Annotated in this window: 102 protein-coding genes, 1 pseudogene and 1 riboswitch (1 of these 104 running past the window's edge); of the genes and pseudogenes, 51 read left to right on the top strand and 52 right to left on the bottom strand. The window is 69.2% G+C overall.

Annotated elements, in window-relative coordinates:
• From PV679_RS16065 to PV679_RS16045, 6 genes and pseudogenes are all read left to right on the top strand, one after another.
• Positions 1–851 carry the 3' portion of a histidine kinase dimerization/phospho-acceptor domain-containing protein gene (locus PV679_RS16065; RefSeq protein ID WP_319680912.1) on the top strand. Its footprint begins 421 nt before the window's first position, so only the last 851 of its 1,272 coding nucleotides appear in the window; the start codon falls outside the window, past its left edge; its stop codon occupies positions 849–851.
• Between the two features lie 169 nt (positions 852–1,020).
• Positions 1,021–2,538, top strand: a complete 1,518-nt coding sequence (locus PV679_RS16060) for an FtsW/RodA/SpoVE family cell cycle protein (RefSeq protein WP_319680911.1) — start codon at positions 1,021–1,023, stop codon at positions 2,536–2,538.
• Positions 2,535–3,992, top strand: coding sequence for a penicillin-binding transpeptidase domain-containing protein (locus PV679_RS16055; RefSeq protein WP_319680910.1), 1,458 nt, complete (start codon positions 2,535–2,537; stop codon positions 3,990–3,992). Before PV679_RS16060 ends, PV679_RS16055 begins: the two co-directional genes overlap by 4 nt.
• 320 nt (positions 3,993–4,312) lie before the next feature.
• Positions 4,313–5,386, top strand: a complete 1,074-nt coding sequence (locus PV679_RS16050) for an amidase family protein (RefSeq protein ID WP_319680909.1) — start codon at positions 4,313–4,315, stop codon at positions 5,384–5,386.
• Between the two features lie 126 nt (positions 5,387–5,512).
• A pseudogene (locus PV679_RS36195) lies at positions 5,513–5,623 on the top strand (diiron oxygenase); the annotation flags it as partial.
• A 112-nt stretch (positions 5,624–5,735) separates the two neighbouring features.
• The gene (locus tag PV679_RS16045) at positions 5,736–6,458 is read left to right on the top strand and encodes a TetR/AcrR family transcriptional regulator (protein WP_319680908.1); all 723 of its coding nucleotides are present in this window, start codon (positions 5,736–5,738) and stop codon (positions 6,456–6,458) included.
• A gap of 55 nt (positions 6,459–6,513) precedes the next feature.
• On the opposite strand, the gene PV679_RS16040 is transcribed toward PV679_RS16045, so the two are convergent.
• Positions 6,514–6,834 (bottom strand): hypothetical protein, encoded by a 321-nt coding sequence (locus PV679_RS16040; RefSeq protein ID WP_319680907.1) that lies wholly within the window; start codon positions 6,832–6,834, stop codon positions 6,514–6,516.
• A gap of 164 nt (positions 6,835–6,998) precedes the next feature.
• Here PV679_RS16040 and PV679_RS16035 point away from each other — a divergent pair, with 164 nt between their 5' ends.
• Together PV679_RS16035 and PV679_RS16030 are read left to right on the top strand one after the other, a co-directional pair.
• Positions 6,999–7,268, top strand: a complete 270-nt coding sequence (locus tag PV679_RS16035; RefSeq protein ID WP_416069731.1) for a hypothetical protein — start codon at positions 6,999–7,001, stop codon at positions 7,266–7,268.
• A 158-nt stretch (positions 7,269–7,426) separates the two neighbouring features.
• The gene (locus PV679_RS16030) at positions 7,427–8,749 is read left to right on the top strand and encodes an NlpC/P60 family protein (protein ID WP_319680905.1); all 1,323 of its coding nucleotides are present in this window, start codon (positions 7,427–7,429) and stop codon (positions 8,747–8,749) included.
• Positions 8,750–8,810: 61 nt separating this feature from the next.
• Here PV679_RS16030 and PV679_RS16025 read toward each other — a convergent pair whose 3' ends face one another.
• The 5 genes from PV679_RS16025 to PV679_RS16005 form a co-directional block, all read right to left on the bottom strand.
• Positions 8,811–10,043, bottom strand: a complete 1,233-nt coding sequence (locus tag PV679_RS16025; RefSeq protein WP_319680904.1) for a styrene monooxygenase/indole monooxygenase family protein — start codon at positions 10,041–10,043, stop codon at positions 8,811–8,813.
• A gap of 101 nt (positions 10,044–10,144) precedes the next feature.
• On the bottom strand, positions 10,145–10,798 hold the full coding sequence (locus PV679_RS16020) for an ATP/GTP-binding protein (protein ID WP_319680903.1): 654 nt from the start codon (positions 10,796–10,798) through the stop codon (positions 10,145–10,147).
• Entirely contained in the window at positions 10,779–11,192 is a 414-nt protein-coding gene (locus tag PV679_RS16015; protein WP_319680902.1) for a DUF742 domain-containing protein, read from the bottom strand. Before PV679_RS16015 ends, PV679_RS16020 begins: the two co-directional genes overlap by 20 nt.
• Entirely contained in the window at positions 11,189–11,674 is a 486-nt protein-coding gene (locus tag PV679_RS16010) for a roadblock/LC7 domain-containing protein (RefSeq protein WP_319680901.1), read from the bottom strand. Before PV679_RS16010 ends, PV679_RS16015 begins: the two co-directional genes overlap by 4 nt.
• The gene (locus tag PV679_RS16005; RefSeq protein WP_416069734.1) at positions 11,671–14,709 is read right to left on the bottom strand and encodes a nitrate- and nitrite sensing domain-containing protein; all 3,039 of its coding nucleotides are present in this window, start codon (positions 14,707–14,709) and stop codon (positions 11,671–11,673) included. The genes PV679_RS16010 and PV679_RS16005 overlap by 4 nt, the downstream gene beginning before the upstream one ends.
• A gap of 382 nt (positions 14,710–15,091) precedes the next feature.
• Between PV679_RS16005 and PV679_RS16000 the strand changes: the two genes are divergently transcribed.
• Complete coding sequence (locus tag PV679_RS16000; protein WP_319680899.1) at positions 15,092–15,874, top strand: protein phosphatase 2C domain-containing protein; 783 nt, start codon at positions 15,092–15,094, stop codon at positions 15,872–15,874.
• Positions 15,875–15,985: 111 nt separating this feature from the next.
• Here the strand turns inward: PV679_RS16000 and PV679_RS15995 are convergent, their stop codons facing one another.
• Positions 15,986–16,468 carry a MarR family winged helix-turn-helix transcriptional regulator gene (locus tag PV679_RS15995; protein WP_319680965.1) on the bottom strand — a complete coding sequence of 161 codons (483 nt, stop codon included), beginning with the start codon at positions 16,466–16,468 and terminating at the stop codon, positions 15,986–15,988.
• A gap of 208 nt (positions 16,469–16,676) precedes the next feature.
• Here PV679_RS15995 and PV679_RS15990 point away from each other — a divergent pair, with 208 nt between their 5' ends.
• Both PV679_RS15990 and PV679_RS15985 read left to right on the top strand, forming a co-directional pair.
• On the top strand, positions 16,677–17,537 hold the full coding sequence (locus PV679_RS15990; RefSeq protein WP_319680898.1) for a lysozyme: 861 nt from the start codon (positions 16,677–16,679) through the stop codon (positions 17,535–17,537).
• 173 nt (positions 17,538–17,710) lie between these two features.
• A complete protein-coding gene (locus tag PV679_RS15985; RefSeq protein WP_319680897.1) occupies positions 17,711–18,253 on the top strand; it encodes a UTRA domain-containing protein in 543 nt (180 codons plus the stop codon).
• A 117-nt stretch (positions 18,254–18,370) separates the two neighbouring features.
• Here PV679_RS15985 and lon read toward each other — a convergent pair whose 3' ends face one another.
• Positions 18,371–20,779: an endopeptidase La gene (gene lon, locus PV679_RS15980; RefSeq protein WP_319680896.1), complete on the bottom strand. Its 2,409-nt coding sequence runs from the start codon at positions 20,777–20,779 to the stop codon at positions 18,371–18,373.
• 199 nt (positions 20,780–20,978) lie between these two features.
• Here lon and PV679_RS15975 point away from each other — a divergent pair, with 199 nt between their 5' ends.
• The 3 genes from PV679_RS15975 (at position 20,979) to PV679_RS15965 (ending at position 24,846) form a co-directional block, all read left to right on the top strand.
• Entirely contained in the window at positions 20,979–21,737 is a 759-nt protein-coding gene (locus PV679_RS15975) for a TnsA-like heteromeric transposase endonuclease subunit (protein WP_319680895.1), read from the top strand.
• A gap of 122 nt (positions 21,738–21,859) precedes the next feature.
• Positions 21,860–23,761, top strand: coding sequence for a Mu transposase C-terminal domain-containing protein (locus PV679_RS15970; RefSeq protein WP_319680964.1), 1,902 nt, complete (start codon positions 21,860–21,862; stop codon positions 23,759–23,761).
• The gene (locus tag PV679_RS15965) at positions 23,758–24,846 is read left to right on the top strand and encodes an ATP-binding protein (RefSeq protein WP_319680894.1); all 1,089 of its coding nucleotides are present in this window, start codon (positions 23,758–23,760) and stop codon (positions 24,844–24,846) included. Before PV679_RS15970 ends, PV679_RS15965 begins: the two co-directional genes overlap by 4 nt.
• Before the next feature lie 744 nt (positions 24,847–25,590).
• On the opposite strand, the gene PV679_RS15960 is transcribed toward PV679_RS15965, so the two are convergent.
• The 9 genes from PV679_RS15960 to PV679_RS15920 all read right to left on the bottom strand — a co-directional run bounded on the left by PV679_RS15960 (position 25,591) and on the right by PV679_RS15920 (position 33,291).
• Positions 25,591–25,992: a restriction endonuclease gene (locus PV679_RS15960; protein WP_319680893.1), complete on the bottom strand. Its 402-nt coding sequence runs from the start codon at positions 25,990–25,992 to the stop codon at positions 25,591–25,593.
• A 133-nt stretch (positions 25,993–26,125) separates the two neighbouring features.
• Entirely contained in the window at positions 26,126–27,058 is a 933-nt protein-coding gene (locus tag PV679_RS15955; RefSeq protein WP_319680892.1) for a hypothetical protein, read from the bottom strand.
• 149 nt (positions 27,059–27,207) lie between these two features.
• Entirely contained in the window at positions 27,208–27,774 is a 567-nt protein-coding gene (locus PV679_RS15950) for a hypothetical protein (protein WP_319680891.1), read from the bottom strand.
• Positions 27,726–28,271 (bottom strand): hypothetical protein, encoded by a 546-nt coding sequence (locus PV679_RS15945; protein WP_319680890.1) that lies wholly within the window; start codon positions 28,269–28,271, stop codon positions 27,726–27,728. Before PV679_RS15945 ends, PV679_RS15950 begins: the two co-directional genes overlap by 49 nt.
• Positions 28,256–29,263, bottom strand: coding sequence for a nucleotidyltransferase (locus PV679_RS15940; protein WP_319680889.1), 1,008 nt, complete (start codon positions 29,261–29,263; stop codon positions 28,256–28,258). Before PV679_RS15940 ends, PV679_RS15945 begins: the two co-directional genes overlap by 16 nt.
• A gap of 150 nt (positions 29,264–29,413) precedes the next feature.
• The gene (locus tag PV679_RS15935; RefSeq protein WP_319680888.1) at positions 29,414–30,436 is read right to left on the bottom strand and encodes an ImmA/IrrE family metallo-endopeptidase; all 1,023 of its coding nucleotides are present in this window, start codon (positions 30,434–30,436) and stop codon (positions 29,414–29,416) included.
• Positions 30,436–31,350 (bottom strand): hypothetical protein, encoded by a 915-nt coding sequence (locus PV679_RS15930; protein WP_319680887.1) that lies wholly within the window; start codon positions 31,348–31,350, stop codon positions 30,436–30,438. Before PV679_RS15930 ends, PV679_RS15935 begins: the two co-directional genes overlap by 1 nt.
• A 67-nt stretch (positions 31,351–31,417) precedes the next feature.
• Positions 31,418–32,365, bottom strand: coding sequence for a hypothetical protein (locus PV679_RS15925; protein ID WP_319680886.1), 948 nt, complete (start codon positions 32,363–32,365; stop codon positions 31,418–31,420).
• 386 nt (positions 32,366–32,751) lie between these two features.
• On the bottom strand, positions 32,752–33,291 hold the full coding sequence (locus PV679_RS15920; RefSeq protein ID WP_319680885.1) for a GNAT family N-acetyltransferase: 540 nt from the start codon (positions 33,289–33,291) through the stop codon (positions 32,752–32,754).
• A 103-nt stretch (positions 33,292–33,394) separates the two neighbouring features.
• Between PV679_RS15920 and PV679_RS15915 the strand changes: the two genes are divergently transcribed.
• From PV679_RS15915 to PV679_RS15880, 8 genes are all read left to right on the top strand, one after another.
• Positions 33,395–34,201 carry a nucleotidyltransferase gene (locus PV679_RS15915; RefSeq protein WP_319680884.1) on the top strand — a complete coding sequence of 269 codons (807 nt, stop codon included), beginning with the start codon at positions 33,395–33,397 and terminating at the stop codon, positions 34,199–34,201.
• Between the two features lie 242 nt (positions 34,202–34,443).
• A complete protein-coding gene (locus tag PV679_RS15910; RefSeq protein WP_319680883.1) occupies positions 34,444–35,193 on the top strand; it encodes a hypothetical protein in 750 nt (249 codons plus the stop codon).
• Between the two features lie 67 nt (positions 35,194–35,260).
• A complete protein-coding gene (locus PV679_RS15905) occupies positions 35,261–35,764 on the top strand; it encodes a YfbM family protein (RefSeq protein ID WP_319680882.1) in 504 nt (167 codons plus the stop codon).
• Positions 35,765–36,182: 418 nt separating this feature from the next.
• Entirely contained in the window at positions 36,183–36,719 is a 537-nt protein-coding gene (locus tag PV679_RS15900) for a hypothetical protein (RefSeq protein WP_319680881.1), read from the top strand.
• Positions 36,720–37,026: 307 nt separating this feature from the next.
• A complete protein-coding gene (locus PV679_RS15895) occupies positions 37,027–37,683 on the top strand; it encodes a spermidine synthase (protein WP_319680963.1) in 657 nt (218 codons plus the stop codon).
• A 105-nt stretch (positions 37,684–37,788) separates the two neighbouring features.
• Positions 37,789–38,526, top strand: a complete 738-nt coding sequence (locus PV679_RS15890; RefSeq protein ID WP_319680880.1) for a response regulator transcription factor — start codon at positions 37,789–37,791, stop codon at positions 38,524–38,526.
• 122 nt (positions 38,527–38,648) lie between these two features.
• Complete coding sequence (locus PV679_RS15885) at positions 38,649–39,704, top strand: HAMP domain-containing sensor histidine kinase (RefSeq protein ID WP_319680962.1); 1,056 nt, start codon at positions 38,649–38,651, stop codon at positions 39,702–39,704.
• Between the two features lie 270 nt (positions 39,705–39,974).
• Complete coding sequence (locus PV679_RS15880; protein WP_319680879.1) at positions 39,975–43,811, top strand: multifunctional oxoglutarate decarboxylase/oxoglutarate dehydrogenase thiamine pyrophosphate-binding subunit/dihydrolipoyllysine-residue succinyltransferase subunit; 3,837 nt, start codon at positions 39,975–39,977, stop codon at positions 43,809–43,811.
• Positions 43,812–43,907: 96 nt separating this feature from the next.
• Here the strand turns inward: PV679_RS15880 and fxsT are convergent, their stop codons facing one another.
• The 8 genes from fxsT to PV679_RS15840 form a co-directional block, all read right to left on the bottom strand.
• Positions 43,908–46,928, bottom strand: a complete 3,021-nt coding sequence (gene fxsT, locus PV679_RS15875; protein WP_319680878.1) for an FxSxx-COOH system tetratricopeptide repeat protein — start codon at positions 46,926–46,928, stop codon at positions 43,908–43,910.
• Positions 46,929–47,006: 78 nt separating this feature from the next.
• Positions 47,007–48,398, bottom strand: coding sequence for an aKG-HExxH-type peptide beta-hydroxylase (locus PV679_RS15870; protein ID WP_319680877.1), 1,392 nt, complete (start codon positions 48,396–48,398; stop codon positions 47,007–47,009).
• Entirely contained in the window at positions 48,395–49,600 is a 1,206-nt protein-coding gene (locus tag PV679_RS15865) for an FxsB family cyclophane-forming radical SAM/SPASM peptide maturase (RefSeq protein WP_319680876.1), read from the bottom strand. The genes PV679_RS15870 and PV679_RS15865 overlap by 4 nt, the downstream gene beginning before the upstream one ends.
• A gap of 342 nt (positions 49,601–49,942) precedes the next feature.
• The gene (gene fxsA / locus PV679_RS15860; RefSeq protein ID WP_319680875.1) at positions 49,943–50,134 is read right to left on the bottom strand and encodes an FxSxx-COOH cyclophane-containing RiPP peptide; all 192 of its coding nucleotides are present in this window, start codon (positions 50,132–50,134) and stop codon (positions 49,943–49,945) included.
• Positions 50,135–50,256: 122 nt separating this feature from the next.
• A complete protein-coding gene (locus PV679_RS15855) occupies positions 50,257–53,775 on the bottom strand; it encodes an SAV_2336 N-terminal domain-related protein (protein ID WP_319680874.1) in 3,519 nt (1,172 codons plus the stop codon).
• A gap of 7 nt (positions 53,776–53,782) precedes the next feature.
• Complete coding sequence (locus PV679_RS15850) at positions 53,783–54,814, bottom strand: MoxR family ATPase (protein ID WP_319680873.1); 1,032 nt, start codon at positions 54,812–54,814, stop codon at positions 53,783–53,785.
• A gap of 119 nt (positions 54,815–54,933) precedes the next feature.
• Positions 54,934–57,039, bottom strand: coding sequence for a trypsin-like peptidase domain-containing protein (locus PV679_RS15845; protein ID WP_319680872.1), 2,106 nt, complete (start codon positions 57,037–57,039; stop codon positions 54,934–54,936).
• Entirely contained in the window at positions 57,036–57,491 is a 456-nt protein-coding gene (locus PV679_RS15840; protein ID WP_319680871.1) for a CU044_2847 family protein, read from the bottom strand. The genes PV679_RS15845 and PV679_RS15840 overlap by 4 nt, the downstream gene beginning before the upstream one ends.
• A gap of 162 nt (positions 57,492–57,653) precedes the next feature.
• Between PV679_RS15840 and PV679_RS15835 the strand changes: the two genes are divergently transcribed.
• The 3 genes from PV679_RS15835 to PV679_RS15825 all read left to right on the top strand — a co-directional run bounded on the left by PV679_RS15835 (position 57,654) and on the right by PV679_RS15825 (position 60,066).
• A complete protein-coding gene (locus tag PV679_RS15835) occupies positions 57,654–57,836 on the top strand; it encodes a DUF6104 family protein (RefSeq protein WP_319680870.1) in 183 nt (60 codons plus the stop codon).
• Positions 57,837–58,103: 267 nt separating this feature from the next.
• On the top strand, positions 58,104–58,988 hold the full coding sequence (locus PV679_RS15830; protein WP_319680869.1) for a DUF4097 family beta strand repeat-containing protein: 885 nt from the start codon (positions 58,104–58,106) through the stop codon (positions 58,986–58,988).
• Position 58,989: 1 nt separating this feature from the next.
• Complete coding sequence (locus PV679_RS15825; RefSeq protein WP_319680868.1) at positions 58,990–60,066, top strand: PadR family transcriptional regulator; 1,077 nt, start codon at positions 58,990–58,992, stop codon at positions 60,064–60,066.
• Between the two features lie 62 nt (positions 60,067–60,128).
• On the opposite strand, the gene PV679_RS15820 is transcribed toward PV679_RS15825, so the two are convergent.
• Complete coding sequence (locus PV679_RS15820) at positions 60,129–60,686, bottom strand: Clp protease N-terminal domain-containing protein (RefSeq protein ID WP_319680867.1); 558 nt, start codon at positions 60,684–60,686, stop codon at positions 60,129–60,131.
• Complete coding sequence (locus PV679_RS15815) at positions 60,686–60,895, bottom strand: helix-turn-helix domain-containing protein (protein WP_319680866.1); 210 nt, start codon at positions 60,893–60,895, stop codon at positions 60,686–60,688. The genes PV679_RS15820 and PV679_RS15815 overlap by 1 nt, the downstream gene beginning before the upstream one ends.
• Before the next feature lie 63 nt (positions 60,896–60,958).
• Between PV679_RS15815 and PV679_RS15810 the strand changes: the two genes are divergently transcribed.
• Complete coding sequence (locus tag PV679_RS15810) at positions 60,959–61,813, top strand: MBL fold metallo-hydrolase (protein WP_319680865.1); 855 nt, start codon at positions 60,959–60,961, stop codon at positions 61,811–61,813.
• Between the two features lie 44 nt (positions 61,814–61,857).
• Here the strand turns inward: PV679_RS15810 and PV679_RS15805 are convergent, their stop codons facing one another.
• Positions 61,858–62,820 carry a zinc-binding dehydrogenase gene (locus tag PV679_RS15805; RefSeq protein ID WP_319680864.1) on the bottom strand — a complete coding sequence of 321 codons (963 nt, stop codon included), beginning with the start codon at positions 62,818–62,820 and terminating at the stop codon, positions 61,858–61,860.
• Between the two features lie 146 nt (positions 62,821–62,966).
• Positions 62,967–64,220: an NADP-dependent malic enzyme gene (locus PV679_RS15800; protein WP_319680863.1), complete on the bottom strand. Its 1,254-nt coding sequence runs from the start codon at positions 64,218–64,220 to the stop codon at positions 62,967–62,969.
• A gap of 519 nt (positions 64,221–64,739) precedes the next feature.
• On the opposite strand from PV679_RS15800, the gene PV679_RS15795 reads away from it, so the two are divergent.
• Genes PV679_RS15795 through PV679_RS15785 form a run of 3 tightly spaced genes read left to right on the top strand, consistent with a single transcriptional unit; the run spans position 64,740 to position 67,440 of the window.
• Entirely contained in the window at positions 64,740–65,702 is a 963-nt protein-coding gene (locus tag PV679_RS15795) for an ABC transporter substrate-binding protein (protein ID WP_319680862.1), read from the top strand.
• Between the two features lie 29 nt (positions 65,703–65,731).
• Positions 65,732–66,682, top strand: a complete 951-nt coding sequence (locus PV679_RS15790) for an amino acid ABC transporter permease (protein WP_319680861.1) — start codon at positions 65,732–65,734, stop codon at positions 66,680–66,682.
• A 5-nt stretch (positions 66,683–66,687) separates the two neighbouring features.
• Positions 66,688–67,440, top strand: coding sequence for an amino acid ABC transporter ATP-binding protein (locus PV679_RS15785; protein WP_319680961.1), 753 nt, complete (start codon positions 66,688–66,690; stop codon positions 67,438–67,440).
• A 135-nt stretch (positions 67,441–67,575) separates the two neighbouring features.
• Here the strand turns inward: PV679_RS15785 and PV679_RS15780 are convergent, their stop codons facing one another.
• Positions 67,576–68,265 (bottom strand): class I SAM-dependent methyltransferase, encoded by a 690-nt coding sequence (locus tag PV679_RS15780; protein WP_319680959.1) that lies wholly within the window; start codon positions 68,263–68,265, stop codon positions 67,576–67,578.
• A 210-nt stretch (positions 68,266–68,475) separates the two neighbouring features.
• Between PV679_RS15780 and PV679_RS15775 the strand changes: the two genes are divergently transcribed.
• Entirely contained in the window at positions 68,476–69,105 is a 630-nt protein-coding gene (locus PV679_RS15775; protein WP_319680860.1) for a CGNR zinc finger domain-containing protein, read from the top strand.
• Here the strand turns inward: PV679_RS15775 and sodX are convergent.
• On the bottom strand, positions 69,009–69,425 hold the full coding sequence (gene sodX / locus PV679_RS15770; RefSeq protein WP_319680859.1) for a nickel-type superoxide dismutase maturation protease: 417 nt from the start codon (positions 69,423–69,425) through the stop codon (positions 69,009–69,011). The two genes, PV679_RS15775 and sodX, sit on opposite strands and share 97 nt — an antisense overlap.
• A 340-nt stretch (positions 69,426–69,765) precedes the next feature.
• On the opposite strand from sodX, the gene sodN reads away from it, so the two are divergent.
• Positions 69,766–70,161 (top strand): superoxide dismutase, Ni, encoded by a 396-nt coding sequence (gene sodN / locus PV679_RS15765; RefSeq protein ID WP_046500988.1) that lies wholly within the window; start codon positions 69,766–69,768, stop codon positions 70,159–70,161.
• A 180-nt stretch (positions 70,162–70,341) separates the two neighbouring features.
• A complete protein-coding gene (locus PV679_RS15760) occupies positions 70,342–70,842 on the top strand; it encodes an NUDIX domain-containing protein (protein WP_319680857.1) in 501 nt (166 codons plus the stop codon).
• A gap of 131 nt (positions 70,843–70,973) precedes the next feature.
• Here PV679_RS15760 and PV679_RS15755 read toward each other — a convergent pair whose 3' ends face one another.
• From PV679_RS15755 to PV679_RS15740, 4 genes are all read right to left on the bottom strand, one after another.
• On the bottom strand, positions 70,974–71,831 hold the full coding sequence (locus PV679_RS15755; protein WP_319680856.1) for a dioxygenase: 858 nt from the start codon (positions 71,829–71,831) through the stop codon (positions 70,974–70,976).
• A 179-nt stretch (positions 71,832–72,010) separates the two neighbouring features.
• On the bottom strand, positions 72,011–72,865 hold the full coding sequence (locus PV679_RS15750; protein ID WP_319680855.1) for a citryl-CoA lyase: 855 nt from the start codon (positions 72,863–72,865) through the stop codon (positions 72,011–72,013).
• The gene (locus PV679_RS15745) at positions 72,858–74,048 is read right to left on the bottom strand and encodes a CoA transferase (RefSeq protein WP_319680854.1); all 1,191 of its coding nucleotides are present in this window, start codon (positions 74,046–74,048) and stop codon (positions 72,858–72,860) included. The genes PV679_RS15750 and PV679_RS15745 overlap by 8 nt, the downstream gene beginning before the upstream one ends.
• A gap of 112 nt (positions 74,049–74,160) precedes the next feature.
• Positions 74,161–74,982 (bottom strand): IclR family transcriptional regulator domain-containing protein, encoded by an 822-nt coding sequence (locus tag PV679_RS15740; protein ID WP_319680853.1) that lies wholly within the window; start codon positions 74,980–74,982, stop codon positions 74,161–74,163.
• A 275-nt stretch (positions 74,983–75,257) separates the two neighbouring features.
• Between PV679_RS15740 and PV679_RS15735 the strand changes: the two genes are divergently transcribed.
• Complete coding sequence (locus PV679_RS15735) at positions 75,258–76,706, top strand: amidohydrolase family protein (RefSeq protein ID WP_319680852.1); 1,449 nt, start codon at positions 75,258–75,260, stop codon at positions 76,704–76,706.
• 497 nt (positions 76,707–77,203) lie between these two features.
• Complete coding sequence (locus PV679_RS15730; protein ID WP_319680851.1) at positions 77,204–79,129, top strand: FHA domain-containing protein; 1,926 nt, start codon at positions 77,204–77,206, stop codon at positions 79,127–79,129.
• A 354-nt stretch (positions 79,130–79,483) separates the two neighbouring features.
• On the opposite strand, the gene PV679_RS15725 is transcribed toward PV679_RS15730, so the two are convergent.
• The 3 genes from PV679_RS15725 to PV679_RS15715 form a co-directional block, all read right to left on the bottom strand.
• The gene (locus tag PV679_RS15725) at positions 79,484–79,696 is read right to left on the bottom strand and encodes a hypothetical protein (protein WP_319680850.1); all 213 of its coding nucleotides are present in this window, start codon (positions 79,694–79,696) and stop codon (positions 79,484–79,486) included.
• 258 nt (positions 79,697–79,954) lie between these two features.
• Entirely contained in the window at positions 79,955–80,353 is a 399-nt protein-coding gene (locus PV679_RS15720) for a DUF6221 family protein (RefSeq protein WP_319680849.1), read from the bottom strand.
• 428 nt (positions 80,354–80,781) lie between these two features.
• A complete protein-coding gene (locus PV679_RS15715) occupies positions 80,782–81,768 on the bottom strand; it encodes a LysR family transcriptional regulator (RefSeq protein WP_319680848.1) in 987 nt (328 codons plus the stop codon).
• 189 nt (positions 81,769–81,957) lie between these two features.
• On the opposite strand from PV679_RS15715, the gene snpA reads away from it, so the two are divergent.
• Both snpA and PV679_RS15705 read left to right on the top strand, forming a co-directional pair.
• Entirely contained in the window at positions 81,958–82,617 is a 660-nt protein-coding gene (snpA, locus tag PV679_RS15710) for a snapalysin (protein ID WP_319680847.1), read from the top strand.
• Between the two features lie 144 nt (positions 82,618–82,761).
• Complete coding sequence (locus PV679_RS15705) at positions 82,762–83,460, top strand: hypothetical protein (protein WP_319680846.1); 699 nt, start codon at positions 82,762–82,764, stop codon at positions 83,458–83,460.
• 166 nt (positions 83,461–83,626) lie between these two features.
• Here PV679_RS15705 and PV679_RS15700 read toward each other — a convergent pair whose 3' ends face one another.
• From PV679_RS15700 to PV679_RS15685, 4 genes are all read right to left on the bottom strand, one after another.
• Positions 83,627–84,070, bottom strand: a complete 444-nt coding sequence (locus PV679_RS15700) for a DUF6304 family protein (RefSeq protein WP_319680845.1) — start codon at positions 84,068–84,070, stop codon at positions 83,627–83,629.
• Positions 84,071–84,217: 147 nt separating this feature from the next.
• On the bottom strand, positions 84,218–84,814 hold the full coding sequence (locus PV679_RS15695; protein ID WP_319680844.1) for a GNAT family N-acetyltransferase: 597 nt from the start codon (positions 84,812–84,814) through the stop codon (positions 84,218–84,220).
• 67 nt (positions 84,815–84,881) lie between these two features.
• On the bottom strand, positions 84,882–85,922 hold the full coding sequence (locus PV679_RS15690; protein WP_319680958.1) for a family 2 encapsulin nanocompartment cargo protein polyprenyl transferase: 1,041 nt from the start codon (positions 85,920–85,922) through the stop codon (positions 84,882–84,884).
• A 109-nt stretch (positions 85,923–86,031) separates the two neighbouring features.
• Positions 86,032–87,438, bottom strand: coding sequence for a family 2B encapsulin nanocompartment shell protein (locus PV679_RS15685; RefSeq protein ID WP_319680843.1), 1,407 nt, complete (start codon positions 87,436–87,438; stop codon positions 86,032–86,034).
• Positions 87,439–87,679: 241 nt separating this feature from the next.
• Between PV679_RS15685 and PV679_RS15680 the strand changes: the two genes are divergently transcribed.
• On the top strand, positions 87,680–88,627 hold the full coding sequence (locus PV679_RS15680; RefSeq protein ID WP_319680842.1) for a 1-aminocyclopropane-1-carboxylate deaminase/D-cysteine desulfhydrase: 948 nt from the start codon (positions 87,680–87,682) through the stop codon (positions 88,625–88,627).
• Here the strand turns inward: PV679_RS15680 and PV679_RS15675 are convergent, their stop codons facing one another.
• Positions 88,628–90,229, bottom strand: coding sequence for a Na+/H+ antiporter (locus PV679_RS15675; RefSeq protein ID WP_319680841.1), 1,602 nt, complete (start codon positions 90,227–90,229; stop codon positions 88,628–88,630).
• 35 nt (positions 90,230–90,264) lie between these two features.
• Here PV679_RS15675 and PV679_RS15670 point away from each other — a divergent pair, with 35 nt between their 5' ends.
• The 3 genes from PV679_RS15670 to PV679_RS15660 all read left to right on the top strand — a co-directional run bounded on the left by PV679_RS15670 (position 90,265) and on the right by PV679_RS15660 (position 92,129).
• Positions 90,265–90,525 (top strand): UBP-type zinc finger domain-containing protein, encoded by a 261-nt coding sequence (locus PV679_RS15670; RefSeq protein WP_319680840.1) that lies wholly within the window; start codon positions 90,265–90,267, stop codon positions 90,523–90,525.
• A gap of 243 nt (positions 90,526–90,768) precedes the next feature.
• A complete protein-coding gene (locus PV679_RS15665) occupies positions 90,769–91,182 on the top strand; it encodes an anti-sigma regulatory factor (RefSeq protein WP_319680839.1) in 414 nt (137 codons plus the stop codon).
• The gene (locus PV679_RS15660; protein ID WP_416069733.1) at positions 91,071–92,129 is read left to right on the top strand and encodes an RNA polymerase sigma factor SigF; all 1,059 of its coding nucleotides are present in this window, start codon (positions 91,071–91,073) and stop codon (positions 92,127–92,129) included. Before PV679_RS15665 ends, PV679_RS15660 begins: the two co-directional genes overlap by 112 nt.
• A gap of 81 nt (positions 92,130–92,210) precedes the next feature.
• Here PV679_RS15660 and PV679_RS15655 read toward each other — a convergent pair whose 3' ends face one another.
• Complete coding sequence (locus PV679_RS15655; protein WP_319680838.1) at positions 92,211–92,690, bottom strand: hypothetical protein; 480 nt, start codon at positions 92,688–92,690, stop codon at positions 92,211–92,213.
• Positions 92,691–92,861: 171 nt separating this feature from the next.
• On the opposite strand from PV679_RS15655, the gene PV679_RS15650 reads away from it, so the two are divergent.
• The gene (locus PV679_RS15650) at positions 92,862–93,830 is read left to right on the top strand and encodes a diacylglycerol/lipid kinase family protein (RefSeq protein ID WP_319680837.1); all 969 of its coding nucleotides are present in this window, start codon (positions 92,862–92,864) and stop codon (positions 93,828–93,830) included.
• Between the two features lie 316 nt (positions 93,831–94,146).
• Positions 94,147–94,404 (top strand): WhiB family transcriptional regulator, encoded by a 258-nt coding sequence (locus PV679_RS15645; protein WP_004937597.1) that lies wholly within the window; start codon positions 94,147–94,149, stop codon positions 94,402–94,404.
• 173 nt (positions 94,405–94,577) lie between these two features.
• On the opposite strand, the gene PV679_RS15640 is transcribed toward PV679_RS15645, so the two are convergent.
• Complete coding sequence (locus PV679_RS15640) at positions 94,578–96,071, bottom strand: PAS domain-containing sensor histidine kinase (protein ID WP_319680956.1); 1,494 nt, start codon at positions 96,069–96,071, stop codon at positions 94,578–94,580.
• 481 nt (positions 96,072–96,552) lie between these two features.
• Here PV679_RS15640 and nagB point away from each other — a divergent pair, with 481 nt between their 5' ends.
• A complete protein-coding gene (gene nagB, locus PV679_RS15635) occupies positions 96,553–97,335 on the top strand; it encodes a glucosamine-6-phosphate deaminase (protein ID WP_319680836.1) in 783 nt (260 codons plus the stop codon).
• A gap of 167 nt (positions 97,336–97,502) precedes the next feature.
• Here the strand turns inward: nagB and PV679_RS15630 are convergent, their stop codons facing one another.
• The 4 genes from PV679_RS15630 to PV679_RS15615 all read right to left on the bottom strand — a co-directional run bounded on the left by PV679_RS15630 (position 97,503) and on the right by PV679_RS15615 (position 102,263).
• Positions 97,503–99,035, bottom strand: a complete 1,533-nt coding sequence (locus PV679_RS15630) for a glycoside hydrolase family 3 protein (RefSeq protein ID WP_319680835.1) — start codon at positions 99,033–99,035, stop codon at positions 97,503–97,505.
• A gap of 8 nt (positions 99,036–99,043) precedes the next feature.
• Positions 99,044–99,910, bottom strand: coding sequence for a carbohydrate ABC transporter permease (locus PV679_RS15625; protein ID WP_319680834.1), 867 nt, complete (start codon positions 99,908–99,910; stop codon positions 99,044–99,046).
• A complete protein-coding gene (locus PV679_RS15620) occupies positions 99,907–100,902 on the bottom strand; it encodes a sugar ABC transporter permease (protein WP_319680833.1) in 996 nt (331 codons plus the stop codon). The genes PV679_RS15625 and PV679_RS15620 overlap by 4 nt, the downstream gene beginning before the upstream one ends.
• Positions 100,903–100,979: 77 nt before the next feature.
• On the bottom strand, positions 100,980–102,263 hold the full coding sequence (locus PV679_RS15615; RefSeq protein WP_319680832.1) for an extracellular solute-binding protein: 1,284 nt from the start codon (positions 102,261–102,263) through the stop codon (positions 100,980–100,982).
• Positions 102,264–102,544: 281 nt separating this feature from the next.
• Here PV679_RS15615 and PV679_RS15610 point away from each other — a divergent pair, with 281 nt between their 5' ends.
• The 6 genes from PV679_RS15610 to PV679_RS15580 all read left to right on the top strand — a co-directional run bounded on the left by PV679_RS15610 (position 102,545) and on the right by PV679_RS15580 (position 109,882).
• Positions 102,545–103,309 carry a GntR family transcriptional regulator gene (locus tag PV679_RS15610; protein ID WP_319680955.1) on the top strand — a complete coding sequence of 255 codons (765 nt, stop codon included), beginning with the start codon at positions 102,545–102,547 and terminating at the stop codon, positions 103,307–103,309.
• A gap of 204 nt (positions 103,310–103,513) precedes the next feature.
• Positions 103,514–103,768, top strand: coding sequence for a DUF3311 domain-containing protein (locus tag PV679_RS15605; protein ID WP_319680831.1), 255 nt, complete (start codon positions 103,514–103,516; stop codon positions 103,766–103,768).
• Complete coding sequence (gene mctP, locus PV679_RS15600) at positions 103,765–105,384, top strand: monocarboxylate uptake permease MctP (RefSeq protein WP_319680830.1); 1,620 nt, start codon at positions 103,765–103,767, stop codon at positions 105,382–105,384. The genes PV679_RS15605 and mctP overlap by 4 nt, the downstream gene beginning before the upstream one ends.
• A gap of 313 nt (positions 105,385–105,697) precedes the next feature.
• Positions 105,698–105,840, top strand: a riboswitch (cobalamin riboswitch).
• Between the two features lie 142 nt (positions 105,841–105,982).
• Positions 105,983–108,421: a ribonucleoside-diphosphate reductase subunit alpha gene (locus PV679_RS15590; RefSeq protein ID WP_319680829.1), complete on the top strand. Its 2,439-nt coding sequence runs from the start codon at positions 105,983–105,985 to the stop codon at positions 108,419–108,421.
• Complete coding sequence (locus PV679_RS15585; RefSeq protein ID WP_416069730.1) at positions 108,412–109,443, top strand: ribonucleotide-diphosphate reductase subunit beta; 1,032 nt, start codon at positions 108,412–108,414, stop codon at positions 109,441–109,443. Before PV679_RS15590 ends, PV679_RS15585 begins: the two co-directional genes overlap by 10 nt.
• 163 nt (positions 109,444–109,606) lie before the next feature.
• Complete coding sequence (locus PV679_RS15580) at positions 109,607–109,882, top strand: hypothetical protein (protein ID WP_319680954.1); 276 nt, start codon at positions 109,607–109,609, stop codon at positions 109,880–109,882.
• A 99-nt stretch (positions 109,883–109,981) separates the two neighbouring features.
• Here the strand turns inward: PV679_RS15580 and PV679_RS15575 are convergent, their stop codons facing one another.
• The 3 genes from PV679_RS15575 to PV679_RS15565 form a co-directional block, all read right to left on the bottom strand.
• The gene (locus tag PV679_RS15575; protein WP_319680827.1) at positions 109,982–110,239 is read right to left on the bottom strand and encodes a hypothetical protein; all 258 of its coding nucleotides are present in this window, start codon (positions 110,237–110,239) and stop codon (positions 109,982–109,984) included.
• A gap of 161 nt (positions 110,240–110,400) precedes the next feature.
• The gene (locus PV679_RS15570; protein WP_319680826.1) at positions 110,401–112,203 is read right to left on the bottom strand and encodes a reverse transcriptase domain-containing protein; all 1,803 of its coding nucleotides are present in this window, start codon (positions 112,201–112,203) and stop codon (positions 110,401–110,403) included.
• A gap of 521 nt (positions 112,204–112,724) precedes the next feature.
• A complete protein-coding gene (locus PV679_RS15565; RefSeq protein WP_319680825.1) occupies positions 112,725–112,988 on the bottom strand; it encodes a hypothetical protein in 264 nt (87 codons plus the stop codon).
• Between the two features lie 169 nt (positions 112,989–113,157).
• On the opposite strand from PV679_RS15565, the gene PV679_RS15560 reads away from it, so the two are divergent.
• Both PV679_RS15560 and PV679_RS15555 read left to right on the top strand, forming a co-directional pair.
• Complete coding sequence (locus PV679_RS15560; protein WP_319680824.1) at positions 113,158–113,997, top strand: helix-turn-helix transcriptional regulator; 840 nt, start codon at positions 113,158–113,160, stop codon at positions 113,995–113,997.
• Positions 113,994–114,215 (top strand): DUF397 domain-containing protein, encoded by a 222-nt coding sequence (locus PV679_RS15555; protein WP_319680823.1) that lies wholly within the window; start codon positions 113,994–113,996, stop codon positions 114,213–114,215. Before PV679_RS15560 ends, PV679_RS15555 begins: the two co-directional genes overlap by 4 nt.
• The last annotated feature ends 18 nt before the right edge of the window (positions 114,216–114,233 follow it).

Here is a 114,233-nt window from a genome sequence, read left to right as displayed (position 1 = left end):
TGCTCGCGATCGGCACCACCCTCCTGGTCGGCGCGTTCGCCGTCACGCGAGTCACCCGTCGGCTGCATCTCACCGCGCAGGTGGCCCGGCGCATCAGCGCGGGAGATCTCGACGCACGGGTCAACGACCCCCGTACAAAAGACCCTTCACGGCACCAGGACGAGGTGGCCACCGTCTCCGGCGCCCTGGACACCATGGCGTCCACGCTCCACGGCAAGCTGCTGAGCGAACAGCGTTTCACCGCCGATGTGGCCCATGAGCTGCGCACCCCGCTGACCGGTCTCTCCGCCGCCGCCGAGCTGCTGCCCGAGAGCAGGCCGACCGAGATGGTGCGGGACCGGGTACGGGCGATGCGGGCGCTGACCGAGGACCTGCTGGAGATCTCGCGGCTGGACGCCCGTACGGAGCTGGTCGATCTGGCCGTCCACGCGCTGGCGCCGCTGGCCGAGGGAGTGGTGCGGGCCTCGGGCACCGCGACGGAGGTACGGGTCGTCAGGGACGCCGCCGTGGAGACCGACCGGCGCCGGCTGGAGCGGGTGCTCGGCAATCTCGTCGCCAACGCCCACCGACACGGACGGCCGCCCGTCGTACTGACCGTGGACGGCCCGGCCGTGACCGTACGCGATCATGGCGACGGCTATCCGGCGTATCTGCTGGAGCACGGGCCGCAGCGGTTCCGCACCGAAGGCAGCGGCAAAGGACACGGGCTGGGACTGACCATCGCGGTCGGCCAGTCCGCCGCGATCGGAGCCGCGCTGGTGTTCGGCGACGCTCCGGAAGGCGGCGCTCTGGCGCGGCTGGCGCTCTCCGAGTACACGCCTCGGATGCCCGGCGAGGCCGGGTCCTCGTGAGCGAACGCGTGACTTTCCGGACCGTCGCCGCGAACCTCCGGGACCGTCGGCGCGAACCTTCCGGACCGTCGGCGCGGCGGATCGCGAAGTGATGCTGACGTGAGTTCGACATGCCTTACGTCTTTACATAAACGGACATAAGCCGCATCGTCTTGCTACGTTGCGGGACATGACCGCAACGACGGCGGGCGCTCCACCGCCCGCGCGCCCACGCGCCAAACGCCGGGGCGTCGAGCTCTCGCTTCTCGTCTGCGCCGTCCTCATCTCTGTCTTCGGCTATGTCAGCGTCGGCGTCGCCAAGCAGGACGCCGTACCGCAGGACGCGGGCGCCTATGGAGCCGGTCTGGGCATGCTCGCTCTGCTCGCGCACATCGCGGTCCGCCTCCGCGCGCCGTACGCGGACCCGCTGCTGCTTCCCATCGCGGTCCTGCTCAACGGACTCGGCCTGGTGCTGATCTACCGCCTCGACCTGGAGAGCACGGCCGAGCAGAGCGCGCCCACCCAGCTCGTCTGGTCCACGCTGGGCGTCGCGCTGTTCATCGCCGTCGTCGTGTTCCTGCGCGACCACCGCGTGCTCCAGCGCTACGCCTATCTCTCGGTCGCCACCGCGCTGGTGCTGATGATCGTGCCGATCTTCTATCCCGCCGTGAACGGCGCCAAGATCTGGATCAGGATCGACGGATTGTCCTTCCAGCCGGGCGAGTTCGCCAAGGTCCTGCTCGCCGTCTTCTTCGCCGCGTATCTCGCCGCCAACCGCAACGCGCTGGCCTACACCGGCCGGAAGATCTGGAAGCTCCAGTTGCCCGCCGGCCGGGTCCTCGGACCGATCGTCGCGATCTGGCTGCTGAGCGTCGTCGTCCTCGTCCTCGAACGAGACCTCGGCACCTCGCTCCTCTTCTTCGGGCTTTTCGTGATCCTGCTGTACGTGGCGACCGGCCGCACCGGCTGGATCGCCGTCGGACTGCTGCTCGCGGCGGTCGGTGCCTTCGCCGTCGGCTCGCTGGAACCACATGTCCACAGCAGGGTCAAGGACTGGCTCGATCCGTTCGCGACCATCGACGCGGGCCTCGGCCCCGGCCAGCTCGCACAGTCCCTCTTCGCGTTCGCCGCCGGAGGGCTGTCCGGCACGGGCCTCGGCCGCGGCCGGTCCATCCTGATCGGCTTCGCCGCCAAGTCGGACTTCATCCTCGCCACCGCGGGCGAGGAGCTGGGCCTGGTCGGTCTGGTCGCCATCCTGACGCTGTACGCGCTGCTCGTCTTCTGCGGCTACCGCGCGGGCCTCTCGCTGCTCGATCCCTTCGGGCAGTTGCTCGCCGTCGGCCTCGCCTCGATCCTCGCCCTCCAGGTCTTCGTCATCGGAGGCGGCGTGATGGGACTGATCCCGCTCACCGGCATGGCGATGCCGTTCCTGGCCCAGGGCGGTTCGTCCGTGATCACCAACTGGATCATCGTGGCGCTGCTCATCCGGGTCAGTGACTCGGCCCGCACTCCACGCCCGGACACCGCGGAGACCGGAGTCATCGCACCGGCGGTGCCGGACACGGACGATCCCCGCGACCGCTACGGCCCACGGGACGGATACGCCTCCCGCGACCGGCACGACCCGCGAAGCCGGCTTCGCGAGCGGCGGGGTCCGCGGAGCCCGCGGGACGGGGCCGTCGCACCGACCGGCGAGGACGACCGGTGATCCCTCATATCCGGCGGGCCGCCGCCTTCTGTCTGCTGCTGTTCGTCGCGCTGCTCGTCAACGCGGTCCGGATCCAGGTCTTCGAGGCGCCCGGCCTCGACGACAACCCGGCCAACCGCCGGGCCACCGTGACCCGTTTCTCGCAGCCGCGCGGCAATATCCTCGTCGGCGGCAGGGCGGTCACCGGCTCGAAGGACACCGGCCAGCAGTTGCGGTACGAACGCACCTACGCGCAGGGACCGCTGTACGCGTCCGTCACCGGCTACGCCTCCCAGACCTATGGCACGACGCTGATCGAGAACGCCGAGGAGGAGGTCCTCTCCGGTACCGACCCGATGCTGGCGCCGCTGCCCTTCTGGAACGACATCACGCGCAGCCGTCAGCCCGGCGGCGAGGTCGCCACCACCATCAGGGCGTCCGTGCAGCGGGCCGCGTACGACGGGCTCGCCGGGCGCCGGGGCGCGGTCGCGGCGATCGATCCCTCCAGCGGCAGGATCCTGGCGCTGGTCAGCAGCCCGTCGTACGATCCCGCACTGCTTTCGGGCACCGGCCCCGGCGCCGCCGCCGCCTGGTCCCGGCTGAACGGCGAGCGCGCGCAGCCGATGCTCAACCGGGCGATCCGGCAGACCTATCCGCCGGGCTCCGCCTTCAAGATCGTGACGGCCGCGGCGGCGCTGGAATCGCGTACGGTCACGGACGCCGACGCGCCGACCGGGATCGCCGAGCCGTATGTCCTGCCGGGGACGACCACCACGCTTCCCAATGAGACGACGGGATGCGACCGGGCGTCGCTGGCATACGCGATCAGGTGGTCCTGCAACACGGTGCTGGCCGGGCTCGGAGTGAAGGTCGGCCTGGCCGGCATGGTGGAGACGGCGGAGAAGTTCGGCTTCAACGACAGCGGCCTCAGGATCCCGTCCGGCGTCGCGGCGTCGCGTTTCGACACCACCATGCGCGATGACGAGCTGGCGCTGTCCTCGATCGGACAGCTCGACACCAGCGCGACTCCGCTCCAGATGGCGATGGTCGCCTCGGCGGTCGCCGCCGGCGGCGACCTCAGACATCCGTATCTGGTGGACCGGACCATGACCGCGGACGGCGACATCGTGTCCCGGACCGGCGATCGCGCCTATGAGCGGCCGATGAGTCCGGCGACGGCGCAGCAGCTCCGGCAGATGATGATTGACTCCGTCACGGACGGCACGGGCGCGAGCGCGGCCATCGAAGGCGCGACGGTCGGCGGGAAGACCGGGACGGCGCAGCACGGTGTCGGCAACTCCGGTACGCCGTACGCCTGGTTCATCGCCTGGGCGCAGGCGGACGACGCGCTGCGGCCGGCGGTCGCGGTGGCGGTGGTCGTCGAGGACACGGCGGCCGGCCGGCCGGACATCAGCGGCGGCGGCGACGCGGCGCCGATCGCGCGGGCCGTGATGGAGAAGGCGCTGGAAGACTAGGCCGTGTCTGACACATGGCGCAGTCCGCCCGGAGGGCGGGGCCCGCGACGTCTGGTGCGTGCGATCCCAAGGCGGAGGATCATCCGTGTACTGGACGTACTCGGATGACTCCGACAACGCGGTGAGCGTGCGTGCCAGGCGTCGCAGGCCAGGCGGGATGTGTCAGACAGGGCCCAGGGCCTCTCGTCCGGAACGTGCTGGGCTCGCGTGCCCCGGCACCGCGCCTCGCGATCCACGGCACCGGACCCCGCTCCCCGACCAGATCCAAACGAAAGACCCTAGGGTTCCAGCGGGACACGGTGGCGACGAGGCGGGGGCCGATGACGGAGAGGGTCGCTGAGGCGCTGGCACGGATCGAGCGGCTCGATCCGCGGTTGCGCGCCTTCATCGAGGTGTGGGACGAGGAAGCGCTGGAGCGGGCGCGCACGGTGGACCGGCGGCTGCCGCTCGCCGGGGTGCCGTTCGCGGTGAAAGGGCCGACCGGCATCCGCTCGTACGCGGCGGGCCGGCTGATCGCGGCGGGCGCGGTGCCGGTCGGTTCGACGGCGGTGCCTGGCGCCGGCACGTACTGGCAGACCTGGGGTCAGGGCCGACACGGCCGTACGGTCAATCCCTATCGCGCGGACCGCACGCCCGGAGGATCCTCGGCGGGCTCGGCGGTGGCGGTCGCGGCGGGCATGGTGCCGCTGGCGACCGGCAGCGACGGCGCCGGCTCGGTCCGAATCCCGGCGGCCTGGTGCGGAGTGTTCGGCCTGAAGACGACCAACGGGCTGCTGCCGTCGCCGGACCGTACGGGTCTGGCGTCGGCGGGCGTGCTGGCCCGGTCGGCGGCGGAGGCACGGTCCTATCTGCGGTGTGTGCTCGGCGCGTACGAGGCGGCGCCGGTGACGCTTCCGGTGCCCGCGGTCTTCTCCTGCGACCTGGGATTCGCCCGGCCGGACCCGGAGGTGGCCGCGGTCGTCCGGGCGGCGGTGGACCGGCTGGTGGCGGCCGGGATCGTACGACTGGTGTCACCACGGCGGCCGTTCGCGCTGCTCGATCCGCGCGAGGCGTGGCTGACGGTGCGCGGCGGCGGCGCGGAAGAGGCGCGGGCGAGCGCGGTACGGGCCGAGAACGACCGGCGGCTCGACGGCCTCTTCGGCGAGGCACCGCTGCTGCTCACACCGGTGACCCCGAACCGGCCGCATGGGCACGAAGGTCCCGGCGAGCTGTATTCCACGGCGCTGACCTGGGCCTTCAACCTGAGCGGACATCCAGCGGCGAGTGTCCCGGCCGGCTTTACGGCGGACGGCTGTCCGGTCGGGCTCCAGTTGGTGGCGGATCGTGGCGCGGACGCCTCACTTGTCGGCATCGCCCGGACCGCCGAACTGCGCGAGGCCACGGTGCGGTCCTGACAACAGCGCTCGCGCGACTGCCGTTTCCCGCGCGGCGCTTGGAGTCCCGAGAGATGGGTGGACACCCGGTCGGCTCGTCGCACGCGAGGGATTGACGCGCCTGCTGACGAGCAGGCTCATAAGAGCCGAGAGGTGATGCGGTCCGGCGCCGGGCGGCTCACGGACTTCCTCGACGACATCGGCGTACCGCGCGGAGCGGGACACGGGCGCCGGAAGTCGTCCGGGCCGCCGGCCTGAGCGGGCGGTGGCTTCCGGCCGGCGACCGCCGTCACCGAAGCCTTGTCTCTCCACGGCTTTCCGTGCGGGCACTGACAACCCGAGCCGCCGCCGGTCCGGTTACGCTGCCGATATGACCGCGCCCGTAACGCCCGCGTACCGACGGCTCAGCGTCGCAGAGCGCCGCACTCAACTCCTCGACGCCGCCCTCACGCTGTTCGCGCACCGGGCGCCCGAGGATGTCTCCCTGGACGATGTGGCGGCCGCCGCCGGTGTGTCCCGGCCGCTCGTCTACCGCTACTTCAAGGGCGGTAAGCAGGACTTGTACGAGGCCGCGCTGCGCTCCGCCGCCGACGAGCTGGAGTTGTGCTTCACGGAGCCGCCGACCGGGCCGCCCACCGAGCGGCTGAAGCGAGTGCTCGAACGCTATCTGGCCTTCGTCGATCAGCACGACGCCGGATTCAGCGCGCTGCTCCAGGGCGGCAGCGTCTGCGAGACCTCCCGGACGACCGCGATCGTCGACGAGGTCCGGCGCGCGGCGGCCGAACAGATCCTGCTGCACCTGGGAGCGGACCGGCCGGGATCGCGGCTGCGCATGCTGGTACGCACCTGGATCGCGGCCGTCGAGTCGGCGTCGCTCATATGGCTGGACGAAGGCAAACAGCCACCCGCCGATGAGCTGCGCGACTGGCTGGTCGACCAGCTCATCGCGCTGCTCGCGGCGACGGCGGCCACGGACGAGGAGACCTCGTCGGCCGTCGGCGCGCTGGTGGCGCGCGAGAGACCGGACGGACCGGTCGGCACACTGGCCCGCCGGGTGATCCCTGTCGTCAGCCAGGCCGCGCACCTGCTCTAGCCTGCTCTAGGCCCTGTCTGACAAATCCCGCCGTCGGGCCGCCGTCCTGGAACCGTCACATCCGCGGGCGCGGCAGCCGGTGTTCGCGCGCGCTTCTGGCATTGCGGACCTGCGCCGTCCTGGTCGACCCGCAGAAGGAACACGCGCCGCGCCGCACGTCGGACAGCCGGCCGAAGTGGTCGTAGACGAATGTGTCCGTCACCGCGCCGCCGCAGCGCGGCGCGCAGCACGCGGCGCCGGCGACCCGCGTGCCCTGGCCCGGACCGTTCAGCGTGGAGGCCCCGCAGTTCAGGCAGGGAAACGGATGGAAACCGTCCGCGTTCTCCACATGGGCGACGGCTTCGGGGTGCTGGCAACGAGGACAGATCCAGGCCATGTCAACCCAATCGGTCGGTGCTGACGACTGGTGGAGTATGCGCCGCCGCGCCTCGGTGTTGAGCTGATCCGGCCACTCATCACCCGTGAGAAGTAACCGCGGTACGCGACGGACGGAGCCGTGGACCCGGCGGTCGTGTCTCTCCATCACTTAGGGTGAACGCCATGGACACCCCCTTTGTCGGCGGGCCGCTGGACGGGCGCGTCCTGCCCGTACTGACCGGGCCGACCGGACATCCGCCCAAGTGGTACGAGATTCCCGTACCGGACGCGGACGGCGGGCCGCCCACCGTGCACACCTACCGGCGCGCGCCGGCCGGCTACACCAAGCGGCTCGGCCTCCAGCGCGGCTGGAAGTACGAATACGTCGCCGAGGGCCGCGAGCCACGCACGCTGAAGTGGCCCTGGTCAAAGCCGGGCGGCGGCGCGCGGTGACTCTGCCGGAGACCGGCGGGCCACGCCGGACCGCGGACAGGTCCCCGGCCCGGGTGACACTGCTGCGCCGAACCGCCCAATGGTGAGCTAGTAACACCATATGTCGCCACATCATCACCTAGGACTGGACTGTCCATCCTGCAACCGGAGGTGATGACGTGTCAGGCAGAGTGCTGCGATCGGCCTGTACGGCGGCGCTGGCGACCACGACGGTCCTCGCGGCGATTCCGTTCGCCGCGCATGCCGCCGCGAAGCCCCGCGACGACACGGCGCCCAGCGCATCGGCGTCCGCCGGCCCGGGGACCGGCGAGAGCGGTCCCGGCCGACCGGGTTCCGGCAAGAGCGGTGCCACGAAGAACGGTCCCGGCAAGGCGTTCGGTCCCGTCACCCGGCCCGGCACCGTCGCCGAGATGCTGTCCCAGCTCCAGCGGCTCTACCGGCAGGCCGAGGAGGCCACCGAGGCGTACAACGCGACCGAGGCGGAGCTGCTCCGGCTGCGCACCGAGAGCGAGAAGCTGAGCGCCCGCCTGGCCAAGGCGCGCACCGCGCTGGCGCGCAGCCGAGGCGATGTCGGCCGGCTCGCGCGCCAGCAGTACCAAGGGCAGTCCGACCTCTCCCGCTATCTCCGGCTGCTGCTCGCGCACAATCCGCAACAGGCCATGGACGAACGGCACCTGCTGGATCGCGCGGCGCGCGGCAGGACGGCGACGGTGGCCCGGCTGACGGACAGCGAGAAGCGTGCCGACGCGCTGGCCTCGGCGTCCCGCAAGTCCCTCGACAAGCAGCAGGGACTCGCCGAGAAGCAGAAGAAGCAGCGCGACGCGGTCAGGGACCGGCTCCAGCAGGTCGAGAGACTGCTCGCCTCTCTCAGCAGCGAACAGATCGCCGCGGTGACCCGGCTGGAGAAGGCCGGTGCGGAGAAGGCGCAGCGCGAGCTGGTCACCTCCGGCGCGCTCGGCGGCGCGGCGGAGAAGGCCGACGGACTGACGGCGGGTCAGAGCACGCTGGCGCCCTCGGCGGTGGGCAACACGGCGCTGAGATACGCCGCCGCGCAGATCGGCAAACCGTACGAATGGGGCGCGGAGGGGCCCGACTCCTTCGACTGCTCCGGGCTGACCTCACAGGCCTGGGCACGCGCCGGTGTGGCCATCCCGCGCACCAGCCAGGAGCAGTGGCGCGAGCTTCCCAGAGTCTCTCTCGACGAGCTCCGCCCCGGCGACCTGGTGATCTACTTCCCGAAGGCCACGCATGTCGCGATCTATCTGGGCGACGGAATGGTGATCCAGGCGCCACGGCCCGGTGCCCATGTCAAGGTCTCGCCGCTCGCGGCGAACCCGCTGCTCGGCGCCGTACGGCCGGACCCTGGATGGGCCTCCATGGCGCCGGCCGTGTACGAGCCGCCGAAGCTGCCCGAAGGCGCGCTGGACGGCTCCGACACCGGCTACGCCCAGGAGGCGGGTCCGGGAGGCCGAAGGGACTGAACGCCGAGGAGAGCGCCACGGCAGGTGGCCCGGCGCGGGCCGGACCACCTCGGGCGGAACCTCAGGCAGAGACCTCCGCCAGATACGCGTTCGTCTTGTCGGGCTCGTAGAAGAAGTTCTCGAAGTCGGCCGGGTTGTCGAAGCCGTTCGCGAACCGGTCGGCGACCGGCTGGAGCTGGCCCGCCGCGCCGATCAGATTGAGCACATGCTCCGGCGGGACACCCAGCATGGCGTTCGTCCACTTGGTGACGTGCTGCGCGGTGTGCCAGTAGCGGTCGAACGCCGACCGCATCCACGCCTCGTCGAACGGCCGGTCGCCGTGCGACACGATGGAGTCCAGATAGGAAGCGGCGCACTTGGCGGCCGAGTTGGAGCCCTGTCCGGTGATCGGGTCGTTGGCGACGACGACATCGGCGACACCGAGGACAAGACCGCCGCCCGGCAGCCGGCCGACCGGATTGCGCACGGTCGGCGCGTACCGGCCCGACAGCGTGCCGTTGGCGTCCGTCAGCTCGACCTTTGTGGCGCGCGCGTACTCCCAGGGAGTGAATCGTTCCATCAGCTCCAGCGTGAGCGAGAGATGCTCGGCCGGGTCCTTGACGCCCTGGAAGACATCGAGCGGTCCGCCGGGCACGCCTTCCCAGAAGAGGATGTCCGCGCGGCCGGAGAGGGTGTAAGTCGGCATCACGAACAGCTCGCCGACGCCCGGCACCAGATTGCAGCGGACCGCGTCGTACTCCGGGTGCTCCGGGCGCGGGCCCAGACCGTGGACGTACGCGACGGCGAGCGCGCGCTGCGGTTTGTCGTACGGCGAGCGCGACGCGTCGCGGCCGAACATCGAGACCAGTTCGCCCTTGCCCGCCGAGACCAGGACCAGGTCGTAGGTACGGGAGAAGAAGTCCAGGTCGGAGACCGCCGCGCCATGGATGACCAACTGCCCGCCGCGCTGGGCGAAGGTCTCCATCCAGCCGGCCATCTTGACCCGCTGGTCGACGGACTGGGCGAAGCCGTCCAGCTTGCCGACCCAGTCGATGGCCCGGGTCGAGTCCGGAGCCGCGACCGACACGCCGAGGCCCTCGATCTTCGGTGCCTGTGACTCCCAGAAATTGAGCTGGAGATCACGCTCGTGCTGGAGCGCCGTGTGGAACATGCACTGTGTGGACATGACCCGGCCGGCCCGGATCTCGTCCGCCGTCCGGTTGGACATCAGCGTGACCTCGTATCCCTCGGACTGGAGGCCGAGGGCGAGCTGAAGTCCGGACTGGCCGGCTCCGACAATGAGTATCTTCCGCATGGCGGGTTCTCCGATTGCGTTACATGGTGCGAGTGACGAGTGGCACGTGCCTTGTGGTGGGGGGCTGGGTGCCGGGCGGCGAAGGAGTGGGGCGCCGGCCGCTATTCGGGAGAGGCGTCGAGCGCGTGGCGCACCAGCGCGAGCAGCGACTCGACGACCGTGATCCGGTTGCGCGCGTCCATGATCAGCACGGGGACGTGCGGCGGGATCGTCAGCGCCTCCCGTACATCCGCCGGATCGAACGCCGGTGAGCCGTCGAAGTGGTTGACCGCGACGACATACGGCAGTCCACAGCTCTCGAAGTAGTCGAGCGCCGGAAAGCAGTCGGACAGCCGGCGGGTGTCGGCCAGCACGACGGCGCCGATCGCGCCGCGCACCAGGTCGTCCCACATGAACCAGAAGCGCTTCTGGCCCGGCGTGCCGAAGACATACAGCACGAGGTCGTCGTCGAGAGTGATGCGGCCGTAGTCCATCGCCACGGTCGTGGTGAGCTTGTCGGGCGTCGCGCTGAGATCGTCGGTCGCCGCGCTCGCCTGCGTCATCAGCGCCTCGGTCTGCAGCGGAGGGATCTCGGAGACCGCTCCGACAAAGGTCGTCTTGCCGACGCCGAAGCCGCCCGCGACCACGATCTTGGTGGCGATCGGCGCGCGGGTACGGTCCAACTGCCAGGCCCGGAGACCCTCTTCGGGTTCGTCGGCGGCCGGCGCGGCGGTGACGCCGAAGAAGCCGGTGACGTCAGAGACGGCGGAGTCCACTCAGCACCCTTTCCAGCAGTGCGTGGTCGGGATGGCCGGTGCCGTGCCCGGTCCCGTACACACGGATCTTTCCCTGGTCGGCCAGGTCGCTCAGAAGCACCCGGACCACTCCCAGCGGCATCTTGAGGAGCGCCGAGATCTCGGCGACCGTACGCATGCGCCGGCACAGCTCGACGATGGCGCGCATCTCCGGCATGACGCGGGACGAGGCCCCGCCGTCCGTCAGTTCCTTGCGTTCGTCGGCCGGTTCGAGCGCGGCGACGAATGTCTCGACGAGCAGGACATGCCCGAAGCGGGTCCGGCCGCCGGTGAGCGAGTAGGGCCGGACGCGGGCCGGTCTGCGGTCCGCTCCTCGTACCGGCAGCCTGCGGTGGGGATCAGCGGATGGCGTCATCGGGCGCTCTCCATCGATTTGCGGAGCTCGTCGCGTAGTTCGGGAGTCAGCACATGCCCGGCACGGCCGACGAAGAGCGCCATGTGGTACGCGACGACGCTCATGTCGCAGTCCGGTGTGGCATGCACGCCGAGCAGTGAGCCGTCACTGATCGCCATGACGAAGACGCTGCCCTCCTCCATGGCGACCATGGTCTGTTTGACCCCGCCGCCGTCCATCAGCTTCGCCGCCCCGACCGTGAGGCTGCCGATACCCGACACGATGGTGGCCAGATCGGCGCTGGAGCCGCGCGGGCCCTGCTTGCGCTCGGTGGTCGTGGCCGCCTCCGCGTTCTGCCCCGGATCCGAGGAGAGCAGCAGGAGTCCGTCGGACGAGACAACGGCGACCGAATGAACTCCTGGCACCTCCTCGACGAGGTTGCTCAACAGCCAATGCAGGTTACGGGCTTCGCTGCTCAGTCCGAATGTGCCTGTCGCAGTCAACTGCGTGCCTCCTCGACTGTCTCCCCCGTCTCTTCGGTGTGTTCCTCGGCGTGCGCCTCGGGTTCTATCCGCTCCGTGAACTCGGCCTCGACATCACGACGGCCTTCCTTCGCACCCTGGTGGAAGCCGCCGAGCCGGCGGCGAAGCGCGTCCGCGTCGACACTGCCGCCTCGCCCGACGGGCGCGGAAGCAGGCTGGACGATCTTGGGAGACCGCTTGGGCAGTCCCTTGTCGGTGATACGTACCCGCCCGGGAGCGGTGGACTCATCCGGGTCCGGCTCCGCCTCCGCGGGCAGGGGCCCGGCGGGCGGGGTCGCGGCGGCCTGTCTGGGCAGCCGCATCGTGTAGGTGTCCTGGTCGGTGCCGGAGTCCTCCGGAGCGCCGTCACGGACACGTTCATGGGAGTCGGGGCCTATGGCGTACGGGCCGGGCCGGGTGACCTCCGGCACGGCGACGGCCGCGGCCTCGGCCGACGCGCTCGGTACGGCCTCGGTGCGGGCGGCCGGTACGGCCTCGGCCTCGCTCACCGGCTCGCTCCCGGCGGCGGCTTCGGTGCCGGCCCGGGAGTCGGTGCCGGTGCCCGCGTGGGAATCGGTGCCGGTGCCCGCGTGGGAATCGGTCCGCTCCGCCTCCGACTTGCGGATCGCCGCCTCCGCCGCGGCCACCAGCGGATCGGCGCCGGGACGGCCTGGCAGGGAATTGGAGTTGGCCTCCGCCGCCGACCCCGGCATATTGAGCGCCGGAGCGGACCCGGCGGCCTGTGCCTGATGCGGTGCCGCGACCGGCGGTGAGGTCGGAAGCAGTGCCTCCGGCAGTACGACGACCGCGGCCACACCGCCCTGCTGATGCTTACGCAGCTCGACCTTCACGCTGTGCCGGGCCGCGAGCAGCGCCGCGACGCGCAGCCCGAGGCCCTCGCCCTCCGCGTCGCCTCCGTACACCTTCCGCGCCGTGAGGCCGTCGCCATTGCGGCGGCTCTCCCGGTCCTCCGGATCGGCGAGGCGGGCGTTCAGATCGGCGATCCGCTCCTCGGACATCCCGATGCCCTGGTCCTCCACCGAGAGCATCACCTCGCCGCTCTCCAGCAGCCAGCCGGAGAGCTGGACTTCGGCGTCCGGCGGCGAGAAGGATGTGGCGTTCTCCAGCAGTTCCGCCACGAGGTGGCTGAGGTCGTCCGCGGCGAAACCGGCCACCTGGGCGTGCGGCGGCAGGGACTGGATCGTGATCCGCTCGTACCGCTCGATCTCGCTGACGGCCGCGCGCAGGACGTCCACGAGCGGGACGGGCCCGGTGGAACCGTGGCCGTGTTCATGGCCGGCGAGCACCAGCAGGTTCTCGCTGTGCCGGCGCATGACCGTGGCCATGTGGTCAAGCTTGAAGAGCGTGTCGAGCCGCTCCGGGTCCTGCTCGCGCTCCTCAAGGTTCTCGATGACGCCGAGCTGGCGCTCCACCAGGCCCAGCGTGCGCAGCGAGAGGTTCACAAAGGTGTGGTGCACGGTCTGGCGCAGCGACTGGAGCTGAGCGGTGATCTCGGCCGTACGCTCCTGGAGCTCCGCGCGCTGCGCGACGACCTTCTCGCGCGCGCCGATCAGGTCGGTGCGGTCGCTGTCCAGCTCGCCGGTGCGGTTGGTGAGGTCGAGCAGCTTGCCGTGCAGCGTGTTGAGGGACCGTACGACCTGCGCGAACTCGTCGTTGCGGCCGGTGAACCGGACCGGCTCCTCGGTCTCGGGCGCGGCGGCGAGCCGGGCCGCGCCGATCCGCAGGACGGCGAGCGGCCTGGTGAGCGTGCGCGCGACGGCCGTGGACACGCCGACGGCGATCAGCAGACAGCCGCCGAGCAGCGCGATACGCAGCTCAAGGCCGGTGACATCGTCGTCGCGGAGCTGTTCAAGACGCGCCACCTGGCTGGAGCCGAGGCCCGACTCGACGCCGCGCATCTGCTCGATCCGCGCGGAGAGCGCGGACTCGACCTTCTCCTGGTCGGCGTCGCGGTCCGCGTCGGAGAGTTCGGGCCGGTCGGTGAGCCGGGTCAGATATCCCTCGGCCGTCTTGACGTCCGGGCCGGTGACGGTCGTCGTGAGCGACTCCCGCGCCCGTGTGCCGGCGGTCTGGTCGAAGTCGGCGAGCGCGGCGAGCTCACGGACCCGCGACTGCTGCGCGCCGGCGCTGAGGTCGTCGCGAAGCTGGGTGTTCTTCTTGCTGTCCGAACCGGCCTCGGGCTCCACGAGCAGGCCGGTGATCGGGTCGTACTGCGGAGCGGCGTCGACATCGCCGGGCACGGCCAGCGCGGCGAGCAGCAGGCCACGGGTGGCCGACGCCTGCTCGACCGCGCGGCCGAGAGCGGCGGGCGCGCGGGTGCCGTCCGCGGCCTCCGGCGGTGTCTTCTCCGCGAGCTCGTCGGCGAGGGCCTGGAGCTTGGCGATGACCTCGGAGTACGCGCGGTACGCGTCGAGCGCCGAACCCTTGCCGGTGAGGGCCGTACGACGGATGGACGGCACGGTGGAGAGATCGCGCAGCAGGCCCGGAGAGGCGGACGCGGCGGCGCGGATCTCGTCGATCTGGCGGTCGACGCGAGTGCTGCGGCTGCCGGAGATCCGGTGTTTGCCCTTGCCCTTGTCCTTGCCGCCCGAGTCACCCGTACCGGCCGAGTCGCCGGAGCCTGTCGCGTCCTGCTCCTCGCGGCCCGCCGCGATGGAGACGATGACCTCGTCGCGTTCGTCCGCGAGGGAGTGCGCGAGGGTCACGGCCTGCTGGTTGAGCTCGGCCAGGGTGACCAGACGCTGGGCGTCGGTCAGCTCGTCCGACGCGGCGAGCACGGCGGGAGCGCCTGCCGCGACGACGGTGATGCCCACCAGGGCGACCCCGACGACCAGCCGGCTGCGTACCCGCACTCGGCGTCCTTCCTGGGCCTTGGTGGCCCCGGTCGCTCCGGTCGTTTCCGTGGATCCGGCCGTTCCGCCGGTTCGCCGGTTCTGGGGGTCACCCGGAGATTCGCCGCGCATGACGCCGTTGCCCCGAGGCCGCTTCTTCTGCACCGGTGCTCGCATTCTTGACTCGTCCGCCCATGAAGCAGAGGTGACGACCGGTCACAACGGGAACCCCCACCTCTGGCACGGCTTCTGACCATTCCAGCGCTTTTGAGAGGGGGGCGCGCATCGGCCGCTCCGCCACCTGAACGAGTGAACATCACGGAGGAGTTGGCGAACAACTCTGCCCAGCACGGGCCCTACCGGAACCTGTCGCGCCGGGTGGACCTTCCGCGCGGGCTTTGGCAGGATGCGCGCCCGCAGCTCCGGGGACCTGTCCGTTCCGGCCGAATGACAGCCGCTGACCAGGCGGTACGGCCCCGCCGACCGGACGTGCAGAGCTGGTGAAGGAGTCATGCGGTTGGCTGCCGGAGTCAGGCAGACTGGGTCGATGCGCATCGAACTCGCCACCGCCCACGGCGCCGCCGCACGACCCAATGAGGACTGGACAACCGTGGCCCTGCCCGCCTCCGGCGAGGGTGGCACGCTGGTCATCCTGGACGGAGTGACACCGCCGGCCGGGGACGACGGTTGTGTGCATGGCGTGCCCTGGTTCACCGCGCGGCTCGGCGGCGCGCTGGCTGAACTGTCCGGTTCGCGGCGGGATATGACACTGGCAGAGATCCTTTCGGCGTCGATCCTCCGTACGGCGGACTCTCACCGCGAAACATGTGACCTTTCTCACGTTCGTACACCTCAGGCAACGGTCGTGCTGGTGCGCTGGGGCGCGGACGCGGTCGAGCATCTCGTGCTCTCCGATTCGACACTGCTGATCGAGTCGCCGGACGGTGACGTACAGGCGGTGCTGGACGACCGGCTGGACCGGGTCCCGCGCGAGGCGCTCCGCTCGGTCGCCTCCGCGGACGCGCTGCGCAACGCGGAGAACGGCTTCTTCACGGCGGCGGCGGATCCGTCGGTCGCGGCGCGGGCGGTGACCGGCGGTACGCCGTCCACGCGGGTCCGTGCCCTGCTGGCCCTCACGGACGGCGCGGCCCGCTGGGTGGAGGTGTTCCGGGAGGGCACCTGGACGGACTGTCTGGCGCTGGTGCGCAAGAGCGGCCCGCAGGAGCTGATCGACCGCGTCCGGGCGGCCGAGTCGGCGGATCCGGACGGGCTGGCGTTCCGCCGGGGCAAGCCGAGTGACGACGCGACGGTGGCGTACGTGGAGCTGTGAGCCCGGGCGGCGCGAGCGGGTCTGCGCGCCGGGCTCCCGTACCGGCCGTCGCGCGTCAGCTCTCCGCGCGGGCGTTGAGCGCGTCAGCTCTCCGCGCGGGCGTTGAGCGCGTCAGCTCTCCGCGCGGGCGTTGAGATGGTGCAGCAGGCGGGCCAGTTCCGCGATCTCACCGCGGTCCCAGTCGGCCAGCTTCTGTACGTACATCTCGCGGCGTGCGTCCCGGACGCGCCGGAAGCGGGCCCGGCCCTCGGCGGTGATGCGGATGAGCGAGGCGCGTCCGTCGGCCGGATCGGGCTCGCGGGTGACCAGTCCCAGTTGCTCCAGCGCGCGAAGCTGCCGGCTCATCGTCGCCTTGCCGACCCCGAAGTAGCCGGCCAGCTCGGTGGCGCGCTGGCAGCCGGTCTCCTCCAGCCGTACGAGCAGTCCGTACGCCGCGGGCTCCAGCTCCGGGTGCACTTCGCGAGCCATCTCGCCGGAGTTGGACCGGGCCCGGCGCAGAAAGACGGCCAGCTCTCGCTCCAGCGCCAGGAATTCAAGGTCCACAGCACTGCCGCCGGCGGGGTCCGGTCCGCTTGCCGCACCGCTTCCGTGCACATCAGAACCCATCGCGCGCTTTTCCGATCCTGAAAGTTTCTTTTACCGACGGCCGTTGCCGCAGCTCGGCCAGTATTTCGCAGGTTTATATCAATGGCAGCAGCGTGGCACCCTTCCGCCACAGGGGTCTACGTGCGTAGCGTCATCATTGGCATGTCCATTCCATCGCATGCCGTGCTCCCCCCACCGAGGTCTTCGGAGGCACGCAATGCCCGTGCACAGATCCGGAACAACCGGCCGCCCGTTCGCCACCGCGGCCGGCGCACTCCTCGCGACTCTCGCACTCCTCCTCACCGTCCCGGGCGCCGCGAGCGCCGCGGGCACGCCCCGGGACCGACCGGCGGCCACCGCGGCCGGCACATCCGCGCGAGGCTCGGCCCATATGGGCATGGGCGTTGTGGCGCACGACGGCCAGGGCGGCCGGCCCCGTGGCGACCGCGCCGTCCAGACGGAAGGCGTGGACGTCGCCGGCTACCAGGGAAACGTCGACTGGGCCTCCCTGTGGAGCACCGGCGTGCGGTGGGCCTACGCCAAGGCCACCGAGGGCGATTACTACAAGAACCCGTCCTTCGCGCAGCAGTACAACGGCTCGTACAACGCCGGCATGATCCGCGGCGCGTACCACTTCGGCACTCCCAACGACTCAAGCGGCGCCGGCCAGGCCAACTACTTCGTGGACGGCGGCGGCGGCTGGTCGCGTGACGGCAGGACCCTGCCGGGCGTGCTCGACATCGAATGGAACCCGTACGGCGAGGCGTGCTACGGCAAGTCACCGAGCCAGATGGTCGCGTGGATCCGCGACTTCCTGACCACGTACAAGTCCCGGACCGGCCGCGACGCCGTGATCTACACGGCCACGAGCTGGTGGGCCGACTGCACGGGCGACTACGCCGGCTTCGGCGCGACGAACCCGCTCTGGATCGCCCGCTACAACACGACGGTCGGCGAACTCCCGGCCGGCTGGGGCGTCCAGACGATGTGGCAGTACACCTCGACGGGCCCGATCGTCGGCGACCACGACCGGTTCAACGGCGCGCTGGACCGCGTACAGGCGCTGGCGTACGGCTGACAGCCCGGCGCCGCGCGGCCCCGGCCGGAACGAAGGACCGGCCGGGGCCGCGCGGTGACGTGCCCGGTGGCGGTGCCCGTCCCGGAGGCCGGGCCCGGGTCCCGGCGAGGAGTTGACTGACTTACCGTGTGGAGCGGCAGGGCCGGGACATCGGCAGCAGCGCGGGAGGAATCATGAGCGCCGGCGAATGGGTCAGCACCTCGATGCCGTATCTGACTCCTCGGAGCGACGGGCAGCGCGACGCCTGGGGCGCCGAACTGTCCGCGCGCGGGCGGCGGGGCGGCCAGCGGATCGTCCACGCGGGAGAGGTCCCCGCACCGGCGGAGGTGGCCGAGCTGCTCGGAGTCGGCGAGGGCGACGCCGTCATCGTGCGGAGGCGGGTGATGTACCTCGAAGAGGCGGCCGGCGAGTTGACCGACACCTACTATCCCGCGTCCATCGCACGCGGCACCCGTCTCGCCGCGACGGCGAAGATCCCGGGCGGAGCCGTCACGCTGCTCGCCGGGCTGGGACACGTGGGCGTACGGGTCCGGGAGGACGTCACCGCTCGTATGCCCAGCGAGGAGGAGCGGGAGGCACTGCGCACCGGACCGGACGAACCGGTCCTGCGACTGACGCGTGTCACCTTCGACAGCGAGGACCGGCCGCTCCAGGTCGACATGATGACCATGCCGGGGCATCTTCAGCGGCTGCGCTACGAGCTCAGGATCGGATGACGACGCGCGGGCCCGAGGAGAACGCGCACGACCGCCGCGTCCGGCTCTTCCGTACCACGCGGCACGGCCCGCGTCCGGCGGTTGTCTGCCGGACGCGGGCCGCTGAGGCGTCTTCCGTCACGCCGCCGAGGCGACCAGTACCTCCGCCGGAGACAGCGCGATCTCCAGCACCTGGCGGACATCCGTCACCGGGTGGACCTCCAGCTTGTCGAGGATCTCGGCCGGGACGTCGTCCAGGTCGGCCTCGTTCCGCTTCGGGATCACGACCGTCGTGATGCCGGCCCGGTGAGCGGCCAGCAGCTTCTGCTTCAGGCCGCCGATGGGCAGGACCCGGCCGGTCAGCGAGACCTCACCGGTCATGGCGACGTCCGTACGGACCAGCCGGCCGCTCAGCAGCGAGGCGAGAGCCGTCGTCATCGTGATACCGGCGCTCGGACCGTCCTTCGGTACCGCGCCCGCCGGGAAGTGGATGTGCACACCCCGGTCCTTCAGATCGGCCACCGGCAGCTCCAGCTCGGCTCCGCGCGAGCGGAGGAAGGAGAGCGCGATCTGCGCCGACTCCTTCATGACGTCACCGAGCTGTCCGGTCAGGGTCAGACCCGAGCCGCCGGTCTCCGGGTCGGCCAGCGACGCCTCGACGAAGAGCACGTCACCGCCGGCGCCCGTGACCGCGAGGCCCGTGGCCACACCCGGCACCGCCGTGCGGCGCTCGGCCGGGTCCTGGGCGGACTCGGGCACATGGTGCGGACGCCCGATCAGCTTCCGCAGGTGCTCGGCGCCCAGGACGAACGGCAGCTCCCGCTCGCCCAGTTCATGCTCGGCCGCGACCTTGCGGAGCAGCCTGGCGATGGCGCGCTCCAGGTTTCGTACGCCCGCCTCACGGGTGTACTCGCCGGCCAGCTTGCGCAGCGCGTCGTCCTCCAGCGTGACCTCGCCGGTCTCCAGTCCCGCGCGCTCAAGCTGCCTGGGCAGCAGGTGGTCTCTGGCGATGACGACCTTCTCGTCCTCCGTGTAGCCGTCGAGCCTGACCAGCTCCATACGGTCGAGCAGCGCCTCCGGGATGGCCTCCAGGACGTTCGCCGTCGCCAGGAACACCACGTCGGACAGGTCGAGTTCGACCTCCAGGTAGTGGTCGCGGAAGGTGTGGTTCTGCGCCGGGTCCAGGACTTCGAGCAGGGCCGCGGCCGGGTCGCCGCGGAAGTCGGAGCCGACCTTGTCGATCTCGTCGAGCAGGACGACCGGGTTCATCGAACCGGCCTCCTTGATCGCCCGGACGATACGGCCCGGCAGCGCGCCGACGTATGTACGCCGGTGGCCGCGGATCTCCGCCTCGTCCCGGACACCACCGAGCGCGACGCGGACGAACTTCCGGCCCATGGAGTGCGCGACGCTCTCACCGAGCGAGGTCTTGCCGACACCGGGAGGACCGACCAGGGCCAGCACGGCGCCGCCGCGACGGCCGCCGACCACACCGAGGCCGCGGTCCGCGCGCCGCTTGCGCACGGCCAGGTACTCGGTGATCCGTTCCTTCACGTCCTCCAGGCCCGCGTGCTCGGCGTCGAGGACGGACTTGGCGCCGCGGATGTCGTACTTGTCCTCGGTCCGCTCGTTCCAGGGCAGTTCGAGCACGGTGTCCAGCCAGGTGCGGATCCAGGAACCCTCCGGGCTCTGGTCGGACGAGCGCTCCAGCTTCTCGACCTCCTTGAGCGCGGCTTCCCGCACCTTCTCCGGGAGATCGGCGGCCTCGACGCGGGTCCGGTAGTCGCCGGACTCGTCCTCGTCGCCCCCGCCGTTGATCTCACGCAGTTCCTTGCGTACGGCTTCGAGCTGGCGCCGCAGCAGGAATTCGCGCTGCTGCTTGTCGACGCCCTCCTGGACGTCCTTGGCGATGGACTCGGCGACATCCTGCTCCGCGAGGTGTTCACGGAGCTGCTCGGTGGCGAGCTTGAGCCGGGCCACCGGGTCGGTGGTCTCCAGCAGCTCGACCTTCTGAGCGGTGGTGAGGAAAGGTGAGTAACCGGAATTGTCGGCGAGCGCGGACACGTCGTCGATCTGCTGGACGCGGTCCACGACCTGCCAGGCACCGCGCTTCTTCAGCCAGTCGGTGGCCAGAGCCTTGTATTCCTTGATCAGGTCCGTCACGGAGCCCGGCAGCGGGTCCGGAGCGATCTCCTCGACACTGAGGCCCTCGACCCAGAGCGCCGCGCCGGGCCCTGTCGTACCGGCGCCGATCCGCACGCGGCCACGGCCCCGGATCAGTGCGCCGGGGTCGCCGTCGGAGAGCCGGCCGACCTGCTCGACGGTGCCCAGCACACCGGTCCCGGCGTACGTCCCGTCGATGCGCGGCACGAGCAGCACCTTGGGCTTGCCCCCGCCTCCTTCGGAACGGGCGGCCGCCTGCGCGGCCTCGACGGCGGCACGGACCTCGGTGTCGGAAAGGTCCAGCGGCACCACCATTCCGGGCAGCACGACCTCGTCGTCGAGCGGCAGCACGGGAAGCGTGAGCGATGTGGACGTGAGAGCCATGATCTCCCCTTCGGCAGTCAAGTTGAGCTATGCCCACTCAATGCTTGTGAGCCTCTGCTTGTTCCCCCGGGATTGTTCGCCCTGAGCGATCACCGCGCGGGTGTCCTGTGAGGGTGAACCTTGCGAAGTCCGGTTCAACCTTGCGAGCGACCTTGCGCAGTCCGGAGTGACCTTGCGAGGGCAGTCCCGTTAAGTCGGCGTGGAACAGAAACTGCAAGCTGTACCTGGTGGGGTAGCCGGGCCTCCTGCCGAAGGCTTTGAGGTCGTGTACGTCGATGCGGACGGGTCAGAGACGAGACGTCCACTGACGGATGCGTGGGCGGTCCGCTTCGAGTCCGTGATGCCCGTACGCGGGTTCCACTCGTACAAGGGGCAACGGCACCTGCCGGGCCTGTGGTGGTCATCGACGGTCAGCGGGCACATCGGCTATGAGTCCTGGCTCGAACGCGATCATGTAATGCTGCTCGACTTCGATCCGTCGGTGACAGGGCTTTCGTCCCAGCCGTTCTGGTTGTTCTGGACCGCCGAGAACGGCAAGGCAATCTCGCACGCCCCAGACTACTTCGCCCGGCGCCAGGACGGTTCGGCGATCGTGATCGACTGCCGCCCGGCAGATCGGCGCGAGCCGCGCGACCGGATGAAGTTCGAGGCGACGCAGAGAGCCTGCGACCTTCTCGGGTGGGAATTCCGGCTGGGCGGCGCCCCCGACCCGACCCGTGTCGGAAACGTGCGGTGGCTAGCGGGCTACCGGCACCCCCGGCACCATATCGAGCCGGTCGCCGCCATGCTCCGGAGAGCGTTCGCCGAGCCGCGGCCGCTGCTGGACGGTGCGGGCCAAGCCGGGGACCCGGTCGCCGTGCTGCCGGTGCTCTTCCACCTGTTGTGGCAGCACGAACTATCCGTGGATCTGTCAGTCCCGCTACACGCCGACGCGCTCGTGTCACCGGAGGTGCTGTGAAGCCGAAGAGCAACCCCTCCTTGTTGCGAACCGGTGACTGGGTCAGCTTTGACGACGGCGACCATCAAGTGGTGGCCCTGACCGGGACCTCGGTGCGGCTCCGCTCAACGGACGGGACCGAAATGGTGGTCCTGGCCTCCTACTTGATGGCCTCTCCGGGCTTCGCGGTCACCGGCACGGATCCGCTGCCCGCGCTCGATCCGGTCGGCCTGCTGAGCACCGTTCCCGCTCCAGCGCTGTCCTCGGCCCGGGAGTGGGAACGGCACGTGGTAGAAGTCGAGACGGGCCTGCCTCCGGACGCCGCGCCTGGAACAACTCCACGTCCGGAATACGACCTGGCCACCCGTTCACTTGCTGAGCGAGAAGCCGCCAAAGCGGTGGAGCTCAAGGTGGGCATCCGCACCGTTCAAGGGCGACGCTACGCCTATGCCCGGCAGGGTCTTTGGGGGTTGGTGGACCAGCGCACGGCACGCCTTGCGGACACGACCGGCCGGGCGGATGCCCGGCTGGTCGCGGCCGTCGAAGAAGTCGTCGCCGAACAGACCACCGCGTCCACCGGCACGCGGTCACGGCTGATCCGGCGTGTGATCAAACGCGTTGAGGAGACATACGGCCCGGGGATGGTTCCGATCCCCAGCCGCAGCACCCTTTACAAGCTCGTGGACCGGCTCTCCTCGGGGCGGCACACGTTCGGCTCGGCGATCACTCGGCGGCAGACCGCGAACCGGCCGCAGAAGACCTTCACGCCGACCTTCGCCGCCCGGCCCGGCGAACAAGTCCAGGTTGATTCCACACCGTTGGACGTGATGGTGGTGCTCGACTCGGGGCAAACGGCTCGCGCTGACCTGACGATCGCGGTCGACGTCGCGACGCGCACCATCTGCGCCGCGGTGCTCCGGCCGGTGGGCACCAAGGCGGTGGACGCATCACTGCTGCTGGCCAAGATGCTCGTTCCCGAGCCGATGCGGCCGGGCTGGGCCGCATCGCTGCGGATGTCCTCGTCCCGGATTCCGCACCAGCGGCTGCTGAACGTGGACGCACGCATGCACCAGTCCGCCGCGAAGCCGGTGATCGTGCCAGACATGATCGTCATCGACGGCGGGAAGGTGTTCCTCTCCGACACCTTCACCCGAGCCTGCGACCGGCTGGGGATCTCCGTCCAACGCGCCCGGCCCCGCACTCCCACCGACAAGGCGATCGTCGAGGCCACCTTCTCCGCGATCAACACGCTGTTCTGCCAACATCTCGCCGGCTACACAGGCCGGAACGTCTCCCGCCGGGGCGAACGCGTCGAGGACCATGCCGTCTGGGCCATTCCCGAACTCCAGGAACTGCTGGACGAGTGGGTCGTGGCCGGCTGGCAGGCCCGTCCCCACGACGCTCTCCGCGACCCCTACCGCCCCAAGAAGGCGATGTCGCCAAACGACAAGTACACCTCCCTGGTCGCCGCCTGTGGCTATCTGCCGCTGGTGCTGCGCGGTGAGGATTACCTGGAACTGCTGCCGGTGGCCTGGCGGGCGATCAACGACTACGGCATCCGGATCAGCTACCGCACCTACGACAGCCCGGACCTCGGCCCCTTGCGGCGCCAGCACTCCGGACACAATGCCAAGCGAGGGCTCTGGGAAGTCCACTACGACCCTTACGACCTCTCCCAGGTGTTCGTACGCACTCCCCGTGGCTGGGTCACCGTCCCCTGGATGCACCTCCCGCTGGTCAACGCCCCTTTCGCGGACTTCACCTGGCAGCACGCACGACGTCTTGCCACCGAGGCCGGCCTGGACGACACCAACGAGGCCGCGGTGGCCCGGGTCCTAGACGCACTCCTGACCCGCGCCGAGCACGGCCCTGACACCCGCACCACGAAGGTGGCCGACCGCACACGCGCCGGAGCCGCCTCGCACCGGCCTCCCTCACCTCGCGCCGCCCCGGAACCAGCCCCACCCGACCCAAGCACCGAACCGGCCGAGGTGATCCCGTTTGGTGTCTTCGACGCCCATGCAGAAGCCGAAAGGTGGCTATGACCAAGCGCTCCCGCACCTCCTTCGTCCCGCAGCAGGCCACGGGGCAGGAGCTGCCGCCGGACAGCCCACTGACAACGAAGGAGGGATGGCGCCGCTTCGTCGAGCATGAGCAGTCCCCGCCTCCGCTGCTGACCGCGGCCCGGCAAGCCGCCCCTTCCCGGAAAGAGAAGCTGCATGACGACGAACTACGCCGGAACTACCACGCCGACCTGCCGCTGGTGAACACCCCGACCATCAGGAAAGTCATCGCCACATCACGGCTGCTGATTCAACTCAACCGCCAGCAGATCTCCGCCCGCCGGGGCATCATCATCAGCGGCTCCTCAGGCACCGGGAAGACCACCGCCCTCTCCCAGCTCGGACGGGCCCACGAGATCGCCGTCCGCAAACGCCACCCGCGCGACCGCTCCCGGCTCCCGGTCCTCTACGTCACCGTCCCGCCGGCCGCCACGCCGAAGATGCTCGCCATGGAGTTCGCCCGCTTCTTCGGCCTGGACTTCCCCACCCGTTTCAACATCGCCGATGTCGTTAACGCGGTCTGCGCCACCGCCGCACACGTCCACGTCGATCTCGTGCTGGTCGACGAGCTGCACAACCTGAACCTGGCCACTCGCACTGGCGCCGAAGCCTCCGACCAGCTGAAGTACTTCGCCGAAAGACTTCCCGCCACCTTCGCCTACGCAGGCATCGACGTCGAAGACCGGGGACTGTTCGCCGGGACCCGAGGCCGCCAGATCGCCGGACGGTTCACCGTCATCCCCACCGCCCCGTTCCCCTACGCGCCCGGAGCAGACCAGGACGCCTGGCGTTCTCTCGTCGACACCCTGGAGTCCATGCTCCGGCTGCACCACCACCAGTCCGGAACACTCACGGGCCTGAGCAAGTACCTCTACCACCGCTCTGGCGGCATGATCGGCAGCCTCTCACAACTCGTCCGAGGCGCCGCCGTGCTCGCCATCGAGTACGGCACGGAACGCATCACAGAAGACCTCCTGGAGGAGGTCCTGGTCGACTATGCCGCCGAACGCTCCCAGGCCATCACAGCCCCGGGAAAACCGCGCTCCCGCCGGAGGCGCATCGCCTGATGCTCCTCCCCCGCCTGCCCGACCCCGTCGCGCCCGCACAGCACGAGATCGCCGCCTCCTACATCGGCCGTCTGGCCCGGCTCCACGGCCTCGACGTCAATGCCCTCTGGCGGTGCGTCACCGAACGCGAAGCCTCCGGCGGCATGCGCCGCCTCGTCGTCCCCGAACGCCTCGCCGCCATCACCGGCCGGACCGTCCACGCCCTCGCCGGAGCTCTGCCCGAACTACGCACCCCGCAGCCCGACTGGGCCATGTTCCGCCACCAGCCACAACCCGGCTGCCACCACTGCGACGCCAAACACCTTGGCGGCGAGGTCATCAGGATCCTGCCGCACCACCGCTACGTCTGTACCCGACACCGGCTATGGCTCTGCCCATCCGACGCCGACGGACACACGACGCCTCTCGATACCCTCCCCGAAATCGTCCAAGCACAACATCGACACCTGCGTGTCCTGCGGCGACATGGCTGGGCCATCACCTACGACGCCGTTCTCACCGCCATACTCATCTGCGCCCAGCTCTGGTCACTCCCAACGTATGGCGACCTGCCTCCAAGCTTCTCGTGGTGTAGAAGCCCTGCCGCACACACGGCTGGCTCCCTGATCACCAAAGAGGTCGCGAACCCCGCCACGAAAACGAAAAGTTCGAAGGTACGATCTGGCACGGAGCAGGCATCGACGAATACAAGAGGAAAAGCAACAGGCCGGAAGCGACAGACAGTCCCGCCGCCAATTAATCGATTCAGAAACGCCCTGCAGCGACACATTCCAATATGCGCTCACAGAGTAGTTTTGAAAGCTGTTCCGCGTTCTCCAAAGACCTAAGGTCTTCAAGCGTCACAACAATCACACGCTGTCCCGCCTGTTGCGCCATATTGATCTTCATATATGCAGCAGTCAGATCAGACTGGTCGCCGGTGATTCCATTGGCAGCAACCATAACCCCCAAACCAACACCTTTTTCCCGCAGTTTCAAGATGAATGCAGCGACAGCCTTAGCGTCCACCGGATTATCCCAATTCTTACACTCAACCAAGAAAAGAGAGGGGACTACCTTCATCCACATGGCCGTTTGAGCATTCGCTACGGATATGTCAATCTCGGAACCACGAAACGGATCAATCCCATTAGTGCGAGTGAGCACGCCCGGGACCCCTCGGAGGAGGTAGCAGAAAAGGGTCTCGAGAGCATCCCCGCGCTCTTTCGTCGTGAGCGACTTATCCTTTCCCAAACTCGCGAGCCGAAAAATCTCCTCTTTCGAGTAATCCGCCATCCCGCTACCTCGCTGCGGCTTGCGCAACGACGTCAGCAATTACTCTCTGAAGTGGCTTTTCCTTAAGCCTCGCGATCAACTCCATCGCCGAAATCCGCTCGACGAGAGCCGTTGGATGGCGGGCAGGGGCAGGCTGCACGCCATCAATCGAGTGATAAACAAGTAGTCCGAGCTGTGAATGAGTTGCCGTCACCTTCTGATACAAGGCAGCTTCATCTTCAGATATTCGTCTCTTACTCTTCCCTGACACGAGCTTGCATTCGGCAAGCACTACAACGGACGAGCCGCTGGACGGAACGAATGCGAAATCTGCGTAGTCATACCGGCGCGCATCTTCGGGCGGTTCCGCCAGTGCCGCACCAGCAGAAACCAGCAGTTCAGAAATGAGGCTTTCAAATTGAGCATACGCACGCCCAATGCGGCCACTCGGTGCACCCGGACTGAGAGGCAAGGGATTTATATACGCTTCCTCCACAGCCTTCAGCCTAGAAAGATACAGTTCCGCATTAATTGGATTGAATCGATCAAGCAAAACCTTGGAGGCGCCATCTCGGGTAGCGCTTGCAGTCAGTGCCCAAATGTGATCTGCGAGTGCACCGCGATCCCCTGGAGAACAAAGTGCTACCGATAGTCCTTTAATCCAACTGGGCGGCTTCAATGGTGGCGACACAATGAGGAGGCTAGGGATTCCACGGGCAACCGCTTGGCCTACACGCAGAAGTACATCGAAATTGTTAAAACCCTCTTGAGGACTCGCCGGGTCGCTTACATTCTTCGCATTGAGGACCCCAACAACAATATCGGGAATGGGTTCAAAGATCACTCCGTCACCAACGACGTTCTTAATGACCCAAAGATCATGGACATCTACGTCGGCAAGTAGGCTCGCCAAAACATCGAGGTCGATTCCACTGACACTTACGAGGGAAGCACGCACAACCACAGCATAGGCCCTAACCCGTGACGTTGGGCGATTTCTGAAAACTTCGGTTCAAAATCCGAACTACCACAGTGATTCGTCGCGCCGAACGGTCGGTTTCCGTCTGCTTGGCGGCAGATGCGACACACCACCGTGCCCATGGGAATCTACGGCAGGAGCCCATGCTGCTTAAAGAGACGGCGGAGAAGGAACTCGGGGATCAGGCGGCGGTGGCCGAAGCGGTATGTAAGTGTTCGCTCCATCGTGGTGACGAGGTGCTGTTGGTTGCCCATGCCGAAGCCGCCCAGGTTCATCTGAGCGGCACTGGCGATGGGAGCGGCGTTCCAAGCATCGGTGCATGCCTGCTTGAAGGGCGCATCGAGACTGGTCAGGCAGTTGTCCAAGACATCACTGAGGACGGTGCTCTCAGTGGAGATCCAGGCGCGTATCTCGGCGAGGCGTTCCTGGAGGTCGTGGCCCGTGGTGGCGAGTGCGTTGAGGACCTCAGGGTCATCGCTCGTGCGGCGGCGTATGCGATAGGGGTACTCAATACGGGCAACTAGGAGTTTCACGGCGGCGGCGTACCGGTCACGCCGGATAGTGGCCCCGGCGCGCAAGCCAGTCAGGATGTGGCCAAGGGCTCCGGCAACGACGGAGGAGCCCAGGGCCAGGATGAGGATGGCTGTCAGGGGCTGGGGTGTCGTCGCGGGTGCGGCGAGGGTTGCCGGGTCCATCGGCGGGCCTCCTGCTGTGTCTCCGGGGTGCGCAGCGGGTGGGTGCCGTGGGCAGGTTGACCGTGCGGAGCATCTTCGGTCGGCCAGGTGCGTGTACGGCGCCAGGCCTCTTCATACATCAGATGCCGGTGGACGAGGGTGATCAAAGGTTCGAGGCCGTCGTCGGGGATCCAGCGCAGGGCCGCGTCGTCGCCGGGGTACTGCAGGCAGAGGTCCTGTACCGGGGGTGGGTTGCGGTGCTTGAAAGCGCGGTCGGCCGAGTTGAGCGGGAAGGCGTGGACGGTGTGGTCGGGTCGGATGACAATGCGGACGCGTTCGGTGGGGTAGTTCTCGCGTTTCAGGGCGGGCAGCGGGCACAGGGTGAGTTCGAGGATCGCTGCTCCGATGTGCCCAGTACGGCCCTCCGCCTCCTCCACGCCGAAGACGGTGTCGGCGTGGAGGAGGTGGTCGGCGGCCGCAGCGGGGTCGGCGAGTACCCGGTTCAGTGGGTACGCCATGACCGCCCCGGACGGGCGGGCTGATGCCCGCGCGAGGAGGTGACGGCGCGTCCGGTGGAGGTGATGCTGCCGGCTGCCAGGGCACGCAGAGCGTCGGAGACGCTCTGGGCCTCGGCGACCGGGAACGGGTCTCCGATCAGGTCGTGCCAGATCTCGATGGCCGCGGCGTGCTGGCCGTCCTCCTCCAGGCGCCGCGCCTCGGCCGCCCGGCGCGCAGCGACAGCCAGCGTGGAGGCGTAGGCGGCGCGCTGGACAGTCGTCCAGTCGGCGGTGAGGTCGTCGACGCCGGTGGGGTCGAACACAGGGCCGGTGACCACCTGGGCGGCGTGCGCGAGGGTTACGGCGAGAGCCTGGGAGTGCTCAAGGAGGCTGGTGACGACCTCGTAGGCGAAGGCCTCCCACAGCAGGCCGCACGTGTCGTCGAGGACCGGGTGGTCCTTCTTGTAGGACTTGAGCATGCGGACCTGGTGGACGAACCGTCCACCAGTGGCCTGATTGCGGGTGCTGATAATCCGGTTGAGCGTGCGGGTGTTGGACCACTCCCAGGTGTCGTTCTCCCGGTCTGCGATGTAGACAATCTCGCTGCCGTTCTCCGCGTCGAGCGCGGGGACCAGGTCGAAGGTGAAGTCCAAGTCGGGGAAGGTCACCTGGAGAGCGTGGGCGGGGGCGTCGTCCACGTCGAACTGGGCGTCGGGGTACTCCTCAGCGAGGACCTCGCGGATCAGGCGCATCGCGTGGGCAGCGCCGCCGGGCTGACGCAGGATCTTCTCCAGACGCGGGTGCATCCGGATGATCATGTCAACGTCCCTGAGTGGCTTAAGCATCGTCTTACGGGCGAAGCTGCCCTGCAGGAAGGTGGCGATGGCCAGGCCGGCGTCCACCAGGTAGTCGGTGATGTCTTGGTGCCGCTTCTGGGCGCTCTTGCGCTCGCGGCCATCGAGGTTGAGTTCCTCGTCGAGGGCGTCGAAGGCGCCCTTCGTGCTGTCGTTCATCGTGCCGTCGTGCTCGTTTCTGCCGGCCGGGTAGGTCGTGGTGCCCGGTGCCGGCTCCGGGGTCCCGTACGTGTTGAGGCACCCGTGGCGGGGCCTTCACATGGGACAGACGACGTAACTCAGCAGTAGCGGGAGCTGTGTGACGAGGGTTCAGTCGCAGTCGCGACAACGGCTGCCAGTTCCGTCGAACATAGCCGCCGGATGGACGATGAAGCATGCCGTGCACTGGCGCTCGGACACCTTGCGGTCGCAGCTGCAGCGGCCGCAGTCGGGGCACGGTGCGGACTCGCAGCGCGTGCAGGTGCGGGTGTAGGAGGTGAAGTCCTCCCCGCAGTGCGCGCAGGTGTAGTCGGCGGGCTCGGGACCGTTATGCCGGACGGAGGGCGCGAAGGTTTTCCAGGGCGCGAGGTCGGTGACGGCGACGGCGAGGAGGTAGCCGTCCATGGCCGCTGTCTGCACGTACAGCTCCTCGCCGAGAATGCCGTCACGATAGGCGAGCCGGCCATGTCCTTCGGCGCGGCCTCGGGCGGACAGAGCAGTGCGGACGACCGGAATGTGGCTCTGGTCGCTGCCGCGGCGCAGTGGGGGCAGGCCATGGGAGGCGGCGAAGGCGAGGGTGCCGTCGGAGGCGAGGAGCAGGATGTGGCCTGGGGCAGGGAGGCGTTCGCTGGCTTTGACGCATGCGGCCATACGGGAGGCCCTGCCAGCTCGCCATAGCGCGACAGCGGCGTCGGCGGTGGGGCCGGCGTCGGTGATGTGCTGATCGGCGAGTACGTCGGGCAAGAGGATGTCGGCGGCGAAGGCATCGCAGGCGGCATCCTCGAGAGCTGTGCCGCCGTCGGGCTGGGCCAGCAGGACGTCCATCAGCTCCACCAAGGTCTGCTGCAGGTGATGGCCCAGTTCGTGGAGGGCGGTGAAGTCGCGGCGAGCCAGGCTCGCGGAGCTGGCGATGGCGAGGACGGCGGGGGTGCCTGCGAAATAGGCGCCGGAGACGCTGCAACCGCCGCCGGAACGACTATCGGGTACGTCCCTGATCTCAAGGCCGGGCCACTGCCGCAGCTCCTCCAGGGCGCCAACGCCCAGATGCTGGTCGGCGCCCGGGTGATCGCGCTGCAGGGCGGTTCGCATGGCCTGGGCCTGGGTACGAGCGGCAGCGCGGCGCAGATAGTTCATCAATCGCTCTCTTGACCGAGGTGAACGTCGAAGTAACGGTCCACGCGGGCGGGCCAGTTCGCCTCTGCGGGACGTTCTTGCCGCGCTGCCAGGGTCAGTGTGGCAAAGAGTGCTTCCTGGCGGGCGTCGTGTTCGGCGGTTCCAGTGAGTTGGGCAAGCCGACGGATCTGTACACGTCGGGCGGGGCGACTCAGTTCGTGTACCGCGCTCTCGGGCAGAGGCGGATTGGCCGCCAGGATCTTGTCTGCAGCCAGGCCCAGGACCGGCGCGAGGAGACCGGCCTCATGTGGGGTGAGCGGTGTCTGCGAGCGCAGGAGGGCGAGGGCACGGGGAGGCTGGATACTCAGGCGTTGGATCAGTTCAGCGGGGCCGAGGCCATGCCGTTTCAGCAGTGCGGCCAGGTCACCGCTGCCCTGAGGCGCCCAGCGTGCCGCGCTAAGCAGGTCCATGGTGTCGGACAGGGCGGCTCGGAATTCGGCGGCCTGCGCTGCGGGACTGGGAATGGGGCTGCCATAACGGTATCCGGTGGCGTCCGGGGCGGGGGTGCCGTCGGCGTTCAGAGGGACAGATAGCTTGCTGACCTGCCGGTCCAGAACACACCAGGGCAGACGGCTTCCCTGAGCAGACCAGAGCGCGAAGGGCTGCTCCAGCGAGGAGGCCTCGGCGGGCAGCAGCAACGTGTCGGAGTCGTGGAAGCGGGTCTCCAAGGAGACCGGAATGGCGTGGACGGTGGTCTCATCGACCGCGGTGACGGCCACCATCTCGACGACGTGGTCCCAGACGGCGCGCCAGATCTGTCCCGGGCGCGGATCGCCGGGCGCGGCCGCCGCTGTGGCACGGACGGCATCGGGGACTTTGAGTTGGGCGACCGCAGCTCGCAGCCGCTCGTACGCGCTGCTCGATGTCTGGCTCATCGGGCGGCCCCCATTTCCTCGCGGCAGTCTGTTCCCACTATGGACAAACGACATCACTCGCCGAACGTCAGGGTGGATCGCCGCCACGGCGCAGCAGCACCGCGGCCACGTCATGAGGATCGTTTCCGTCACCGGTCAGCGCCAGCCTGAGTTTCTCGCTCAGCGCATCCATGATCGCTTGTGTCTGATGACGTCCGAGCCCCAGGAAGGAGGCTGCTGCTGCCGGATCCTCGCCGAGGTGGGGCAGCAGTTTGCGCTCCTGTGGGGACATCTCATGCCAGAGCTCCCCGGCCACGGATTCCGCTGCCACCGGGTTGGACTCCTGCGCCTGGTCGACGTCGGAGTGGAGCAGCACCCCGTCGTCCGCGTAAAGGTTGGTGAACAGGGGCGGGGAGAGCAAGTCGAAGCGGGCTTCGAGTGCCTTGGCCAGGTCCTCTTCCCGGACCGCCCCACCTGCCGTCTTGAGTACCGCCGTCAGCACCGTCATCAGGGCGTGCACCGTCTTCTGCGGGGTGGGCCCGGAATGATTCCAAGCGGTGATCCATACTCCCCGCACTTCCCAGGCAGCCCGGACAAGGTCGTCGAGATCCCCCTGCCAGATCGAATCGGCAGGATGGGCGGCCAAGGCCCAGCGGGGCGAAGCACCGGACACCGCGCGGAACCGATCGTCTTGGGCCAGGCGTTTGGCGAACCGGCGGCGCAGCTTTCCCCGCGGAGTGCTCTTTGCCTCGTCGATCAGAAATCTCCTGATCGAGGTGAAGAACAACTTCTCCAGGGACGTGTCGTCGACCGCCTTCAGAAAGCAGGTCAGGATGAACTGGCTTCCCGCGCCTTCCCGAGTGATCATGCGGTGTAGGAGTTCGTCGACCGCGTCGTTCTCCCACCGGTTGTACCCCTTCGGCGGCGGGAACCCCTGGGTCCGGGCCACCTGACGGCCCACGCGCCGCAGCAACTCGAATCCTTCGTTTCCGAGGCGGCCATCCCGCGCCAGTTCCTCGTACGCCCCGCCCGCCATCAGCCACCCCGGCCTCACCTCGCGGACGGCTCTGTCCGCACAGACTTCCTGCTATACACCCCTCCCCACCCACTCGGGACACGCCGCGCCGTTGGACACGCGCACGGTCGCTGCGCTTAGCCAGTGATGGCGTGGAAGAACACCGAGATCGGTGACCCGAGGACCGAGGAATTCGCAAACTAGAGCTGGACAAGAGAGCGCCGCTCTGACCACACGAAACCTGCGAGCGGCAGGTCATCAGGCACCCCACTCACAGACGCAATCTGTGAAGGACACCGCCGGTCCTCTGTGGTCCTCTGGTGATACCGCTCGGCCGGGGAACGGCAAGGGGATCTCATATGTTCCGGACCCATATGACCGCCCCGGCAGTACTGTCGAGCGCGAGCTCAGTCGCAGGACGTGGCCGGGGACCGCAGGCCGAGCCACTGCTCGGCGTCCCAGGCATGGAACCGCTCCACCTCGGTGAATCCCAGCTTCGCCGCGAGGCGCATCGAGCCGGCGTTGGCGCTCTGGGTGGTGAGCACGACCAGCTCGCCGGGAAGGACACCGTCGAACCAGCCGAGCGCCGCCGCGCACGCCTCGGCGGCGTACCCGAATCCCCACGCCCACGGCAGGAACAGGTAGCCGAGATCGGCCTTCCCTGCGGCGGCCGGGCGATGGTGCTCCGTTGCCCTCCTCAGCAGGACCTGGCCGATCATCGCCCCGTCGAGATCGACGACGAAACTCCCGGGCCATCGCTCGGGCACCTCGGGCACCTCGCGCTCAAGCTCGTCACGCGGGCGGGGGCCACCGAGATAGGTGTGCACCTCCGGCGACGCCAGCAACTCGATGAACGCCGCACGATCCCGAGCCTCGGGCTCACGGAGCACGAGCCTCTCGGTCTTGATCGGTGCGGGTGGCCAGGCGACGGGTCCGAGGTCAGTCATACCGACCACCCAACCAACAGGCTCGGCACCGATCAAGCCGTCCGTAACGACCTGGCGGAAAAGAAATGCGCGGCGGGCAGTAGCACCCGCCACAGTGACCCTCATGAGCGAACGAGGATTGGACCAGGACGGAACGATTGCACGTGAAGGCGCACTGGACCGAGTGCCGGCGGCATTCACCTCCGTCGTCGATGCCGCCCGCACTCGCATCAGCAAGGCGTTCGACAGAGCGCGGCTGCACAGCGCCTACATCTACGGCAGCATCCCGCGCGGCACCGCCGCGCCCGGAGTCTCCGACCTCGACCTCCAACTCGCCCTCCACAGCGAGCCCACGGAAGCCGACCGAGCCGACGCAAAAGCGATCGAGACCGCGCTCGACCACGCGTTCCCCCAGATCGATGGCGTCGGCATCCTGCTGACCAGCACGCGCGCTTTGCTGAGCGACCTCGAACGCCACGATGCCGGCTTCTTCGTCGCCTGCCTGTGTACCCCGCTGCTCGGCCCCGATCTCGCTGAACGACTACCCCGCTACCGCCCTACAACCCTGCTCGCTCGCGAAACGAACGGCGACCTCGCCCTCGCGCTGCAACGCTGGCACACCCGAGTCGCTGAAGCCGCCACGGATGCCGAACGCCAGACCCTCAGCCGCGGCGTCGGCCGTCGCATCGTGCGCACAGGATTCACTCTGATCATGTCCCGCTGGGGCGGCTGGACCAGCGACCTCAACGAGTCCGCCGAACTCTTCGGCTGCTACTACCCCGAGCGGGTTGAGCAGATGCGTATCGCCGCGACCGTCGGCCGCACCCCCTCAGCCGATCCGGCAGTACTCAGCACGCTCATCGACGACCTGGGCCCCTGGCTCGCCGCCGAATACACAGCCGTGCACGGCGAGAAGGCACCCCGCCCCTGAACGGCACCCTTCCCACGGAATTCGCAAGGTAAAACTGCACAGATTCCGAGTCAGGCCAAGACCCCATCCCTGCGAGTCGCAGGCCACCGACTCAAGGTGCCGCAGACATCACACGCACAGGACAGCGGGTGTCCTGGAGGTGCGTCCGTGACAATCCAAGGGTGAAACCCGAAAGCGGAAGGGACAGGTGCTGTCCTGCCCCATCGTTCCTGCCAGGCACCATGCCTGATTAGATCGCCTGCATGACCGACTGGCAGAAGCTCAGCCACGCCTACGGCTCCGCCGAGGACATACCCGCTCTGCTGGCACGGATCGCATCCGAGCCCGAGTCGAAGCACTGGAACGGCCTGTGGTCTGCGCTCTGTCACCAGGGCAGCGTCTACTCGGCTAGCTTCGCAGCGTTGCCCTGGCTAGCCGGCATGGCCGAAAGCAAAGACCGGGGACAAGCCGTGAACGCCCTGAACCTGGCGGGGGCCATCATGGCAGGCGCCGAGCAGCCGCACGGAGCCGGCGATGTCCGCACACAGCACTCGGCGGAAATCACGACTCTGCTGGCATCAGTGAACCGTCATCTCCGGACGGCAACCGACCGCACCGAGTACACCAACCTCCTGGAGTCCATGCTCGGCTTCGAGGGCGTCGTGGGATGGAGTGAAGATCTGGCTTGGGGACTCGGAAACGAAGAATACGAAGTCTCCTGCACCGGCTGCGAAACCAACCTGTTCATCGTCCTCGGTGAACGCGGGTTCTTCTGCTCCAGCGAGGACTACGCCCTGTCGGACGACAACCTCGACACTCGCCCGCTCCGGCCGACGAGCCTCGCAGACTTGGAAGGCATTGGTCGGCGTCTCCATGACATCGCACTCACCGACAGCCAACACGACGTCGCACACATGCTGACCTACGTCTTCGGGAACGCGACCTGCCCGGACTGCGACACCGACTTCTCAGTCGCCGATCGAGTCAGCGCCGACCGGGCGATCACACAGTAGTCCCCGTTGAGCGAACAACTACACCTCTGCTGACCTGCTTGTCAGCGCCTGCGCCTAGCATCCGGCCATGAGCATGATCGGAGAGTACGCCCGCCTGACCCCTGCCGAACTCGATCGCGTGATCCATGACCCCGATCGGGCCCAGGAGTTCGTCGACGAACTGATCGAGGGGGAGTCGGACGCAACTCCCAAGGCATCCGCAGCACGCTGCCATGACGTTGATAAAGCGTGGCACGCGCTCGACTTCCTACTGCGTCGCATCGACTTCCCCGTCGACATCGTTCATGGCGAGGAGGAGATCCCCGAGGCCGAGGACTGGGGTTACGGGCCGCCCCGCTTTCTCAGCCCAGAACGCGTTCGCATCGCAGCGGAGACACTCACCACCACACCCCACGAGGCCATTGTTGCAGGCGTTCATCCGGTAGATCTCGCCAAAGCCGAAATCTACCCAACCGTCGTCTGGGAGCGCGGCGAGTCGCTCGACTACTTGACCAGCCATTACCAGGCGCTGGTTCCGTTCTTCCGGGCAGCAGCAGACGCCGGGGACGCCATGCTCATCTGGCTGGACTGACAGCCCTCGCCGCTGCGCGCCGGATCCCAAACAATGCAGGGTCAAACTGCACAGATCCGAGCCGGGCAGGCCCAGACGTTCCTTCATGCCCCAGCTCAACTCCCGGTCACGATGCGACTACAAAATTCAAAGGACAGCGGGTGTCCTGGAGGGTCCGGCCGGACACGTCGGATCAGCCTTGCCTCAGACGCCGGGCCTCCCGGCCCGAGACGGTGGCGATCGCGGTGGCCGTGGAACCAGTGAGCGGCGGCGTGGACGCGAATATTCCGCGCCGGAAGCCAGGCCGTGGCGGCGCCGGCCGGTGGCGCTCGCCGGGGTGTCGCTCATGCGCGTGCCACGGCATGCTCGATGCGGAGACGGGCCGAGGACCCCGGCGCATACACCCCGGCACATACAACGGACGCGGGACGGTGGGCGGATGACACGCACGGGACGAGTGGCCGGGCCGGCTCTGGCGGCGCTGCTGCTGACCGGGTGCGGCGGAGGCGGTACGGATCCTTCGGACAGGGATCCTTCGGACAGCGCGACACGACCGGCCGCATCGGCGACCGCACCGGCCACGGCGGCGACCGCGCCGGCGGATCCGGGAACACCATCGGAATCCTCACCTCCGGTGGTCCCGCCACGGATGGAGACCCTTGTCACCGTCACCAGGTCCGGCGGCCTCGCCGGACGCCACGACAGCGTGATCGTTTACTCCGACGGCTCGTACACCACGCTCGTCAAGGGCCGGACGGGCACATCGGGACGGATGGCGGCCGGCGAACTCGCCGAGCTGCGGGCCGCGCTGTCCGCGTCCGGAATCGAGCGGCTGCCCCGCGTACTCTTCGACCGGCCCGCGCCGGACGCGTTCTTGTACGCCATCGCGTACCAGGGCCGTGAAGTGGTGATGTCCGACGCGCAGCCGGTGCCGACGGTGCGCCGAGTCGTCGCGGCGGCGCCGCTGCCGTCCTGATTCACAACTCCTGATCCAAAACTCCTGATCCACAACTCCTGATCCGGACCGGTGATCGCGTGGGCCACACCGGTCAACCTTCCCGGCGCGCGTGCGTCGGCGGTGGAAACGGATTGCCCCCTTCCGCCCCGCCCCGCCAGGATGGCCGGGACCGAGTCCGTCGTACGAGGAGATCCCCACCGTGCCCGTGCCCGTGCCCGTGCCCGATCCCGACCCCGCTTCCGCTGCCGGCAACGGCCACCGGAACACCTCCGGCCACGGCCCCGGCGGACCGGCCGGCGGCGGGCCCGACGCCGAGCCCGTCACGCTGGACCGCCGTGACGGACCATACGGAGAAATCGTCCTGCGGCAGCGCGGCGAACGGCTGGAGATCATCGCCAACGGCTGCTTCCTGATGGACACCTCGGACGGCCGTTCCGAGCGGCTGCTGATCGACGCCGCGCTGGCCACCCTGTCCGCCGAGCGCCGTGACCGGCTGCCGTCCCTCCTCATCGGCGGCCTCGGCGTGGGCTTCTCCCTCGCGCACGCCGTCGCCGATCCGCACTGGGGCCGGATCGTGGTCGTCGAGCGCGAGCAGGCCGTCATCGACTGGCATCACGGCGGCCCGCTCGCCCGTATCTCGGGCGCGGCGCTCGTCGATCCGCGCGTTGTGATCCTTCACACCGATCTGGTGGAGCACGTACGGACCAGCACGGACAGCTACGACGCGCTCTGTCTCGATATCGACAACGGACCCGACTGGACCGTCACGGAGGGCAACGGAAATCTGTACTCGGCGGAGGGTCTCGCCGCCTGCCGGGAGCGGCTGAATCCAGGCGGAGTTCTGGCCGTATGGTCGGCCCAGCCTTCCGCCGCCTTCGACGAAGCGCTCCGTAATGCCGGATTCAGCGGGGTTCGGACCGAAGAGATGCGCGTTGCCCGAGGCGTACCCGACGTGGTCCATCTCGCTGTTCGCACTGCGTAGCCGGGACCCTCCCGCTGCCTCTACGCTGCTCCCCGACACACGGATCCGCGATCTCTCCGGAGAGCGCGGATCAAGGATCGCGGAACGCGTACCAGGGGCGGGGCTATGGAGCAGACACATACCAGCCACAGCGGAGTCGCGGCCACGCCCGGCGCCCAGCGCCGAGTCCTGGTCGTCGAGGACGACGCGACGATCGTCGACGCCATCGCCGCGCGGCTGCGGGCCGAGGGCTTCGTGGTGCAGACGGCGCTCGACGGCCCGGCGGCCGTCGACGCGGCCGAGGCGTGGCAGCCGGATCTGATGGTCCTCGACGTGATGCTGCCGGGCTTCGACGGCCTGGAGGTCTGCCGCCGCGTCCAGGCGCAGCGCCCGGTGCCCGTGCTGATGCTCACGGCCCGCGACGACGAGACCGACATGCTGGTCGGTCTCGGCGTGGGCGCCGACGACTACATGACCAAGCCGTTCTCCATGCGGGAGCTGGCGGCCCGGGTGCATGTGCTGCTGCGCCGGGTGGAGCGCGCGGCGCTGGCGGCGGTGACGCCGCGCAGCGGCATCCTGCGGCTGGGCGAGCTGGAGATCGACCACGCGCAGCGCCGGGTGCGGGTGCGCGGCGAGGACGTCCATCTGACGCCGACCGAGTTCGATCTGCTGGTCTGCCTGGCGAACACGCCGCGCGCGGTGCTGTCCCGGGAGCAGCTCCTCGCCGAGGTGTGGGACTGGGCGGACGCGTCGGGCACCCGGACCGTCGACAGCCATATCAAGGCGCTGCGCCGGAAGATCGGCGCCGAGCGGATCCGTACCGTGCACGGCGTCGGCTACGCGCTGGAGACCCCGGCGCCATGAGCCGTCGCGGGAGCGGCGGAGGCGCCGGAGAGGGACCGGGCAGACCCGGCCGCGGAAGAGCGGGACACGACAGAGCCGGCCGCCGCGGCGAGCCGCACGCCGGAGGTTCCGACAGAACCGGACTGCGGCCCTTCTCCATCAAGGCCAAGCTCGGCACTCTCGTCGTCGTCTCCGTGTTCATCACCACCGGTCTGCTGATGGTGGCCCTGCGCACCGACACCGAGCTGCGCTTCATCACCGTCTTCTCGGTGATCGCCACGCTGCTGATCACCCAGTTCGTGGCGCATGGCCTCACCGCCCCGCTGGACGAGATGACCACCGTCGCCAAGGGCATCTCGCACGGTGACTACACGCGCCGGGTGAGCGGCGCGGACCGCTGGGACGAGCTGGGTGATCTCGCCTCCACGATCAATCGCATGGCCGACGACCTGGAGGCGGTGGACCGGCACCGCAAGGAGCTGGTGGCCAATGTCTCGCACGAGCTGCGCACGCCCATCGCGGCCCTGCGCGCCGTGCTGGAGAACGTCGTCGACGGCGTGTCCGCCGCCGATCCCGAGACCATGCTCACGGCGCTGCGGCAGACGGAGCGGCTCGGCCGGCTGACGGAGACCCTGCTGGACCTGTCCCGGCTGGACAGCGGCGTCGTACCACTGCGAGCGCGGCGCTTCGAGGTGTGGCCGTATCTCTCCGGTGTGCTCAAGGAGGCCAGTCTGGCCGCCTCGCGGCGCAAGCTGAGTTCCGGTTCCGGCAATCACACCCGTACGGATGTGCATCTGCATCTGGATGTCTCGCCTCCCGAGCTGACCGCGCACGCGGACGCGGAGCGGCTGCACCAGGTCGTCGCCAATCTCGTCGACAACGCCGTCAAGCACAGTCCGCCGCACGGCCGTGTCACCGTGCGTGCCCGGCGCGGCGCCGATCCCGAGTCGCTGGATCTGGAGGTCCAGGACGAGGGCCCCGGTATCCCCGAGCAGGAGCGGCACCGGGTCTTCGAGCGGTTCAACCGGGGCAGCTCGGCCTCTGCGGACGGACCCGGCAGTGACGGCGGTACGGGACTGGGCCTGGCGATCGCGCGCTGGGCCGTCGATCTGCACGGCGGGCGGATCGGTGTGGCCGAATCCGCTCGCGGTTGCCGGATACAGGTCACTCTTCCGGGGGTCCCCCGAGCGCGCGGTTGACCGGTAGAGTCGCATTTGTAAGCGCACGATCTCCGGGTACGGAGTCGGGGACGGGCGGGCAACGGGCCGCTTACGCGCCGTGGCTGGGGCGTCGTTTTCCCTGACGCAGCGGAACCAGGCTTGTTTCCCGCCAATTCATACGCTGAAACCCGCCGTCCGATGTGACTTGCACGACGATGGCACGCCCGGCCTGCATCTCTCGGCCTGGTAGGCGTAGCCTTGATTCCCGCTGTCCATCACCTTGTGAAGCGGAAGAGGGCGGTTCACGCCGTGTCGTCTCAGTCCCCCAGTAACGCGAGCATCTCGACCGACGAAGACGGGCAGGGCAAGAATCCTGCCGCTGCCTTCGGAGCCAATGAATGGCTCGTCGACGAGATCTACCAGCAGTACCTCCAGGATCCGAATTCGGTCGACCGTGCCTGGTGGGACTTCTTCGCCGACTACAAGCCGGGCACTCCCGGTACGGCGGACAAGCCCGCGGAGACCGCAGCCGCGGGGGCTGCGGTGCCCGAGAGCCCGGTGGCCGCTCCGGCCCCTGCCGCGCCGGCGCAGCCCGTGGTGCGGGCCCCGGTCCAGGCCCAGGCGCCCGCCCAGGTCGCGGCTCCGGCCGCACCGGCGAAGCCCGTGGCCGCCGCGCCCGCGCCCGCCAAGGCCGCGCCGGCCGCTCCGGCCAAGGCCGCCGCTGCTCCGGCCAAGGCCGCGCCCGCCGCGAACGGCAGCGAGGCGTCCGGCGCCCCCGGGGGTCCGGAGTATGTGACGCTGCGTGGCCCCTCCGCCGCCGTCGCGAAGAACATGAACGCCTCGCTGGAGCTGCCCACGGCCACGTCCGTGCGCGCCGTCCCGGTCAAGCTGCTCTTCGACAACCGCATCGTCATCAACAACCACCTGAAGCGTGCGCGCGGCGGCAAGATCTCCTTCACGCACCTCATCGGCTACGCCATGGTGCAGGCGCTCAAGGCCATGCCGTCGATGAACCACTCCTTCGCGGTGCGGGACGGCAAGCCGACCCTGGTCAAGCCCGAGCATGTGAACCTCGGTCTCGCGATCGACCTGGTGAAGCCGAACGGCGACCGCCAGCTCGTCGTCGCCGGTATCAAGAAGGCCGAGACGCTCAACTTCTTCGAGTTCTGGCAGGCGTACGAGGACATCGTCCGCCGCGCCCGCACCAACAAGCTGACGATGGAGGACTTCTCCGGAGTCACCGCGTCGCTGACCAACCCGGGCGGCATCGGCACCGTCCACTCCGTGCCGCGTCTGATGCCCGGTCAGGGCCTCATCCTGGGCGTCGGCGCGATGGACTATCCCGCCGAGTTCCAGGGCACCTCCCAGGACACCCTGAACAAGCTGGGCATCTCCAAGGTCATGACGCTGACCTCGACGTACGACCACCGCGTCATCCAGGGCGCCGCCTCCGGCGAGTTCCTGCGGATCCTCAGCCAACTGCTCCTCGGCGAGAACGACTTCTTCGACGACATCTTCAAGGCGCTGCGGATCCCGTACGAGCCGGTGCGCTGGCTCAAGGACATCGACGCCTCGCACGACGACGACGTCACCAAGCCCGCCCGGGTCTTCGAGCTGATCCACTCCTACCGGGTGCGCGGCCATGTCATGGCCGACACGGACCCGCTGGAGTACCGCCAGCGCAAGCACCCCGACCTGGACATCACCGAGCACGGGCTCACACTCTGGGACCTGGAGCGGGAGTTCGCGGTCGGCGGCTTCGCCGGCAAGTCCATGATGAAGCTGCGCGACATCCTGGGCGTGCTGCGCGAGTCGTACTGCCGCACCACCGGCATCGAGTTCATGCACATCCAGGACCCGAAGCAGCGCAAGTGGCTCCAGGACCGGGTGGAGCGTCCGCGCGCCAAGCCGGAGCGCGAGGAGCAGCTCCGGATCCTGCGCCGGCTCAACGCCGCCGAGGCCTTCGAGACCTTCCTGCAGACGAAGTACGTCGGCCAGAAGCGCTTCTCGCTGGAGGGCGGCGAGTCCGTCATCCCGCTGCTCGACGCGGTCATCGACTCCGCCGCCGAGTCGCGCCTCGACGAGGTCGTCATCGGGATGGCCCACCGCGGCCGGCTGAACGTCCTCGCGAACATCGTCGGCAAGTCGTACGCGCAGATCTTCCGGGAGTTCGAGGGCAACCTCGACCCGAAGTCGATGCACGGCTCCGGCGATGTGAAGTACCACCTGGGCGCCGAGGGCACCTTCACCGGTCTCGACGGCGAGCAGATCAAGGTCTCGCTGGCCGCCAACCCCTCCCACCTGGAGGCGGTCGACCCGATCCTGGAGGGCATCGCCCGCGCCAAGCAGGACATCATCAACAAGGCCGGCACGGACTTCACCGTCCTGCCTCTCGCGCTCCACGGCGACGCGGCCTTCGCCGGCCAGGGTGTGGTCGCCGAGACGCTCAACATGTCCCAGCTTCGCGGCTACCGCACCGGCGGCACGGTGCACATCGTGATCAACAACCAGGTCGGCTTCACCGCCGCTCCGGAGTCCTCGCGTTCGTCCATGTACGCGACCGATGTCGCCCGCATGATCGAGGCGCCGATCATCCATGTGAACGGCGACGACCCGGAGGCCGTGGTCCGCGTCGGCCGGCTCGCCTTCGAGTTCCGCCAGACGTTCAACAAGGACGTCGTCATCGACCTCATCTGCTACCGCCGCCGCGGTCACAACGAGGGCGACAACCCGCAGTTCACCAACCCGCAGATGGTCCGGCTGATCGACAAGAAGCGCTCGGTGCGCAAGCTCTACACCGAGTCGCTCATCGGCCGCGGCGACATCACGCTGGAAGAGGCGGAGCAGGCGCTCCAGGACTTCCAGGGCCAGCTTGAGAAGGTGTTCGCGGAGGTCCGTGAGGCCACCTCGGGTCCCGCTCCGGCCCATGTCCCGGACGTCCAGGCCGAGTTCCCGGTGTCCGTGACGACCGCCGTCTCCCAGGAGATCGTCAAGCGGATCGCCGAGTCGCAGGTCAACATCCCGGACAGCGTCACCGTCCACCCGCGGCTGATGCCGCAGATGCAGCGCCGCGCCGCCTCGGTGGACGACGGCACGATCGACTGGGGCATGGGCGAGACCCTCGCCATCGGCTCGCTGCTGATGGAAGGCACGCCGGTCCGGCTCTCCGGACAGGACACCCGCCGCGGTACGTTCGGCCAGCGCCACGCGGTCCTGGTCGACCAGGAGACCGGCGAGGACTACACACCGCTGCTGTACCTCGCGGAGGACCAGGCCCGCTACAACGTCTACGACTCGCTGCTCAGCGAGTACGCGGCGATGGGCTTCGAGTACGGCTACTCCCTGGCCAGGCCGGACGCGCTGGTCATGTGGGAGGCGCAGTTCGGTGACTTCGTCAACGGCGCGCAGTCCGTCGTCGACGAGTTCATCTCCTCGGCCGAGCAGAAGTGGGGCCAGACGTCCGGCGTCACGCTGCTGCTGCCGCACGGCTACGAGGGCCAGGGCCCGGACCACTCGTCCGCCCGCCCGGAGCGCTTCCTCCAGATGTGCGCCCAGCACAACATGACGGTCGCCATGCCGACGCTGCCGTCGAACTACTTCCACCTGCTGCGCTGGCAGGTCCACAACCCGCACCACAAGCCGCTCGTCGTCTTCACTCCGAAGTCGATGCTCCGGCTGAAGGCCGCGGCGTCCAAGGCGGAGGAGTTCACCACCGGCGGCTTCCGTCCGGTGATCGGCGACACCAGCGTGAACCCGGAGGCGGTCCGCAAGGTCGTCTTCTGCTCCGGCAAGGTCTACTACGACCTGGACGCCGAGCGTCAGAAGCGCGGCGTCACGGACACCGCGATCCTGCGACTTGAGCGCCTCTACCCGCTTCCGGGTGCGGAGCTCCAGGCCGAGATCGCCAAGTTCCCGAACGCCGACACGTATCTGTGGGCCCAGGAGGAGCCGGCGAACCAGGGTGCCTGGCCGTTCATCGCGCTCAACCTGATCGACCACCTGGACCTGGCGGTCGGTGCCGACATCCCGGGCGCGGAGCGTCTGCGCCGCATCTCGCGTCCGCACTCCTCGTCTCCGGCGGTCGGCTCGGCCAAGCGCCACCAGGCGGAGCAGCAGCAGCTCGTCAGCGAGGTCTTCGACGCCTGACCCGCTTGCCGTACGACCCGGAGGGCCCGGTACCGCGTGCTGCGCGGTACCGGGCCCTCCGGCGTGATGACGACGGCCGCTCCGCCGCGCCGGGCGTCAGATGGCCGGCGGCTCGAAGTCCCAGTACGGGCGGGTGCGGGAGCGGGCCGCGACGGTGTGGACATGCTGGGCGCCGAGCGTCGCCACCAGATCGTCCAGCGCCTCACCCTCGACCTTCTCGGCGCGCCGCCCGTCCCGCAGGGCGCGCAGGTCCGCCGCGTACGCGATCCGGCTGGAGAGGGTCAGCGGATGAGTGCGGCCGAGGACCTCGGTGGCACGGGCGATGGTGTCGTTGGTCAGCGCGGCCGCGCCCTCGGCGTCTCCCACGATATTGCGCAGCGCGGAGGCGTTGACGGCGCAGCCGAGGGTCCAGGGATGGGCCTCGCCCACGGCCCGGGTCATAGCGGTGAGCGAGTCCTCGATCAGGGTGTGGGCCTGTTCCCGCTCGCCGACGTTGCGCAGGATCAGCGCGTGGTTGGCGCGGGTGCCCGCGACAAACGGATGTGCCGCGCCGAGCATCGCCACATAGCCGTCGACGACCCGCTCGCTTATGGCCTTGGCCTGGTCGATGTCGCCGTGCTCACGGGCGAAGCAGCTCTGGCTGGCCGCGAACATCACGGTCAGCGGGTCGTTCTCGCCGAGGACGCGCTCGCAGCTCTCCAGCACCTGGGTGAACAGCGCACCGGCCTTGCCGCGGTCACCGCCTCGGTACAGGCACAGCGCGAGATTGTGCTCGGCGCGCAGCGTCTGCGGATTGTCCTTGCCCAGGACGATCCGGTGGACGCGCACGCTCTGTCCCTGGAGCGACTCGGCCTCGCTGTAGCGGCCGAGCAGCCGCAGATCCGTGGCGTAGTTGATCTCCGAGTAGAGGGTCCAGCTGTGCCGGGGCCGCAGGAGCTGCCGCCGGGCCTCCAGCGTGCGCCGGTTGAGGTCGAGCGACTCCTCGTACCGGCCGAGCAGCCGCTGTGACATGGCCAGGTTGTTCTGGGCGTTGAGCGTGCGGGAGTCCTGTTCGCCGAGCAGCTCACGGTAGGCGGCGAGGATCCAGCCGGAGATCTCGAACGCCTCGTCGTACCGGCCGAGGCCGCGCAGATCGGCGGCGAGCCCTCCGGCGGCCCGCAGATGCTCCAGGTCCCGCGGTCCTCGTTCGTTGCGCAGATGCTCGACGGCGGCGCGCTCGATGGCTTCCGTGCCCGCGTAGTCGCCGACGGCGCGCATCAGATTGGCGTAGTGGTAGCTGACGTCCCAGATCCTCGGATGGGTCTCGCCGAGGAGATCCTTCCAGGCGTCCAGCGCGCGCCGGCCGAGTTTGATGCCCGCCCGGTACTCACCGGAGAGATACATGTAGCGCAGGCAGTTGAGGATCAGGGTGTGCATGGCCGCGTCGGTGCTCTTGAGGACATCGGCCCACTTGAGATGCGGAGTGATCTCGGCGTAGCGGGGCCACAGCCGGGTGTCGGTGGGCCGGCCCGGGTCCGCCGCCACGAGCGCCCGGCGCACCACCTCGATGAACTCCTTGTGGTCCTGCGCGGGCATGTCCTGGTGGACGATCTGATGGACCATCCGGTGCATATAGAGCGTGTCGCCCGCCACGCCGGACAGACCGGCGTCGCCGACCGAGTCATGGACCTCGCGCTCGCCGACACCGGCGGCGCGCACCACGGCGTACTGGCGCAGCTTGTTGATGGCCCGCGCCCACCGCACCGGGTCGTCGACCAAGCCGCGTAGTTTTTCCGGGAGTTCGTCGGCGGGCAGGTCCCGCACCAGCCGTACGGGGATGGCGCCCGGCGCGAAGAACGTGCACAGCCGGAGCAGATCGACGGACTCGGGCACGGTCTCGCGGAGCTGGTTCAGCAGTATCGACCAGCCGGTCTGGAAGGCCAGCGGGAAGTCGGCGGAGACCTTGACGACGTCCTGGTCGATGCCGTCCTCAAGAAGCTCGATGTACTCGTCGACCGACATGTCCGAGTCATTGAGCCAGCCCGCCGTCTGGTCCAGCAGCAGCGGCAGGTCCTCCAGCGCCACCGCGAGCTGGTCGGCCTCCTCATGGGTCAGGCGCGGCGCGCGGCGGCGGACGAACGCGACGGACTCCTCGCGGTCGTAGACCGGCACCTCCATCAGCGTGCTGTTGTGCTCGCCCCACTCCGGATTGCGTGCGGTGATCAGCACATGGCCGGGTCCGGTCGGCACCAGGTCCCAGATCTGGTCGGGTTCGTCCGCACCGTCGAGGACCAGCAGCCAGCGGGAGTACGGCTCGCCCCGGCGCAGCGCGTCGCGGGCCGCGCGCAGCCGCTCGCCGTACTCGACACCGGTGGACAGGCCGAGCGCCGGGGCCAGTTCGGCGAGCCGCTGCCGGCAGGTGACGCGCTTGTCCGCGGCGACCCACCACACCACGTCGTACTCGGCGCCGAAGCGGTACACGTACTCCGCGGCGAGCTGTGTCTTTCCCACGCCCGACATGCCGTGCAGGGTCACCACACCGGCGCCGCGACCGGCTTCCTGGAGCGCGTGATAGGCGTTGTTGAGCAGGACCTCCCGGCCGGTGAAGCGCGTGTTGCGCCGCGGCACACCGCCCCACACATCGGGAGTGTCCGCCGGGTAGCGGGGCCCGCGGCGCGGGTCGCCGGGATCGGGCAGCCGCTCGTCCGGGAGGCCGAGCCGGGCCAGCACGCGTCTCTCGGCCTCTTCCTCGCCGACGGTGGTCAGATCGGCGGCGGCGAAGACGGCGGTGGCGCTGGGCAGCGCGGCGCCGGTGACGGTGACGGCGGCGAAGCGGCCGGAGGCCGGCGCCACCACCGCGCGCAGCGCTCTGTTCCATTCGTCGTGGCTGCGCGGGCCGAGCTGGAAGTACCAGTCGCTCATCACGACGAGGACGGGACCGGGCGCGAGCAGCAGATCCCGCAGCGCCTCCTCCAGCGGGGCCTCCACCGGCGGGTCCCAGCGCTGGTAGACGACCGTGTGTCCGCGCCGCTCCAGGCGGTCTCCGATCCAGGCCGCCCAGGCCCGGTTGAACCCGGCGAAACTGATGGTGACAGCCTGCGTCCCGGTTGCTGCAACTGGCTTACGCGCTCCGGGCATTCGACCGTCTCCCTGCATCGTCATACGCCCTTTTAACATACCCCGGAGCCTCGGATATCCATCCTGGTGCGCGCCGCCTCACGTTCCGTTCCTTTGGCGCCAGATGACCCGCGCGGTGCGTACGTACGCCGCCGCCCGGGCCCGCTGTCCCGCCGGCGGCGGACTGTCCCCGAGGCGGTGATACACGGCGATCATCTCGTTGACGACCACGCGGCCCTCGGAGGTCAGCGCGCCCGAGCCGGCCAGCACCGGCAGGACCGCGCCGACCTGTTCGCGGCAGCGGGCGTGCTCGGCCCAGGCGAGGTCGCGATGGGCGAGGCGCTGCGCGCCGAGTGCGAAACGCTGCCAGTAGTCGGCGAGCGCGAGATGCGAGTACGCGCCTTGGAACAGCCCGTCGAAGGGCCTCGGATCGGAGCGCCAGGGCGCGAAGTGGCGGGCGGCGGCGTCCTCGTGGTGCAGCGGCGTGAGCGCGGCGAGCGCGGCGAGTTTGGTGTGCTGGAGTTCGTGCACGAGCGTCGAGGCGAAGAAGGCGGCGGTGGCGGGCTGGCTGCTGAGGACCGCGCCGAACGCCTCGCGCCGGGTACCGCTGCAGTGCGCGGCTCCCTCACCGGTGGGCGGCGAGCCGGGCGGCGCGGAGAGCGGCACCACGCAGTGCAGCAGGGCCGCGGCCTCGGCGAGGCGGTGCGGGCCGCCGACGCGCAGCAGCGGCTCCACTCCGGACCAGGACCGCGCCCAGGCCTTGCGTTCGCTGTCGTCCAGGCTGGTGACCGCGGACAGTCCGTGCCGTTCCAGACCGCTGCCCGCGGTGCGGTACGGATCGAGGTCGTCCAGCGGTACGGGCGCGGCGCCGGGCCGCAGCGGCGGCAGCGTGAACACCGGCAGCCAGCGTGGGTCGTCGGAGCGCGCGCCGCCGTCCCGGGTCCGTACGATGACGGGCTCGGCGTACTCCTGACGCAACGTCAACCACCCGCCGGCCAGAGCGGCATCGACCGGTACCGGCGGTCCCGGGCGAGTGCGGAGCGCGCCGAGCGCGGGCAGCACGAGCAGTCCGTCGTGGGCCGTGAGCCGTCCGGTGAAGGGCAGGCCCGCCCGGATCGCGGCCGCGGCGGCGAGGGCGCTGAAGTGGTCCAGGTCGGCGCGGAGTTCGGGCACCGGCTCACCGGCGGTGAGGCCGTGCAGACAGCGCTGCGCCCAGGGACCGGCCAGCGGATACAGCAGGACGGTCCGTACGGCCGTCCGGTCGGCGCGCTCGGCCGCCTCCAGCAGGGCCCAGTCGCGGTGCAGCCGGTCGAGCAGGCGCGGCGGACAGACGGCCGCCGGTGCGGCCGCCGCCGCGTCGAGCAGCGCCCGCAGCAGGACCAGACGGCGGGTGTGCTGGTCGCGTACGAGCAGCGCGAGGGCCTCGTCGCCGCCCTCGGTACGGCCGAGCTCGCGCAGCAGCCGCTCCGGAAGCCGGACGGCCGGGCTCATGGGAGTTCCCGGGCGGGCGCCGCGGCGGTGGCGGCCTCGCCGAGCCGGGCCGCCACATGACGGATCAGCCGGTCGAGGTCGGCGCAGTAGACGGAGGCGTTGGTGAAGCCGTGGCCCGCGCGGTAGCGGTGGGCGTAGTGGCCGCCGCCGCAGACGGTGAGCAGCGGACAGGCCCGGCACCCGGCGGCGAGCGCTCCGGCTCCGGCCTGGCGTGCGGCGACACCGGGATGGCGCAGCGCGTCGTCGAAGGTGTGGTGGAAGATGTCGAGTCCGGTGGCCGCGGCCGTGTCGTAGGCGGACTTGAGGGAGTCGACCTGCTCGATGGCGCCGTCGGTCTCGACCACGATGGCGTTGACAGGGTCGAGCCCGAGGGACTCGGTGGCGGCCGGCAGTCCCAGCAGCAGCGCGAGACACTCCTCGAACAGCCGGATCCTGGTCTCCCGGTGTCCGGCCCGCCACCAGCGGTCGAAGACCGTGCTCAGCCAGTCGCCGTACGGTGTCGGCCGGCCGGGCTCACCGGAGTTCGCGGCGGGCAGGCCGGGCGGCGGACTGGTCCAGTTGCCGTGCGGCAGCAGCAGATCGACGGCGGGCGGGCGCAGCGTCAGCAGCGACTCGTACATCTCGACCGGGTCGGTGCGCGGGTCGACGACGGTGAGGATGCCCGCGTACGCCTCCGGATGGTGCGTGGCGAGCAGCCGGGCGCCGCGTGCGGCGGCGGGCCAGGACGGGCGTCCCGCGTGGTCGGTGCGGAGCGTGTTGTGCGCGGGCAGACCGCCGTCGAGGCTGACGCCGACGCGTATGGAGTGCCGCGCGAGGGTGGCGATCCGGCTCTCGGTGAGCAGGGTGGCGTTGGTCTGCACGGTGGCGTGGACGGTGCGGTCCGGTCCTGTCCGGTCGCGTACGAGACCGGCGAAGGCGGCCAGCCGGCCGGCACCGGCGAGCAGCGGCTCGCCGCCGTGCAGGACGAGTGAGAGCTCGCGCAGGGAGTGGGCGGCGGCGTGTTCGGCGATCCGGGACGCGGCGCGGTCCAGGACCTCGGGCGCGGCGGCGGCCGGGCGGCTGCGCCAGGTCCGGTCGGGACCTTCGTACAGATAGCAGTAGCGGCAGGCGAGATTGCACCGGCCGTGCGTCTTGACGATGAACTGCGCGAACGGCACGGGCGCCGGTGCGTCCTGCGGTGCGTCCCGGACCGGATGCGGCATGGTCCGGACGCCTGGGCGCTCCGGCGTTTCCAGTGCGCGCGGCGTCGCCGGTCGAGACACTCCCGAACCCCCATGCTGTGCGGCGTCTGGGGCAGCCGGAGCTGCCGGGCCGAGGACGTGCCGGGCGTCATGAGCCAGGCGGGACTTCCGAAACACGCCCTCGGCGAGTATCCCTGGCGGGTCGGGCGGGCAAACCGAGGCGGGCCATGTTGTCCTGTTCAACGGTGTCCCGGACCGAAACCGGGTGCGAATCCCGCCGGAGACGTCGCGCGAACGGACGAGGCGGCGTCGTGTGCCGACGGGCGGCGCTCCCTCCTCCGCGCCACCTCTCCGCGCGACCTGTCAGAACGCGTTGTTGAACCCCCAGAGCATTTCCCTCGGCTGTTCGGCACGGCCGCGCAGATCCGCCACCACCTCGGCCAGCACCGGATGGGTCAGGGTCCGCAGTGCCTCCAGGTCCAGCTCCAGCAGGTCCGGCAGCTCCGCCGGACCGTCCGGTGCGCCGGCTTCCTCGTGGTGCCCCAAGTCGTCCATCACGCCTCCCCGTTGTTGTCTTGCGCGGCCTTCGTACGCCTTCGTCGTCTGCGTCGTCCGCACGCCCGTACGTGCGGGATCCGGCGCCGGACGAAAGGCGTGGAGCGCTCGCGGTGGAACGCTCAGAACTCCAGCTCGGCCAGCCGGTCCAGGGTCGGCCGGGCCGCCTCGCCGCCGCCGTCCGGCAGCTTGCGCCATTCCGTACGGGCTGCCCGGTATGCCTCACGCGCGGCCCGGGGCCGTCTCGCCTCTTCGTATGTCATACCCCGCCAGTGGTTCGCCGCAGCACGCAATTCGACGGCTCGCTCGCGCTGTGGCGGAGTGTCCGCCTCCGCCTCCGCGGTCCTGGCCGCGTCCGCCGCGTCCCGGAACGCCTCGGCCGCCTCGTCCAGCCGGGCCGGCCGGTGCAGGCTGTGGTACGCGTCGAGATGGGAGCGGCCCAGCTCCAGCCAGCAGCGGGCCGCGGTGAGCGGCTCGCGCGCCTCCTGGGCCGCGAGGCCGAAGAGATGCTCGGCCTCGCGCAGATCCACCCGGTCGTCATTGAGCCGGTGGCGCAGCATCAGGGCCTGTCCCAGCATGAGCAGCCGGTCCGCCTGACGCGCGGTGCCGACCGCCGTCTCGGTGCGGCAGTCGCGCAGTACGCGTACCGCCGCGCCGATGTGCGCGCCGCCGTCCGGCAGTTCGGCGCGCCGCAGCAGGGTCCTGCCCCATTCGGCGAGCAGATCCGCGTGGGCGCGGGAGTCGCGGGTCGTGCCGCGCGCGGCACGGTCGAAGCAGTCGGCGGCCTCCTGGAGCTCCACCGGGTCGCCGGAGCGTTCGTAGCGGGCGACCCGCACCCGGCCGGCTCTGGTCCTGAGCGAGGCGAGCAGCCGCTCGTCGCGTACGGTCGCCAGCGCCTGGTCGACCAGCGTCCCGGCCTCGTCGAGTCCGTCGCCGGACCTCAGCAGCGCGTCGACCAGATCGAGCAGGATCCGGGCCTGGGTGCCCACGGTGTGCTGCGAGCCGCCCGGCGCCAGCGCCGTGCGCAGCGAGCGGGCGGCCTGGTCCGCGTACACCTGGGACTGCTCGGTGTCGCCGGTCGCCCGGGAGAGCCGGAGCAGGGTGCGTCCATGCGCCAGCGGCAGCCCGGCCGGCCGGTTCTCCTGGTCGGGCCAGACATCGGCGAACGCCTCCAGCATGCCGATCGCGCTCTGCAGCAGAGCGCTGTCACCGCCCAGCCGCCACTGCGCCTCCAGCGCGCGCACCCGCTCCAGCGTGAGCCGCAGGGCCTCGCCGGGTTCCAGGCCGGGTGCCGCGCAGGCGACCGTGTACTCGCGGTCGGCCCGGCGCAGCAGTTCCAGCGCGCCGTGCCGGTCACCGCGCCGGCGCCGGTCGTCGGCCGCGGCGTGCAACACCTTGGCCAGCACGGCCCGTTCACGTACCGCACGGGGATGCGCGGCGGCCCGCTCGGCCGCGCGCTCCGCCTCGCCCAGCAGCTCGCCGCCGCCCTGGACCTCCCACAGCCGCAGCAGACAGCGGGCGAACTCGGCCCACAGTTCGGGGTCGGAGCCGGCCGGCTCCTCACGCTCGGTGGCGCCTCGCAGGAGCTGTACGGCGTCGATCAGATACTGCACCATGCTGTCCGACTCGAACTGGCGGAGCAGTCCGCGGGCGCTCTCCACCGCGGCGTTCGTGGTCCGGCCCGGGTCGTCGCGTCCGCCGCGGTCGCCGTACAGCGCGAACTGCTCCGGCAGTGGCATGAACCGTTCCAGGACCCGGGCGGCCACTTCGGCGAAGGGATGCGGGACGCGCGACGCGCCGACGTTCTCACCGTTCTCGCCGTGCTCGCCGTGCTCGCCGTGCTCACCGCTGTAGTCCGGATCGCCGTTCTCGCCGCCGTACGCGCCGTCGTCGGGACCGCCGCGCGGATAGAACGGGCCCTGCCTGCCGTCGCCGAGCTGCGCGAGGGCCAGGGCGGGAAAGTTGGGTCCGCTTCTGCCGAACCGCTGCTCTATGTACTCCGAGCAGTGTTTGAGGACGAGCAGCGCCTCGTCCCGTCCGAGCGGGCCGAGCAGCGCCTCCTGCACTCCGGGCGCGAACTCGTACCACGGCCCGTCGTCCGCGCCGTCGCCCTTGCTGCGTGCCAGCAAGCCGCTGAGCAGCACCTCGGCCAGTTCCGACGGTCCCGAGTCGGGCAGCATCGTCCGCTGCACAAGCTGCATCACCGGCAGATAGAGCGGAGCGGCCGCCAGATAGACGGCGAGCTGGCCGGCGGCCGGCGAGGCCGCCGAGCGGAACCGGCTGACGAGCTGGAGCGAGGACATCCCGCCGCCGGCGCGTGGCGCGGGCGCCGCCGGATGGTCGGAGCGGACCCAGCCGACCGCGCCGGAGATACGTCCCGCGCCGGTGCCGGACAACAGCCGGGCCCAGGCGCCGAGCGCGCCCGCGACCGGAGGCAGTACGGGGACGGCGAGGGCTCCCGGTCGCGCGGCGGGCGCGGTGGCGGCCTCACCGGTGACCTTCAGTACGGCGGCTCCGCCGGGTCCCTCGCCCCGGGACAGCACGCCGTAGGTGACAGGCAGCCGCGTGCGGTTCCACATGCGCTGCGGCAGCGGCTGGAGCACCGCGGTGGGAGCCTGGCGGCCGAGCTGGTGCAGCAGCCGGTGGGCCTGGCCGCTGTGCCAGAGCGGTCCCGCGCAGTCGCTGACGACGACGGTGACCCGACGTCCGGTCGGATCGCTGAGCCGGTCCGCGGAGCTGAGCGGCGCGGCGGCCGGATCGGGGCTTCTGCTGACGGCGGGCGCGCCGTCGGGTCCCTCGTGCAGATAGCGCACCTGTACGTCCCTGAAGGCACCCAACTGCCCGAAGATCATCTGGAGTTCGGCGAAGAGCCGTTCCCAGACCCGCATCGAGGAGGAGGCGTCCATGACGAACTGGAGCAGCGCGTCCGCCCGGGACACGCCGCGGAAGACCGGCATGATCAGCCCGCCGGCGCGGGCGCTCAGCTCGGCGGTCGCTCCCTCGTCCAGGGTGCGGCGCACCGGCGGCGCGGCGGGCCGGTAGCGCTGGAGAGGACGCAGCGCACGCTGGAGTTCGAGCGGCGCCGGGAGCGCCGGGGCCGCCGGCACGCCGAGAGTGAGCGCGGTGGCGCCGGCGCGGAATCCCGAGCGCGCTCCATTGCCGCGCGGTACGGGATAGAGCGCGATCCGGCGGTCGTCGTCCCGGTGGTCCGGCTGCTGCGCTGTCTCGTCCACCGGCTCGGTCTCCTGCGTGCGTTCGGGGTCGGCCGCCGGTGCGACGGCCAGCGGGCCGGGACCCGCCGGTCGCGTATCGGTACGGGGTGGTGCGCCGGTTCCCTCGCCGTGCGGCTGCCGCGGCTGTCCCCGGCCGGTCCAGTGGGCCAGCCAGAGCGCGTCGCAGAGCTGTTCGGCGTCGGGGTCGAGTCCGGCCGCTCGCAGCCGGGCGACGAGCGCGGTCAGCAGCGCTCCGTCGTACGGTAACCGTCCGGCGCGCGCCGCGTCGCCGCTTCCGTCCGCGTCGGCCGCGCCGTTCGCCCGACTGCCCGGAGCCGCCGGGCCGTCCGCCGTACGGTCCACCGGGGCGGGCCCGGGTCCCGGCTCCGGCTCGTGGTCCGGGCCGTGCGCTGCCGTGGCGTCGGGCATCAGCGTCTCACCTCGGCCGGTCGAGTCGCTGGATGAGCAGGTCCGCGAGCCGGTCGCGGCCGGCCGGAGCGGCGGCGTCGGTGAGATAGATGGCGTTCAACAACTGGTCGGTGGAGATGAGTTCGCTGCGCGAGCGCTCCAGGAAGTGCGCGATGAGATCGTCACCGGCACGCGCGGCCTCGTCGCCGAGGTGGGCCCGTACGAAGGTGGCGAGCCGCTGGTGATCCGGACGGCCGAGCTCCAGATGGATACAGCGGCGCATCAGCGGCGCCGGGAAGTCGCGTTCGCCATTGCTGGTGAGGACGACGAACGGGAAGGCCCGGCACTGCACACGGCCGCCTCTGACCTTCACCTTCGTACCGTCGTCGGTGAGCACCTCGGCCTCGCCGCCGGGCAGCCGGTCGGCGATCCGCTCCAGCTCCGGAATGCCGAACTCGCCCTCCTCCAGCACATTGAGGAGGTCGTTCGGCAGGTCGATGTCGCTCTTGTCCAGCTCGTCGATCAGCAGGACGCGGGGCTGTTCCGAAGGCAGCAGCGCGGTGCCCAGCGGGCCCAGCCGGACATAGCTGCCGATGTCCGCCGAGGGATCCCGCTCCGGCGCGCCGGCCGCGGCGCTGTGCGCCGCGATCTGCACATCCTGGAGCCGGGCGATGGCGTCGTAGTGGTACAGACCGTCGAGAAGCGTGGATCTGCTGACGATGGGCCAGCGCAGCACCCGGCCGAGCCCGAGTTCGTGCGCGACGGAGTGCGCCAGCGTGCTCTTGCCCGCGCCGGGGCTTCCGGTGACCAGCAGCGGGCGCCTCAGATAGAGCGCGGCATTGATCATCTCCAGCTCTTCGGCGCCGGGCCGGTGCAGCTCCGCCTCGTGCCGGTAGCCGCCGAGCCGCCGGTCGGCCGAGCCGTCGCCGCCCTCCTCGCCGGGAGCGGTGTCGTCGCGGCCCGCGAAGTCCCGCCAGGGCGGCGGCGGCGGCAACTGCGTGATGCCTTCGTGCGGTTCGCCGGCACCTCGGTAGATGAGCCACTCGCTGGATTCACTCATAGCGTGTCCTCGTCGTCACTCGTCCGCCAGGGGCAGCGATCGCCGAACCAGTGGCTCGCCACGGGGTTCACGGTAGCGATCCGCCGCGGACCTGGTAAGAGGACCACGGACAGGCCGGCTCATGGCGCTTCCAGCAACTGGCCGGATCCGGGCAGCGGATGGAGCGGATCGTCGTAGAAGAGCGCGACACCGTCGGACCAGTACGTCTCCGCACGGCCCGCGCGCACTCCCTGTCGCAGCTCATGGATTTTCCGTGGAAGCTGGTCCGCGGTCCCGGCCTCCGCGACGGTGTCCACGGCATGCCGGTGGAAGTCCTCGCAGACCACGTCCGGCTGGTCCTTGCCGCGCCGCAGCAGCGCGATGTGGAAGCCGCCGCGCACCACCCGGGCCAGCCCGGCCGCCGTCTCGGCGTCCGGCCGGTCGGCGTAACGGCAGAGCACCGGCACGGTCTCGTACGCCAGAGAACGCAGGTCCTCCTCCGTCGGTACGGGTACCCGCAGTCCGTCCTCGCAGTCGACGATCTCGGCGCGCATGGCGGCGCTCCAGGCCCGGCTCCAGCGCGCTCTGCGCTCCCGGGCCTCGTCCTCCGACGCCGGCGGCTCGTGGTCCGAGCAGCGGACGACCACCGGACGTACGACGCCGAGCGGTGGCTCGTCGGCCGAGAGCTGCCAGCCGTCTACGTCCAGGCCGAGCAGCGCCTGGACGACGGCGACCTGGAGCACGGCGGGACTGTCCGGCTCGTCGCAGCGGCGGAACGCCTCGGTCAGCGAGGCGGTCAGCCTGGCCCGCAGCGCGTGGCCCGGCGTGCCACGACTGTCCTCGGCGACCGGCTGTACCTCACCGGTGTGCCGGGCGACACCGACGCGCCAGTCGTAGCTGTCCCGCTCCCAGCCGCGCGGCTCCAGCTCCAGCAGCACGAAGGGCCGCTCGCCGTCCCGGGGCCGCTCGCCGTACGCCGGTGCCGCGCGCCGCTGTTCACGGTCCGTACGGTGGCGGCTGGCGGACCAGAGCCGGGTGATCTCGTTGCGGAACTCCCGGGACAGCCGGTCGTCCGCGGTCCACTTCACCCATTTCCACAGCTCTTCCTCGGCGGAGGCGGTGGACTGGGTGACATACGGCCGCTCTGCGGCGATGACGCTCATGCAGTAGCGCAGCAGGAGTTCGAGCGCGGCCTCGCCGCCCCGGGTCTCGTACAGCGCGCCGAGCCCGTCGCGCCAGCTTCGCGGCGCCGGATAGCGGTCGACGGAATGGACGCCAGGCAGCCGCACGAGCAGATCGAGCAGGCTGTGCGTGCTCACGGGAGGCGGCAGTTTGGCGAGCGCGCCGAGCAGGATGACGCGCTGCTGCGGGCTGAGCGCGCGGTCGGCGCCCGCGCCCAGTCCGCTCTGCACATCGGTCCAGGTCCAGCCCCGGCCCACCCGGCTGGTGTGCCGGTCCGCGTGATAGCGGTCATGGGCGTGGAAGACGGCCTGGTAGTCGTCGTCGGACTCGGCCCCGGCCATCGCGCCGGGCACCGGCAGCGAACGCAGCCGCTCCACGCCGATGGAGGTCCCGCCCATCCCGCCGACAAGCTGCGACTTCAGGACGCCGACCACCTCGCCGCGGGTCAGATCCACGGTCGGTCCGCCGGAGACGCCCGGCGGGAGTACGTCTCCGCCGAGCCGCATCTGCTCGTCGGGATCGGCCCATCCGCCGACGGTGCCCTGCACCGCGCACTGGCCGCTGAGCCGCTTCAGCCTCCCGCCGACCTCGGTCCAGCCGGAGTAGAGCACCTGTCCGCCGCCGAAGAAGGCGGCGGGCCGCTCGGTGACATACACACAGGCGTGTTCGACGGGCCTGCCGAGCCGGACGAGCGCGAGATCCGGGGCCGGCCAGCCTCCGCTCATCACAGGCAGCCGCCCGCCGGTGTCGTGGGACGCCTCGGGAAGCGCCGCGACCACGGTGCCCGACACCGAGGTCTCACCACTGCCGGGACCGGTCTCGAAGATCACTGTCACTTCCCGCCCCTCTCCCCGCATCGCCACATGCGCGCATGTGAGGACCCAGCTCGGGGCGATGAAGAAGCCGCTGCCCAGAAAGCCGCCGGATCCGTCGCCGGGTCTGTCTGAGGCATACCCGTGCTCCGGGCCATGGATGCGCACGGTGGCCGCCATGACGAGGTCCACCAGCGCACGGCGGGTGTCGTCCGAGGCGCCCGGTGCGCCCCGGCCGAACCCGTCGATCACGGTCCGCTCCCGGCGGGAGGCGTGGGCCCGTCCGGCCGGTCGGGCGGTGGCGCGGGCCAGGCCGCGGCCTGGGTCGGCACCAGCGGTCCCGGCAGATCGGCCGGCGGCCCTCCGTCGTTCCAGGTCAGAGTGACCTTGATCGCGCCCTTGGCCTCACCGTCCGCGAGCAGTCCGACGACCTTGCCCGACTTGGCGGTCAGCTCGATGCCGAATTCGATGCTGACCTCGTCGGGCCGTACCGCGCGCAGCGGCCCGACGAGTGACCGCGCCACGCTGGTCACCACGCCTTGCAGGCTTTCGACGCGCGCCTGTACCTGTTCGGCGAATCCGGTGTCCGAGAACTCCAGGCCGCCGGAAGGGCGGTTCAGTTCCTCGGCGCCGGAGATCCGGGCCCACACCGGTGTGCCGTCCGGCATCTCGATCCGCGTGATACGGGCCTCACCATCACCCATGACACTCCCCGTTCCCCCAATTCCCCGCAGGCTAGCGGCAGTACCGTGCCGAAGCGAGGTTCATGGATCAGGACGGCGGTTCGCGTCCGGGCGGTTCTCGGCGGCCGTACGGTGCCTCCGCCCGGCCTCCGCACGGCCCTCACCAGGCATTAGGCTGATTCCATGTACTTCACCGACCGTGGCATCGAGGAGCTGGAGAAGCGGCGCGGCGAGGAGGAGGTCACTTTCGAGTGGCTGGCCGAACAGCTGCGTACGTTCGTCGATCTCAATCCCGACTTCGAGGTCCCGGTCGAGCGCCTCGCCACCTGGCTGGCACGGCTGGACGACGACGACAACGAGGACTGACGAGGACTAGGCCGACGAGCAGGCGCGGCTGACGCCGTCGGCCGCCGTCGGCGAAGACCGGCCGGACGTATCGCCGCGGCCCATGTCCGCACGCGATCAGTGGTGCCTCCGAAGCGCGGCCCGGAGCCGGTCGACGCGCCGGACGCGTGCGTCCTGATCCGGACATTCGGCGCTCCTTCCGACCTTGACTTCCCACAACCGCGATATATCGTGTTGTTCAGGAGATGCGATATGTTGCGTCATGGCCGGCCCAGGGAGGTCAGCACCATGGCAGAGTCAACGTGGGAAGTCGCTGAGGCGAGGAAGCTCACCTTCGACGACCCGGTGACGGCGCTCGATGTGCGCATCGTCAACGGGACGGTGAACATCGTCGGCACGGACGAAGCCGTGCTGGCGGAGCAGGGCGGCGCCCGGCTGGAGATCTCCCAGGTCGAGGGCCCGCCGCTGATCGTGACCCAGAGCGGTTCGACCATCACGGTCGCTTACGAGGACCTGACCTGGACGAGCCTCCTCAAGTGGCTCGAACACAAGGGCCGGCACCGCAGCGCGGTCGTCTCTCTCGCCGTGCCCGCCGGGACGGCGGTCGAGGTCGGAGTGGTCGGCGCCGGAGCCGTGGTCTCCGGAGTGCGAGGACGTACGGAGGTCCGCGGGGTCACCGGCGACACCACGCTGGTCGGTCTGTCGGGCACGGTCCGGGCCGACACCGTCTCCGGCAGTCTGGAGGCCCAGGCGGTCACCGGAGATCTGCGCTTCCACTCGGTCTCGGGCGATCTGACGGTCATCGACGGAGCGGGGTCGTCGGTACGGGCCGACTCGGTCAGCGGTGACATGGTCATCGACCTGGACACGGCGGGCAGGCCCACGGACATCAAGCTGACCACCGTCTCCGGCGAGGTCGCGATCCGGCTTCCACATCCCACGGACGCGCGGGTCGAGGCGAACACCGCGAGCGGGTCCGTCTCCAACGCCTTTGACGATCTGCGGGTCAGCGGACAGTGGGGCGCGAAGAAGATCACCGGCACGCTGGGAGCGGGCACGGGCACGCTGCGGGCGACGACGGTGTCCGGCTCGATCGCGCTGCTGCGCAGGCCGGCCGGGAAGGACGAACCGCGCGACCTCGTCCCGACACCTGCCGACACGAAGGAGCTCTGACATGCCTCCGGTCTTCGCCCACGGCCGTCTGCGGCTCTATCTGCTCAAGCTCCTCGACGAGGCGCCGCGCCACGGCTATGAGGTGATCAGGCTGCTGGAGGAGCGCTTCCAGGGGCTGTACGCGCCTTCCGCCGGCACCGTCTACCCACGGCTCGCCAAGCTGGAGGCCGAAGGGCTGGTCACACACGCGACCGAAGGCGGCCGCAAGGTCTACTCGATCACCGACGCGGGCCGCGCGGAACTGGCCGGGCGCAGCGGCGAGCTGGCCGATCTGGAGCTGGAGATCCGCGAGTCGGTCTCCGAGCTGGCCGCCGAGATCCGCGACGACGTACGCGGCGCGGCGGGCCGGCTCCGTAGCGAGATGCGCGCGGCGGCCTCCGAGAACCGGGGATCCTCCGCGCCCAAGGCCGATCCGGGAGCCGACTGGGACGGCGGCTTCGGCGACAAGGAGTCCTGGCGCGCGGCGAAGGAGGAGCTGCGGCGCGCGAAGCAGGGCTGGAAGGAGCAGGCCCGCCGGGCGAAGGACGAGTCGCGCCGGGCCCGCGAGGACGCGCAGCAGGCCCGCCGCCAGGCCAAGGAAGCCCAGGAGACGGCGCGCGAGGAGATGCAGCGCATCGCGAAGCAGGTCCAGGACCAGGTGCAGGGCCACTTCGCCCGCGGCGACTGGCCGACGGGCGTACGCGAGGGCCTGTCGGAGCTGGCCGGACAGCTCGGCGGTCTGGCGCGCGGCACGTCGTGGCCGCCGTACACCAAGCCGGATTCGACGGACACGACGGACACAGACACACACACGGACACGGACACGGACACCGACACGAACACGCCGAACGCCACCGCCGACGCCACGCCCGCCGACGCCACGCACACGGAGTCCGCCGCGGCCGGCTGGGCGAAGGACGCACCGGCGACGGGCGATCCGGCGCGGGATCTGGACCGGCTGCTGGACCGCTTCCGTGATGACATCCGGGACGCGGCGAGGGATCACGGAGTGACGGAGTCGCAACTGGGCGAGACCCGCCGTCATCTCTCCACGGCGGCCGCCCATATCGGCGCGCTCCTGCGCAGGCCCAGGCCCTGAGGAGACGCAGGCGCGGAAGGCGGTGTCCGGACGTACGGCGTGGCGCCCGGACAGCGCCTCCGTCATCCCGCCCGCGCCACGCCGAACACCGCCCGCTCCACCGTCCCGTAGGTCGCTCCGTGGTCCGCGAGCACCTCCGCCACCACGCCCGGACGCGCCGTCAGCGCCAGCAGGATGTGCTCGGCGCCGATGTGCCGGTCCCTGCGGCCCGCCGCGATCCGCAGCGCCTTCTCCAGCGTGCCTTTCGCCGCCGGTGAGAACCCGCGCCGTCCCGGCCACCACCGCTTCGGCCTCCCGCCGGCCAGCAGCGCGCCCTCTCCGTGCGCCTCCTCGACCTTCGAGACGATCTCTCCCAGGTCGATACCGATCCCGGCCAGCGCGTCCGCGTCCGCCGTGGACAGGCCACCGCGCCGCCGCGCTTCGGCGAGCGCGTTCACCAGCGACTCCCGCCGGTCGCCGATTCCCAGCGAGGCCAAGGCGAAGGACGCGCGTGTGCCCTCCTGGTCCAGCAGCGCCAGCAGCATGTGCTCCTCGGTGATCTCGTCCGCGCCGGTGCGCTCGGAGTGTCCGGCAGCGCCGGTGACCACACCGCGCGCGCCGTCCGTGAATCGTTCGAACATCAGTGCCTCCCATGCTTCTTGTGCGCGGCCTGCCGGCTGACGCCCAGCGCGTCCGCGATCTCCTGCCACGACCAGCCCTGATTCCGCGCGCCGCGCACCTGTACGGCTTCGAGCTGCTCCAGCAGCCGCCGCAGCGCGGCGACCGCCCTCAGCCCGACCCGGGGATCGCGGTCACCCGCCCGCTCGGCGAGATCCGTTGCTTCGGTCATGGTGTCAATCTACGTTGACACGCTTCGCTCGTCAACCATGGTTGACAGACATAGAGTGGGCAGGTGATCGATTACCTCGCGGACGCTCCCGTGCCCGGGACGCTCGACGTCGACTGGCACGGCGACGCGCCTCTTCAGGCGCACGCCTACACCGAGCACACGCTGATCCTGCGTCAGAGCAAGTCGGTGCACTTCGAGGCGCCGTTCCTGTTCCTGCTCTTCGGGAACGACCGCGCACTGCTCCTGGACACCGGAGCGACCGCGGACGCCGCGCTCTTCCCGCTGCGCGCGACCGTCGACACGCTCATGGACGACTGGCTGCGGCGCCATCCGCGCCGGCCGGAGGCGGCGGCGTACGGACTGGTCGTCGCCCACACGCACGCGCACGGCGACCACATCGCGGCGGACGGACAGTTCGACGGCCGTCCTCACACCACGGTCGTCGGACCGGACCTCGACGATGTCATCGCGGCGTACTCACTGACCGGCTGGCCGGACGGGCTCGGTGAGCTGGATCTGGGCGGCCGCGTCCTCGATCTCATCCCGGGGCCGGGCCATCAGACGGCCGCCGTGGTCTTCCACGACCGCCACACCGGCCTGCTGCTGACCGGCGACTCCCTCTATCCCGGCCGCCTCTACATCTCGGACGCGACCGCGTTCACCCATACGGTGGACCGGCTGCTCGGCTTCTGCGCGTCCCGGCCCGTCACCCATGTCCTGGGCTGCCACATCGAGATGACCACCACTCCCGATGTGGACTATCCGCGCGGCACCGTCGACCAGCCGGACGAGCTGCCGCTCCCGCTCACCACCGGGCATCTGCGCACGCTGCGCCGGGCGCTGACGGAGACCGCGGGCCGACCGGGCTCGTACCCGTACGGCGACTTCATCGTCGTACACCAGAGCTCACCGTCCTGAGCGGCGCGAGCAGCCGGACAGCGGCCGGCCGGACCGGAGAGCGCTCAGGTCGTCAGCACGATCTTTCCGAAGAGATCACCCGAGGCCATCGTCTCGAAGCCCTCCCGCGCCCGGTCCAGCGGCAGCACCTCGTGGATCACCGGCCGTACACCCGTTGTCGCGCAGAACGAGAGCAGATCCTCCAGCTCGTCCTTGGTTCCCATCGTCGAGCCCACGACCTTCAGCTCCAGGAAGAAGATCCGGGTCAGCTCGGCGTGCGCGGGCCGGTCGCCGCTCGTCGCACCGGAGATCACCAGGGTGCCGCCGCGCCGCAGGCACTTGACGGAGTGCGACCAGGTCGCGGCGCCGACGGTCTCGATGACGGCGTCCACGCGGCCCGGCAGCCGCGCACCGGGCTCGAACGCCTCCAGAGCGCCCAGCTCCACGGCCCGCGCCCGCTTGGCCGCGTCCCGGCTCGTGGCGTACACCCGCAGTCCCGCGGCGCTGCCGAGCACGATCGCGGCGGTGGCGACCCCGCCGCCCGCGCCCTGCACAAGGACCGAGTCCCCGGGCCGCACACCGGCGTTGGTGAAGAGCATCCGGTACGCGGTCAGCCATGCGGTCGGCAGACAGGCGGCCTGCTCGAAGCTCAGCCCGGCGGGCTTGGGCAGCACATTCCACACCGGCACGGTGACCTGCTCGGCGAAGGTGCCCTGGTAGCGCTCGGTGAGGATCGACCCGTTCTCGCGCGGCCCGACCCCGTGGCCGGTCTGTCCGACGACGGAGTGGACGACGACCTCGTTGCCGTCCTCGTCGATGCCGGCGGCATCGCAGCCGAGGATCATCGGCAGCTTGTCCTCCGCCAGCCCCACGCCGCGCAGCGACCAGAGGTCGTGGTGGTTGAGGGAGGCGGCCTTGACGGTGACGGTGGTCCAGCCGGGACGCGCCTCGGGCGCCGGGCGCTCGCCCAGCTCAAGGCCGTTGAGAGGCTGGTCGCGATCGATACGGGCGGCGTAGGCGGCGAACATGACCTTGACCATAGGACGCGAACGGGACACGGCGGAACCCGTACGCGCGTCATGACGCGCGCCGTCCGGTACACGGCGGGCCGCGCCGTATCCCTCGTACGAGGGATACGGCGCGGCCCGTACGAACCACACCGGAGCGGCGGCGGTCAGCGCCGCGCGACACCCTCCGCGCGGGCCGCCGCGGCCACCGCGGCCGTCACGGCGGGCGCGACACGCTCGTCGAACGGCGACGGGATGACGTAATCCGCGGCGAGTTCGCCGCCGACCACGTCCGCCAGCGCGTTCGCCGCGGCGATCTTCATGCCTTCGGTGATCCGCGAGGCGCGCACCTGGAGCGCTCCGGCGAAGATCCCCGGGAAGGCCAGCACATTGTTGATCTGGTTCGGGTAGTCGCTGCGGCCGGTCGCCACGACCGCCGCGTACCGGTGCGCGATGTCCGGATGTACCTCGGGATTCGGGTTGGCCATGGCGAAGACGAACGCGCCGGGCGCCATCGAGGCGATCGCCGGCTCCGGGACCGTACCGCCGGACACACCGATGAAGACGTCCGCGCCGGACAGCGCGGACTCCAGCGAGCCGGAGAGTCCGGCCCGGTTGGTGATGCCGGCCAGCTCGCGCTTGACGTCGTTCAGATCGTCGCGGTCACGGCTCACGAGCCCCTTGCGGTCGGCCACCGCCACATCGCCGATGCCCGCCGCCAGCAGGAACTTGGCGATGGCGACACCGGCCGCGCCCGCGCCGGAGATGACGGCGCGCAGCTCGCCCAGCGTGCGCCCGGTCAGCTTCGCCGCGTTCCGCAGAGCGGCGAGCGTGACCACGGCCGTGCCGTGCTGGTCGTCGTGGAAGACCGGGATGTCCAGGCGCTCCTGGAGCTTGCGCTCGATCTCGAAGCAGCGCGGTGCCGAGATGTCTTCCAGGTTGACGCCGCCGAAGGAGGGCGCGAGCCGCACCACGGTCTCGACGATCTCGTCCGTGTCCTTGGTGGCGAGCGCGATCGGCACCGCGTCGACGCCGCCGAACTGCTTGAACAGGATCGCCTTGCCCTCCATCACCGGGAGCGACGCCTCCGGGCCGATGTCGCCGAGGCCGAGCACCGCCGTACCGTCCGTCACGACGGCGACGACCTGCGACTTCCAGGTGTAGTCGTACACCAGCTCGGGCTGCTCGGCGATGGCGCTGCACACCTTCGCGACGCCGGGCGTGTAGGCGAGGGACAGGTCGTCCTTGTCGCGCACCGGAACCGTGGCCTGAATGGCCATCTTGCCGCCGCGGTGGAGTGCGAAGGCCGGGTCGAAGGGGTCTTCCAGCCCGCTCTCCGTACCGTCGCCGCTCCGCGGAGGCGTGTCATGAGCGCTGCCGGGAGCGCTGTCGCTGCGAGGATTGACGATCTCCGCTGCCATGTTAAGTGACCCCTTAAGTCTTTCATCAGTTGAGGGTGGCCGCTCCTGGTCGAGGAGGGGTGGGCGCAACCGCGTCCGCGCCCCGCGTCGACGGTTGGCCCGTCCGCCAGGGGGATATACGTACGCGCGGGCGCGCCGCACACGCGCCCTGAGCCCCGGATGAGGGGTGTAATCGTCCTTCTTACCTGACGGACGCATCGTCCACGAGTCCAGATACTTACGGTGACAAGGCTCATAGCCGAAGAGTCCGACACTTCCGTTACACGGTGTGAATCAGGTTCAAAAGGCGAAATGGGCCGGAGATCCTCCGGCCGGAAGAAGGCGTTCCGAAAGATGGTCCGGTGTTGTCGGCCCAGCACATTGAAGTCGGGCGGTGTCCCGTTACCCGATTTTGACATGCCTGGTCCCCTGAATGGGTCAGTCCAAATGGCAGGATGCCCTAATCACACACGGTCGCGACACTCGAAGAGGCGTGCCCGACCACCTGGCAGCTCCCTCACCCGTCGGAGGACCCTGATCATGACCGCACGCTCCACCCGTCGTACGGCTGTCGCGAAATCCCGGATCGCCGCGGTGGGCGCCATCGCGGTCGCGGGCACCATGCTGCTGACCGCCTGCGGTGACCAGACCGACAGCGGCTCGAAGAAGACCGACAGCGCCGAGGCGTCCAAGGCTCCTCTCTTCGACCAGCTTCCCCAGGCGATCCAGGACAAGGGCGTGATCAAGGTCGGCTCCGACATCGCGTACCCGCCGGTGGAGTTCAAGGACAAGTCCGGCAAGACCGTCGGCATCGACCCGGATCTCGCCGAGGCGCTCGGCAAGCAGCTCGGTGTGAAGTTCGAGTTCGAGAACGGCACGTTCGACACTCTGCTGACGGGCCTGCGTTCGAAGCGGTACGACATCGCGATGTCCGCCATGACGGACACCAAGGACCGCCAGAACGGCGTGGACGGCGACACCGGCAAGAAGGTCGGCGAGGGTGTCGACTTCGTCGACTACTTCACCGCCGGAGTCTCCATCTATACGAAGAAGGGCGCCGACAAGGGAATCACCACCTGGTCGGACCTCTGCGGCAAGAAGATGGTCGTCCAGCGCGGCACCGTCTCGCACGACCTCGCCAAGGCCGAGAGCACCAAGTGTACGGAGGCCGGCAAGGGCAAGATCGCGATCGAGGCGTTCGACAACGACCTGGAGGCCCAGACCCGGCTGCGCGGCGGCGGCGCCGACGCCGGCTCCAGTGACTTCCCGGTCGCCGCGTACGCGGTGAAGACCTCCGGCGGCGGCAATGACTTCCAGCTCGTCGGCGAGCAGGTCGAGGCCGCTCCGTACGGTATCGCCGTGGCCAAGGGCAACGAGCTGACGAAGGCGCTCCAGTCCGCTCTTGACGCGATCATCAAGAACGGCGAGTACGACAAGGTCATCGCCAAGTGGGGCGTGGAGGCCGGTGCGATCAAGGAAGCCACGCTCAACGGTGGTTCCTGATCCGCTCCCGGCTCTGAAAGGCAACATCCGTGACTGTTGAGATCAACAAGCCGGACGGTCCCGGGGACGCGCCCCGGGACGCACCGCCCATTCCACCGGAGTCCATCAAGGCCATTCCGGTCCGGCACTACGGGCGGTATGTGTCCGCCGTCGTCGCCATCGGTGTGCTGGTCGCCCTCATCTACGCCTTCGCGAAGGGCGATGTGAACTGGGCGGCCGTCCCGGACTACTTCTTCGACGGCCAGATACTGACGGGCGTCAAGAACACCGTGATCATCACGGTGCTCGCGATGCTGCTCGGCGTGGTGCTGGGCATCGTCCTGGCGGTGATGCGGCTCTCCAAGAACCCGGTGACCTCGGCCATCGCGTGGTTCTACATCTGGTTCTTCCGCGGCACGCCCGTCTATGTGCAGCTCCTGGTCTGGTTCAACCTGGGCATCGTCTTCGAGTACATCAACCTCGGCCCGGTCTACAAGGACGAGTGGTCCTCGTTCATGACACCGTTCCTGTGCGCGCTGCTCGGCCTCGGGCTCAACGAGGCGGCGTACATGGCGGAGATCTGCCGGGCCGGCCTCCAGTCGGTCGACGAGGGCCAGACGGAGGCGGCGCACGCGCTGGGCATGAGCCATGGCAAGACGCTGCGCAGGATCGTCGTGCCGCAGGCGATGCGGGTGATCGTGCCGCCGACGGGCAACGAGGTCATCAACATGCTCAAGACCTCGTCGCTGGCGGTGGCCGTGCAGTACACGGAGCTGTTGCGGGCCACGCAGAACGTGTCCCAGACATCGGGCGCCACCGTGGAGATGCTCTTTCTGGCGGCGGTCTGGTACATGATCCTGACCTCGGTGCTCAGCATCGGCCAGTACTACCTGGAGCGTTACTACGCGCGCGGATCGAGCCGCAGCCTGCCGCCGACGCCGTTCCAGCGCATCAGAGTCAATGTGCTGTCCCTCGGCCGGCCCAAGGGAGGCATGGCATGACCCAGATGGTGAAGGCCGAGGGCGTCCACAAGTCCTTCGGCACCGCTCATATCCTCAAGGGCATCGATCTGGAGGTCGCTCCGCGTGAGGTCTTCTGTCTGATCGGCCCGTCGGGCTCCGGCAAGTCGACCTTCCTGCGGTGCATCAACCACCTGGAGAAGATCAACGCCGGCCGGCTGTCGGTCGACGGTGAGCTGGTCGGCTACCAGCAGAAGGGCGACAAGCTGTACGAGCTCAAGGACGGCGATGTCGCTCGGAAGCGCCGGGACATCGGCATGGTCTTCCAGCGCTTCAATCTCTTCCCGCACATGACGGCGATCGAGAACATCATGGAGGCGCCCGTCCAGGTCCGCGGCGAGGCGAAGGCCGTGGCGCGCGCCCGAGCGGTGCGGCTGCTGGACCGGGTCGGCCTGGCCGACAAGGCCGCCAGCTATCCGTCACAGCTCTCCGGCGGCCAGCAGCAGCGGGTGGCGATCGCCCGCGCGCTGGCCATGGAGCCGAAGCTGATGCTCTTCGACGAGCCGACCTCGGCGCTGGACCCGGAGCTGGTGGGTGATGTCCTCGACGTCATGCGCGACCTGGCCCAGGACGGCATGACGATGATCGTGGTCACGCACGAGATGGGTTTCGCGCGTGAGGTCGGAGACGCGCTGGTCTTCATGGACGACGGTGTGGTGGTCGAGTCGGGCCATCCGCGCGACGTACTGACGAACCCTCAGCACGACCGGACGAAGTCCTTCCTTTCCAAGGTGCTGTGACGCCGGTGAGGGGCGGTGCGGACGGATCCGTACCGCCCCTCACCGTATGCGCGAGGGGGTTCGTTGCCACGGTTACGCCAGCTCGTACGACCGCGCCGGCCGGCTGACCCGGCGCGGCGGGCCGGAGCGGCAGGGCTACTTCAGCGCGAGGACGAGGGAGTCCGAGGGCGAGGACCAGACCGCTCGCGCCTCACCGAAACCGGCCTCGCGCAGCGCCCGCGCGTGCCAGTCCGCGGACGGTGTGTCGCCGTCCGCGTGTTCGCCGTAGATCTTGAAGCGCTCGGCGGTGGGCCCGGCGAGGACCGGGTCCTTGGCGGCCAGATCCCACCAGTCCGCCCAGTCGAGGGCGCCGGCGGCCCTGGCGCTGTCCATCCTGGCGTGCCGGTGGGCCCGCTCCGCCGCGTTGATCCGCGGAGTGCTCTCGTCCTTCATGTGGTCGGCGTTCATGAACACGCCGCCGTCCCCGACCAGCCCGGCGAGCTGCCCGTACAGCGCCTTCAGCGGCTCGCTGTGCAGCCAGTGCAGCGCGGTCGCGGTGAGCACGGCGTCGTACGAGGTGTACGGCAGCAGCGCCGTCCAGCCCGGGTCCTTCAGATCAGCGGTCAGGAAGCTCACGCGCTCGTCTCCGGCGAAGTATCCGCGGGCGATCGCCAGCAGCGCCGGGTCGAGATCGACGCCGGTGCTGGTCGCGCCGGGAAACCGGCGGAGCAGCCTGTCCGAGATACTCCCGGTGCCGCAGGCCAGGTCCAGCACCCTCGGCTCCGGGCCCGCCACGGCCTCGACCATGTCCAGCATCACCCGGAAGCGCTCTTCGCGGTCGGGCATGTACCACTCCTGCTGGCGGTCCCAGCTCTCCTGCCAGCTCCGCCAGTCGGCCGCCGCCGACAGACCGGCTCCCGCGCTCGCGTCCGGACCGACCGTCTCGGCCGCCGCACCGGCCCCCGACTCACTCATCGAAAACTCCCACTCAGTAATACCCTAGAAGTGCCACCAGCCATTACAGCAAACCCTAGACCGAAGCCGTAAGGACTACAAGTGGAACTGGCCTCTTACTCGGACTCCGCCGTACGCCTGGTCAACACCGAGGAGCCGGCCCGCGGCACGGACACTCTGACCTCGGTCGATGCCGTCCGTGCTCTCTTCGGCCCCAACTCCCAGGCGGCCCGCCGCGCCACCGACGCGGATGTCACCCGTTTCCGGTCGGTGCGGGCCCGGCTGCGCGCGGTCTTCACCGCGGCCGACTCCGGCGAGGCCACCCAGGCGGTGGATCTGCTCAACTCGCTGCTGCTGGAGTTCCCGGTCAGCCCGCAGATCTCCGGCCATGACTTCCTCGACGACGACGGCTGTCCGCGCTGGCACATGCACCTCGCGGACCATCCCTCCAACGCCACGGCGGGATACGCGGCGACCGCCGCCATGGGGCTCGCCTTCCACCTGACGGAGTACGGCGTCGACCGTCTCGGCCTCTGCCAGGCAGCGCCGTGCCGCAACGCCTATCTCGACACCTCGACCAACCGCTCGCGCCGCTACTGCTCGGACCGCTGCGCGACCCGCGCCAACGTCGCGGCCTACCGGGCCCGCAAACGCCTGGAGACCGAACGTTCCGCCAGTACCGGCCGCAGCGCGGACACCAGCCAGGAGGCGACCGCGCGCGCCGACCGCTGATCGCCCAGCGGCCGGTAGCGCGCCCTGACCCGTCCCAGCAGCAGCTCCTCCGGCACGGCGCCGAACACCCGGCTGTCGCCTTCGGCTCCGGGATTGTCTCCGAGCACCCACCAGCCGCCGTCGCGCCGCTCCACCAGCCGCTTCACGATGAGCAGGTCCTGTTGCAGCGGATGCTTCAGCACCGCCACATCGCCCGCCTTCACCGGAGCGCGGTACTGCACGAGGAGCTGATCGCCATGTCTGAGCGTCGGATACATGGACGGACCCATCACCTCGGCGATCCCCAACCGCACTCTCGGCTCCCGCCCCTGTTCCGTCATCCGGCACCTCCCGGCCCCACCGTATGTTCCGCCACCAGTCTCATATTCACCCCGGACTTTTGTCCTAAGCCTCAGGACCTGTCCGCGGAATCCTCCGCCGGGCTCGCGGCGCACGGCGCGGACGCTCGCCATCGTGCCGGAGCCGGCCGAGCGCCTCTCCGTACTGGGCTGATCCTCCGCCTCGCGATCACACACACCGCGAGACATCAGCCGGAGCGGGCCCGGCCCGCCGGGCGGACGACACCTTTTGTCGGACAGGGCCAAGGGGGCCCCCGCGAAATCAGGCTTCTCACGGAGTAATGTCCCACCTGAGAAGACGATCACGAGGAAGGACAGCTCCATGCTTTCCCGCCTGTTTGCCCCCAAGGTGAAGGTCAGCGCCCACTGCGACCTCCCCTGCGGTGTATACGACCCGGCCCAGGCCCGCATCGAGGCCGAGTCGGTCAAGGCCGTCCAGGAGAAGATGCAGGGCAACGACGACGCCCACTTCCAGGCGCGCGCCACGGTCATCAAGGAACAGCGCGCAGAGCTCGCCAAGCACCATGTCTCGGTGCTGTGGAGCGACTACTTCAAGCCGCCGCACTTCGAGAAGTACCCGGAGCTGCACCAGCTCGTCAACGACGCCCTCAAGGCGCTGTCGGCTGCCAAGGCCTCCAAGGACCCGGCGACGGGCCAGAAGGCGCTGGACTACATCGCCCAGATCGACAAGATCTTCTGGGAGACCAAGAAGGCTTGACCGGGGCCGGGCCACCAGGCCCGTGTTCACGGGTCGCACCGCCCGCTCTGTCCGCACCCGGACCGCGGACCGCCGAGAACGGCGGCCATGCCGGTCCGGGTGCGGTCGTCTCGGCCCCTGACAACGCGCCCCAGGGCCCCCGGGACGCCGCACTCTCCGGTCGACGAAGGAGCACCCACCGTGGCCCAGCCGACAGCCGACGACCAGCCCGAAGCCCTCAAGCCCGCGCTCGAATCCATGACTCTGCTGGTCGCCGCCGTCATCGTCCACGACAGGGCCGCCCATCGCGTGGTCCTCCTCCAGCGCGGCCAGAACGCCAAGTTCGCCCAGGGCAAGTGGGACCTGCCCGTCGGCAAGAGTGAGCCCGGCGAACCCATCACGGAAACGGCCGTACGCGAGCTGTACGAGGAGACCGGCCTGACCGTGAAGCCGGAGTCCCTGAAGGTCGCCCACCTCATCCACGGCGCCTGGGGCGTGGAGGCGCCCAACGGCTTCCTCACCGTCGTCTTCGCCGCCCACGACTGGACCGGCGAACCCGAGAACCGTGAGCCGCGCAAGCACGTCCAGGTTTGTTGGGTCGATACCGACGCCATCCCCACGGAATTCGTGGACACCACCGCCAGTGCCCTCAAGCGCTACCTCGCGGGTGGTCCGGAAGTCTCCCTCGACGGCTGGCGGTAGAACGCCGGCGCCCCTCATGGTCTGGAGGGACCTATGGTGAAGGTCCTCCTTCGCTTCCGTGCGGCCGCGTCAGCTCCAGCCACCGCCGGCGAGGAGCCCGGCGGACCCGGCGCGCCTCCGGTGGCTCCGGGTCAGGCCGGTTGCAGGACGAAGTCGTATTCGGCGTGCAGGTAGGGCACTTCGAGCGTGGTTCCGTCGGGCGCGACTCCGGCCGGCCGTTCGGTGAACCTGACGATCAGCGCGTCCTTCGTGCCGAAGACCACATCGCTGTCGAGATACTCGCTGTCCTCCTGGAACAGATGGGTGATCAGCTTCTGGTACGCGGGCTCGTCGATCAGGAAGTGCACATGCGCGGGACGGAAGTAGCTGATGTCGGTCTTGCGGATGAGATCGCCGACCGGGCCGTCCATGGGGATGGCGTATCCGCGCGGCGCGATGGTGCGGATGCAGTAGGTGCCGTCCTCCCGCGTCCGGTACTTCGCCCGCAGACGGGCCTCGTCGATGGTCGGAAGCTGGGATTCGTAGGTGCCGTCGGCGTCGGCCTGCCACGCGTCGAGGACGGCGTGGGCGAGTGGCGTGCCGTCGAGGTCGGTGACCTTGCCGGTGATGAACAGCGGTGTTCCCGGGATGCCGTCCGACATGTCGAAGCCGTACGGCGCGGCGGGCGAGCCGTCGATATGGAACGGCCCGAGCACGGTGGCGGGAGTCGCCCCCGCCGAGGATTGGTTGTTGAGCTGCACCACGAGCATGCTCAGCCCGAGCACGTCGGAGGTCAGGATGAACTCCTGACGCTTGTCGTCGCTGATCCGGCCGACCGCCGTCAGCCACTCGATCGCGGCCATCCATTCGTCTTCGGTCAGCCGCACTTCCCGGGCGAACTCGTGCAGGTGACGGACGAGCCCGGTCATCAGCTCCGCCAGGCGTGGCGAGTGGGCGGTGGCCCAGCGCTGGACGGCAAGGTCGGTGATGTTGTCCTCGTCGACAAACATGGTTGCTCCCTGGTGTGCCTTGCGGGTGTGGTGACGACCGTTGTGTGGCTGGTTCCTGTCGAGCGCGGTCGGCCCGTTGACGGCGGAGCGTGGGCGCCGTCGGTGTCGCGCTCGTCGGCGAGTGCGACACACGGGTGCGGCGGTTCCCGGGCTGCTGTCTGCCGCAGGACGGCGCGACGTCAGTCGGTGCGGCCTTCTTCGCCGCCTTCTTCGGTGAACGGCTCGGGGACGAAGGGATCCGGCGGGACCGAGGCGTTGTTGAGGTCGACGGAGAGAAAGACATCACGCGCGACCGGGTGACGGATTTCCTCGGCGAGCTGCCCGATCAGTCCGGCGGTACGGGCCAGCAGCGCGAATCCGCGCAGCAGCGGCAGCGGCAGGCCGAGGTCGGCGAGCGCGGCGCCGCAGACTCCCGCTCCGTTGAGCGGCAGCGTCTTGCCCAGCACCGTCGGATGTACCCGGCCGATGGCGGCGAACAGCGACAGGTGCGGACCGAACAGGCCCTCCTCCGTCGCGATCCGCATCAGCCTCGGCGTGCGCGGATCGCCCGTCTTGTGCACGTGATGCCCCAGCCCCGGCACGAACTTCCCGGTCTCGCGCCGCTGCCGCACCGTACGCAGCGCCACCTCGTCCCAGCCCGTCTCGTCACGCGGCACGGCGCCGCCCAGCGACTCCAGCACGTCGTGCAGGAACCTGCCGGTGTCCTCGGTGACTCCGAGGAATCTCGAACCGCCTCCGAGCAGGCCGGCCGCGAGTGCGCCCTGGACGGAGTCCGGCGCGGACAGATATGTCAGCCGGGTGACGATGGCGGTGGGCGTGAACCCGTGGTCGGCCAGCGCGGCGAGGACCGCCTCGAAGACCCGTGTCTCGCCGGTGCTGGGCCGCCGCTGGGTGGCCAGCCAGAACGCCAGCTCGCCGAAGCCCACCGAGCCCATGATGTCCTCGGCCAGGTCATGACCGAGCAGAGTGATGGTCTTCAGGTCGGACGCGCCCAGGGCCGTGGGATAGACGGGCCCGCTCTTCGGCTCAGTCACGGCCTTCCTCCTCGGGTTCGGACAGCCACGCGCGGAGCTCGTCGCCGTGTTCGTCGAGCGCCGGCGGCGGCATCCGATAGGCGGCCGGGGTGGCGGAGAAGCGGATCGGGTGGCGGGTGGTGGGTACCGCGCGCTCGCTCTCGCCCACCGTGACGACCGGTTCCAGCTCGAACCGCTCCGCCATGGCGAACCCGCCGTCGATGGTGTTGATCGGCCCACTCGGCACACCGGCCTCGACCAGCGCCTCGAACCATTCGTCGGCGCCGCGTTTGACGAGCTGCTCGACCAGGAGCGGCCGGAGCCGGTCGCGGTTGGCCGTGCGGTCGGCGTTGCGCGCGAAGAGCGGGTCGTCGGCGACCTCCGGAATTCCCAGCACCTCGCACAGCTTGCGGAACTGACCGTCGTTGGCCGCGGTCACGATGAGGTCGTTGTCCGCGGTGGGCAGCGGTTCGTAGGGAAACACGCTCGGGTGGGCGTTGCCCATCCGGTACGGCACGGTGCCGCCCGCGACAAAGGCCGAGCTGTGGTTGACCAGTCCGGTGAGCGCCGAGGAGAGCAGGTTCACCTCGACAAGCTGGCCTTCGCCGGTCGCGTCCCGGTGCCGCAGCGCCGCCAGGACGCCGATCGTGGCGTGGTTGCCGGCCATCACGTCGAACACCGAGATCCCGGCCCGGTAGGGCGGCCCGTCCGGGTCGCCCGTAAGGCTCATCAGTCCCGAGATGGCCTGCACCATGAGGTCATAACCGGGCACATGGCGACCCGCGCCGGAACCAAAACCCGTGATCGACGTGTAGACGACGCCGGGGTTGTCGCGGCGTACGGCCTCGAAGTCCAGCCCGTACTTCGCCAGTCCGCCCGGCTTGAAGTTCTCGATCAGGACATCCGCGCGCCGGGCCAGTTCACGCGCGATCCCGGCGTCGGCCTCGTCGCGGAGATCCAGCGCGATCGAGCGCTTCCCGCGGTTGATCCCGAGGTAGTAGGTCGAGACACCATCACGCACGGGAGGCGTCCAGGTCCTGGTGTCGTCACCGTTCGGTCCCTCGACCTTGACGACGTCGGCTCCGAGGTCGGCCAGCAGCATCGTGGCGTACGGCCCGGCGAGTATGCGCGAGAAGTCCGCCACCAGCACTCCGGAAAGTGGCCCCGCGACACCCGACGGAGCGGTTGTGTCGCTCTCTGACATCGAGCTTGCCTCTCTGTCTGATCAGCCTGTCCGATCAGCCTGTCCGATCAGCCTGTCCGATCAGCGGACGACTGTCCGTTGAGGCAAGTCTGAGTCGCGGACGGCGGAAACGTCAAGATGTCGTGGCCGCGCTCGACGGCCGGGCCCTGTCCGGTGCCGACTCAAGCCGCGCGAAGTCCACACTGATCTCGCCCGCGGCTTGCAGCAGTAGCGGCAGATACTCGTTGAGCAGCACGTCCACCGAGGTCTCGGCGGCGTGCGCGTTGACGTTGACGCTCGCGACGACGCGTCCTGATCCGTCGCGCAGCGGCGCGGCCACCGACCTGATGCCCCTCGCCAGTTGTTCGTCCGTCATCGCCCAGCCGCGCGCGCGGACCTCCCGCAGCTCCGCCTCCCACTCACCGCGATCGGGCCGCCATACGGGAACCAGGCCCGACCGGCTCGGCTCGGCGAGGGTCCGGGCCGCCTCCTCCGGCGTCAGCGCGGCCAGCAGCACCTTGCCGAGAGACGTCTGCAGCGCGGGAAACCTGGTGCCGATCTGCACGGCGAGCGTGACGATCTTGGGCACGGACACCCGGGAGACATAGACGATGTCCGAGCCGTCGAGCTGCGCGATCGAGCAGGACTCATTCGTACGCTCGACCAGCCACTCCAGGTGCGGCCGCGCCACGTCCCACAGTCCCGTCGAGCGGACATAGGCGACGCCGAGTTCGAGCACGCGGGGCGTGAGCGCGAACCCGCCGGCCTGTTGCCGCACGTATCCCAGCTCGGCCAGGGTGAGCAGGATCCGGCGCGCGGTCGGCCTGGCCAGTCCCGTCGCGTTCGCCACATCGGTCAGCGACATCACCGGGCGCCGGGGCTGGAACGCGGTGATCACCTCCAGTCCTCGGGCCAGCGCCTCAATGAAATCGGGCCCGGTTCCTTCGCGCGGCATGGTGTCTCCTCTTGAGCTGTGGCTGCGACGGCCAGGCCTGGCCCTCGTCCGTTGTACGGACGACTCAGGTGCCGTACTTTCCGCAGCATATGACGGCCTGGCAGCGTGCGGATCCGCCGAAGGAATCGACTGCGACCGGGGTGCGGACGGCTGGAAGCAGATGTCACACCAATGCGATGACGGCTTCGGTATTGACATCGCTGTTCAGCGTAATCACTATCGTCGGCAGCCGCATTGACCGCTGTGCGGATGATCGTCCAAAAAGGAGATCAGTGATGAGTCGGCCCACCGAATTCGTGCCAGGACGGCCCGTCGTCTTCCGTGGCGGCACCGTGCTGCCCATGGACCGTGCGCGTCAGGTGCTCACCGGCACCGATGTGCTCGTGGTCGACGACCGGATCGCCGCGGTCGGTCCACGGCTCGCGGTCCCGGACGGGACGGCGGAGATCGATGCCACGGACGGCATCGTGATGCCGGGCATGATCGACACACATCGGCACATGTGGCAGACGGCGATGCGCGGCTACGGCGCCGACTGGACGATCAGCCAGTACTTCGTCTGGTTCTATCTGGAGCACGGCAAGAACTTCCGGCCCGAGGACGTGCGCGCGGGCAACCGCCTGGCCGCGGTCGAGGCCCTCGACGCCGGCGTGACCACGGTGGTCGACTGGTCGCACGGGCTCCAGACGGTGGACCACGCGGAGGCCGCGGTCGACGCGCTGCGCTCCGTGCCGGGCCGGTTCGTCCTCGCCTACGGCAACATCCAGCAGGCGCCGGCGGAATGGACCTCGGCGCCGGAGTTCCGGGACTTCGCGCGCCGCCACATCGACGGCGACGACCTGCTCGGCTTCCAGCTCGCCTTCGATGTCACGGGCGATCCCGCGTTTCCCGAGAAGCCCGCCTTCGAGGTGGCGCGGGAACTGGGTGTCGCCGTCACCACTCATGCCGGGGTCTGGGGTGCCACCAACGACGACGGCGTCCGGCTGATGTACGAGAACGGATTCATGACGCCGGAGACCGTGTATGTGCACGCGTCGACGCTGTCCGCGGACTCGTACCACCGCATAGCGGCGACCGGCGGCTCGATCTCGGTGTCGACGGAGAGCGAGCAGAGTGCCGGCCAGGGCTATCCGACCACCTGGGCGGTCCGCTCGCACAACATTCCCGTGTCGCTGTCGATGGACACCAGCGTGTGGTGGAGCGGCGACCTGTTCTCCGCCATGCGCACCACACTCGGCGCCGACCGGGCCCGCGAGCACCTGGAGGCCCATGCCCGGGGCGAGACCGTCACACACTGCGCGCTGCGCGCGGACCAGGTCGTGGAATGGGCGACTCGTGGCGGTGCCCGCGCGCTCGGCCGCGAGCACGACCTCGGCAGCCTCGAAGTCGGCAAGAAGGCCGACATCGTGCTGCTGAAGAACGACCGGTCGCCGGTGTCCTTCCCGCTCCTCAACCCGTACGGGCACGTCGCTTTCCAAGCACAGCGCGGCGATGTCCACACCGTGCTCGTCAACGGCCGGGTGGTCAAGCACGAACATCGCCTGCTCGGTGTCGATCTGGCCGCCGTGCGCCGCGAGGCCGAGCACACGGTCGGCCATCTGCGGTCGGCCCTGGGCGAGGAGGAATGGCTGAAGGGGATGAACCCCGACATCCCCGAGTCGAAGGTCCTCGACAATCCCTACACCTACACCGACTACCGCAGCGCGTCGACGCACAGCAGGTAAAGCCAGGAGGTTCCTTCTGTCCGCACCCGGACCGTCATGGCCGTCGAGAACGGCGGCCATGACGGTCCGGGCGCGGCCGTTTTCCGGAGAGAGTCCGTCGCCGGCCGGACTCCCGCCGGCCGGCGCCCTCCCGACAGCGACCCGGCGCGGCTGAAGCTCCTTCGAGGTTCTCCGACCGGCCTTCACCGGTGGCCGGCCGCCGCCGCGGCAACAGCGCGTCACACGTTCCGGATGTCTTGAGCGATGAGATCAGCTCCCGGTCGGCCCGGCCGCCCGGAGAGCCCGAGCCCCGTCGAGCACGAGCGCCCGCGGGCCTCAAGTCCCTTGCGGAAAGGCAGCTATGCTGCCGCTCAGCCGAGACCCGACAGCCCCCACCGACCTGGGACGACTCCGCTCCGAAGCGATAGACGATCTTGCGCTGAGACCCGGCCTCCCGGCACCCGGCACAGCAGGCGGCCTCCTCGGCGACCGACGATCGGATCGATCTCATCAGCTCTATGACTCATGGAAAGGTGCGACCTGTGCCACCTGAAATTGTTGGGCGCAAAGGTCCTCTTACTGGACAGCGCTTTCCCGTCGGAGACACACCGATCACCTTCGGCCGCAAGAGCGACAACAGTGTGGTGATCGCCAGCGGAAGCGCCTCACGCTTTCACGCGGAGATCCTTCAGGAGGACAACGGCTACGTGCTGTACGACCGCGGAAGCAGCAACGGCACGCTGGTCAACGGAGTCCGTGTGACCTCGCATGTACTCCGGCCCGGCGACCTGATCACCGTCGGCGACGAAACATTCTGTTTCGAGGCGGCCGACGCGATGGAGACGATCATGGATCTCGCCATGATCGAGTCCCTGATGGCATCCGCCGCGGCCGATGAACCGGGGCCGGTCCTCAAGGTCACGGTGGCCGGCGGCGGTCCCGTCGGACTGAGTTTCGCTCTGCTGCTCGAACAGCTCATGGGCCGGCGAGTGGCCATTACGGTGTACGACGGCCGCTGGACTCAGGACGGGTCGCAGATCGTATGGAAGAACCAAGGGCAGGGAAATGTCAGGCGGCAGCAGGTCGTCACGGTCCAGAGTCGCCAATATCTGAATCTCCCGGAGGAGGTACAGGCGCGGTTGTTCAGCGCCGAGTCGTATTCCGAGATGTGGCCGGCCGGTCCCGATTCGATTCGCGGCTACAGTCCGCGCAACATTCGAATCGCCTATATCGAGGACAAGCTTCTCGAAATAGCGAACGAAAAAACCGGCCGTATCCGGCTCGTTCCCACCAAGTTTGACCCCACCGAACACCATGACACCGTGGTCAAGGACCATGTACTCGCCATCTGCGAGGGAGGACGTTCCCGCACACGCGAGCATTTCACCAGTAAGTTTGGCGTCGCCGATAAATCAAGCTACTCCCTGGACGGTCAGCACATACAAGATGTCGTGCTGGGCCTGCGCGTGAAGTCCGAGCTGTCGGACCCCATGACCGTCCTGCTGACCGTCGCCCAGAATCGTTTCCTGCTGAACGCACTGCGCGGCGAGGGCTTCCTCAATATGCGCCTCACCGATGACGAGGCCAAGGAAGTCGTCGGGATCGATCCCGTGCGGCATGTGTTCGAAGACTGTATCGCTTCGCGGCCCTGCGTGATGGGACGGGACGATCATGGTGACTTCCACTGCTCGACCCACAGCACGCTGTTTCTGCCCGCCCTGGTCAAAGGCTCGGCATTGTGGAAGCGCGTACGGGAAGGGCTGGCCTTCTTCGGTGTCTCCGAGGAGAACCTGAGCGCCGTGACCGCGTTCCGGCTGGATATGGTGCAGCGGTCGCGATTCACCGCTCATCTCTATTCCGCGACCCCGACCACTCCGGGCACCTACGGATTTCTGCTCGGAGACGCGGCCAACGCCATCCACTTCTGGCCGGGACGCGGACTCAACAGTGGATTGGCGTCGGCCATCTCGCTGGCGCGGTCCCTCAGCGGCACCTGGAGCGGGAAAGCCTTCCGTGATGCCGACTTCGTCCGCCATGAAGCGGCGATGTCGATGCTCCAGTACCGGCACAAGAGCCGGGCCTGGAAAGCCATGGTCACCACGGATGAGCACGGGATCAGCTCCGCGATCAAGGACAAGATCGCGCAGAGCATCGAGGAGGCGATCCCGGAGGCTTTGGACAAGGACGCGGAAATCGACGCGCTCATGGAGCAACTGCGAGAGATCCGGGACCGCCTGTCGTCACGTATTTCCGGCATGCCCGATGACACAGCCCTCAGGGACCATCTGCGAACTCTGAAAAGCGAGACGTTGCGGACCTTGCGGGTGAGCGGAGCCTGGGACACATTGGTCGTCGGAGGTGAAGAGGTCGACATCGATATCTTCTACCGCCAGGACTCGCCGGTCCCGGCCTCCGCGGAAAAATCCCTGAGTCGCGACGGATAGGAATACGGCTCGTCGTCAGACGCGACAAATTGTCGGCGAACGACATTCGTCCGTCAAGGCTGTCCCGTGATCCCCGGCGCCCGCCGGGGATCACGGGACCGGGCTCAGGTGCTCCTGACCGATTTCGGGACAGCCACCCGAAGACCTGCGCAACGAGACAAGACCTGTACAACGAGACGGACCAGGTACCGAACCCCGGGATCCAGCCGTCCGCTTTCTCATCACTCTCGGTCACAGTTGCCGCACGCCTCTTCCCCGGCCGCGCCCGCCAACGCACGGCACGCGAAAGACCGGAGCCGATGATCCATCAGTCCTGTAGGCGGGCCGGACCGGGCCGCCGCCAACAGCGCCTTGTCAGGCCGCGTCCCATTCATGCGCACGGCCGCCGCGCCACTCCACCCACGTCGGGTCGTCGATCAGATCCCAGGCATCGGGCAGCCCCGCGCGGCGCAGAAACTCCACCAGGTCGCGGTCGTCATGCGCCAGACCGACGATCTGCCCTCGTACGGTCACCCGCCGACCGCCACTGGGAGACGGCCTGTGTACGACTATCGGCGCACCCTCCATCTCTCCAGAGTGCGACGCCCCGGTCACTCCAGCACGCCGAGAGTCGTGTCCGGCCGGAGGACGTGCGGAGCACGTCCGGTCCAGCGACGCCTGCGATCCTCCGCCTCGCGAACGCACGCACCGGACGGTGGCACATTCGCGGCCCGGCCCAGCCGCCACTCCTGGACGCGCCGAAGAAACCGCGGCGGCTTCGGGCGCGCAGGAGAAGGCAGGTATTCGTTCACATGTTCGAGTATAGGGGCAGGGCCGGGGCAACTTTCAGGTGAACCTCGGCAGCCAGCTCGCCCGGTAGTCCGGGTGGTCCGCGTGTTCCGCCGCCATGTTCCGGACGGCGAATCCGAGCCCGACTGCGCGGCCGGACGCGTAGTCGTGCACCGGCGTATCGGTGTCCAGCTCGGCCACCGCGGCGTACTCGTCCAGGACGACCCGGCTCGCCTCGATACGGCGCAGCGTGGACGCCGGGTGCTGACGGGCGATGTGCGTGTCATAGCCGCGCGTCTTCACGGCGAAGGCGATGCCGCCGAGTTCGTCGTGCACTTCTCCCGGCAGATCGGACGGACTCCACCAGGTGTCGCCGCCCGCCGCCTTCGCGATCTGTTCTTCCTCGTACAGCCTGGCGCGAACGAAGGCCACCATCGTCGCGTGGTCATTGGTCATCGGACCCAGCCCGTTGTCGCCGGGACGGCGGCCCGGAGCGCCGTCAGAGCGGCACCGGCACCGGCACCGACGCCAACACCGTCGTGACACGGCCTCGCACCGGCCGGCCGCACGGCATCCGTCGCTCCGGCTTCCGCGCGACCTCGCTCCCGCGAATCACCGGGCCACCTCCGGTGGTCGACTCCCCACAACGCCCGCCGCGCCATATCCCACGCCTCCAACTGCCCATGTCCTGATCGCGAGTTCCCTATGCCTGAGAACGGTACGCGGGCGGAGCGCTCCAGCCCTGACGACGCCGCCCAGTCACGCGAAGACCGATGATCGGACGAGTTCTTCTCCGCTCTCCGCCCGCGATCGGCGCGGCGGACAGCACGGACAGCACAGCACGGGCAGCGCGGCCGGAGGGCCGACGGTCCTGGCGCTCCTCCTCAGGCCGCCGGCGCGTGCAGCAGCGGGCTCTTGTGGCGGGTCAGCCACTGGCGGTAGTCCACCGCGCGCAAGGCCGCCTCCCGGTACGCGGCCTCCAGGTCCGCGAACACCTCCGCGCCGACGGACTCGTCCGAAAGGCCGGCGCCGTCCTGCCGCGCGCCCGGCCGCGAGAACAGCAGCAGCCGTACCGCCAGCGGATCGTCACGCAGCGGCCGGATCACCGTGTCGTCGCGCGGGTCCGCGGTGGGCTGGCAGGGCGCGACGGCTTCTCCGACCGCTATCAGTGACGCCGCCGTGAGGTAATCCCCGTGCAGAACCGGCGGGTTGAGCCCTGCCTCGCCCAGCACACGGCACAGCCCGTCCCATTCGCCGTCCACCGTCGGGTCGACCATCCAGCGGTCGTCGGCGAGATCGGCGAGCTCCACGACCGGGCTGGCGGCGGCCGGATGGTCGCTGGCCATGGAGATGAACTGCGGTTCGCGTTCCACCAGTACGCGTCTCTCCAGCCCGTCCGGGACGATCAGCGGGCAGCCCTCCACCTCGTGCACGAAGGCCACGTCGAGCCGGCCCGCGGCGGTGGCCCGCAGCAGCGCGTTGGCGGAGACGTCAACATGGAGCGCGATATCGGTGCCGGGCAGCCGGCGTCTGAGTCGGCGCAGCCAGCCGGCGAGCGCGCGGCTGGCCGTGGAACCGATCCGCAGCCGAGGCCCGTCGGCCCGGTCAGCGGCAGCCCGGGCCTCGGCGACGAGCGCGGCCATCCCGGAGACGAGCGGACGGGCCCGGCTCAGTACGGAGCGGCCCAGCGGAGTGGGTCGGCACCCGGTGCGTTCGCGGATGAAAAGCTCTGAGCCCAGGGAGTTCTCGATTCGCCGTAACTGCGTCGTCAGAGACGGCTGACTCATTCCCAGCTTTCGGGCCGCTTTGTGCAGACTGCCCGCTTCCGCAATGGCACACAGGACACGCAGATGCCTCACCTCCAGCTCCATGACCCGAGAGTAGAGCGGCCTCCTGAACCGCACCAGGTCCCCAAATCGCAGTAATTGGCTTGCCTTTGAAGAAAGCCGACCAGGGGGATGCGCTGGTGTTATCGGTGATTGACATCATCCGCACAGCGGCGAACTCGCCGAGACTCTCCGGTACCGAACCCGTTCACCGGACGAGTAGGAGCCCCCCACATGAGACACCCCAAGACGCTGATTTCCGCAATTTGCGGAATTGGCCTGGCATTTGCGACCGCGTTCAGCGTCGCACCCGTCACCACCGCCGCGGCCGCTGCCCCCACCAGCGCCGCCACCTCTTCGTACGCCGCCTTCAATGGCTCGAAGGCCGAGGCCGCCGGAAACAAGGCCTTCTTCGAGGCCGTGCTGAAGTCGGTCGCCGAGAAGCGCGCCGCCAACCCCGGCGCCCAGGCCGTCACCGTCGTCTACGACGCGTCCAACGCCCCGAGCTTCGCCGGCCAGATAGCCAGCAGCGCCTCGATCTGGAACGGCGCCGTCTCCAATGTGAAGCTGCAGGCAGGCGGCAACGCCGACTTCGCGTACTACGAGGGCAACGACCCGATCGGCTCGTACGCGAGCACCGACGGGCACGGCCAGGGCTATGTCTTCCTGGACTACGCCCAGAACCAGCAGTACAACTCGACCCGGGTCACCGCGCACGAGACCGGACACGTCCTGGGCCTCCCGGACCACTACTCCGGCCCGTGCAGCGAGCTGATGTCCGGTGGCGGACCCGGTACGTCCTGCCAGAACACCCAGCCCAACGCGCAGGAGATCGCCCAGGTCAACGCTCTGTGGGCGAACGGCCTCGCGGCCGCGCTCGCCAAGGTGTCCTGACCTCTCGTACAACGGACACGCGCAGGACGCCGGGCAGCGCACAGGCGGACCGCGCGGAAGGCACCTGACAGCGGCTCGACAGGGGCGCCCCGAAACAGCACCACGGGGCGCCCCTCCCCGTGTCCCCCTTGGTAACGTCTCTCGGTGGACTTCAGTACGGAGATCGGCGCATCGGCCCGGCGACCCGATCTCGGCCGGACCGTCGTGGGCGATTTCAAGACGCATTTCACGGTACGGGCCGACCGGACGGACACCGTCACCTCGCTCGGCGACTGGGCCGCCGCCCATGGGCTCCGGCTCACTCATACCGTCCTGGACCGCGGCCGGACGCCCTGCCGGCCGATACTCACCCTGTACGGCAGAGGCACCCTCGGCCGGCAGCGAAGCGACGCCGGGCAGTGCGCCGAGCGCCTCGCGCGGGCCGGGTTCGCGGTCGTCCGGACCAAGATCGAGGCGGCGCCGTGGAACGACGGCGTGCCGGGCACCGACGCCGAGGCCGCGGCGTTTCCCGCGCACTGCCACTTCGAGCACCACATCACGCTGCGGCTGCGGATCCCGTATGACACACAACGGCTCGCCGCCGTCGCCGAACGGCATCTCGCGCATGTCTCACGCAATGCGCGCCAGGCGCTGTCGGGCGGGGTCCAGGAGCGCTCGGTGACACAGCGGGCCCGCCGTGTCGGCAGACCGGCCGCGCGGGCCCGGCTGGACGCCCTGCTCGACGCGCTTGTCCCGGCCGGTTTCCAACCGGTGGACGTGGATGAGGAGTTCGTCCTCCACGACGACAATCCCGCGCTGGACAGCGGCTGGGCGGAGGAGTCGGTGGAGCGCTCTGACGGATGAACGGAGCCGCGCCCGGTGCCGGGCGCGGCACAGGGCCCCGACCGACGGGCCCGGACCGATGCATCCCGCCCGGCGCCTCGACGCGCGATGCCACCGGCCGCCGCGACGGGCCGCAGGTCCCGTCCGGACAGGGCTCAGGCCGCGCTCCGGCCCGCCGCGCCCGGCCTCACGGCGCTCCCACCAACGGCCTGCCTCCCAGCTCCGTGTCGGTGGGCAACTGCCGCCGAATGCGGTCGAGCGCCTCCTCGAAGCCGCTCCCGGCGATACCGGACGCATAGGCCGCCCCGCCACAGTGCAAGGTCAGGCTCAGCTCGGCGCGCCCGACCGTGCCCTCGGCAGGGCGCTCACCGAGTGTCAGCAGACAGCTCAGTGTCGCCTGCTGGACCTTGCCGTCCGAGCTGACCGGCAGCGGGATGTCCCACTCCATGACGCAGGACGACAGGGCTTCGCCCGCTCCCGCCGATTCCAGGACGGCGAAATCCGCCCCTTCATACTCAACTCCCCTTATTCGGGTGCGTACTTGCTGCCCGCCGGCAGTGAGGGTGATCGCTTCCGCCCCCTGGCGGTCCCGGTACCAACCCGCCCATGTATCCGTCGACTCCGCTGTCATGGCGCGGACTGTAGCGGTACGCGATCTTCCGCCGAAGCGTGGGTCACCGCTTCTCGCCGTGCTCGGTGACGGGCACACCGTTTCCGACGGCCCCACCGACTCCGGCGTCAACTCACCGATGGCGAATTCCTTTTGGTGCCGGGCCGCTCAGCCGCTCCCCGGTTCACGCCACATGGGCCACATGTGCGGCCCGTCCGGCAGATCGACGGTAGTCCCTGTGAAGGCGAAGCCCAGCCGTTCGTAAAGCCGGCTGCTTCGCTCGCTGCTCGCCTCCAGATAGGCCGGAATGCCCTCTCGGTCGCAGCGCTCCAGGACAGGCTCGATCAGCGCGCGCCCCAGCCCCCGGCCCTGGTGCTCCGGAGACACCGCGATCATGAGCAGATACTCGTGCGCCCGGTCGTGCGGATGGATCGCACCCGTCAGCCGGCCGATCAACTCCGCTCGTTCATTGTCCGGGTCCGAGACCTCCCGCATCCGGGCCGGGGTGTCGTCCTCCTCCTCGGGCGCTCCCTCCGGCACCTGGAGCCAGAGCGCCATGGCCGTTTCGTCCTCCATGAGGTCCACCCGGCCCTCGGCGAGCGCCACATCGACGAACACTCCGAGGAAGAGGCCGTGCACCCTGCGCCGGTGCTCCTCGTCCGGAAAGACCCAACTGCTCACCGGGTCGTGCAGGAACGCCTCGTCGAGCAGCCGCACGAGGACCGCCCGGTCTTCCTCGCCCGCCCGTCTGATCCCTGTGCTCATCTCCCGGCCTCCTTCTGGATCGTCACCACCAGGTGATCCTAAAGTGGGCCGGTCGGTCTGCCTCGGCTCAGCGAGTACGGCGCGTGACGAATTCCGCCAGGGCCAGCAGATCGCCCGCCGCCGTGAGATCGGGAACCGCCCGGGAGAGCTGGTGGACCGCCCGCGACATCCGGTCGGCCGCCTGGACCTGTGCCCAGTCGCGTCCGCCGGCCCGCTCGACGGCGGCGGCCGCGCGACGGACCGCGGCGGCGTCCATCGGAGCCTGGTACAGCTCGGCGAGTTCCTTGGCGGCCGGAGTGCCGGACGCCAGCGCCGCGACCACCGGCAGGGACTTCTTGTGCGCCGCCAGATCGGCACCGGCCGGTTTGCCCGTGCGGTCGGGGTCTCCCCAGATCCCGATCAGATCGTCGATGAGCTGGAAGGACAGCCCCGCCTCCCGGCCGAAGGCGTCCAGCGCGGTGACCTCCTCCTCGCCCGCGCCCGCGTAGAGCGCGCCGAGTGCGCAGGAGGTCCCGAGCAGAGCGCCCGTCTTGGCCGTCGCCATGGCCACGCACTCGTCCAGCGAGACCTCGTGCGGACCGCGCTGCTCAAAGGCGCAGTCCGCCTGCTGCCCCGCGCACAGCTCGATGACGCATGCCGCGAGCCGGGCCGACGCGGCGGCCGACGCGGGATGCGGATCCTCGGCGAGCAGCCGCAGCGCGAGGGCCATCATGGCGTCGCCCGCGATGATGGCGTCCGGCGTGCCGAAGACCGTCCAGGCGGTGGCGCGGTGCCGCCGGGTCGGGTCCTCGTCGATCACATCGTCGTGGAGCAGTGTGAAGTTGTGGGCCAGCTCCACGGCGACGGCGGCCCGCACAGCCTGCCGCGGATCCCCTCCGAGCGCTCGCACGGCGGCCAGGACGAGCGCGGGTCTGATCGCCTTGCCGGCCGGCCCGGAGGCCGGAGCGCCGTCGGCGTCCTCCCAGCCGAAGTGGTACATCGAGACCCGGCGTATGGGACCGGGCAACGACTCGACGGCGGATCTCAATTCGGGATGGACGACGGTGCGGGTGCGCTCCAGGAGAGCCACGGCCTCATGGCCCTCGGTGGTGGCATCCGTACTGGTCATGGTCACGGTCACTTCCTCTTCCAGCATGTCTGGGACCGGGATACCGGAGCCCGGGTGGGCCGGCCGCCGCCTCATGGATCGTCCGGCCGGCCCACCCGGGTCGGTCACCTCAACTCCAGCGGCCCACTTCGACGTTCTCCAGGACACCGAGAGCGTCCGGCACGAGAATCGCCGCCGAGTAATAGGCCGTGACCAGATAGGAAATGATCGCCTGCTCGTCGATGCCCATGAAGCGGACCGACATGCTCGGCTCGATCTCGTCCGGGATCCCGCTCTGCTGGAGCCCTACGACCCCCTGCTCGGCCTCGCCCGTACGCATACAGATGATCGAGGTCGTCCTGGCGTCGGAGATCGGGATCTTGTTGGACGGGAAGATCGGCACACCGCGCCAGGCGGGCACATGGTGGCCCGCGACCTCCACGCTGTCCGGATAGATCCCCCGCTTGTTGCATTCACGGCCGAAGGCGGCGATGGCCCGCGGATGCGCCAGGAAGAGCTTCGAGCCACGGCGGCGCGAAAGCAGTTCGTCCATGTCGTCCGGGCTCGGTCCGCCGTCGTGCGGCTGAAGCCGCTGCCCGTACTCGCAGTTGTTCAGCAGACCGAACTCGCGGTTGTTGATCAGCTCGTGCTCCTGGCGCTCGCGCAGCGCCTCGACCGTCAGCCGCAACTGCTGTTCGGTCTGGTTCATCGGCTGGTTGTACAGGTCGGCGACCCTGCTGTGGACCTTCAGCACGGTCTGGGCCACGCTCAGTTCGTATTCGCGCGGCGCCCCTTCGTAGTCCACGAACGTATGCGGCACGACGGCCTCGCCGACATGGCCCGCGGACAGCTCGATCTCGGCTTCGCCGTACTTGTTGGTCCGCTGCTGCGGCACGAACGCCAGCGACCGCAGATGGTCCCGCAGCGACTCCGCGCGCTCCGCGAGGTTCGTCACGTCCTGCCGCGACAGCACCAGCACCGTGCACGCGGTCGCCGCGCGTGCTGTGTAGGCCCAGGTGGCCTCCCCGTCCACCAGCGCCTGGTCACCGAAGTACGCCCCGTCGGCGAGCACTTCGAGCACGGCATCGTCCCCGTAGGGACCCGCGCCCACCTTCTCCACCCTGCCGTGCGCGAGCAGAAAGACCTTGTCCGCCGCGTCCCCCGACGCGGCCAGGACCTCGCCCGCCGCGAACTCCCGCTGCTCACAGCGGCGCGCCAGCTCGGCCAGCGCTTCCTCGTCCTCATAGCCACGCAACGCCGGGATCTCGCCGAGCTCGGCCGGGATGACCGCCACCCGGTCCCCGGTCTGTACGAACGTCACGCGCCCGTCGCCGACCGCGTAGCTGAGCCGGCGGTTCACCCGGTAGGTGCCACCCTGTACTTGGACCCACGGCAACATCCGCAGCAGCCACCGCGAGGTGATCTCCTGCATCTGCGGTGCCGACTTGGTGGTGGTCGCCAGATTCCGCGCGGCGGCCGTTCCCAGACTCTGCTGGGGCGGCGGCTGCACTGCGCGGACCTCGTCACCAACCGACATGAAGTCTCCCTCTCGATCATGTGCTGACCTGCAGAAGAAAGACTTCCAGCACGGAGAGTCGGAGCGCCATTACACAAATGAGTGGGACTGGATCGCGCAGGACCGGGCACAACATCCGGAAATTCACCCTCACGGGCAATCTGGCACCTCAATGTCCAGATCGGCTCGTACAACGTACGAATCGCCGGCGGTGCCAGGAGCCTTCCATCACCAGCGGCGCACCGCACCCGACAATGGCCTTGTGACGCCCTTCGAAGCACGCGATCCCGCCACCCTGCGGCCACGGCTGCCGTCGCCGCTGCGGCCGGTCGCGGACGAGCGCTTCACCCGTCGTGGCGTAAGCCTGCTGCTGAAACGCGACGATCTGATCCACCCGGAGCTGGCCGGCAACAAATGGCGCAAGCTGGCCCCGAATCTGCGGGCCGCGGCCGACGCGGGCCGGGACACCCTGCTGACCTTCGGCGGCGCGTACTCCAACCATCTCCGCGCGACCGCCGCCGCCGGCCGGCTGCTCGGCTTCGCCACGGTCGGCGTCGTACGGGGTCATGAGCTGGCCGGCCGGCCGCTCAATCCGTCGCTCGCCCGGTGCGCGGCCGACGGAATGCGGCTGCGCTTCCTGGACCGCGAGACCTACCGCCGCAAGTCGGATCCCGCGGTCGTGGCCGCGGTCCTCGCCCAGGCGGGTCTGGCGCCCGGCGCCGTCCATGTCGTGCCCGAGGGCGGCAGCAACGCGCTCGCCGCGCGGGGCTGCGCGGACCTCGGCCGGGAGCTGCGCGGCGCGGCCGGGACCGTCGCGGTCGCCTGCGGGACCGGCGGGACGCTCGCGGGGCTCGCCGCCGGACTCGGACCGGATCAGCGGGCGCTCGGTTTCCCGGTGCTCAAAGGCGGCTTCCTGGAGCGGGAGATACGGGACCTCCAGCGCGCGGCGTTCGGCGGTCCCGCCGGCGAGTGGCGTCTCGACGACCGCTTCCACTTCGGCGGCTTCGCCCGTACCTCGCCCGTCCTGGACGCCTTCGCCGAGGACTTCGAGGACCGGCACGGACTTCCGGTGGAACGCCTCTATGTCGCCAAAATGCTGTACGGCCTCACGGCCTTGGCGGAAGAGGGCGCCTTTCCCGCCGGCAGCTCCGTCGCCGCGGTGGTCACCGGCCCGCCGGAGCCGTCCGGGCCGGAGCCTCTGCTCGCGTGATCACTCGGAGCCGTCCTCCCGGTAGGCCGCCGCCTCCTCCAGATCGAGTCTGCGCAGCAGCGTCCGCAGCATCTCGTCGTCGATGCTCCGCTGGTCCCGCAGCTTCACGAACACCTCGCGCTCCGCCTCGATCATCTCCCGGGACAGCCGCCGGTAGGTCTCGTCGGCCGACTCCCCCGTTATCTCGTTGACCGTCCCGAGCCGTTCCCAGACGGCGTTGCGGCGACGCTCAAGCACCGTCCGCAGCCGCTTCGTCAGCGGCGCGGGCAGCGTGTTCCGGTCATCGGCCAGCAGCTCGTCCAGCCGTCGTTCCGCCGCTCGGGACGCCTCACTCTGCGCCTGTGCCTCGGCCAGCGTCTCGGCCTGCCGGTCCCGGCCCGGCACCTTCAGCAGCCGGATCAGCGGCGGCAGGGTGAGGCCCTGCACGACCAGCGTGCCGATCACGGTCGTGAAGGTCAGGAACAGCACGAGATTGCGTCCAGGAAACGGCCGGCCGTCGGCCATCACCAGAGGAATGGAGAACGCGATCGCCAGCGACACCACTCCGCGCATCCCGGCCCAGCCGACGATCACCGGCGCGGTCCAGTTCGTACCCGGCTCACGCTCCTTGATCTTCGGGAACAGAAAGCGCGGCAGGAACGTCGAAGGGAAGACCCAGACGAACCGGACCACCACGACCGCCGCGAAGACCCCGAGCGCGTACAGCAGGGCCTCCGCGACGCCGTACCGCCCGAGCCCCTCCAGTACGAACGGGAGTTGGAGCCCGATCAGCGCGAACACCGCCGACTCCAGCACGAACGCGACCATCTTCCACACCGCCGATTCCTGCAGCCGGGTCGCGAAGTCGACCTGCCAGGCGTGGTGCCCGAGGTAGAGCGCCACCACCACGACGGCCAGCACGCCCGACGCGCCCACCTGTTCGGCCACCGCGTAGGCGACGAACGGGATGAGCAGCGAGAGGGTGTTCTGCAGCAGGGCCGCGCTGAGATGCGTACGCAGCCAGTGCAGCGGCACCATCAGCGCCAGCCCGACGCCGACGCCGCCGAGCGACGCCAGCGCGAACTCCTCGACTCCGCTGCCCCAGCTCGCCGCCGTGCCGGCCGCGGCGGCCAGCGCCACCTTGAACGCGGTGATCGCGGTCGCGTCGTTCACCAGCGACTCGCCCTGGAGGATCGTGGTGATCCGGCTCGGCAGCCCCAGGCTGCGGGCGATGGCCGTGGCGGCCACCGCGTCCGGCGGCGCGACGACGGCGCCCAGCACCAGGGCCATGGTCAGCGGCAGATCGGGCACGAGCAGATACGCGAGAAAGCCGACGGCGACGGTGGCGAAGAGGACATAACCCACCGAGAGCAGCGCGATCGGCCGGAGGTTGGCCCGCAGATCGAGATACGAGCTGTCCATCGCGGCGGTGTAGAGGAGCGGCGGCAGCAGCAGCGGCAGCACGATGTGCGGATCGAGCGTGTAATCCGGCACGCCCGGGATGTACGAGGCGATCAGCCCCGCGGCCACCAGGAGCAGAGGCGCGGCCACCGGCGTCCTGCGGGCCGCACCGGCGATCGCCGCGCTCCCCGCCACCAGCGCGATCAGCGGCAATACGTCCATCACACTGTCCTCACATGCGTCGTAACCTGGTCATCATGAGCGAGTGCCCACACACAGCGGAACTGCCGCGCCCCGAGCCCGAACCGCGGGAGGAGACGTGTCCCGAATGCCTCTCGGCCGGGAGCCATCCCGTCCAGTTGCGGCTCTGTCTCGTCTGCGGGCAGGTCGGATGCTGCGAGTCCTCGCCATACCAACACGCCACACAGCATTTCAAGGACACGGGCCACGCGGTCATGCGGAGCTTCGAACCGGGCGAGCGCTGGCGCTGGTGCTTTGTGGACGGTTCGATCGTCTGAGGCGTGGGTACGTCAAACCTTCGCCGCTTCCGCGCAATTGGCCATGGCAGACCTCTAGCCACTTTCCGTACCCATATGCTTACCATGAGTAACGGACGCCGGGCGGGGGTCCCGGCGACAGGGGACCATGGATCGCGATAGCGTCGCCAGTCCAGACCGGATACGTACCGACTACGTACCGCAAGGCTCCGGACGCACCCCGTCCCGGAGCCCTGAAGAGCTTGTGCCACCTTGGAGGTGAGGGTGTCCCAGATCGCAGGCGAGCCCGGGACCCAGGACTTCGTGGAAGTCCGGCTGCCCGCTGCGGGTGCCTATCTGTCCGTGCTGCGTACGGCTACGGCCGGCCTCGCGGCGCGCTTGGACTTCACTCTCGACGAGATCGAGGACCTGCGCATCGCGGTTGACGAGGCCTGCGCGATCCTGCTCCAGCAGGCCGTACCGGGCTCCGTTCTGAGCTGCGTCTTCCGCCTCATCGAGGACTCGCTCGAAGTGACCGTCTCGGCCCCCACCACCGACGGGCGCGCGCCGGAGCGCGACACCTTCGCCTGGACGGTGCTCTCGGCGCTGGCCGGCAAGGTCGAGTCGACCGTCGCGGAGGACCGTACGGTCACCATCAGCCTCTACAAACAGCGCGGCGCGGGACCCGGGCCGGCGTGAGGAACGGGGACGGTCCGGTGCGTGACGAGGGGCGCATCCCAGGGGAGCCGCAGGGAGGGCACGAAGCTCCGGCGGGCATCCCCGGACAGCAGGCCCGTCCCCACCCGGAGGACGGGCTTGACGGCCAGACGGCCGCGGCGGAGCAGGCGCAGGCAGAGCGGGCGGCCACTATGAGCGAGCAACACCACGATCCACATGACCGCAGCGGGGCGCGGGCGATGTTCATCGAGCTGCGCAAGCTGCCTGACGGCTCGTCCGAACGCGCGGACCTCCGCAATCAGCTCGTGCGGATGCATCTGCCGCTGGTCGAGCATCTCGCCAGACGGTTCCGTAACCGCGGCGAGCCGCTGGACGATCTGACCCAGGTCGCGACCATCGGCCTGATCAAGTCGGTGGACCGGTTCGACCCGGAGCGCGGGGTGGAGTTCTCGACCTACGCGACACCGACGGTCGTGGGCGAGATCAAGCGGCATTTCCGGGACAAGGGCTGGGCGGTGCGGGTGCCGCGCAGGCTCCAGGAGCTGCGTCTGTCGCTGACGACGGCCACCGCCGAACTCTCCCAGCAGCACGGCCGTTCGCCCACGGTCCATGAGCTGGCCGAGCGGCTGGGCATCTCGGAGGAAGAGGTCCTGGAGGGGCTGGAGTCCGCCAACGCGTACTCCACGCTGTCGCTGGACGTCCCGGACACGGACGACGAGTCCCCGGCGGTCGCGGACACGCTGGGCTCGGAGGACGAGGCGCTGGAGGGCGTCGAGTACCGGGAGTCCCTCAAGCCGCTGCTGGAGGATCTGCCGCCGCGAGAGAAGCGGATCCTGCTGCTCCGGTTCTTCGGCAATATGACGCAGTCTCAGATCGCGCAGGAGGTCGGCATCTCCCAGATGCACGTCTCGCGCCTGCTGGCCCGCACGCTGGCGCAGCTACGCGAGCGGCTGCTGGTGGAGGAGTAGAGGAGCTCGCGGCCGGCCGTACGGATCCGGCGCCCGAGCGTCACAGGTCCTGACCGGTCCGAGTTCCGACCGGTCCAGGACTCACTTGCCCGGGCGGTCCTCGCGGGACGGACGGCCTTCGCGCGCCGGGCGGTCCTCGCCGGCCCGGCCGCGCGCGTTCAGGGCTTCGGTGGTCGCCGGGTTGACCAGCAGGACCAGGCCCGTCACGGTCACCGCCGCGAGCGCGATGCCCACCGGGATCAGCCCGGCCGAGGACTGGAGCAGCGTCCAGGCGACCGGCAGCGCCATGATCTGGGTGATCAGCGCGGGGCCGCGGCTCCAGCTCCGGCGCAGCAGCAGACCACGGGCGGCCAGCAGCGGGATGACACCGAGCGCGATCAGCGTGAGACCGCCCATCTCCGCCTGCTGCGGGCTGTCGGGCCGCCCGAGCAGCCCCATCACCAGCAGATACACGCCGCCGGCGATCAGCGCCAGGGCGTCCAGCCCACAGACGGCGGCCGCCGCGGTCAGGCGCGGCGGGCGCGGGGTCGGTGCGGGTGCTGTCTGCTCGCTGCTGCTCACCCCTGCAGGGTAGCCGCCGCGCCCGGGCGGGTGACGGCGCCCGGGAGCGGGAGAGATCCGGAGGCCCGCCCGCGAAGACTCCGTGACTCTCCGTACCGCGGAACATACCGCACGGTATGCCGCATCGTACCGGGGGCGACCCGCCGGTCCTCGGCCGGTAATCTGCTGGGCATGCGCGCACTCCTCGTGGTCAATCCGGCAGCAACCACCACCAGTGCCCGCACCCGCGACGTTCTCATCCACGCGCTGGCCAGCGAGATGAAGCTGGAGGTGGTGACGACGGAGTACCGCGGGCACGCGCGGGACCTGGGCCGGCGGGCCGCCGATTCCGACGACATCGAGCTGGTCGTCGCCCTCGGCGGCGACGGCACGGTCAATGAGGTCGTGAACGGTCTGCTGCACAAGGGTCCCGATCCCGACCGGCTGCCGCGCCTCGCGGTCGTGCCCGGCGGCTCGACCAATGTCTTCGCGCGCGCGCTCGGTCTGCCCAACGACGCGGTGGAGGCGACCGGCGCGATTCTCGACGCGCTGGCCCAGCGGAGCGAACGTACGGTCGGTCTGGGACTGGCGGGCGGAACTCCCGGCACGGACGACGAGTCGGTGCCCTCCCGCTGGTTCACCTTCTGCGCGGGCTTCGGCTTCGACGCGGGAGTGGTGGGCCGGGTCGAACAACAACGGGAGCGCGGGAAGCGGTCGACGCACGCCCTCTATGTGCGCCAGGTGGTACGCCAGTTCCTTCAGGAGCCGCACCGCCGACACGGGATGATCACTCTGGACCGCCCCGGAGAGGACCCGGTCAAGGATCTGGTGCTGTCCATAGTCTGCAACACCTCCCCGTGGTCCTACCTGGGCAATCGGCCGCTCTACGCGTCCCCGAGGGCCTCCTTCGACACGGCTCTCGATGTGCTCGGACTGACCAATTTGTCCACTTCGGCGGTTGCGCGTTACGCGACCCAATTGCTCACTTCGACCCCGGATCGGGGCCCTCATGGACGGCACGCGGCGTCTCTCCATGATCTGACGGACTTCACCTTGCATTCCAAGGCGCCCCTCCCCTTCCAGATGGACGGCGACCATCTCGGAGTGCGCACGAGCGTGACGTTCACAGGCGTACGCCGTGCACTGCGTGTGATTGTGTGAGTGGAAGGGCCCAAAGTCCTTTCACTCGAACGTTTAGCCTGGCATCCACCCCATGGAAGTACGGCTGTGACCTAGTCGACACCGAGGAATCAAAAAAAACTTTCCGGAAGGGGTTGTATCCGCCGCCGAGGTTTGCGAATCTCTACATGGCGATCGGGACGGCCCGCAGCATCGGCCTCTCTGAGAACCAGAACCCCTCCTCAAACCTAGGACCACACCAGTCCGTCTGGTGGTCGGCCCTTCCCTTGTCGAGGGATTCGTGAAAGCGTTCACATTCACAAGCAATCTGCACGTAATACCAAGAGAGGTAGCAGCCATGGACTGGCGTCACAACGCCGTTTGCCGCGAGGAAGACCCCGAGCTGTTCTTCCCCATCGGCAACACCGGTCCTGCGCTGCTGCAGATCGAGGAAGCCAAGGCCGTCTGCCGTCGCTGCCCCGTCATGGAGCAGTGTCTGCAGTGGGCGCTTGAGTCCGGTCAGGACTCGGGCGTCTGGGGTGGCCTCAGCGAGGACGAGCGCCGTGCTATGAAGCGCCGCGCCGCTCGTAACCGGGCGCGTAACGCGACCGCCTGAAGCCCCCTGCCACGAGCCTGAGCCCGGCGGAGCGTACAGCGTGTACGCATAGCCCCGCCCCCGAACCGCAGCGCGCAGTACCCCCGATGCGCATCGCAAAGTGAGCTTCGAACCGAGCCCCGGACCGTATGTACGGTCCGGGGCTCGTTGCTGTGCTTCGGACCGTGAAGTCCTTACTTGAGCGGCTCCACCGGAATGTCGAGCAGCACCCGGGTGCCGCGCACCGGAGCGGCCACCATGTCGAAGCCGCCGCCCAACTCCCCTTCCACCAGGGTCCGTACGATCTGCAGCCCCAGGTTTCCGGCCCGTCGCGGATCGAATCCCTCGGGCAGACCGCACCCGTCGTCCTGAATGGTGATCAGCAGGCGGGCGTCCGAGCGCGTGCCTTCTCCTCGCTTCACCGTGGAGCCCGCGCTGCGGACCGCCGAGAGCTCGACCCGGCCCTGTTCTCCCGGCGCGAAGGCGTGCTCCAGCGCGTTCTGGATGATCTCCGCGAGCACCATCGAGAGCGGAGTGGCCACTTCGGCGTCGAGAATGCCGAACCGCCCGGTGCGCCGGCAGCTCACCGTGCCCGGCGAGATCTCGGAGACCATGGACAGCACCCGGTCGGCGATCTCGTCGAAATCGACACGCTCATCCAGATTCTGCGAGAGCGTCTCATGCACGATCGCGATGGAACCGACCCGCCGCACCGCCTCGTTCAGAGCGTCCCGGCCCTGTGGAGAATCCATCCGCCGGGCCTGCAGCCGCAGCAGCGCCGCGACCGTCTGGAGATTGTTCTTCACCCGGTGGTGGATTTCCCGGATGGTGGCGTCCTTGGTAATCAACTCGCGCTCGCGGCGGCGGAGTTCCGTGACATCTCGGAGCAAGACCAGAGAACCGATCCGGGTGCCTTTCGGCTTCAGCGGAATGGCGCGCAGTTGAATGACTCCGCCACTGCCCTCGACCTCGGTCTCACGTGGCGCGTATCCGCTGGCCAGTTTGATCATCGCCTCGTCCACCGGGCCCCGGGCCGGAGCCAGTTCATCGGTGGTCTTGCCGAGATGATGCCCGACCAGGTCGGACGCGAGTCCCAGCCGGTGGTACGCGGAGAGGGCGTTGGGACTCGCGTACTGGACGACACCGTCGGCGTCGAGCCGGATCAGTCCGTCGCCGACCCGCGGCGAGGCGTCCATGTCGACCTGTTGGCCGGGAAACGGAAAAGAGCCCGCGGCGATCATCTGTGCCAGGTCGGAGGCGGACTGGAGATAGGTCAGCTCCAGCCGGCTGGGCGTACGGACGGTGAGCAGATTGGTGTTGCGCGCGATGACACCGAGGACCCGGCCCTCGCGGCGCACCGGAATGGACTCGACCCGTACCGGCACCTCCTCGCGCCACTCCGGGTCGCCCTCGCGGACGATCCGCCCCTCGTCGAGCGCGGCGTCGAGCAGTGGCCGCCGGCCTCGCGGCACGAGATGGCCGACCATGTCGTCCTGGTAGGAGGTCGGTCCGGTGTTCGGACGCATCTGGGCGACGGACACATAGCGCGTGCCGTCCCGGGTGGGGACCCAGAGGACCAGATCGGCGAAGGAGAGGTCGGAGAGCAGCTGCCACTCCGAGACCAGCAGATGGAGCCACTCAAGGTCGGATTCACTGAGGGCGGTGTGCTGGCGGACGAGGTCGTTCATGGAGGGCACACAGGCGAGCGTACCCGCGGTATGAACCAGGACGAACGGTGGTCTGTCCAGGAGCGGACGGTGGGAAATATGCTCCGCGTACGCATGGACAGGGCCGAATGGTCTAGTCCACAATGACAAGGTAAAGCCTCCTCCCTCCCCGCACAGGAGGGCGGAACGAGGTACCCGGCGCTCTCTGCCCTGACCGCGCCGGACCTCCCACACGGCCTGGCGGGACCGCACACCCGCCGGCCGTAGCAACTCCGGGCTGCGGTGCCGGACGGGCTGAGGGTCCCGTCGCGGCGCCGCGGCCCGCGGGTGTTTCCGGGCCCGGCGGCGCTCCGGGCAGAATTCCTGGATGAGCGGCGCGGGCCACAGGGTCCGCCGAGGTCGGCCGTCCGCGGTCCTTTCCGTCTTCTCCCGGGACGATCCGGCCGCTCTGCTAGATTGGTCTATACCACAAAAGACTCATCATCAGATCGGCAGGCCCAGCGTGGAAGTTGTCATCGTCCAGGACGCCGCGGCAGGCGGCGAGCTCATCGCGGACAGCATCGCCGGCCTGCTGCGCCGCAAGCGCGACGCGCTGCTCGGCGTCGCCACGGGATCGTCCCCGCTGCCCATCTACCAGGCGCTGACGGCCAAGGTCCGGGCCGGTGACGTGGACGCCTCGGCCGCCCGGATCGCGCAGCTCGACGAGTATGTGGGCCTGCCGGCCGGCCACCCGGAGTCGTACCGCTCGGTCGTGCTCCGCGAGGTCGTCGAGCCGCTGGGACTGAGCGAGAGCTCCTTCATGGGCCCGGACGGCAGCGCCGAGGACGTCCAGGCGGCGTGCGAGGCGTACGACCGCGCGCTCGCCGAGGCCGGCGGAGTCGACCTCCAGTTGCTCGGCATCGGTACGGACGGCCACATCGGCTTCAACGAGCCGTGCTCCTCGCTCGCCTCCCGCACCCGGATCAAGACGCTGACGCGGCAGACCCGGGAGGACAACGCGCGGTTCTTCGACAGCCTCGACGAGGTGCCGCACCACGTCATCACCCAGGGCATCGGGACCATCCTGGAGGCCCGCCATCTTGTGCTGCTCGCCACCGGCGAGGGCAAGGCGGAGGCCGTGGCGCAGGCCGTCGAAGGACCGGTGGCCGCGCTGGTGCCCGCCTCGGCGCTGCAGCTCCATCCGCACGCCACCGTCGTCGTCGACGAGGCGGCCGCGTCCAAGCTGAAGCTCGCGGACTACTTCCGCGACACCTACGCCTCCAAGCCGGACTGGCAGGGCATCTAGGCCCTGTCTGACACATCCCGCCCTCCGGGCGGACTGCGCTATGTGTCAGACACGGCCTAGCCCGCGCGCCGGCCTCCACCAGCGGATATGACGGTGCCGGACCGCCCTTACGGGTGGCCCGGCACCGTCCTGTCCGTCCCGGCCGGGATCCTGTCACCGGCCCGGACTCAGTCCCTGCGGCCGGCGATGACCTCGGCCGCCGCGCGCCCGCACACCCGTGCGGCGCCATAGGTCGCGATGTGCAGGGCTCCTCGCGGCTCCGCCTCGTTCACGCCCATTTCCACCACGACCGTCTCCGGCCGGACGGCGAGCAGCGCGTCCAGCGCGTCGGCCATCCAGGAGTGCCGGTGGAGATCGCGTACGACGGCGACGACCGTGCGTCCGCCCGCCGCCGCGATCACCTTCCCGACCAGGTCGGAGGTGTCCGTTCCGGCGATTCCGGCGCCGTTGTACGAGCCGGTCTCCGTGCCGGGAAGGAGCCGCTCCAGCTCCGCCGCCACGCCCCACGGTGTCTCGTCTCCGACGGCGATATTGGCGACCGGAGTGAAGGCGGCGACATAGGGCGCGTCCTGGAGCGGCCCGGCCTCGCCGGTCACCCGCAGCGCGCGACGGGCCGCGACCAGGCCGATCGCGGTGCCGGGCGCGGTCCCCTCCTGTGAAGCCGCGCCCGGCACCGAAGCCCCCCTGGCCCGAAGCGTCCAGTCGGCGAGGCCGCGCACCCGCGCGGCCGCGTCGGCCAGTCGCTCCTCGGGCAGTTCGCCGTCCCGTACCGCCGCCACCAGTGCGTCGCGCAGCCGCAGTACGGTCTCCTCGTCCGCCAGGCCGCCGCCGACACAGATGGCGTCGGCGCCCGCGGCGATCGCGAGGACGGAGCCACGCTCGATTCCGTACGTCGAGGCGATGGCCTGCATCTCCATGCCATCGGTGACGATCAGGCCCTCGAAGCCGAGCTCTTCGCGCAGCAGTCCGGTGAGAATCTGCGGGCTGAGAGTCGCCGGGCGGTTCGGGTCGAGCGCGGGGAGCAGGATATGCGCGCTCATCACGGATTTGGAACCCGCCGCGATCGCCGCTCGGAAAGGCAGCAGGTCACGGGCGTGCACTGTGTCCAAGTCCACGTCGATACGGGGCATGGAGAGATGCGAGTCCACGGCGGTGTCGCCATGGCCGGGGAAGTGCTTGGTGCAGGCGGCGACGCCGGCGCTCTGCAGCCCCTCGACATAGGCGGCGGTGTGCCGGGCCACCAGCGCCGGGTCGGCGCCGAAGGACCGCACGCCGATAACCGGATTGTCCCGGTTGGAATTGACATCGGCGGACGGAGCCCAGTTGAGGTTGACTCCGCACTCCGCGAGCCGCCGGCCGAGCTCTCTGGCGACGGCGCGGGTGAGGTCCAGGTCGTCGACCTCTCCCAGCGCGTAGTTGCCCGGGAAGGAGGAGCCGTGCCGTACCTCCAGGCGGGTGACGTCGCCGCCTTCCTCGTCGATCGCGACAAGGAGATCGCCGCGCTCGGCCCGCAGTCGCTCGGTGAGCGCGGCGAGCTGCTCGGGCGAGTCGATGTTGCGGCCGAACAGGCCGACGGAGGAGAGGCCCTCGCCGATGCGGCGCAGCAGCCAGTCCGGGGCGGTGGTGCCGAGGAAGCCGGGCTGGAGGACCGCGAGCGCGTCGCGGGTGAGGGTGTCCGTGCTGGTTACGAGCGTGGTCATCGGCGGTCCTAACCCTTCACCGCGCCGGCCGTCAGACCCGCGGCCATTTTGCGCTGGACGAGGAGGAACAGAATCACGATGGGGACGGCCATCATCGTGGAGCCGGCCATCATCGGAGCGAACTCGGTCCCGTGCTTGGTCGAGAAGTTGGAGAGCCAGACGGTCGCGGTCTGGTTCTGCTGGCTCATCAGCATCAGCGCGTAGAGGTACTCGTTCCACGCCTGGATGAAGCCGTACACAGAGGTGGCGACCATGCCCGGAGCGAGCAGCGGGAAAACCACCCGGATGAAGGCGCTGGTGCGGCTGCAGCCGTCGACCATCGCCGCTTCCTCCAGTTCCTTCGGGATGTTGACGATGAAGCCGCGGAGGGTCCACACGGTGAAGGGCAGGATGAAGGTCAGATAGGTGATGACCAGGCCCGACAGCTTGTCGTACTGACCGAGGTCGTTCAGCAGTAGGAAGACCGGGATGATCATGGCTACCAGCGGGACCATCTGGACCGCGAGGATGCCGACGATCACGATCTTCCGGCCGCGGAAGGCGAACCGGGAGATGGCGAGCGCGGCCAGCAGGCCAACCGCGATGCCGATGACCACCACGACGGACGAGACGAGCAGCGAGCGGCCGACCGGGCCCCAGAAGTCGGCGATGTCCAGCGCCCGGCGGAAGTTCTCCAGAGTGAACGTCCGTGGGAAGAAGCGCGGATTCGGGTCGATCGCGTCTCTGGCCGGTTTGAACGCCGTGTTGAGCATCCAGTAGACGGGAAAGCCGACGACGACGAAGACGAGCAGGCCGATCAGGTTCCAGCCGAGCTTGCTCTTCTTGGGGCGGCTGCGGACGGCGGTGGCGGCGGGAGCCGCGGTCGTCGTGGTCACTCCACCTCTCCGATCTTGAGCATCTGGCGCATATAGACCGCGATCACGCCCAGCAGGAGGAGCACCGTGATCAGTGCGATCGCGGAGCCCTGGGAGTAGTCGTTGACCACGAAGGCCTTGTCGTACGAGTACGTGGTGAGGAGCTGGAACTCGGCCTCCGGATGGCCGTTGCGCATCACGAACACCTGCGGGAAGACGCCCATGTCCCAGATCACCGAGAGGGTCGCCAGCATCACGATGATGGGCTTGAGGATCGGCATGGTGACATGGCGGAAGACTCCCCCGGCTCCGGCGCCGTCGAGGCGGGCCGCCTCTTCGAGTTCCTTGGGGACCTGAGTGAGACCGGCGGTGAGCGTGATGGCGACGAACGGGACAGCGCCCCAGACCACCAGCAGCATGATCACGGCAAGGCCCTGCGGGCCGCTCGCGAACCAGTTGTGGCCGATCAGATCGACTCCGGGAATTCTGCTGAGCACCCAGTTGAGGACGCCGTAGTCCGAGTCGAACATCCACTTGAAGATGGTGATGGCGACCAGGACCGGCATGCCCCAGCTCGCCACCAGGGCTATGTTGATCAGCGTCTTCACCCAGCCGGAGACCCGCTGCTGGAGAAGGGCGATCAGCATGCCGAGCACCATGGTGAGGACGACGGCGCCGGCGGCGAAGACGACCGTACGGACGACGACCGCCCAGAACTCGCCGTCGCCGAGGACATTGGTGAAGTTGTCCAGGCCCACGGACTCCGCGGGCTGGAAGCCCCAGAGCTGAGGCTGTCCGAACTTCTGGAACGACAGGGTGACCAGCCGCACCAGCGGATAGCCGAGCACCAGGGCGAGGACGGCCAGACAGGGAGCCAGCAGCAGCCAGGGCACCGAACCCCCGCCCGCGCCGGGCTTCTTGGCCGGTCTGCCCGGGCCACCCGGTCCCGCGCCCGATTGTGGATCGCGCCGCGCCGGCGGCACCTTGACGGTGGTTGTCTCTACGGCACTCATCGCGCGCTCCTCAGCGGTCCCTCTCCTGGTGCGGGCCAGGCGGGGCCCCGTCCGGCCGACGGAACCCCGCCATCAGGTCACTTGGTGTTGATGACCTTGTCGATCGCGGCGTCCGCTTCCTTCGCGGCGTCCTCGACCGACTTCTTGCCGGTGGCGATGGACTGCAGCATCGTCTGCAGCACCTGGGCCTTCTCGACCTGACCCCAGCCCGGCGCCATCGGGACGAACCAGCTCGACTCGGCCGCCGTGGCCGGGACCGCCGTCGCCGGGTCGCTCTTCAGGCTGGCGAGGTCGGTCTTGTTGTTCGGCAGGTTGCCCTTGCCGATCAGGCCCTTCTGGCCCTGGCTGCCGGTGAAGGCGTTGATCCACTCGGCCGCCGTGGCCTGCGCCTTGGACTTGACCGGGACAGCGAGGTCGGAACCGCCGAGGAAGACGGGCATGTTGCTGCCCGACGGGCCGGGCATCACGAAGTTCTCCAGGTTGCCCTTGAGCTTGCCCGTCTTGTCGACCTTCGGGTCCTCGGTCGAGGCACCCTCCCAGGCCGCGCCGAAGATCATGCCGGCGTTGCCCTGGCCGTAGACGATGTAACGGTCGGACTCGTCCTTGGTCTTGTCGCCCTTCATGTACTTGTCGAGGACGTTCTTGTAGTCGCCCAGGCCCTTGAGGGACTCGGGAGAGGAGAGGTTGGCCTTGAACGAGCCGCCGTCCTCCTTGGCGATGGAGCCGCCGGCGTCGTACACGAAGGACATGGCCGCGTACCAGTCACGGGACGGCTGGTACCAGGCGCTGAACTTGCCGCCCTTCTTCGCCTGGATCTTGTCGAGCGCGCCGGTGAGCTCGGCGTAGGTCTTCGGGACGGCGGTGACACCGGCGTCCTTGGCCACGTCCTTGCGCCAGTTGGCCACACGGCCACCGGCGTAGTACGGCACACCGTAGGTCTTGCCCTCGTATGTCACCGACGACTTCAGGCCGTCGAGCCAGGCGCCGGAGTTGTCGAACTTGGACGGGTCGATCTCGGCGAAGGCACCCTTCACGGTGTAACCGAGCATCTCGGTGTTGCCCATTTCGACAACGTCGGGAGCCTTGTCCGTCGCGAGGACGGCGTCGAGCTTGGCGTTCTTGTCCGGCCAGCCGTAGTACTCGTGCTTGATCTTGATACCGGGGTGCTTCTTGGCGACCGCGTCGTCAGCGGCCTTCACCAGCTCCGGCCAGTTGTTCTGGGCATCGACCGTCAGCCATACGGTGAGCTCCTTGACGGACTCGGCCTCGGCCGCTCCGCCTTTGTTGTCCTCGGAGCCACACGCCGCGATGCTGACCAACATGCCCGCGACGCCGACCGCCGCGATGAGCTTGCGCTTCACGCCACCCTCCTCAGGGATTCCTGCAACCCCCCGCCCACCGCGAAGACTTACGACGAGTACTGCTGGGGCTGGGACCTGGTCTTTAATGGTTTAGACCAGTACGGGGAGCTTGGCCTAGACCTTTAGGGGTGTCAAGGGTGTATAAGAAGGGCAGTCGTGTCCGTTATCGGACCGACACCTGAGGGAGGGCGACGACCCGTGACCGGACCGTGCCACCATGTGAGCCGCGACAGACGGAGGAGCCGGTGACGGCAGCAGCACAGGAGTCGGGAAGGCAGGCCATGGCCACGGACGGGGGCGGTACGGAGACCGAGGGCGGAGCCACGACCCGCACCGCGCGCGTGCCCAAGTACTACCGGCTGAAGCGGCACTTGCTCGATATGACGGACACTCTGCCGCCCGGCACGCCGGTACCTCCGGAACGTACGCTCGCCGCCGAGTTCGACACCTCGCGCACCACCGTACGCCAGGCGCTCCAGGAGCTGGTCGTCGAAGGCCGGCTGGAACGCATCCAGGGCAAGGGCACCTTCGTCGCCAAGCCCAAGGTCTCCCAGGCCCTCCAACTCACCTCGTACACCGAGGACATGCGGGCCCAGGGTCTCGAACCGACCTCGCAGCTCCTCGACATCGGCTATGTGACGGCGGACGACACACTGGCCGAACTGCTCGACATCACCGCCGGCGGACGCGTGCTGCGCATCGAGCGGCTGCGGCTGGCCAGCGGCGAGCCGATGGCCATCGAGACCACGCATCTGTCGGCGAAACGCTTCCCCGCGCTGCGCCGTTCGCTCGTCAAGTACACCTCCCTCTACACGGCGCTGGCCGAGGTGTACAACGTGCATCTGGCCGAGGCCGAGGAGACCATCGAGACCTCGCTGGCCACACCGCGCGAGGCCGGACTGCTGGGCACGGATGTCGGTCTGCCGATGCTGATGCTCTCGCGGCACTCCCTCGACGCGGCCGGCGAACCGGTGGAGTGGGTCCGTTCGGTGTACCGCGGCGACCGTTACAAGTTCGTGGCGCGGCTGAAGCGTCCGACGCCCTGACAAAGGCGCCGACAGACCGGAAGGAAAGCGGACGGGCCGTCAGGAACCGGGCTCTCGGGCCCGGTTCCTGAGCTGGGCCTCTTATATGGCCGCCGCATACCGTTGCCGTACCGATATACGGACGGGGGGTGACGGTGGGCGAATGCCACCCCTAGATTACCTGCGCATTACAACAGGCGATCAGTGAGGGGACGGAGCCGCCGTATGTCAGAAGTTCCGGAAGAGAAACCGCCCACCGTCACACCCATGCGAGTGGTCATCGGCCTCTGTCTTCTCGCGCCGTTCGTGGCCATGCTCTGGGTGAGTTCGTACGCGAAGGTCGAGCCGACATTCATCGGTATCCCGTTCTTCTACTGGTACCAGATGGCCTGGGTGCTGATCTCGACCACTCTGACCCTGATCGCCTATCAGCTCTGGCAGCGCGACCAGCGCTCGCGCAAGGGAGGTGCGTCGCGATGAACGGCGGCGTGAACGGCGTGGCACTCGCCGTCTTCATCTTCTTCTTCGTGGCCGTCACCGCCATGGGCTTCCTGGCCGCGCGCTGGCGCAAGGCCGAGAACGAACACAGCCTGGACGAATGGGGCCTGGGCGGACGGTCGTTCGGCACCTGGGTCACCTGGTTCCTGCTCGGCGGCGACCTCTATACGGCGTACACCTTCGTCGCCGTTCCCGCCGCGATCTACGCGGCGGGCGCGTCCGGCTTCTTCGCCGTGCCGTACACCATTCTCGTCTACCCGCTGATCTTCACCTTCCTGCCGCGTCTCTGGTCGGTGTCGCACAAGCACGGGTATGTGACCACATCGGACTTCGTACGCGGCCGGTTCGGCTCGAAGGGTCTCTCGCTGGCGGTCGCCGTCACCGGAATCCTCGCCACGATGCCGTACATCGCGCTTCAGCTCGTCGGGATCCAGGCGGTGCTGGACGTGATGGGTGTCGGCGGCGGAGAGGACACCAACTGGTTCATCAAGGACCTGCCGCTGCTGATCGCCTTCGGTGTGCTCGCCGCGTACACCTACTCCTCGGGACTGCGGGCGCCGGCCCTGATCGCGTTCGTGAAGGACACCCTGATCTACATCGTGATCGCGGTGGCCATCATCTACATCCCGATCAAGCTCGGCGGTTTCGACGACATCTTCCAGGCGGCCGGCGACAAGTACACGGCGGCCAAGGCAGGCGGCGTGGTGCCTCCCGCGGCCGGACAGTGGACATACGCCACGCTCGCGCTCGGCTCGGCCCTCGCGCTGTTCATGTATCCGCACTCCATCACGGCCACGCTCTCCAGCCGCAGCCGTGAGGTGATCCGGCGCAACACCACGATCCTGCCGCTGTACTCACTGATGCTGGGCCTGCTGGCCCTGCTCGGATTCATGGCGATCGCCGCCGGGATCAAGGTGGACAACGGCCAGCTCGCCATCCCTCAGCTCTTCGAGACGATGTTCCCGGACTGGTTCGCGGGCGTGGCCTTCGCGGCGATCGGCATCGGCGCGCTGGTGCCGGCCGCCATCATGTCGATCGCGGCGGCGAATCTCTTCACCCGCAATATCTACCGGGACTTCATCAAGCCGGACGCGACACCGGCGCAGGAGACCAAGGTGTCGAAGCTGGTCTCGCTGCTGGTGAAGGTCGGCGCGCTGGTCTTCGTGCTGAGCATGGACAAGACCGTCGCGATCAACTTCCAGCTCCTGGGCGGGATCTGGATCCTCCAGACGATGCCCGCGCTGGTCGGCGGGCTGTTCACCCGCTGGTTCCACCGCTGGGCGCTGCTCGCCGGCTGGGCGGTCGGCATGGTGTACGGCACGGCCGCGGCCTATGGCGTCGCCAGCCCCACCCAGGCGCACTTCGGCGGGTCTTCCAAGGAGATCCCCGGGCTCGGAGAGATCGGCTACATCGGCCTCACGGCGTTTGTGCTCAATGTGGTGACCACGGTCGTGCTGACATTCGTCCTGCGGGCGTTCAAGGCGCCGGAAGGCATCGACGAGACCAGTCCCTCCGACTACACGGCCGACGCCGGAGACCGCGGCGTGCAGGTCGAACTGCCGCCCGCCACGGCGGCCGACCCGGATCCGGTGCACTGACCGGACCCTGCCGACACAGCGCTGTCCGAGACAGCTCTGTCCGACTACAGCTCTGTCCGATACTTGGGGCCTTCGGGCCGGACGGGCCGCCGGAACACCTCCGGCGGCCCGTCCGCCGTTCAGCGCACCCACTCCTTGAGCTGCTCGGTCTCCAGCGTGATCCCCACCGGCTCGGGAAGCGTGACCTGCTTGCCGAACGGAACGGTACGCGCGGACGGATGCGGGTCAGCCCCTCGTGCCGACGACGATAGCGGAGCCGACCGACACCCGACGGTAAGAGCGCCGGGACACAAGATGTGGGGGGTGCTTTCCGAGCAAGGCCCCACATGTATGCTCGTGCTCGCTGTCGACACAGGGGAATCCGGTGCGAATCCGGAACTGTCCCGCAACGGTGTGCTGTGGTGTGCTTTGTCATACCCGCGAGTCCGACCACCTGCCGACGGTGCGTCCGGCTCGACCGAACCGGACGCCGAGACGTCCGGGCCCCGAGGCTGGGCCGGTGGACGCCGCACACGGTGCTGCCCCGAGCGGGTCGTACGGTGGTGCGCGCCTCCGCTTTCCCGCCGACGGCCCAGAGCCGAGCGAGGGAGAGCACCACGTGACCATCGCGCCAGCCGATCCGGCCTCAGGCACCTACGAGATCACCGCGCGGGCGGCCGACGGACCGGGCACCGCACTGCTGCGGACCCTGACGGAGCTGACCGCCGATCTGCCCGACACCGACCCCGGCAGAGTCGCCGCCGCCGCGCTGCGGGGCCGCAACGCCCGGTCGGACGAGGCGGAGCTGCGCGGCCTCGCCACCGAGGCCGCGGCGGGACTGATCTCCGAGGACCCCGCCTACTCCCGCCTCGCCGCCCGGCTGCTGGCCCGCGCCATCGCCGACGAGGCGGCGGGCCAGGGCGCCGTGTCGTTCTCCGCGTCCGTCGCCGTCGGCCATCGCGAGGGCCTGATCGCCGACCGGACCGCCGGTTTCGTGACGCTGAACGCGGCCCGCCTCGACGGGCTGATCGACCCGGCAGCCGACGACCGTTTCGGCTACTTCGGCCTGCGGACGCTCTACAGCCGCTATCTGCTCCGCCACCCGATCACCCGTCAGGTGATCGAGACACCGCAGCACTTCATGCTCCGGGTCGCCTCCGGCCTCGCCGAGGAGGCCGCGCCCGGTTCCGCCGCGGCCGCCCACGCGCTGGACGAGGTCGCCGCGCTCTACGGCCTGATGAGCCGGCTGGACTACCTGCCGTCGTCGCCGACGCTCTTCAACTCCGGCACGCGTCATCCGCAGATGTCCTCCTGCTACCTGCTGGACTCTCCGCTGGACGAGCTGGACTCGATCTACGACCGGTACCACCAGGTGGCCCGGCTCTCGAAGCACGCCGGCGGCATCGGCATCCCGTACTCCCGTGTCCGCTCGCGCGGTTCGCTGATCCGCGGCACCAACGGCCACTCCAACGGCATCGTCCCGTTCCTGCGGACCCTCGACTCCTCGGTCGCCGCCGTCAATCAGGGCGGCCGGCGCAAAGGCGCGGCCTGTGTCTATCTGGAGACCTGGCACGCGGACCTGGAGGAGTTCCTGGAGCTGCGCGACAACACCGGTGAGGAGGCCAGGCGTACGCACAATCTGAATCTCGCGCACTGGATCCCGGACGAGTTCATGCGGCGGGTCGAGGCGGACGGCGACTGGTCGCTGTTCTCGCCCGTCGATGTGCCCGAGCTGGTCGACCTGTGGGGCGACGACTTCGACGCGGCGTACCGGAAGGCCGAGGCGGACGGCCTGGCCCGGAAGACGCTTCCGGCCCGCGAGCTGTACGGCCGGATGATGCGCACCCTCGCTCAGACCGGCAACGGCTGGATGACCTTCAAGGACGCGTCGAACCGTACGGCCAACCAGACCGCCGAGCCCGGCTCGGTCGTGCACTCCTCCAATCTCTGCACGGAGATCCTGGAGGTCACGGACGACGGCGAGACGGCCGTCTGTAATCTCGGCTCGGTCAATCTCGGCGCGTTCGTGCTCTCCTCGGGCGAGCTCGACTGGACGCGGCTGGACGAGACCGTCCGTACCGCCGTGACCTTCCTCGACCGGGTCGTGGACATCAACTTCTATCCGACCGAGCAGGCCGGCCGCTCCAACGCCAAGTGGCGCCCGGTGGGCCTCGGTGTGATGGGCCTCCAGGACGTCTTCTTCAAGAAGCGGCTGCCCTTCGACTCCGCCGAGGCCGCCGCTCTCTCCACCCGGATCGCCGAGCGGATCATGCTCGCCGCGTACGAGGCCTCCTGCGACCTCGCCGAACGCGACGGTCCGCTGCCCGCCTGGTCCCGGACGCGCGCCGCACGCGGCGTACTGCACCCGGACCACTACGACGTGGAGCTGAACTGGCCGGAGCGCTGGGCGGCGCTGCGCGCCCGGGTCGCGACCACCGGGATGCGCAACTCCCTGCTGCTGGCCATCGCGCCGACGGCGACCATCGCCTCGATCGCGGGCGTCTACGAGTGCATCGAGCCGCAGGTCTCCAACCTCTTCAAGCGCGAGACGCTCTCCGGCGAGTTCCTCCAGGTCAACTCCTATCTGGTGACGGAGCTGAAGCGGCTCGGTGTCTGGGACGCGCAGACGCGCGAGGCGCTGCGCGAGTCCAATGGCTCGGTGGCCGGTTTCACCTGGGTCCCGGCGGAGGTCCGTGAGCTGTACCGGACGGCGTGGGAGATCCCGCAGCGCGGACTGATCGACATGGCGGCGGCGCGTACGCCGTTCCTCGACCAGAGCCAGTCGCTGAATCTGTTCCTGGAGACGCCGACCATCGGAAAGCTCAGCTCGATGTACGCGTACGCCTGGAAGAAGGGCCTCAAGACGACGTACTACCTGCGTTCGCGCCCGGCGACCCGGATCGCGCGCGCGGCGGGCGGCGGCGCGGCGGTCACGGCCGCCTCCTCCGGCCCGGCGCCGGCGGCCGTCCCCGCTCAGCAGCCCGGCCCGATGGCGCCCGACGCCGACGCCATCGCCTGCTCCCTGGAAAACCCCGAGTCCTGCGAGGCATGTCAGTGATGAGTTCCGACGACAAGAACACCAAGAACCTGCTCGACCCGGGATTCGAGCTGACGCTGCGGCCAATGCGTTATCCGGACTTCTACGAGCGCTACCGCGACGCGATCAAGAACACCTGGACGGTGGAGGAGGTCGATCTCCACTCGGACGTCGCCGACCTCGCCAAGCTCTCTCCTGGTGAGCAGCACATGATCGGCCGACTGGTCGCGTTCTTCGCGACCGGCGACTCGATCGTGGCGAACAACCTGGTACTGACGCTCTACAAGCACATCAACTCTCCCGAGGCGCGGCTCTATCTGTCCCGCCAGCTCTTCGAGGAGGCCGTACACGTCCAGTTCTATCTGACGCTGCTGGACACCTATCTGCCCGATCCCGAGGACCGCGCGGCGGCCTTCGACGCGGTGGAGAACATCCCGTCGATCCGCGAGAAGGCGCAGTTCTGCTTCCGCTGGATGGACTCGGTCGAGCAGATCGACCGGCTGGAGTCACAGGCGGACCGGCGGCGCTTCCTGCTGAATCTGATCTGCTTCGCGGCCTGTATCGAGGGACTCTTCTTCTACGGCGCCTTCGCGTACGTCTACTGGTTCCGCTCGCGCGGCCTGCTGCACGGCCTGGCCACCGGCACCAACTGGGTCTTCCGCGACGAGACGATGCATATGAACTTCGCCTTCGAGGTCGTCGACACCGTACGCAAGGAGGAGCCGGAGCTGTTCGACGACGCCCTTCAGCAGCAGGTCACGGACATGCTGAAGGAGGCCGTCGAGGCGGAGCTGCAGTTCGGCCGCGATCTGTGCGGCGACGGTCTGCCCGGCATGAACACCGACTCGATGCGCGAGTACCTCCAGTGCGTCGCCGACCAGCGCCTCCAGCGCCTGGGCTTCGCTCCGGTGTACGGCTCGGAGAATCCGTTCTCCTTCATGGAGCTCCAGGGCGTCCAGGAGCTGACGAACTTCTTCGAGCGGCGTCCGTCGGCGTATCAGGTCGCGGTCGAGGGCACGGTCGGCTTCGACGACGACTTCTAGTTTTAGAGCGGACCGGCCCTGGAGATGCCTCGCGACAGGGCGAACCGAACCGGGAAAGGGAAGGGCCGTTGGCACACACGTGCCGGTAGTCTCTCCGGACCGAACCCGAGCGATCTGCGAGCGAACAGTGATCCGAGACCTGTACAACGTCCGGTTGCAGCCCGTGGAAGGCGGTCTCACTCCGCTGACCGAGGAGGAGGAGCAGCGCATGCGCGCTGTGCTGTTCAGCGAACTCGGCAACAAAATCGCCGACCGGGGCTGGGCGCGGTTCCCCGCGTACACGCCGGAGGAGCGCCGCCGACTGATCGATGTCGCGCACCGCCTCAGCACTTACTGGGGTCAGCGGGTATTCGTCGAGGCCGTGGACCAGTGCGCCATGAGGCTCTATCTCCATGGACATGGGGCCCCGTCGGCGGAACCGCTGCCGCCGCACGCGTAGGACGTCGGCGTGATCCTCGTTCGTGGACCACGGCCGGCGATCTGCCGCAGGACATGAGGTGAGGCCGCGGGCCGGGGAGATTTGGCCCGCGGCCTCACCTCATGTCTCGCGGAAATGCGGGACTTCCGGGACGTGCCGGGCCGCGCCGTGGTCGACCTCCGCCCAGACGGTCTTGGTGAACGCGTCACGGACGGTCCAGCCCCAGCGGTCGGCGTAGGCGGCGACAAGCAGCAGTCCCCGGCCGCCCGGCGAGTCGGGCGGCGGCGGAGAGGTGTCACCGGGAGCGGGCGGGAGCCGGTCGGGCCGGGTGTCGATGACCTCGATACGGACGGTGGCGGAGGTGAGGGCCAGCCGCACCTCGAAGTCCCGTCCGGGCGTACGGCCATGGATGAGTACCGGTAGGCCACTGGCGAGGTTTCCGCTGTGCGGTCCTTTTCCAGTGGCCCCCGGCCCGAACCCGCCGTGCACCTTTCGGTGCAGCGGGCTCTCCAGTGACTACTGCGTGCTGTTCACCCGGGTTATGTATGGATGCTTCCGTGACAAGGCGGGCAGACCACGAGGGTTCTCCGTCGCTTCTTGAGCATCAGTCGCACCCATGCGGGCTGTTCTCCTGCGCTTCTCAGCTCTGCAAGAGAGCGAACTTGGTGTACTTGCACTTCAGTTCGACTCTCGCAGAGTTCACACCGTCCGCGTTGGAGCCGGTCGATGAGTTGGCTGCCGCGCGGGCGGCTGCGCGGGGTGAACAAGGTGGACGGGAGGTCGTTGAGGACGGCCGTCCGTTTCCGGGTGAGGGGAATGCCACCGAACCGTGCAGTCAGTGTCTTCCTGCCCTCGCGTTCGATCCTGGCCTCGAAGCACCTGCGTGGTCCTTGGGGTGTCCTGATGGTTGTTTTGTAACGGTTTGCCATCGTGGTCACCCGTGACCGGTGCCGGGCGGCCAGGGTCTTGAGCATGGAGGTCAGCATGACCCCCTTGAGCCGGTCGAGTCTCCAGACGTCGCCGGCCAGCAGGTAGTACTGAACGATGCCCCGGTACTGCGCTCCGTAGATGCCGATGATGTCGAAGGGTGTGCAACTCGTCAGCGGGAGCAGGTGCGTGGGTTTTCCACGGCGGAGAAACGGGGCACATTTGGCCTTGATCACGTCTTTGGGAACGCGGAGTTGGATCTTCCCGTTGATGGAGCGGAGGCCGCGATTGATGCGGCCACCCCGGGAGATCTTTTCATCCGCGTGCTGAACGGTGATCTCGTAGCCGAGGAAGCGGGCCGCCTGGGTGCGGCCGTGGGTGATCAGCGTCTTGTCCTGGTTCAGTTCCAGCTTGAGATCGTCGCGCAGGAACGCGGCCAGGCGCTGTTTGATCGTCTCGGCTTCGGCCTTGGGTCCGGTGAACCCGAGGAGATGGTCGTCCGCGTAGCGGATGTAGCGCAGCCGCCGGTAGCCCGGATCATGTGGATCACCGACCGGATGACGGCGTAACTCCTTTCGCCACTGGCGGACCTGAGCGGACTCGGTGTTCTCCTTCCTGTAGGCGAGCCGCTTCCTGGTGACCCCGATCGCATTCTCCAGCTCTTTGTAAGCCGGGTTCTTACGGCGGGTTTTCCCTCGGGTGTATTCCGGCATGAGAACTTTCTCGACGAATCTGTCCAGCCGGTCCATGTAGATGTTGGACAGGAGTGGGGAAAGCACACCGCCTTGCGGGGATCCCGACAGGGTGGCGTGCCATCTCCAGTCCTCCAGGTATCCAGCCTTCAGCATCTGTCGGATGAGGCGGAGGAACCGGTTGTCGAGGATCCTCTCCGAGAGAATGGCCAGCAGGACATCGTGGTCCAGCGAGCCGAAGCAGTCGGAGATGTCTCCTTCGATGAACCAGGTTGTCCCGGTCCAGTTGTGTGTCACCTCGGACAGTGCCGTGTGACAGCCCCGGCCGGGGCGGAAACCGTGGGAGCGGCCGGAGAAGCGCGGCTCGCAATACGCCTCCATCAGAAGGCGGATCACTTCGCCGACGAGTTTGTCCGACCAGGACGGCAGACCGAGAGGGCGCGTTTTCCCGTTGGATTTCGGAATGTGGACGCGCCGCACCGGGCGGAAGCGGTAACGCTCATGGCGCATGGCTTCGATGATGCGCCCGATCTTGGCTTCGGACATGCCGTCCGCGGTTTCCCCGCAGGCCCCGGGTGTCATCGCGCCGTGGTTGGCGTAGATTCGCCCGTAGGCCAGTAGATACAGGTTCGGGTTGAACAGCTGTCGATACAGTTCATCGCACGGCAGGTTCCGTCTGCCGCGTTCACGCAGGACATCAAGCACCGTTTCGGCGTTCTGCATTACGCATACCTCCCAGCATCGCGATGTCCGATCACCTGGCCCCCTTCGCCCTGCGGACGGTTTTCCCGTCCTCCTTGGCAGGTCGTTACTCCTGCGACTACTACGGGGCCTCCGTCACCTTGGGGCTCACGCCCTTTAGGTGATCCCATGTTCGTCTCTGTTGTACGTATCTAGCGCGACTTAGACGCCCCACTCATCTCCTTGAATTCCCTCACTGGGAATCAGTTCGCGACCCGAAGGGTGTGATGGATACGCAGTTACTCCACCACAGGACGCGGCACCGGTGTCAGGTATGTTTCCGATGGATGCCTTCCCTTTCATCCCTTGGAGATTGGGGTTCAGGCAGTACAGCTTTCGCCATATCGCGCGGGTCCCTCAACGCATCACTTCCATACCTGAACGTGATCGCTGATTTCCTGGCATGCTGCTGTCCCCTTCACCTTTCGGATCCAGGTAAGCCATCAGACCCAGAAACCTCCCTTCAGTTCCTCCCGGTTGAACCGGGGATACAACAGAGCGCCTCATGGCGCACCGGCGTTCGCGGCCAGCTCGGCGACAACGGCGACGATCACGGCGCCGGTGGAAGTGGTGCGCGGGATGCCCCACTCGTCGAGCTGCTGAGCGACGAGCAGCCGGGCGAGGCGGGCACCACGATGGCTGGAACTGAGCCTGATCCGGGACGGCGGAAACAGGAGCGGAAGCGGTGGTGCGGGCGGGAGTTGGACGGACGCGGGGTGGTCGGTGGGGACGGCGAGGACGGTGTGGGAGGGAGTTTCCGACTTCATACGGTGACTTTGTCGTCACGCGGATAGCCTGAACAGGACGGACGTCCGTACCTGTACGAGACGTACGGGACAGGCGCGCACTTGTACGGCTCAGGGCCCGTGACCGGGCCTGAGCGCGACGCGTTGGATCGTGAACTGCTGTCGTACATCGGTACCGCGAGGTGAGGCTATGGGAACCAGCCGTCAGAGAAAACAGCGGACCAAGGACGACGACCGTCCTGCCATCTGGGTCGGCTACGGCAAGCTGGTGCGACTCCACCGGGACCGGGCGGGACTGACGCAGCAGGAACTGGCCGAGGCGGTCGGCTACTCGTCGGAGCAGGTTGCCTCGATCGAGCAAGGGCGACGGCCGGCGAAGTCGGCGTTCACGGAGGCGGCGGAGACCGCACTGAACGCGGGCGGGACGCTGGCGGTATTGCAGGACGACGTGGACCTGGCCAAACTCCCGGCGTTCTTCCAGGACTTCGCCCTGATCGAGACGGAAGCGGTCAGCAGGTACGACTTCGATCCCCTGCTGATTCCTGGGCTCCTCCAGACCGAGGACTACGCACGTGCGCTCTTCTCAGGACACTGCCCGTCGCTCTCCGAGGAGATCATCGAGCAGCACCTCGATGCCAGGCTCAGCAGACAGAAGCTGCTGACACGGACGCCGATGGTGGAGACATGCTTCATCATCGGCGAATCGGCTCTGACCAGCACGGTGGGCGATGCAGAGGTGATGAAGGCGCAGCTTCAACACCTGCTGGCCCAGGGGTCGATGCGCAATGTCGAGATCCAGGTCATGCCGTCGGACTGCGGCTTCCACCCAGGACTGGGCGGACCTATGGTGATTATGGAAACCTTGGAGCACCGCCGGGTGGGCTATATCGAATCCCAGGACGTGGGAGTAGTGATCACCGACGCCCCAAATGTCAGCGCCTTCGGACTGCGCTATGGCAAGCTGCGGACGCAGGCCCTCAACGCCGCGGAGTCTGCACGTCTGATCCGGCGCGTGGCAGGAGAAACATGAGCACTGAGCAGGTTGCAGCCGGGACCGCCCAACTGCACTGGTTCACAAGCAGCTACAGCGGATCGGGCGGCGGCAACTGCGTCGAGGTGGCACTCGCACCACCCACAGTCCACATCCGCGACTCAAAAACCGTACACGGACCCGCACTCCGAGTCTCTCCTGAACGATGGAGCGCATTCGTCTCCTACGCGAGCAAGAAGGGCGCAGCCCCCGCCTGAGCCCCGCCCCCCCCGTAC

The organism is Streptomyces sp. AK02-01A (assembly GCF_033795305.1).
Classification (GTDB): Bacteria; Actinomycetota; Actinomycetes; order Streptomycetales; family Streptomycetaceae; genus Streptomyces.
The sequence above is the reverse complement of the archived record's forward strand: the minus strand, read 5'-3'. Positions and strand labels throughout refer to the sequence as shown.

Excerpts from the sequence above, each read along its gene's own strand:
- PV679_RS15825 (WP_319680868.1), top strand. The coding sequence starts at position 58,990 with ATGCCTCCGGTCTTCGCCCACGGCCGTCTGCGGCTCTATCTGCTCAAG.
- PV679_RS15725 (WP_319680850.1), bottom strand. The coding sequence starts at position 79,696 with ATGGAGGGTGCGCCGATAGTCGTACACAGGCCGTCTCCCAGTGGCGGT.
- PV679_RS15715 (WP_319680848.1), bottom strand. The coding sequence starts at position 81,768 with ATGGAGCTGGAGGTGAGGCATCTGCGTGTCCTGTGTGCCATTGCGGAA.
- PV679_RS15785 (WP_319680961.1), top strand. The coding sequence starts at position 66,688 with ATGGTGAAGGCCGAGGGCGTCCACAAGTCCTTCGGCACCGCTCATATC.
- fxsT (WP_319680878.1), bottom strand. The coding sequence starts at position 46,928 with ATGCCCGGAGCGCGTAAGCCAGTTGCAGCAACCGGGACGCAGGCTGTC.
- PV679_RS15555 (WP_319680823.1), top strand. The coding sequence starts at position 113,994 with ATGAGCACTGAGCAGGTTGCAGCCGGGACCGCCCAACTGCACTGGTTC.
- PV679_RS15900 (WP_319680881.1), top strand. The coding sequence starts at position 36,183 with ATGACACGCACGGGACGAGTGGCCGGGCCGGCTCTGGCGGCGCTGCTG.
- mctP (WP_319680830.1), top strand. The coding sequence starts at position 103,765 with ATGAACGGCGGCGTGAACGGCGTGGCACTCGCCGTCTTCATCTTCTTC.
- PV679_RS15940 (WP_319680889.1), bottom strand. The coding sequence starts at position 29,263 with ATGAACGACAGCACGAAGGGCGCCTTCGACGCCCTCGACGAGGAACTC.
- PV679_RS15570 (WP_319680826.1), bottom strand. The coding sequence starts at position 112,203 with ATGCAGAACGCCGAAACGGTGCTTGATGTCCTGCGTGAACGCGGCAGA.
- PV679_RS15915 (WP_319680884.1), top strand. The coding sequence starts at position 33,395 with ATGAGCGAACGAGGATTGGACCAGGACGGAACGATTGCACGTGAAGGC.
- PV679_RS15925 (WP_319680886.1), bottom strand. The coding sequence starts at position 32,365 with ATGGCGGGCGGGGCGTACGAGGAACTGGCGCGGGATGGCCGCCTCGGA.
- PV679_RS16060 (WP_319680911.1), top strand. The coding sequence starts at position 1,021 with ATGACCGCAACGACGGCGGGCGCTCCACCGCCCGCGCGCCCACGCGCC.
- PV679_RS15910 (WP_319680883.1), top strand. The coding sequence starts at position 34,444 with ATGACCGACTGGCAGAAGCTCAGCCACGCCTACGGCTCCGCCGAGGAC.
- PV679_RS15620 (WP_319680833.1), bottom strand. The coding sequence starts at position 100,902 with ATGAGTGCCGTAGAGACAACCACCGTCAAGGTGCCGCCGGCGCGGCGC.
- PV679_RS16025 (WP_319680904.1), bottom strand. The coding sequence starts at position 10,043 with ATGCGGAAGATACTCATTGTCGGAGCCGGCCAGTCCGGACTTCAGCTC.
- PV679_RS15830 (WP_319680869.1), top strand. The coding sequence starts at position 58,104 with ATGGCAGAGTCAACGTGGGAAGTCGCTGAGGCGAGGAAGCTCACCTTC.
- PV679_RS15985 (WP_319680897.1), top strand. The coding sequence starts at position 17,711 with ATGAGCGCCGGCGAATGGGTCAGCACCTCGATGCCGTATCTGACTCCT.
- PV679_RS15560 (WP_319680824.1), top strand. The coding sequence starts at position 113,158 with ATGGGAACCAGCCGTCAGAGAAAACAGCGGACCAAGGACGACGACCGT.
- PV679_RS16035 (WP_416069731.1), top strand. The coding sequence starts at position 6,999 with ATGGACACCCCCTTTGTCGGCGGGCCGCTGGACGGGCGCGTCCTGCCC.
- PV679_RS15930 (WP_319680887.1), bottom strand. The coding sequence starts at position 31,350 with ATGAGCCAGACATCGAGCAGCGCGTACGAGCGGCTGCGAGCTGCGGTC.
- PV679_RS16045 (WP_319680908.1), top strand. The coding sequence starts at position 5,736 with ATGACCGCGCCCGTAACGCCCGCGTACCGACGGCTCAGCGTCGCAGAG.
- PV679_RS15950 (WP_319680891.1), bottom strand. The coding sequence starts at position 27,774 with ATGGACCCGGCAACCCTCGCCGCACCCGCGACGACACCCCAGCCCCTG.
- lon (WP_319680896.1), bottom strand. The coding sequence starts at position 20,779 with ATGGCTCTCACGTCCACATCGCTCACGCTTCCCGTGCTGCCGCTCGAC.
- PV679_RS15685 (WP_319680843.1), bottom strand. The coding sequence starts at position 87,438 with ATGTCGGTTGGTGACGAGGTCCGCGCAGTGCAGCCGCCGCCCCAGCAG.
- PV679_RS15840 (WP_319680871.1), bottom strand. The coding sequence starts at position 57,491 with ATGGGTGATGGTGAGGCCCGTATCACGCGGATCGAGATGCCGGACGGC.
- PV679_RS15700 (WP_319680845.1), bottom strand. The coding sequence starts at position 84,070 with ATGACAGCGGAGTCGACGGATACATGGGCGGGTTGGTACCGGGACCGC.
- PV679_RS15585 (WP_416069730.1), top strand. The coding sequence starts at position 108,412 with ATGTCAGTGATGAGTTCCGACGACAAGAACACCAAGAACCTGCTCGAC.
- PV679_RS15755 (WP_319680856.1), bottom strand. The coding sequence starts at position 71,831 with ATGTTTGTCGACGAGGACAACATCACCGACCTTGCCGTCCAGCGCTGG.
- PV679_RS15970 (WP_319680964.1), top strand. The coding sequence starts at position 21,860 with ATGGTGGTCCTGGCCTCCTACTTGATGGCCTCTCCGGGCTTCGCGGTC.
- PV679_RS15735 (WP_319680852.1), top strand. The coding sequence starts at position 75,258 with ATGAGTCGGCCCACCGAATTCGTGCCAGGACGGCCCGTCGTCTTCCGT.
- PV679_RS15670 (WP_319680840.1), top strand. The coding sequence starts at position 90,265 with ATGAGCGAGTGCCCACACACAGCGGAACTGCCGCGCCCCGAGCCCGAA.
- PV679_RS15610 (WP_319680955.1), top strand. The coding sequence starts at position 102,545 with ATGGCCACGGACGGGGGCGGTACGGAGACCGAGGGCGGAGCCACGACC.
- PV679_RS15815 (WP_319680866.1), bottom strand. The coding sequence starts at position 60,895 with ATGACCGAAGCAACGGATCTCGCCGAGCGGGCGGGTGACCGCGATCCC.
- snpA (WP_319680847.1), top strand. The coding sequence starts at position 81,958 with ATGAGACACCCCAAGACGCTGATTTCCGCAATTTGCGGAATTGGCCTG.
- PV679_RS15920 (WP_319680885.1), bottom strand. The coding sequence starts at position 33,291 with ATGACTGACCTCGGACCCGTCGCCTGGCCACCCGCACCGATCAAGACC.
- PV679_RS15565 (WP_319680825.1), bottom strand. The coding sequence starts at position 112,988 with ATGAAGTCGGAAACTCCCTCCCACACCGTCCTCGCCGTCCCCACCGAC.
- sodX (WP_319680859.1), bottom strand. The coding sequence starts at position 69,425 with ATGACGGAACAGGGGCGGGAGCCGAGAGTGCGGTTGGGGATCGCCGAG.
- PV679_RS15805 (WP_319680864.1), bottom strand. The coding sequence starts at position 62,820 with ATGTTCGCCGCCTACGCCGCCCGTATCGATCGCGACCAGCCTCTCAAC.
- PV679_RS16000 (WP_319680899.1), top strand. The coding sequence starts at position 15,092 with ATGCGCATCGAACTCGCCACCGCCCACGGCGCCGCCGCACGACCCAAT.
- PV679_RS15820 (WP_319680867.1), bottom strand. The coding sequence starts at position 60,686 with ATGTTCGAACGATTCACGGACGGCGCGCGCGGTGTGGTCACCGGCGCT.
- PV679_RS15855 (WP_319680874.1), bottom strand. The coding sequence starts at position 53,775 with ATGCCCGACGCCACGGCAGCGCACGGCCCGGACCACGAGCCGGAGCCG.
- PV679_RS15935 (WP_319680888.1), bottom strand. The coding sequence starts at position 30,436 with ATGAACTATCTGCGCCGCGCTGCCGCTCGTACCCAGGCCCAGGCCATG.
- PV679_RS16015 (WP_319680902.1), bottom strand. The coding sequence starts at position 11,192 with ATGACGCCATCCGCTGATCCCCACCGCAGGCTGCCGGTACGAGGAGCG.
- PV679_RS15730 (WP_319680851.1), top strand. The coding sequence starts at position 77,204 with ATGACTCATGGAAAGGTGCGACCTGTGCCACCTGAAATTGTTGGGCGC.
- sodN (WP_046500988.1), top strand. The coding sequence starts at position 69,766 with ATGCTTTCCCGCCTGTTTGCCCCCAAGGTGAAGGTCAGCGCCCACTGC.
- PV679_RS15800 (WP_319680863.1), bottom strand. The coding sequence starts at position 64,220 with ATGGCAGCGGAGATCGTCAATCCTCGCAGCGACAGCGCTCCCGGCAGC.
- PV679_RS15965 (WP_319680894.1), top strand. The coding sequence starts at position 23,758 with ATGACCAAGCGCTCCCGCACCTCCTTCGTCCCGCAGCAGGCCACGGGG.
- PV679_RS15695 (WP_319680844.1), bottom strand. The coding sequence starts at position 84,814 with ATGAGCACAGGGATCAGACGGGCGGGCGAGGAAGACCGGGCGGTCCTC.
- PV679_RS15690 (WP_319680958.1), bottom strand. The coding sequence starts at position 85,922 with ATGACCAGTACGGATGCCACCACCGAGGGCCATGAGGCCGTGGCTCTC.
- PV679_RS15605 (WP_319680831.1), top strand. The coding sequence starts at position 103,514 with ATGTCAGAAGTTCCGGAAGAGAAACCGCCCACCGTCACACCCATGCGA.
- PV679_RS15640 (WP_319680956.1), bottom strand. The coding sequence starts at position 96,071 with ATGAACGACCTCGTCCGCCAGCACACCGCCCTCAGTGAATCCGACCTT.
- PV679_RS16040 (WP_319680907.1), bottom strand. The coding sequence starts at position 6,834 with ATGGCCTGGATCTGTCCTCGTTGCCAGCACCCCGAAGCCGTCGCCCAT.
- PV679_RS15865 (WP_319680876.1), bottom strand. The coding sequence starts at position 49,600 with ATGCCGCATCCGGTCCGGGACGCACCGCAGGACGCACCGGCGCCCGTG.
- PV679_RS15795 (WP_319680862.1), top strand. The coding sequence starts at position 64,740 with ATGACCGCACGCTCCACCCGTCGTACGGCTGTCGCGAAATCCCGGATC.
- PV679_RS15945 (WP_319680890.1), bottom strand. The coding sequence starts at position 28,271 with ATGGCGTACCCACTGAACCGGGTACTCGCCGACCCCGCTGCGGCCGCC.
- PV679_RS15780 (WP_319680959.1), bottom strand. The coding sequence starts at position 68,265 with ATGCCCGACCGCGAAGAGCGCTTCCGGGTGATGCTGGACATGGTCGAG.
- PV679_RS15740 (WP_319680853.1), bottom strand. The coding sequence starts at position 74,982 with ATGCCGCGCGAAGGAACCGGGCCCGATTTCATTGAGGCGCTGGCCCGA.
- PV679_RS15720 (WP_319680849.1), bottom strand. The coding sequence starts at position 80,353 with ATGACCAATGACCACGCGACGATGGTGGCCTTCGTTCGCGCCAGGCTG.
- PV679_RS15650 (WP_319680837.1), top strand. The coding sequence starts at position 92,862 with ATGCGCGCACTCCTCGTGGTCAATCCGGCAGCAACCACCACCAGTGCC.
- PV679_RS16050 (WP_319680909.1), top strand. The coding sequence starts at position 4,313 with ATGACGGAGAGGGTCGCTGAGGCGCTGGCACGGATCGAGCGGCTCGAT.
- PV679_RS15990 (WP_319680898.1), top strand. The coding sequence starts at position 16,677 with ATGCCCGTGCACAGATCCGGAACAACCGGCCGCCCGTTCGCCACCGCG.
- PV679_RS15870 (WP_319680877.1), bottom strand. The coding sequence starts at position 48,398 with ATGAGCCCGGCCGTCCGGCTTCCGGAGCGGCTGCTGCGCGAGCTCGGC.
- PV679_RS15905 (WP_319680882.1), top strand. The coding sequence starts at position 35,261 with ATGAGCATGATCGGAGAGTACGCCCGCCTGACCCCTGCCGAACTCGAT.
- PV679_RS15645 (WP_004937597.1), top strand. The coding sequence starts at position 94,147 with ATGGACTGGCGTCACAACGCCGTTTGCCGCGAGGAAGACCCCGAGCTG.
- PV679_RS15630 (WP_319680835.1), bottom strand. The coding sequence starts at position 99,035 with ATGACCACGCTCGTAACCAGCACGGACACCCTCACCCGCGACGCGCTC.
- PV679_RS15890 (WP_319680880.1), top strand. The coding sequence starts at position 37,789 with ATGGAGCAGACACATACCAGCCACAGCGGAGTCGCGGCCACGCCCGGC.
- PV679_RS15835 (WP_319680870.1), top strand. The coding sequence starts at position 57,654 with ATGTACTTCACCGACCGTGGCATCGAGGAGCTGGAGAAGCGGCGCGGC.
- PV679_RS15675 (WP_319680841.1), bottom strand. The coding sequence starts at position 90,229 with ATGGACGTATTGCCGCTGATCGCGCTGGTGGCGGGGAGCGCGGCGATC.
- fxsA (WP_319680875.1), bottom strand. The coding sequence starts at position 50,134 with ATGGACGACTTGGGGCACCACGAGGAAGCCGGCGCACCGGACGGTCCG.
- PV679_RS15850 (WP_319680873.1), bottom strand. The coding sequence starts at position 54,814 with ATGAGTGAATCCAGCGAGTGGCTCATCTACCGAGGTGCCGGCGAACCG.
- PV679_RS15745 (WP_319680854.1), bottom strand. The coding sequence starts at position 74,048 with ATGTCAGAGAGCGACACAACCGCTCCGTCGGGTGTCGCGGGGCCACTT.